Raw genomic sequence first — 109499 nt, 5'->3', positions numbered from 1 at the left:
CCGGCCTGCACGCGGTGAAGGCCGGCCTCAAGGACGCGCTGAGCCCGCAGGAGCTGTTCTCCGACCTCGGCATCAAGTACTTCGGGCCGGTCGACGGGCACGACGTCGAGGCGATGGAGTCGGCGCTGCACCGCGCCAAGCGCTTCGGCGGGCCGGTGATCGTGCACGCCGTCACGCGCAAGGGCCACGGCTACCTCCCGGCCGAGAACGACGAGCTCGAGCAGATGCACAGCCCGGCCGCGTTCGACCCCGAGACGGGGCTGCCCACCGGGGCGCCGTCCGTCGGCTGGACCAGTGTGTTCGCCGAGGAGCTCGTGGACATCGGGCGCCGGCGCACCGACGTCGTCGCGATCACCGCGGCCATGCTCGGCCCCACCGGGCTCGCGCCGTTCGCGGCCGCGTACCCCGACCGCTGGATCGACGTCGGCATCGCCGAGCAGCACGCCCTGACCTGCGCCGCCGGCCTCGCGACGGGCGGCATGCACCCCGTCGTCGCGCTCTACTCGACGTTCCTCAACCGCGGTTTCGACCAGCTGCTGATGGACGTGGCGCTGCACGGGCAGGCGGTCACGCTGGTGCTCGACCGCGCCGGCGTCACCGGCAGCGACGGCCCCTCGCACAACGGCATGTGGGACCTCTCGCTGCTCGGCGTCGTCCCCGGGATGCGGGTCGCCGCCCCGCGCGACGCCGTCACGCTGCGCGAGGAGCTGGCCGAGGCGATCGCCGTCGACGACGGCCCCACCGCGCTGCGCTTCCCCAAGGGCTCGGTGATCGAGTCGGTGCCCGCCGTCCGTCGCATCGACGGCGTCGACGTGCTGCACGCCTCCGACGACGCCGCGGTGCTGCTGGTCTGCGCCGGGGCGTTCGGCCGGCTCGGTGTCGAGGCGGCGCAGCGGCTCGCGGCGCAGGGCGTCGCGGCCACCGTCGTCGACCCGCGGTGGGTGCTCCCGGTGCCCGGCGCCGTCGTCGAGATGGCGCGCGAGCACCGGCTCGTGGTCACGGTCAGCGACAGCGGGCGGCACGGCGGGTTCGGCTCGGTCGTCTCCGCCGCGCTGCGCGACGCGGAGTGCGACGTGCCGCTGCGCGACGTCGCCCTGCCCCAGGAGTTCCTCGACCACGGCAGCCGCGACGACGTGCTGGCCGCCACCGGGCTCACCGCGCAGGACGTGGCGCGCCGGGTCACCGAGTGGGCGTCGGCGCTGCCGTCGTTCACGATGCCGTCGGACGTCGACGCCTCCGACCTCGGCGTGGAGTCCTGATGCGCGTGCTGGTCGTCGAGGACGAGCACCCCCTGGCCGACGCCATCGCCCGCGGGCTGCGGCGCGAGGGCATGGCCGTCGACGTCGCCTACGACGGCGACACCGGGCACGAGAAGTCGGCCGTCACCCGCTACGACGTGGTGGTGCTCGACCGTGACCTGCCCGGCATGACCGGCGACGCGCTGTGCGGCGAGATCGTCGGCTCCGGGGCCACCACGCGGGTGCTGATGCTCACCGCGAGCGGCACGCTGGCCGACAAGGTCGACGGCCTGTCCCGCGGGGCAGACGACTACCTCGCCAAGCCCTTCGACTTCCCCGAGCTCGTCGCCCGCCTGCGCGCGCTCGGCCGCCGCGCCACCCCGGCCGTGCCGCCGCTGCTCACCGCGGGCGACGTCGCGCTCGACCCGGCCCGGCGCACGGTGCTCCGCGCCGACCGGCCCGTGGAGCTCACGCGCAAGGAGTTCGGCGTGCTGGAGGTCCTGATCTCCGCCGGCGGCGGCGTCGTCAGCAGCGAGGAGCTGCTGGAGCGGGTGTGGGACGAGAACGCCGACCCGTTCACCACCACCGTGCGGGTCACGGTCATGACGCTGCGCAAGAAGCTCGGCGAGCCCGGCGTGATCGAGACGGTGGTCGGCGCGGGGTACCGCGTGCCCGCCGCGGGGTGATGACGGGCCTCCGGCCCCGGCTGACGCTGCTGGCCACGGCGCTGGTGGCGCTGGCCAGCGCGCTGCTGCTGTGGCTGGGCTGGCTCCTCGTCGGCGGGGTGACGCAGGCCGTCCCCGCGCTGCCGCCGGGCAGCACGGTGCGCGTCGACGGCGTCACGGTGCCCGCGGAGGGCCTGGGCGACGCCGTTGGACGCGCCGCGCAGGAGGAGGTGCTGCGCGCGGGCCTCGTCGCGTTCCCGCTGGTGGTCTTGGCCGCGGCGCTCGTCTCGTGGGTGCTGGTCGGGCGCGTGCTGGGCCCGCTGCACGAGGTCACGGCCACCGCGCGGCGGCTCACCGTCGAGACCCTCGACACCCGCCTCGGCCTCGCCGACGCCCGCGGGGAGGTCGCGGAGCTCGCGGCCGGGTTCGACGCCATGCTCGACCGCCTGCAGGCCGCGTTCGACGCCCAGCGCCGCTTCGTCGCGAACGCGAGCCACGAGCTGCGCACGCCGCTGGCCGTCCTGCGCACCGAGGTCGACGTGACGCTGTCGGACCCCACCGCCGACGAGGCCGAGCTGCGCCGCATGGGCGCGGTCGTCCGCGACGCCACCCGCCGCGCCGACGACCTCGTCGCCGGGCTCCTGCTGCTGGCCCGCACCGAGGGCGCCGCGCTGGCCGACCTCCACCCGGCCGACCTCGCCGCCACCGTCGTGCCCGCCCTGGCCGCGGTGCGGGCCGAGGCGGGGCACCGGGGGCTGCGGGTGCAGGTGCGCACCGCGCCCGCGCCCGTCGTCGGCGACCCGGTCCTGCTGGAGCGGGTGGCGGGCAACCTCGTGGAGAACGCGGTGCGCCACAACGTGCCCGGCGGCTGGATCGAGGTCGTCAGCGGCGTCCGCGACGGCTGCGCCGAGCTGTGCGTGGCGTCGTCGGGGCGGGAGGTGGACCGGGTCGACGAGCTGTTCGAGCCGTTCCGCCGCGGCCCGGTGGAGCGCACGGCCACCGCTCCCGGCTCGGGCCTGGGGCTGTCGATCGTGCGGGCGGTGGTGACGGCCCACGGCGGCGCGGTGGCGGCGGCGCCGGTGCCGGGCGGGGGCCTGACGGTGACCGTCCGGCTGCCGGTGCGCCCCTGAGGGTGCTCCCGCGGCCGGGCGTCAGGTGCTGCGGGCCGTCAGGGCCTGCTCCAGCGCCGGGGTGAGCAGGGCGATCTGCCACTCGCGCGCCCCGCCCTTGCGCAGGAACCCGGCGACGTCGCCGTCCTCGGGCGGGGTCCAGCACAGCCGGCGGAGCAGGTCGGGCTGGAGCAGGTTCTCCACCGGCACCGTGCGCTCCGCCCCCACCTCGGCCACGGCCGCGCGGGCGGCGACCAGGCGGGCGGCGGCGTCGGGGTCGCGGTCGGCCCAGCGCGCGACCGGGGGAGGGCCCTCGGTGGGCGCGGTGGGGCGGGGGAGGTCGGCGGGGTCGAGGCGCTCGGCCGCGGCCAGCGCCGACCACCAGTACGCCGTCATCCGCCGCTGGGAGCGCCCGCGGAAGACCGCCATGGTGCCCAGGGCACCGGCGGACTCGGGGGCGCTGACGGCGGCGTCGACGATGGCGGCGTCGGGCAGCACCCGGCCGGGGGCGATGTCGCGCTCGGCGGCGAGGCGGTCGCGCGCCTCCCACAGCCCGCGGACGGCCGCGAGCTGGCGGGGCTTGCGCAGCTTGTGGATGCCGGAGGTGCGCCGCCACGGCTCGGCGCGCGGCGTGGGCGGCCCGGCGGTGCGGACGGCCTCGAACTCCTGGTGGGCCCAGTCGAGCTTGCCCTGCTCGTCGAGCATCCGCGTGAGGACGTCGCGCAGCTCCACCAGCACCTCGACGTCGAGGGCGGCGTAGACGAGCCAGTCCTGCGGGAGGGGCCGGCGCGACCAGTCGGCGGCACCGTGCCCCTTCTCCAGCGCGAGCCCGAGCAGGTTCTCGACCATCGGCCCGAGCCCGACGCGGGGGAGCCCGGCCAGCCGGCCGGCGAGCTCGGTGTCGAACAGCCTGCTCGGCGCCAGGCCCGTCTCGGCGAGGCACGCGAGGTCCTGGGACGCCGCGTGCAGCACCCACTCCGGGCCGGTCAGCGCCGGAGCGAGGTCGGACAGGTCACTGCCCAGCGGGATCGGGTCGACGAGCGCCGTGCCCGCGCCCGCCCGGCGCAGCTGCACCAGGTAGGCGCGCTGGGAGTACTTGAACCCGGAGGCCCGCTCGGCGTCGACGGCGACCGGGCCGGTGCCGGCGGCGAACGCCGCGGCGGTGGCCCGGAGCGCGTCCCGGTCGGCGACGACAGGGGGGAGCCCGTCGACCGGGGCGAGCAGGGGGACGGGTGCCGGAACCTCCGGCTCGTCCGTCGCGGCCGGCCCCTCCTGCACCGATGAGCCGTCCGGGTCCTCTGGGTTCAGCGGATGACCCCGGCCCGCATCGCCAGCGCGACCATCTGCGCGCGGTCGCCCGTGCCGAGCTTGCGCCCGATGCGCGAGAGGTGGCTCTTGACCGTGAGCGCCGACAGGCTCAGCGCCTCGCCGATCTCCTTGTTCGACTGCCCGTCGGCCACGAGCTGCAGCACCTCGACCTCACGCGCCGAGAGCTCGCGCGGGGTGTTGTCGGTGCCGGGCACGCGGGTGCCGGTGGCGAGCAGCGGCGCGACCGTCGGGTCGGCGTAGACGCCGCCGTCGAGCACGCGCTTCACGCCGTCGGTGACGATCGCCGCCGACGCCGACTTGAGCAGGTACGCCTGCGCCCCGGCCTGGAACGCCGACCGCACCGCGTACGGGTCGTCCGAGGACGCCAGCACGACGAGCCGGTTCCAGCCCAGCGAGCGCAGCTCGGTGACCAGGTCCAGCCCGCTGCCGTCCGGCAGTCCGAGATCGAGGATCGCGAGGTCGCACGGCCCGTTGGCGTGCGCCCGGGCCCGGGCCTCGGCCACCGAAGCGGCCTCGTACACCGTGCCTGCCCCCATCGAGCGCAGCCGTGCTGCGATCGCCTCGCGCAGGAGCGGGTGGTCGTCGACCACCAGCACCGAGAAGAGCTCTTCCCGCGGGTGCGGGACCATTGCCGGCGACAGCACAGCACCGGTGGTGCTGCGAACTGGCGCGCCTTGGCCTACTACGGCCACGTCACTACCTCCCTGGAGTCGGTCGTTGCCCCCGACCGGCACCAGACCTCGGCCGGCGAAGAGACCGCCCGAGGAGGTGTCGTGGAGGAAGCGTAGCCCCCCAAGCGGTCTAACGTCGTGTATCGGATCGAACTTAGCGGGGTGAAAGTTACAGCCTTGTCGCCCCTCGTCCACCCGATCGGGTGACCCTGTCGATCACTCCGGGCGCCGTCGTCGCAGGTGAGCACCTGCTTCACACCGTTCTGTGAACGAGCGAAACTGCGCCGACCGGTGGCAGACCTGCGGCCGACGCGACGAACGCGCAGAACGCGGCGGCGTGCCGGGACAGGTCCGTGCCGATCGGCGTCCAGGACGCGCGCAGCTCCACGTCGTCGTCGCGGCGGGGCCCGGCGATGTCGCCGAAGCGCACCGAGGAGGTCTGGGTGACCGTCCCGCCCAGCGCCACGTGCTCGGCGCCGTGGTCCTCGAGGGCCTCGGTCAACCAGGACCAGCCGACGACCGGCAGCATCTCGTCGCCGAGCTGCTCGGGCTCCAGGCGGGCCTGGACGAAGCAGACGAGGCGGAAGGTGCCCTCCCACGCGTCCTGCCCGGCCGGGTCGTGCAGCAGGATCAGCCGGCCCGAGGTGTCGGACTCGTCGACGCCGTCGTCGGCGGCCGCGCGGCCCAGCGTGGAGTCGGCGACCTCGACCGACAGCGCCCACGTCCACGGCGCCAGCCGCGGCGGCGCGTCGAGCGCGGAGACGATGAGCTCCGGGCGCGCTCTGAGGGTGCCCAGCGAGGCGACCGCTCGGCGGAACTCGGGCGGTGGAGAAGCGGTCGCGTCGGGCACGAGCGGGAACTCTAAGCGGCGTGACACGCCCGGCAGGACAGGCGCGCCGGGCCCGCCCGTCCGTGTGCCGCGACCACCCCGTCGCGCGTCCCGGGCAGGTGGGAGGCACCCCGGGACCGCGTGGGAGGATGGCCCGGTCATGGTCGTGAACCCGTCTCCGTCCGCCGCAGGCACCGTCGCCGCGGACACCCGCCGTCGCGAGCTCGCCGCCGCCCCGTTCCTGGTCGCCGCGCGCGGGGGGCGCCCCGCGCACCTGCCCGTGTGGTTCATGCGCCAGGCCGGGCGGTCGCTGCCCGAGTACCGCGCGCTGCGCCGCGACAGCGGGATGCTGCAGGCCTGCCTGACGCCGGACCTCACGTGCGAGATCACGCTGCAGCCGGTGCGCCGCCACGGCGTCGACGCGGCGATCCTGTTCAGCGACATCGTCGTGCCGCTGCACGTCGCGGGCGTCGACGTCGACATCGTGGCCGGCACCGGCCCGGTCGTGGCGAGCCCCGTGCGCACCGCCGAGGACGTCGAGCGGCTCCCGGTGCTCGACGCCGGGCAGATCGCGCCGGTCACCGACGCGATCGCGCTGCTGCTGCCCGAGCTGGGGGAGACCCCGCTCATCGGCTTCGCCGGCGCCCCGTTCACGCTCGCGTCCTACCTCATCGAGGGCGGCCCGAGCCGCAACCACGAGCGCACCAAGGCCCTGATGCGCAGCGCGCCGGGCGTCTGGCACGCGCTGCTCGGGCGCCTGGCCGACATGACGACGACGTTCCTGCGCGCGCAGGTCGCCGCGGGCGTCGACGCGGTGCAGCTGTTCGACTCCTGGGCGGGCGCGCTGTCCGAGCGCGACTACCGCGAGTACGTCCAGCCGCACTCCGCGCGGGTCCTCGCCGGCCTGGCCGACGCGGGCGTGCCCCGCATCCACTTCGGCGTCGGCACCGGGGAGCTGCTCGGGGCGATGGCGGAGGCCGGGGCCGACGTCGTCGGCGTCGACTGGCGCATCCCGCTCGACGACGCCGCCCGCCGCGCCGGCGGCACGCACCCGGTGCAGGGCAACCTCGACCCGGCCGTGCTGTTCGCCGACGCCGCCTCCATCGCCTCCGAGGTCGGGCGGATCGCCGCCGAGGGCCGCCGGACGCCCGGGCACGTGTTCAACCTCGGTCACGGCGTGCTGCCCGACACCGATCCCGACGTGCTCACGCGCCTGGTGGACCTGGTGCACCGCCAGCCGGTGTGACCGGCCCGGTGCGGGTCGCGGTCGTCGGCGGGGGGATCTCCGGCCTCGCCGCCGCCCACCGCCTGCGCGCGCTGCTCGGCCCGGACGCGCGGATCACCGTCCTGGAGCGGCGCGACCGCGTCGGCGGCGTGCTGCACACCGTCGACCTGGCCGGGAAGCCGTTCGACGTCGGCGCCGAGGCGTTCCTGGCCCGCCGCCCGGAGGTGCCCGCGCTGCTGGCCGAGCTGGGTCTGCCGCCCGCCGTCCACCCGACGGCCGCGTCGGCCACCGTCTGCGCGGGCGGGCGCACCGCCCCGCTCCCCGGCGGCACGCTGCTGGGTGTGCCCACGAGCGCCGCCCGCCTCGACGCGCTCCTGTCGGGTAGCGGCCTCGCCGGGGTCGCCGCGGAGCCCGGGATCCCGCTGGACTGGGAGCCCGGGTCCGACGCCGCGCTGGGCGGGCTGCTGCGCGCGCGCTTCGGCGACGAGATCGCCGACCGGCTCGCCGACCCGCTGCTCGGCGGCGTCTACGCCGGGCGCGTCGACGCGCTCGGGCTGCGCGCCACCATCCCCGCGCTCGCCGCAGCCCTCGACGCCGGCGCCCCCTCGCTGACGGCCGCGGCCGACCGGGCCACCACCCCCACCGGCAGCGCGCCGGGCGGCCCGGTGTTCGGCGCCGTCCCCGGCGGCTACCGCACCCTGCTCGACGCCCTCGCCGCGGCCGCGCGGGCCGACGTCCGGCTCGGCGTCACGGTCCGGGAGCTCGTGGCGCTGGACGGCGGCTGGCGGCTCGTGCTCGGCTCGACCACGGAGCCGGAGGCGCTGGACGTCGACGCCGTGGTGCTCGCCGTGCCCGCCCCGGCCGCGGCGAAGCTGCTGGCCGGCGTCGCGCCCGCGGCGGCGCGGGCGGCGGGGGAGATCGAGCTGGCGTCGTCGGTGGTCGTCGCGCTCGCCTTCCGCGACGCCGACGCGGCCACGCTCCCGCCGACGTCGGGCACGCTCGTGGCCGCCGACGAGCCGCTGCACGTCAAGGGCGTCACGCACTCGGGCACGAAGTGGGCGCACCTCGCGGGCGACGGCGTGGTGCGGCTGCGGGCGTCGCTGGGGCGGTTCGGCGAGGCCCCGGCCCTGCAGGTCGACGACGACGAGCTCGTCGCCCGCGTCCGCGCCGACCTCGCCACGCTCACCGGCGTGACGGCCGCACCCGTCGCCGTGCACGTCCAGCGCTGGGGCGGCGGGCTGCCGCAGTACGGCGTCGGCCACCTCGACCGCGTCGCCGCGATCGAGGACGGCCTCCCGGCCGGGCTCGCGGTGGCCGGGGCGGCGCTGCACGGGGTCGGCGTCCCGGCGTGCGTGGCGACGGCCCGGGCGGCGGCCGGGCGGGTCGCGGCGGGGCTCACCCCGCCCCGGTGAGCTCGGACGTCCGCGGTGCCGGGAACCGCCGGGACGACCGCAGCGACGCCCACGCCACCCGCGCCACCCGGTCCGGGCGCATCAGCGACGGCGGCGGCGCGAGCAGCCCCGTGACCTGGACGAACGCCTTCGCCACGGCCGGGTCCACGGCCGCGGCGGCCTGCACCCGCCCGATGTAGGCGCCGACGAGCCGGCCCGCCCGCGTCCGCGGGCCGTCGACGCGGGGGTCCTGCAGGTCCGCGCCGACGGTGAGGTCCCACACCGGCCGCACCACCCGCGCGACGGCCCGGGCGTGCGCCCGCGGATCCGGCGCACCGGTCAGCCCGCGCAGCGCCAGCGCCTGCAGCGCCGCCACCGTCATGCCCTGCCCGTAGACCGGGTTGAACGAGCACACGGCGTCGCCGAGCACGAGCAGGCCGGCGGGGAGGTCGTCGAGCAGGTCGTAGCGCCGCCAGGCGTTGGCCGGGAACCGCGTGACCCGCAGCGGGCCGACGGGCTCGGCGCCCACCAGCGCGTCGGCGACGTCGGGGAAGGGCAGGGTCGCGGCGAAGCGGTGGTAGCCCTCGGGGTCGGCGGGCGGCCGGTCGTCGAAGCCGCCGATGAGCACGACCAGGTGCTCCCCGCCCTCGACGGGGAACACCGCCCCGCCCCGCGGTACGCCCGGCGCGGCCGAGAGCAGCACCGCCTGCTGGTCGCCGAGCGCGCCGGGGCGCAGCCGGAACCGGCCGGTCGTGTAGCCGACGTCGACGGTCACCCGGTCCTCGCGCGGCGCCGTGCCGCCCCGCTCGGCCAGCCAGACCGGGGTGCGGGAGGCGCGGCCGGTGGCGTCGACGACGAGGTCGGCGTCGAGCACCTGCTCCTGCGCGGTGTCGCGGTCGCGCACCTGCACGCCCGTGACGCGGGTGCGGTCGCCGAGGAGCCCGACGACGTCGCGGCGCTCCCGGACGTCGACCAGGCCGCGCACCTCCTGCCGGACGTGGGACTCCAGCAGCGCGCGGCTGAGCATCAGCGTCCGCGTCGTGCCGGGGACGGGCAGGAACCGGTGGCCGGCCAGCAGGAACCGGATCTGCCCCGACGTCCCGGTGACGGCGCCGCGGGCGACCAGCGCGTCGGTCAGGCCGGGGAGGAGCTCCTCCAGCACCTCGCGGCCGCGGGGGAGCAGGACGTGCGGGTGGCGGCCCTGGGGCACACCGCGGCGGTCGGCGGCGCCGGTGGGCAGGGTGTCGCGCTCGACGACGGTGACGTGGTCGAACGACTCGGACAGGACGCGGGCGGCGAGCAGGCCGGCCATGCTCGCACCCAGGACGACGGCGTGGGTCATGCCGGGCACGGTGGCCCCGTCCGGTGCTCACTCTCCAGGCCGTTCCCTGCCCACTTCCTGCCCGGGGCCGCCGTCCAGGGCGGCCGCCACCCGGGCGACCGCGGTGCCGAGATGGCGGCGGTAGGTGGAGAACGGCAGGCCGAGCAGCTCGGCGGCGCGCTCCTGGGTCGGCGCGGGGCGCAGGTAGGTGCGGTCGAGCACGCGGTGCAGCCGGTCGTCGCGGGGATCGGCGCGCAGGCCCGCGACGGCCGCGAGCAGCCGTGCGCGCAGGGCGTCCGGCCCGTCGGCGGCGGCGAGCGGGCTGCGGGCCAGCAGGTCGGGCCGGTGCAGGTCGCGCAGCGCGGCGCGGACGTCGGCGGGCGCGGCCGGCGCGGTCCGGGGCGCGGTGAGGCCCGACCAGATCGACCGGGCCGGCGGGCGCCGCCAGTCGCGGCAGAACACCGCGCAGGAGCGGTCGCCGACCGGGACGTCGAGCTCCTGGGCGTAACCGATGTGCCGGAAGAACGGTCCGAGCACGGCGGGCTCGGTGGTGACGCAGAAGTCGGCGACGAGGCCGGGCCGGGTGAGCACGTGCCGCAGGTGCCCGACGGCGGCGGCGTCGAAGGCGGGTGACGGGCCCTGGCCGGCGTCGCGGTCGGCGAGGAACCGCATCATCATCACGTCCCCCTCGGCGCGTCCCGCCCACGCGACGGCGGCCGCGGCGACCGGGTCGGCCGCGACGGCGGCGGGCGCCGCCTCGTGCAGCGCCAGCCACACCGCGACCCCGCGCACGGCGTCGCCGTCCCGGCACACCGTGAACGCCGCGGGCTGCTCGTCGAGCCAGCGCCGCAGCGGCACCGCCCCCTCGACGCCCGCGTGCCGCACGAGCAGCGCCTCGACGCCCGCGCGGTCGCCGGGCCGGTAGGGCTCGCCGGGGACGGCGCCGAAGGCGTCCCAGTCGAAGAAGCCGCGGGCGACGGGGTGGTGGCGGAAGCTGAAGAGGAGGTCGAGGATCGCGCGCCCGCGCGGGCCCTCGCGCCCGGACCGGGCGGCGGCCAGCACGCTGCGGCGCAGCGCGGCCAGCAGCGCCGCCGTCGTGTCCGGGTCGCGCCAGCGCAGGTCGGCGACCAGCACCTCCCGCACCACGTCGTGCGGGTGGACCCCGCCCGGCCCGGACTCGACGTAGGGCTGGGCGCGCAGCCAGTCGAACAGCGCGGCCGCGTCGTCGACGCCCAGGACCTCGCGCAGCAGGGCCTCCGTCGTCACGCGCGCCCACGCGGCGACCTGCAGCGCGCGCCGGTGCTCCGGGCCGGGCGCGACGTCGACGAGGCGCCCCACCAGCTCGCCGACGACGTCGGGCGCGGTGAGCCGCTCCGGCACCGCGTCGGCGCCGAGCTCGCGGGCCAGCGCCAGGGCCAGCGGGTAGCCCGAGCAGAACGCGAGCACCCGGGGCGACGACGAGCCCAGCAGCTCCGCCGACTCGGCGGGCGGGAGCGGGGCCAGCGGCAGCACCCGCACCAGCTCGCGCCACCCCGGGTCGGCGCTCCAGCCCGGCGCGGGCGGGTGCCGCCCGGCGAGCACCACGACGACGTCGGGCGGCAGGCCGGGGAGCAGGTCGTCGCGGATCCAGGCGTCGAGCGGGGCCAGCAGCTCGTAGGTGTCGACGAGCAGGACGCCCCGCCGGGCCGTCGTCCGCAGCGGGGCGACGGCGGCCCGCACGGCGTCGCGGTCGGGGGCGATGCCGCGCCCGTCGAGCCGGACGACCTCCGCCCCCTCGGCCGACCCGGCGAACATCCGCAGCAGCGCGCTCTTCCCGATCCCGCCCGGGCCGTGGACGTGCAGCACGGTGAACGGCGGCTCGCCCGGGGCCGTCACCGCCTGCCGGAACAGCTCCCGCTCGGCGGCGCGGCCGACGAACGCGCGGCCCCGCGCGGTGCGCAGCCGCGCGCCGAGGGTGGGCCGCGACCGCATCCGGGAACGGTAGCCGCGGATGGCACCATGGAGCCATGGCCCGCCTCGACTACGCCCAGCTCAACAGCGCCGTCCGCTACACGATGTGGTCGGTGTTCCGCGTCGAACCCGGACGCCTCGGGGACGACCGCACGCAGGCCGTCGCGGAGGTCGGGGAGTTCCTCGACGCGCTGGAGGGCAAGGGCGTCGTCGTGCGCGGCGTCTACGACATCGCGGGCATGCGGGCCGACGCCGACTACCTGGTCTGGTGGCACGCCGACAACGTCGAGGCCCTGCAGGGCGCCTACGCCGACCTGCGCCGCAGCACCGCACTCGGCCGCGCCAGCGTCCCGGTGTGGAGCCAGGTGGCGCTGCACCGCCCCGCGGAGTTCAACAAGAGCCACGTGCCGGCGTTCGTCGCGGGGGAGGAGCCGAAGGGCTACGTCTGCGTCTACCCCTTCGTCCGCTCGCTCGACTGGTACCTGCTGCCCGACGAGGAGCGGCGCACGATGCTCGCCGACCACGGCAAGGCCGCCCGCGGGTACGCCGACGTGCGCGCCAACACCGTCCCCGCCTTCGCGCTGGGCGACTACGAGTGGATCCTGGCGTTCGAGTGCGACGCGCTCGACCGGATCGTCGACCTCATGCGCGACCTGCGCGCCACCGAGGCCCGCCGCCACGTGCGCGAGGAGGTGCCGTTCTTCACCGGCCCCCGCGTGCAGGTCGGCGACCTGGTCGCCCGGCTGCCGTAGCAGAGTAGCGCTGGAACAGCGCTACTCTGGGGCATGGCCACGATCCAGGTCCGCGACATCCCGGACGACGTCTACAAGACGATCCGGCGCCGAGCACGGGAGGCCGGGCAGTCCTTGCAGGCGTACATGCGCGACCAGGTCGTGGCACTGGGCTCCCGGCCCGACCGGGCGGAGATCCTGGCCGACTGGGAGCGCGAGCTCCACCAGCACCCGAACACGATCACCCGGGAGCAGATCCTGCGTGATCTCGACGACGACCGGCGGCGGTGAACGGGCTCGTCCTGGACGCCTCCGTCGCCGCGATCGCGGTCGTGGAGGCCACGCCCCAGGGCGACGCCCTGCGCGCCAGGCTCGTCGCGAACCCGGTCCACGCACCGCATCTGGTCGACGCGGAGGTCGGCAGCGTGCTCCGAAGGCACGCGGCGGCGGGGCTCATCGAACCGGCCCAGGCCGCCGGGGCGTTGCGGATGCTCTCCACGCTCGTCACGGACCGGTATCCGCACGGCCCGCTGTCCGGTCCGGCGTGGTCCCTGCGCCACAACCTGAGCTTCTACGACGCGCTGTACGTGGCCCTCGCGGCGCGGCTTGCCGTGCCCCTGCTCACCGCCGACGCCCGCCTCGCCCGCGCCCCCGGGCTCCCGTGCGCCGTCGAGGTGATCAGCTGAGCGGCTTCTCCTCCAGGCGCAGGGAGATCGAGTTGATGCAGTAGCGGAGGTCGGTGGGAGTGCTGTAGCCCTCGCCCTCGAAGACGTGCCCGAGGTGGCTCTTGCAGGTGGCGCAGACGACCTCGACGCGCTTCATGCCCATCGAGTAGTCGGTGCGCTCGATGACGGCGCTGCCGGCGAGCGGGGTGTAGAAGGACGGCCAGCCGCAGTGCGACTCGAACTTGGTGTCGCTGCGGAACAGCTCCGCGCCGCACGCGCGGCAGGAGTAGACGCCCGCGGTCTTCGTGTCGGTGTACTCGCCGACGAACGGGCGCTCGGTGCCGGCCCGGCGCAGGACCTGGTACTCGGCTGGGGTGAGCTGCGCGCGCCACTCCTCGTCGGACTTGACGACGGTGGCGTCGGGCTCGGTGACGGGATCCATGCGATCCAGGCTACGTCCGGATCCCGACAGCGCGCCGCGCAAGCGGCCGAGGAGATCGCTCAGAGCCACGTCGACACCACGAACACCAGTGCCTCCCACACGAGGAACGCGGCGACGGCCAGCAGCAGCACCACGACCAGCACCGCGCTCCACCGGCGGCTGCCCTCGGCGCGGTTGGCGGAGTCGGCGAAGTTGCTGACGCCGTCGAGGTAGCCCTCGACGGTGAACGCCGGGCGCTGGCGCTGCATCCGGTCGAGGTGCTCGGCGAAGGCCTGGGCCTCGGGGTCGGCGGGGTCGAGCCCGAGCAGCTCGTCGTCGAAGGGGGAGGAGCTCGGACGGTCCGGCACGGCGTCAGGGTAGCGGAGTACCGTCCCGCCCGTGGCGTCCAAGGCACCGGTCGAGCTGCTGTCCGTCGGAGGCCGGGAGGTGCGCCTGACCAGCCCGGACAAGGTGTACTTCCCCGAGCCGGGGATCACCAAGCGGGAGGTCGTGCACTACTACCTGGCCGTGGTCGAGCCGTTGCTGCGCGTGCTGCGCGAGCGCCCGACCAACCTCAAGCGCTACCCCGACGGCGTCGAGGGCGAGCCGTTCTACGGCAAGCGGCTGCCCAAGGGGGCGCCCGACTACGCCGAGACCGCGCGCGTGACGTTCCCCAGCGGCCGCACCGCCGAGTCGCTGTGCCCCACCGAGCCCGCGGTGCTGCTGTGGGCGGCGAACATGGGCACGTTCGACTTCCACCCGTGGCCGGTCCGCCGCGCCGACACCGACCGGCCCGACGAGCTGCGCATCGACCTCGACCCCCAGCCCGGCACCGGCTTCGCGGAGGCGCGGGAGGTCGCCGCGGTCCTGCGCGAGGTGCTCGACGAGGCCGGCCTCGTCGGCTGGCCGAAGACCTCGGGCGGGCGCGGCGTCCACGTCTTCGCCCGGATCCGCCCGGAGTGGGACTTCATCGACGTCCGCCACGCCGTCATCGCGATCGCGCGCCGCGTCGCCGACCGGCTGCCCGAGCGGGCCACCGTCGCGTGGTGGAAGGAGGAGCGCGGCGAGCGGGTGTTCCTCGACTACAACCAGGCCGCGCGCGACCGCACCGTCGCCTCGGCGTGGTCGGTGCGCGGGCGGCCACGGGCCACGGTGTCGATGCCGCTGACCTGGGAGCAGCTGCCCGACGTCGAGCCGGAGGACTTCGACGTCCGCACCGTCCCGGGCCTCTACGCCGAGCACGGCGACCCGCACGAGGGGATGGACGCCGCGGTGGGCGGCATCGAGACCGCGCTGGAGTGGTATGCCGCCGACGACCGCGACCGCGGGCCCGCCGAGCTGCCCTATCCGCCCGAGTACCCGAAGATGCCGGGCGAGCCGATGCGGGTGCAACCCAGCCGGGCGAAGGCCAGGCCGGAGGACGCGGCAGATCGGTGACCTGCGGTGAGCCCCCCACCCCACATGCGCACCACCTCACCCGCGGGTGCGCGTGTCGGCTCCGGTGAGTGAGTTCGAGGGCCCCTTCGTCCACCCGGATGGAGGTATTGGCGATTCCTTCGCAACACACGGTCGTTGAACCCTGTGACGACGGGCCGCAGGGGCCGGGTCGGATGGGGGGTGCACGATGTCGAGTACTCCGATGACGGAGTTCGGTGGCGGTCGAGGATCGACCGCCGGTGAGCGCGGTTCCGAGACCTCGGGCGCCCACCACGGCTACGGCGACGACCCGTACGACAGGGACCCGTACGCCCGGTACGCGGACCTCGACCGCGACCTGCTGGTGCACGACGACCTCCCCGTCCCGGACGCGGCGCTGCGCCGGCAGGCGGCCGAGGCCAACGCCCGCGCCGCCGAGGCCACCGCCGCGGCCGCCGCCGCCGACGCGAAGGCCGCGATCGCGCTGGCCGCCCGCGCCGCCGCCGCCGCCGACGCGGCCGCGCAGGCCGCCGTGCGCGCCGACGCCGTCGTCCGCGCCGCCGCCATGGCCGAGGTCACCCGCGTGCCGGACGCCGCCGCGCCGCCCGCGTTCCCCGGCGGGCAGGACGTGCCGACCGGGCAGTTCCCGCTCGGTGCGCGCCACGGCGTGCCGCCGGTCCCGTTCGCGAACACGGTGTCCGACACCGACGTGATGCCGCAGGCGGTCGTCCCGTTCCCGCGGTCGGTCCCGGCCCGGCACGACGCCGACGCCGACTCCGGCTCGTTCGGCGTGCCCGAGGAGGCGCCGGAGGGTCGCGCGGCCCGCCGCCGGGCCGCCGCGGCCGAGACGACCGTGTTCGCGGTGCCCGACGGCGCGGACGACGGGGAGACCGTCGTCGCCCCCCTGGGCGCCCTCCACCTGGACACCGCCGCCGCGTCCGCCGACCCGGTCACCGAGCTCGTCGACCTGCAGCCGGAGGAGCCGGCCGCGCCCGCGGCCCCCACCGGGAGCCGGCGCCGCCGGGCCCGTGCCGCCGCGGCCTACGAGGCCGAGGACACCGGGGAGCGCTCCGCGGTCACCGCGACCGGCGGCCGTGCCGCGGCGCGCAAGGCGAAGGGCGCCCGCAAGGGGCTGTTCCGCCGCCGCGGACCGCTGCTCGCGGCCGGGGCCGCCGTCGGGGTCCTCGCCGTGGCCGGCGTCGTGCTGGTGGGCACCGAGGGTGAGGGGGCCCCGGCGCCGGCCGCCGTGGTCGAGTCGCAGGTGCCGGTGCTGCCCTTCGCCGCGGGCCCGGCCCCGGAGGAGGCGCTGAGCCAGGGCGACCCGCTGTCGGACCGCGGCGCGGAGTTCCTGCGCGGCCTGCGCGCCGCCGGCGTGCCGACGAGCCGGGGCGGGGCCGAGGAGACCGAGGCCGCCGAGCTGGTGTGCCAGGAGCTCGCCGACGGCGTCGACGAGGCCCGGATCGCCCGGGCGCTGCCGGCGACGCTGCCGACGGTCACCCGCCAGGAGGCCGCCGACCTCGTGGAGATCGCGCGGGAGACCTACTGCACCACGAGCTGACCCGCCTGCTGCCGGTCAGGCGGCAAGGGGTCAGGGCGGGCAGAGCGTGCCCGCCGCGGGGAGGGCCCCGTCCACGAGGAGGCCCTCCACCGCCGCACGGACGCAGGGGGTGCGCGGGTAGGCGCCCGTGCCCGCCCCCTGCCAGCTGAGGAACGCCCCGGTCGGGAGCTGTTCGGCCACGCGCCGCGCGCTCCCACCCGGGTTGCGGGGGTCGCCCGCGGTGCCGACGACGAGCACCGGGGGCAGGGTGTCGACGGCCGGGGGCACGGCCGTCGCACCTCCCGCCGGCCACGGTGCGCAGGCCAGCAGGCCCAGCGCGAGCGTGCCGCCGAGCAGCGGGTGCTCCGCGCGGACGGCGGTCGCGAGCTCGCCGACCTCGGGCGGGGAGAGCCGCGCCGGGTCGTCGTTGCAGGCCGTCGCGAGCATCGCGTCGAAGCCGCCGACCGGGCCCGCGACGGGGTCGAGCAGGTCGAGCAGGGCCGTGGGGTCGCCGGCCGCGGCGGCGGCGAGCGCACCGGAGAGCGCGGGCCAGTCGTCGGGCTCCGCCAGGACCGTCAGCACGGTGAGCAGCATGGCGCCCGCGGTGAGGCGGCGGCCGTCGGCGGCGGCGAGCGGCCGGTCGCGCAGGGCGTCGCCCAGCGCGGTGACGGCGGCACGGGGGTCGGCGCCGAGGGGGCAGGCCGCGCCCGCCGTGCAGGCCAGCGCGAACGCGTCGAAGGCGGCCTCGGCCGACGCGGCGCGGGCCGTGGTGCGCTCGGGCTCGGTGAGTTCGGGATCGGGCGGGCCGTCGAGCACCAGCCGCCCGACGCCGCCCGGGGTGGTCCGCGCCCAGACGTCCAGCGCGCCCGCGCCGTCGCCCGCGCCGACCGCCGAGAGCTGCGCGACGCCGAGCCGGACCCGCAGCTGCTCGACGTCGGCGGCCGTGACGGCGCTGCGGAAGCCGCCGAGCTCGGAGGGCAGCGCGATGTTGCAGTCCTGCACCACCGACCGCGCGCGCTCGAGCAGGACGGCCAGGTCGCGCTCGGAGGTGGCGGCCGGGTCGGCGTCGACGAGGGCGGCGCGGGCCGCGGGGTCGGCGCAGTCGATGCGGTCGATGCCGGCGCCGCGGCGGTCGAGCCCGATCACGGTGAACGTCCCGAGCACGGCGGGGGAGGCGCGGGCGGCGATCGTGAGCGCGTGCGCGGCCGAGGCCCCGGTGACGCTGTCGCCCAGCGCCAGCAGCGGCGGGCCGTCGAGCGGGGCGTCCGCGGACCCGACCCGCAGGACGCCGAGCAGCACCGACCCCTGCTCGGGCCGCCGGGGGTCGGCGGGCACCGGCAGCTCGCCGCACTCGACGCGCAGGGTGCGGTCGGCCGGGGCGGGCACGCCGAACGTCGCGAACGCCGACGCGGTGCAGTCGGTGAACGGCAGCGAGGTGTCCTGGGCCTGCAGCGGCGGCACCGTGGGCACGGGCGGTCCTGGCGTGACCTCGGCGGGCACGGCCGGCGCGTCCATGCCCCGCACGGCCACCGGCGGGCGCGACGACGGCCCCACGGTGCACCCGGCCAGCAGCGCCGAGAGGCACAGCAGCCCTGCGACGACGCCCCGTGACCCGATCATGACCGGGAGAGCGTGCCGCAGGGCCGGTGTGGCAGCGGTGAAGGTGGTGCTCAGGCGACCCGCGGGTGGGTGGTCGCCTGGTCGAGCTCCAGCCGGACGGCCACCGGGAGCGCGGCGATGCCGAGCGAGGTGCGGGCCGCGGTGAGGACCTGGTCGTGCAGGCGCTCCAGGACGTCGCGCACGTCGGCGTCGTCGGAGAGCCACACCCACACGCGCAGGGCGGGGGCGTCCTCGGTGCCGACCATGCGGGCCCTGGCCCGCCCGACGCCGGGCAGCGCGGCGGCCTGGGCGGCGAGCGCGTCGGCCGCGGCGGCGGCGTCGACGATGATCGCCGTGGTCGGGCCGCGGTCGATGACGAGGTCGGGCTTGCGCTCGGGGCGCACCGAGCCGGCGGCCCACGACAGGCCGAGCACGAGCAGCAGCACGCCCGCGGCGATCGCGATGATCCGGGCGGGGAGCGGCTGGGCGCGGATCAGGTCGACGACCACGGGGTCGAGCAGCGGGCGCCCGGCGCGGGCGGCGCCGAACACGCCGTAGCCGAGCAGCGCCACGAGCACGCCGGCGGCGAGCAGGACCAGGCCCAGGAGCACCAGCACCGAGCGGTCACCGCCCGCGGAACGGGCGACGGCCGAGCGCGACCGCTTCCTCAGCGCACCGGAGCGCGGCGGGGGCGGGACGTCCGGGGTCTTGTCCATCGAGACGGTCATCGGGGGCCCTTCCTCTGCTGCACGGTGACGGAGACGCGCGGGCGGCGGGCCAGCGGCAGCTCGTCGAGCAGGGTGTCGACGGTGGAGGAGACGCTGTCGCGCAGCTCGGGGCCCGCGTCGTTCCAGGCCTGCGCGCCGATCGAGACCCGGCGGCCGGTGGCGGTGACCGACGCGGCCGCCACCCCGTCGGCGGCGCGCACGCGGCGTCCGACGAGCCGCGCGAGGACGCGCGGGGTGGTCGTGACGGTGACCTCGGGGGCCGGGGAGGTGAGCGCGATGTCGTGGCGGCGGGCGAGCAGGCCCAGCAGCACGAGCAGCAGACCGACGACGGCGACGCCGATGGCGATGCCGGGCACGGGGACGTCCGCCCAGGTCAGCGCCTCGAGCGAGGTGCGCCAGTCGGGCCACGGCACGAGCAGGCCGGTGGTGGCGGGGGTGCGCACCCAGGCGGCGACGACCTCGATGACGAGCAGGACGCCGGCGGCGGCCAGCGCGAGGCCGAGCAGCGGGGCGAGGACCCTGAGCAGGACACGCATGGTCAACTCCTACTGGACGCGCGAGCCGGAGCCCGCGGTGCCGTCGTCGGGGCCGCGCAGGCCCGAGACGGTGACGGCGAGGTTGCGGATGTGCCGCCCGGTCATGCGCGACAGCTCCTCGCCCACCCGGGTGCGCACGGCCTCGACGGTGCGGCGGACGGGGGCGGGGTACTGCAGCGTCAGCTCGAGCGCGACGTCGACGGCGCCGTCGGGCCCGTCGCTGATCCTCGCGCTGGACCCGGCCCTCCCGACGCCGACGCCCGCGAGGCGGCGCTCGTGGAGCAGCGTGCCCGGGGTGCCGTCGGCGGCGTGCTCGACGATCTTGCGCAGCACCGTCGGGTGGATGTCGAGCCGGCCGCGCTCCTCGGGGGAGGAGGTCGGGCTCACCGGTCCCGACCCCGCCCGAGGACGGCGTTGAGGTCGAGCTCGCCGTCGAGCACGCGGCCGACGACCAGGCCGACGAGGCCGAGGACGAGGGCGACGAGGAACGCGCCGAACCCGCCGATCGCGCCGGTGGCGCCGAGGATGAGACCGGCCAGCAGGCCGGTGTGGGTGGCGTTCATCAGATCTCCTGGGTGCCGCGTCAGTCGACGCGGCGGTTGCTGCGGTGCCACCGCAGAGTGCGGATGAGGGCCACCGCCACCCGGGTGGGCAGCGGCAGCGGGGTGACGATCTCGACCGGCCGGTCGTACCGGGAGTCGTCGTCGGGCGGAGGCACGGCCGCCCGGCCGGCCCGGAGACGAGCCAGGCCGGCCACGAAGAACTCCGGGTCACCGCCCCGGTCGGGGTGGTGGTCGCGGACGAACGCGCGGTACTCCGCGCGCTGCTCGGGGGTCAGCCGACCCGCCGGGTCGTCCGCGGTCGACACGGTCAGCCGCCTGCCGGCGGGCCGACCGCGATCGCCGGGACGGCGACGTCGGACACCGTGATGTCGACGGGGGCGCCGCCGCACAGCGCCGAGACCTCGCGGCGCAGGTCGCGCACCACGTCCGGGATGCGGGCGCTCAGGTGCACGACCACGCCGAGCTCGACCGGCTCGCCGTCCTGCCCGATCCGGACGCCGACGAGGCGGCGGCCCGGGAGGTAGGTCGCGACGGAGCCGTACCGGCCGCCGTCGAGCCGGGCGACCGCGGGGTGCGCGGTCACCGTGGTCGCGACGAGCTCGGCGAGCGCGTCGGTGTCGAGGGGGCGAGCCATGCTGAGGGGCTCCGTCACTCGACCCGCGACGGCTGCGTGGGGACGACGTCGTCGGTGCCGTCGTCCTCGGACGGCAGGTGGATGTCGTTGACGGCGATGTTGACCTCGATGACCTCGAGGCCCGTCATCCGCTCGACGGCGGTGATCACGTTGCGGCGCACGGCGCGCGCGAGCTCGGTGATGGACGCGCCGTACTCGACGACGAGGTCGAGGTCCACGGCCGCCTGCTTCTCGCCGACCTCGACCTGCACGCCCGCGATGTTCGAGGCGCCGGTGCCGCCGCCGGGGATCCGCTCGCGGATCGCGCCGAACGCGCGGGACACGCCGCCGCCCATCGAGTGCACGCCGGAGATCTCCCGGGCCGCGATGCCCGCGATCTTCTGGACGACGGACGCCGCGATGGTGGTCTTGCCCTGGGTGGTGTCGTCGGCCAGGCGGGCCGGGATGCCACCGGGGGTCACGGTGGTGCTGGTGGCGCTGGGGGTGGGGGTGCTCATGTGCGCTCCTCGGAAGGTCGTCGGGCTGCGGTGCCGTACGGACGTAGGACGCGGGTACCCGCGCCCCCCTCCCGGTAGTTCACCCGATCAGACTAGCGAGTGCCCGGATCGTCCCCGGAACGGCGGTAGCGCAGCAGCAGCGCCCCCTCGTCGTGCAGGGCGGAGGCCAGGGTCATCGCCCGCGCGGGCGCACCCTCCGGACCGACCGCGATGCGGCCGGCCGCACCGCCGGCGAGCAGCGGCGAGACCGTCAGGCACAGCTCGTCGACGGCGTCCGCGGCGATCAGCGCGCCGTGCAGCGACGGCCCGCCCTCGCACAGCACGCGGTGCAGCCCGCGGCGGGCGAGCTCGGCGAGCAGCGCGGCGGGACCCAGGTCGTCCAGCACCGTGACGTCGGCGCCGGCCGCGGTGAGCCGGTCGCGCCGCTCGCGCGGGGCGCCGGCCGTCGTCAGGACGATCGTCGGGGTGCGGGTGTCGGTGAACAGCCCGCTGCCGGGGTCGAGGTCGGCCGAGCCGGTGACGACGGCGATCGGGGGAGGGGTGTCGGTGCCGCGGGTCGGGCGGCGGGCGCCGCGGTACCCCTCGGCGCGCGCGGTGCCCGCCCCGACGAGCACGACCTGCGCCAGCTCGCGCAGCAGGCCGAAGACGCGCTTGTCCCCGGGGGTGCCGAGGCCCCCGGAGAGGCCGTCGACCGAGACCGCCCCGTCGGCGCTGGAGACGAAGTTGACGCGGACGAACGGGGCGGCGTCCCCGTCGGGGTGGGCGTAGACGTCGGCGAGCGCGGTGTCGTCGACGGGCTCGGCGGGGAGCGGCCAGATGCGGTGCACCGGCCCATCCCAGCACGCGGACCGGGGATCGGCGGGTCGGCGCGGTGACCTGATCGGTGACGGTGCGGGGTAGGTCTGAAGGCGAGGCTCACCTATGGTGAGCGCAGGCCACGTTCGCCGCCCGATCGCGCCCCCGAGGAGTACGCCCTTGAGCACGGCCACCCCCGTGCCGGTCACGGCCGCCGCCCGGCACCCGGTCCCGCGGCGCTCGCTGCGGGTGCGCCGCCTCACCGGCCTGGTGCTGCTGCTCGCCGCGCTCGTCGCCTGCTGCCTGCTCAGCGTGGCCGTGGGGGCGAAGCCGATCCCGTTGATGACCGTCTGGGACGCGCTGGTCCGGCCCGACGTCACCCTCGAGGACCACATCGTCGTGCGCTCGCTGCGCATCCCGCGCACCGTCCTCGGGCTGATCGTCGGCGCCGCGCTGGGGCTCGCCGGGGCGCTCATCCAGGGCCACACCCGCAACCCGCTGGCCGACCCGGGCATCCTCGGCGTCAACGCCGGTGCCGCGTTCCTCGTCGTCGTCGGGATCTACGTCTTCGGCGTCACCGACGCGCTGGGCTACGTCTGGTTCGCCTTCGCGGGCGCCGCGGTCGCCAGCGTGGCGGTGTTCGTGCTCGGGGCCGTCGGCCGCGGCGGCGCCACCCCCGTCACGCTCGCGCTCGCCGGGGCGGCGGTGAGCGCCCTGCTCAGCGCGCTGACCTCGGCGATCATCCTCATCGACGTCGCCACCCTCGACGCCTACCGCTACTGGGCCGTCGGCTCGCTCGCCGGCCGCGACGGCGAGGTCCTGACCAACGTGGTCTGGTTCCTCGCGGCGGGGGCGCTCATCGCGCTCGCGTCGGCCCCCGCGCTCAACGCCCTGTCCCTCGGCGACGACGTCGCGCGCTCGCTGGGCCACTCGGTGAAGCGCACGCGCGTGCTCGGGATCGTCGCGATCACGCTGCTCGCCGGCGGCGCCACCGCGGCCTGCGGCCCGATCTCGTTCGTCGGGCTCGTGGTGCCGCACGTCGTCCGCACGTTCACCGGACCCGACTACCGCTGGCTGCTGCCGGCGTCGGCGCTGTCGGGGTCGGTGCTGCTCCTGCTCGGCGACGTCGTCGGGCGCGTGGTCGTGCGCCCCGGCGAGCTGCAGGTCGGCATCGTGCTGGCCCTGGTGGGGGCGCCCTTCTTCATCTACCTCGTGCGGCGGCGGAAGATGGTGAGCCTCTGATGGCCGTGCTGACCAGGCACCAGGGGCCGGTCGCGCCGAAGGTCCCCGGCCGCCCCGCGCTGCGCCGCGGCCGCTTCTCCGTGGTCTGGCGCCCGCGCACGGTGCTCGTGCTGGTCCTGACCGCGCTCGTGCTGTTCGCGGGTCTCGTCGTCAACATCGGGCGGGGCGACTTCCCGATCAGCATCCCCGACGTCGTCGCCGTGCTGTTCGGCGGCGGCGACCGCGGCCAGCGCTTCATCGTCCTCGACCTGCGCCTGCCGCAGTCGCTCACCGGAGCGCTCGTCGGCGCCGCGCTCGGCGTGTCCGGCGCGATCACGCAGGCCGTCGCCCGCAACCCGCTGGCCAGCCCCGACATCATCGGCATCACGATGGGCGCGAGCGCCACCGCGGTGTTCGTGATCGTCCTCGGCGGCGGGTTCGGCGTCGTTGGCTCCACGCTCGTCGCGGTCGGGCTGCCGATCGCGGCGCTCGTCGGCGGGCTCCTCACCGCCACCGTCATCTACGCGCTCGCGTGGCGCCGGGGCATCCAGGGCTACCGGCTGGTGCTCGTCGGCATCGGCATCAACGCGATGCTGCTCGCCGTCGTCGAGTGGATGCTCGTCGTCGCCGAGATCTACGAGGCCGCGCGCGCCACCGTCTGGCTCACCGGCAGCCTCAACGCCCGCGGCTGGGAGCACGTCGTCCCGGTCGGGCTGGCGCTGGTCGTGCTCGTGCCGGCGGCACTGGTCCTGGCCCACGCGCTGGGCGCGCTGCAGTTCGGCGACGACACCGCCCGCGGCCTGGGCATGCGCGTCGACCGCTCCCGCTCGGCGCTGCTCGTCGTCGCCGTCGGGCTGGCGGCGATCGCCACGGCGTCGGCGGGCCCGATCGCGTTCGTCGCGCTCGTCGCCCCGCAGATCGCGCAGCGCCTGGTCGGTGCGGCGAGGCCGCCGATCGCGGCGTCGCTGCTGGTGGGGGCGGCGCTGACGGTGCTGGCGGACGTCATCGCCCGCACCATGCTCCCCGCGGCCCTGCCGGTCGGCATCGTCACGGCCGTCCTGGGCGCCCCCTACCTGCTCTTCCTGCTCGCCCGACACGGCCGGGAGGCCCGCGCATGACCCAGGTGCTCAACGAGGTCGACACGGCCGTCCGGCTGCGCGCCGACGACGTCCGGCTCGGCTACGGCGACCGCGTCGTCGTCGACGGGCTCGACCTCGACATCGTCGCCGGCACCGTCACCGCGGTGATCGGGCCCAACGGGTGCGGGAAGTCGACGCTGCTGCGCGCGCTCGGGCGCCTGCTCTCGCCCACCGGCGGGCAGGTCCTGCTCGACGGGCGGCGCATCGACAAGATGCCCACGCGCGAGGTCGCGACGATCCTCGGGGTGCTGCCGCAGGCCCCGAGCGCGCCCGAGGGCCTCACGGTCGCCGACCTCGTCGCGCGCGGGCGCCACCCGCACCAGGCCTGGTACCGCCAGTGGTCGTCCGACGACGAGGACGCCGTCCACCAGGCCCTCGACTGGACCGGCATGCTCGACCTCGCCGAGCGCCCCGTCGACGAGCTGTCCGGCGGGCAGCGCCAGCGCGCCTGGATCTCGATGGCGCTGGCCCAGGGCACCGACCTGCTGCTGCTCGACGAGCCCACCACGTTCCTCGACCTCGCCCACCAGGTCGACGTCCTGGAGCTCGTGCGCCGCCTGCACCGCGAGGTCGGCCGCACCGTCGTCATGGTCCTGCACGACCTCAACCTGGCCGCCCGCTACGCCGACCGGCTCGTCGCGATGCGCGACGGGCGGATCGTCGCCGCGGGCACCCCGCACGAGGTCATCACCGAGGAGCGCCTGCTCGAGGTGTTCGGCCTCGACGCCCGCGTCATCACCGACCCGGTGGCCGGGACGCCGCTCGTGGTTCCCGTCGGGGCCCGACCGGTCGGCTGACGGCGGCGGCCGCCGGTCGCCGGTCACGACGGCACTCGTCGCCGTCGGGCGCGGGCTGTGCCACGATGGCGCCGCCGTCGCCACCTGCGGCGACGGCCCGGCAGCCGAGGAGGGGGAGCCCAGGATGGTCGACGTCGAGGGCGGTGCGCCCCTCGCGCACGAAGGCCCGTGGTCCGAGGAGGCCTACCAGGCCCTGCCCCGCGACCGCCGGATCGAGCTCGTCGACGGCAGCCTGCTCGTCGCGCCGTCCACGGGGGAGCGGCACGCGGCGGCCGTCGCGGCCGTCCGGGCGGCGGTCGAGGCGGCGCTGCCCGAGGGGCTGGAGGTCAGCGGGCCCGTGGCCCTGCGGCTGTGCCCGGGGCGGATCCTGGTGCCCGACCTGGTGGTGTCGGCGCGGGGTGCCGCGCCGTCGTCGGAGTCCGGGGTGCGGGACGGGTCGGTCGCGCTGGTGGTGATCGACGTCGTGGGGTCGGGCAACGGGGTCGCCGACCGCTGGTTCAAGCCCCAGCTCTACGCGGGCAGCGGCATCCCCTACGCCCTGCTGGTCGACCACGACGACCCCTTCGCGGTGGCCACCATGCTCATCGGCGGGCGGTACCACGAGTACGCCCGGGCCGGGGAGGGTGAGGTCCTGCGGCTGGAGGAGCCGTTCGGGCTGGAGCTGGAGCTCGGGGTGCTGGTGGGCGGCGCCGAGTCCGCCGAGTCCGCCGAGTCCGCCGATGAGCCCGGCGAGTTTTCCGATCCGCACGCCGAGTCCGCCGAATCGCCCGGCGAGTCCGCCGATCCTCGCGCCGAGTTTGCCGATCAGCCGGGCGAGTTCGCCGATCCGCCCGGCGAGTTTGCCGATCAGCCGGGCGAGTTCGCCGATCAGCCCGGCGAGTTCGCCAATGGCGCCCGCGGGTCCGCCGACGGGGTGCACGAGTCCGCCGACGGCGCCGGTTCGTTCGTCGCCGACGGGGACCGCGAGTCCGCCGACCGGCCCGACGGGTTCGCGGGCCGGGCCGACGGGTCCGGCGACGGGCACGGGCCCGACCACGGCGACGAGCAGCGGCTCGGCGCCTGACCGCCGTCGGCCCCCGGGGCCGCAGGGATCTAGGGTGGGGATCATGGCCCGCAGCGCGCGTTCGACGTTCCGGGTCCCCGCCGACCCCGACCTGGCGGCGATCGACCCGCGCGGGCGCCCCGTCGGCCCGCAGGACAAGTCCGCGGCCGCCGAGCAGATGGCCGACCTCGCCACCGTCCTCGACGAGCGCCAGGAGGCCCTCTACGCCGAGGCCATCGGCGGCGGCACCCGCGCGGTGCTTCTCGTGCTGCAGGGCATGGACACCTCCGGCAAGGGCGGCGTCATCCGCCACGTCGCCGGGCTCGTCAACCCGCAGGGCCTGACGATCTCGTCGTTCAAGAAGCCCACCGCCGAGGAGCGCGCCCAGCACTTCCTGTGGCGCATCCGGCCGAAGGTGCCCGCGCCGGGCCAGATCGGCGTGTTCGACCGGTCGCACTACGAGGACGTCCTCATCGCCCGCGTCGACTCGCTCGTGCCGGAGGAGGTGTGGCGCGGGCGCTACACCGAGATCACCGCGTTCGAGTCCGAGCTCGCCGAGCAGGGGGTCACGATCGTGAAGTGCATGCTGCACATCTCGCCCGCCGAGCAGGCGGAGCGGCTGCTCGCCCGGCTCGACGACCCGGCGAAGGTGTGGAAGTACAACACCGGCGACCTCGACTCCCGCGCGAAGTGGCCCGCCTACCAGCAGGCCTACACCGACGCGCTGCGCGAGACCGACTCCGACACCGCGCCCTGGTACGTCGTGCCCTCGGACCGCAAGTGGTACCGCAACTGGGCCATCGCCGCGATCCTCGCCGAGACGCTCACCGAGCTCGACCCGCGGTTCCCGCCCGCCACCGTCGACATCGACGCCGAGCGCGCCCGCATCCGCGCGAGCGTGATCGCGTGAGGCGCCCCGCGCTCGTGGCGGCCGCCGCCCTCGCTGCTCTGGCCGTGCTCGCCGGCTGCGGCACCGAGCCCGCCCCCGCCCCGCCGCCCGCGACCTCCGCCCCCGCGCCCGGCGCCGCCCCGGCCCAGACGCCGGAGGAGGTCGTCTGCGCGGACTACACCGACAGCCAGTCGGTCGTCCGCCAGACCGCCGAGGCGATCGAGAGGATGCCGGTGCTGCCCGCCGGCGTCGCGGTCCTGCTGCTCGGCGCCCGCCAGGTGGCGGCCACGACCTCCGGCGTCGCCGATCCCGAGATCGTGGCCGCCCAGACCGAGCTCGTCGCCGCCATCGACGACCTCGACGCCCAGGGCCGCGCCCTCCTCGGCCCCGACGGCAACGCCGCGCAGGACGCCGTGCGGATCGACGCCGCCCGCATCCTGGCGGCCGTCACGGAGATCGAGCGGGCCTGCGGGGCGACGGTCTGACCCCCGCCGGACCGTCCCCGGTAGTCGTGATCGTCGAGATCGCACCGTCAGGGTCGTCGGCGGGGCCGTGACGACGCACTCCCGCTGATCACAGCCTCGTGATCGTCGGGAGTGTGACGTGGGGGTCGTGCTGAGGGCCGTGGCGTTGCACTTCCGACGATCACCGGGTTCGGGAGTCGCGGGTGCCAATGCTGGGAAGCGGTGCACCGCGCGGTCAGGCGGCGGGGTCAGGCGGCGCGGTCAGGCGGCGCGGTCAGGCGGCGCGGTCAGGCGGCGCGGTCAGGCGGCGCGGTCAGGCGGCGCGGTCAGGCGGCGGGGTCAGCTTGCGCGGTCAGGCGGCCCGGTCAGGTGGCGGCCGGCCAGCGCGGCCAGCGTGCGTGGCCGGTGTGCGTGGTGGTCGGCCACATGGTGTGGCCACTCGGCACGGCCGCTGGGCGACCACCCAGCACGGCCACTCGGCACGCTCGCCCGTCGCGGTCGCCCGTCGCGGTCACCCGTCGCGGTCGCCCCGGCGCGGCGACCAGACGCCGCCGACCCGGCAACCCGATGGCCTTGATCGCCGAGACCGCACCGCCAGGGTCGTCGGCAGGGCCGTGAGGTCGAACTCTCGGTGATCACAGCTCGGTGATCGGCAGGAGTGTGACGTGGCGGTCGCGCGGAGGGCCGTGGTGTCACAGTCCCGGCGATCACTGCCCGGGACCGCGGGCACCGTGACGGCCCGGGCACCCGGCCGATCGCCGGCCGATCGCCGGTCTCCCCGCGGCTGCCGAGCGTCAGCCGCCAGGGCATCACTCTCATGAGCTCGTCGGCGGCCGCGTCGTCACGTGTTGGCCGCCGCCGATCGCCCTGTCCGGTCCTCTGACCCGACCGTCAGCATCCGCCGACCGATACGAAGTCCACCTGATGGCCTTGATCGCCGAGACCGCACCGCCAGGGTCGTCGCCGCGACCGTGCGGTCGCACTCCCGGTGATCACAGCCCGGTGATCGCCAGGAGTGTGACGTGAGGGTCGTGCGAAGGACCGTGGGGTCACCCTCTTGACGATCACCGCCACCCCGACTCGCGCGCAACGCCACCCCGACTCGCGCGCAACGCCACCCCGACTCGCGCGCAACCACACCCCGACTCGCGGGAAGTGAGCGGGGAGTGTGCGGCGGGGGCCGGGGGGGTGTCTCTATGGGGTTGTCAAGCGGCGGCGGGCGCCGGGCGAGGCTCCGAGGACGTTGGCGGTGCGTAGGGCGTGCGGTCGCGGAGCATGGCGTAGATGACGTCGGTGCGGCGGCGGGCGAGGCAGATCAATGCGGCGTTGTGCCGCTTGCCTTGGGCTCGTTTGCGGTCGTAGTAGGCGCGGCTTGTCGGGTCGGCGAGGCTGGCGAACGCCGACAAGAACAGCGCGGACTTCAGGGCGTGGTTCCCGCGCTGGGAGCGGGTCTCGCCCTTGATCGAGGTCCCGGATCTGCGGGTGACGGGAGCGAGGCCGGCGTAGGCGGCGAGGTGCCCGGCGGTGGGGAACGCGGCGCCGTCCCCGACGATGGTGAGGATCTTGAGGGCGGTCCTGAACCCGAGGCCGGGCATCGAGATCAGGACCTCGGCAAGAGGGTGGGCCTCCAGGCGGGACTCGAGCTCGGCGGCCAATGTGTCGCGCTCGGCGCGGACCTCCCGCAGTTGGGTGGCGACGCCGACGATGACGCGGCCGAACGCGGTGGTGCCGGGGACGACGACGGTCTGGGCGTCGAGCGCGGCGAGGATCTGCGCGGGCAGGGTCTTGGCCAGCCGCGGCGAGCGAGGGCGCATCGCGGCGGTGATGCCGTCCTCGCCGAGCTGGCGCAGCGCGTCGGGTGTGGGGGCGGCGGCGAGCAGGTCGAGTACCCCCGCCGCGGTCCATACGGGGTCCGAGCAGGCGTTCCAGCGCGGGATGGACGTGCAGCAGGGCGTCGCGCAGGCGGTTGATGAGCCGGGTGGACTGAGCGGCGAGGTCGTCGTCGTAGCCGGCGAGCACGGTGAGTTCGGCGAGGATCTCGTCGTCGGTGCCGACCCGGCGCAGGGTGTGGGGGCATGGTGCGGGCTGCGTCGGCGATGACGTAGGCGTCACGGGCGTCGGTCTTGCCCTGTCCGGGGTGCAGGTCGGCGATGCGGCGCATCGCCAACCCGGGCAGGTAGGCGACCTCGATCCCCAGTGACCGGGCGACCGCGACGGCCAGGGCACCGATCGAGGCGGGCTGATCGACGACCACCAGCACCCGTCCGTGCACGGACAGCTGCTGGAAGATTTCGGCCAGCGCGGTCTCGTCGTTGGGCAGCGGCTTGTCGTGCAGCCGCTGCCCGGTCGGGTCCAGCGCGCAGGCGTGGTGCACCGATTTGCCTACGTCGAGCCCGCAGAACACGGTGAAGTCGTGCTCGGGGATCTTGTCGGACTTCGACAACGACGCCTCCTTAGCCGCTGGGGCAGGCCGACCCGGGCACCCGCGCCGGCAGCCACGTTACGAGCAGACCACGCGAGCGGGTCAGGTCTCTATCAGCGGTCGTTGGCGCCCTCCGACCACGGTGACAACACCCCCCAGATCATCGACGACAGGGGCGACAAGTCATGCCGTGACCGGTGGCCTGCAAGCCCTCATCGGGCTTGATCAAGAAGGTAACGGGGGGGAGGGGCTACGAGATCAGCGTCCGCCCGATGATCTCCTTCATGATCTCGTTCGTCCCCCCGTAGATCGACTGGACCCGCGAGTCCACGAAGGCCTTCGCGATCGGGTACTCCAGCATGTAGCCGTAGCCGCCGTGCAGCTGGACGCACCGGTCCACCACGCGCTTGAGCACGTCCGACGCCCACCACTTGGCCTTCGCCGCGTCGGAGATCGACAGCTCGCCCTCGACGTGCTGGCGGATGCAGCGGTCCACGAACACCTGGGTCACCGTGACCTCGGTGTCCATCTCGGCCAGCTCGAAGCGGGTGTTCTGGAACGCCGACACCGGCTTGCCGAACGCCTTGCGCTCCTTGACGTAGTCGAGCGTCAGCTCCAGGGCCCGCGCCGCGCCCGCGACCGAGCCGACGGCGATCGACAGCCGCTCCTGGGCGAGGTTCTGCATGAGGTAGATGAAGCCCTGGCCCTCCTCGCCGAGCAGGTTGGCCGCGGGCACGCGCACGTCGGTGAACGACAGCTCGGCGGTGTCCTGGGCCTTCATGCCGACCTTGGCGAGGTTGCGGCCGCGCTCGAACCCGGCCATCCCGCGCTCGACGACGAGCAGGCTGAAGCCGCGGGCGCCGGCCTCCGGGTCGGTCTTCGCGACGACGATCACCAGGTCGGACAGGATGCCGTTGGTGATGAAGGTCTTGGAGCCGTTGAGGATCCAGTCGCCGTCGTCGGTCTTCCTCGCGGTCGTCTGGATGCCCTGCAGGTCGCTGCCGGTGCCGGGCTCGGTCATCGCGATGGCGGTGATGGTCTCGCCGGAGCAGAAGCCGGGCAGCCAGCGCTTCTTCTGCTCGGGCGTGGCCAGGCGCAGCAGGTAGGGCGCGATGACGTCGTTCTGCAGCGGGAAGCCCAGGCCGGAGGTGCCGGCGCGGGAGATCTCCTCGGTGATGACGCAGTTGTAGCGGAAGTCGTCGACCCCGCCGCCGCCGAACTCCTCGGGCACGTCGGTGCCCAGCAGCCCGGCCGCGCCCGCGGACTTCCAGACGGCGCGGTCGACGTGGCCGTCGGCCTCCCACTGGTCGTGGTGCGGGAGGACCTCCTTGGCGAGGAAGGTCCGGACGGTGTCGCGGAACGCGTCGTGGTCGGCGTCGAAGATGTCGCGCTGCATGGTCCGCAGTGTCACATACCGGCCGGTAACCGGGAACGGCTCGACCGGGCCGGGGGCGGCCCCCGCGGGCCGCGGCTAGGGTCGGAGCGTGACGCTGGTCGACCGCCTCCCCGCCGTGGCGCAGAACGTGGCGCTGAACGTCGTCGACAAGGCGGTCTTCGGCGGTGTCGCCGACCTGCGGCGGATGCCGCGCGACGCGGTCACCGGCTCCCCGGCGGCCACGCTCCACCGCTACCGCCCGATCGCCGGCGTGCCCCTGCTCGACGCCCCGCCGGTGCTGCTCGTGCCCCCGCTGGGCGCCCCCGACTTCGCCTACGACCTGCGCCGCGGCTGCTCGCTCGTGCAGCACCTGCTGGCCACCGGGCGCACCGTGTACCTCGTCGACTACGGCCCGATCCGGTTCGCCGACCGCGCGCTGGGCATGGAGCACTGGGTCGACGACGTGGTGCCCCGCGCGGTCCGCGACACCGTCCGCGACACGGGAGCCGACGGCGTCGACCTGCTGGGCTGGTCGCTGGGCGGGATCTTCTGCCTGCTCGCGACGGCCGCCGACGTGACGCTGCCGATCCACACGCTCACCGTGATCGGCAGCCCCGTCGACATCGCCGCGGTGCCGCTGGTGGCGCCGCTGCGACCGCTCGCGGCCGTCACCGGCGGGCTCGGCCTCTCGGCGGTCTACCAGGCCATCGGCAGCTTCCCGGCGCCGCTGGTGAGCTGGGCGTTCCAGCTCACGGCCGTCGACCGGCTGATCACCAAGCCGCTCACGGTGCTCTCGCGCCTCGACGACCGCGACTGCCTGGCCCAGATCGAGGCCGTCGACTTCATGATGACCCACATGCGCGGCTACCCCGGCCGTGTGTTCGGGCAGATCTACCACCTCCTGCTGCGCAGCAACGACCTCGCCGACGGCACGCTCGACCTCGCCGGGCGCACCATCGCGCTCAAGGAGATCGACGTTCCGGTGCTGGTCGTGGGCGGCGAGAACGACGTCATCGCCCCGCTCCCGGCCGTCGAGCGCGTGGTCGACCTGCTGACCGGCTCGCCCGAGGTGCGGTTCGAGTCGGCGCCGGGCGGCCACCTCGGCGTGCTCACCGGCCGCCGGGCCCGCGGGACCACCTGGATGCACGTCGACGAGTTCCTGACCGCCCACGCCTGATCCGGGTACAACAGGGGCATGCGTCATCTCGACATCGCGACCGCCAAGCCGTACTCCGTCATCGGCCTGGGCACGTGGCAGTTCGGGTCCCGCGAGTGGGGCTACGGCACCGACTACGCCGAGGGGGAGGCCGGGCGGATCGTGAAGCGCGCCCGCGAGCTCGGGATCACGGTGTTCGACACCGCCGAGGTGTACGGGTTCGGCCGCAGCGAGCGGATCCTCGGCGAGGCGCTGCGCGACTCCGGCGGCACCAACGACGTCGTGGTGGCCTCGAAGGTCTTCCCGGTGATGCCGACGGCCGCGATCGTGCAGCAGCGCGGCGTCGCGAGCGCGCAGCGCCTGGGCGTCCGCCAGATCGACCTCTACCAGGTGCACCAGCCCAACCCGGTCGTCGGCGACTCCACGACGATGCGCGGCATGCGGGCGCTGCGCGACGTCGGCGTCATCGACGAGGTGGGCGTCTCGAACTACCCGCTCCAGCGCTGGCAGCGGGCCGAGGGCGCGCTGGGCGGGGCGCGGGTGCTGTCCAACCAGGTGCAGTTCAGCCTGGTCTCGCGCGGGCCGATGGCCGAGATGCTGCCGTGGGCCCAGCGCACCGGGCACGTCGTCATGGCCTGGAGCCCGCTGGCGCAGGGTCTGCTCTCGGGGCGCTACAACGCCGACCACCGGCCGAGCGGGGGAGTGCGGGCCACCAACGCGATGTTCCTGCCCGAGAACATGAGGGCCGCGTCGCCGCTGCTCGACCTGCTGCGCGACGTCGCCTCGGTCCACGACGCCACGCCCGCCCAGGTCGCGCTGGCCTGGCTGGTGCACTTCCCGAACGTCGTGGCGATCCCGGGGGCGTCGAGCGTCGCCCAGGTGGAGCGCAACGCCGCCGCCGCCGACATCGTGCTGAGCGACTCCGAGCACGGGGCGCTCACCGCGGCGGCCGAGGCGTTCCACCCGACCACCGGGCTCTCGGCGCTCCCGGGCCTGGTGCGCGCCCGGCGTTGAGGGGTCAGGTGTAGTCGCAGCGCCGCCACAGCATCGCGACGGCCATCAGCGGCAGCATCAGCAGGTGCCCGGCCGTCATCAGGGTGCCGCCGGACACCGCGCCCAGCCAGAACGGGACCAGCAGCACCACGAAGGGCAGGTACATCGCCGCGGACATCTCGGCGATCCCGGCCCAGCCGTGGCCCCGGACGCGCATCCAGGCGCCCATGCCGACGGCCATGTCCGTGGCCATGACGAGCGCGGCGACGTCGGCGCGGTCGGTCAGGCCGGGCGCGGCCAGGTCCCACAGGGGACCCAGCACGAGCATCCCGGCCACCATCGCGACGACCATCTCGAGGTAGTGGAGGCCGAAGCGCAGGGCGCTGCGGCGGGTGGTGGTCCTGGTGGTCCTGTTCTGCACATCGGTCATGGCGCCGATCGTGGCGGCGCCGGGGCCCGCGCACCCGTGCCGGAGGTCACGATCGGGGTCACTCCCGCGGTAGCCCGAGCAGGTCCAGCTCGCGGGCGCGCAGGGCGGCCTGGGTGCGGTCGCGGGCCCCGAGCTTGGCCAGCACGTTCGTGACGTGGTTCTTGACGGTGCCCGCGGCGAGGAACAGCGCGGCGGCGATCTCGCGGTTGCTGCGCCCGGTGGCCAGCAGCCGCAGCACCTCGAGCTCGCGCTCGGTCAGGGGCACCACCAGCGGCTGCGGCCGGGGCGCGGGCGCGGTGTCCGCGAGCTGCGCGAACCGGGCGACGACCTTCGCCGCGACCGAGGGCTGCAGCACCGACTCCCCGCGCGCCGCCGCCAGCAGCGCCTCCACGAGCCGGTCGGACGCGACGTCCTTGAGCAGGTAGCCCACGGCCCCCGCCCGCAGGGCCGCGAACACGTCCTCGTCGTCGTCGAAGGTGGTCAGGGCCAGCACCCGGACGGCGGGCTGCTCCGCGCGCAGCCGCCGCGTCGCCGCGATGCCGTCGAGCACGGGCATGTGCAGGTCCATGAGGACGACGTCCGGGCTCAGCGCGGCCGAGCGGCGCAGCGCCTCGTCGCCGTCGCCCGCCTCGCCGACGACCTCGATCTCCTCGCGCACGTCGAGCAGCGTGCCCAGCGCCTCGCGGAACAGCGCCTGGTCGTCGACGAGCAGGACGCGCACCGGGGCGCTCACGCCGGCACCTGCAGCCGAAGCGTCGTGCCGCCGCCGGGTGCGGTCTCCGCGTCGAGCCGGCCGCCGAGCCGCTCCGCCCGCTCGCGCAGGCCGGTCAGCCCGAACCCGCCGGACGCCGGGGCGTCCGGGATCCCGCTGCCGTCGTCGCTGACCTCCAGCCGCACCGTCCCCGGCGCGTCGTAGTCGAGGACGAGCCGTGCGCGGGTGGCGCCGGCGTGCTTGCGGACGTTGGTGAGGCCCTCCTGGGCGGTGCGGAACAGCGAGTCGCGCACGTCGTCGGGCAGCGGGCGCGCGGCGCCGGTGACGTGCAGCGCGGTCGGCACGCCCGCGGCGGAGGTCTGCTCGGCGAGCGCCTCCAGCGCCGTCGCCAGCGGCGGCGCGGTGCGGGGCCCGCGCAGCGCCGCGACCGAGCGGCGCACCTCGGCCAGCGCCTCGGTCGCCTGCGCCTGCGCCTTGGCCAGCACCCCGTCGGCGCGGTCCGGATCGGACCGGAGCACCGCGCGGGCCGCCTGCACCTGCATCTGGACGACGGTGAGGTGGTGCCCGAGGCCGTCGTGGATGTCGCGCGCGAGCCGGTTGCGCTCCTCGATCGTGGCCAGCTCCTCGGCCTGCTCGGCGTGGGCGCGCAGCCGCGCGTGCGCGACGTCCAGCTCCTCCCTGGCGCGCTGCTCGCGCAGCAGGAGCAGGGTGACGACGGCGGTGAACCCGGCCGCGGCCAGCACCCCCAGACCCTCGCGCAGCCCGTCGGCCCAGCTCATGCCGACGTGGGTCAGCGGCGCCACCGCCACCACGACGACGGCGGCCGGCGGGGGGAGCATCCGGACGGTCTGCGCGACGAGGAGGCAGAACAGCAGCGTCGCCCCCACGCCGGGCCCGGCCAGGGAGGAGACGGCGAACGCCAGTCCGAGTTGGACGGCCACGTAGGACACCGCGACGGCGCGGCCACGCCCCTCCAACCACCTCAGCGCGACGAGCACGAGCGCCGCGCACACCACCGCGACCAGGTACCCGGGCAGCGGATCGGGCCGGTCGGTGGCCTCGGCGAGCACCGTGACGAGCGCGACGACGGTCAGCACGGCCAGGGCCCGTTCCACCGCGCCACTGTGCTGCGTGCGCGGCGGCGCGGTCAACGCGCGGCCGCGATGTGACGAAGCAGCCCTCGTCAACAGGGTGGGCAGCCCGCCGCGCGAGTACTAGCGTCCCGCTACATGAGCGCCGGGCTGCAGCTGTCCACCCCGCCGACCGTCCCCCGCGCCGAGCACGACGCCGCCATCGCCGAGCTGGTGCGCCAGTACCGGGCCGTGCCGGCGGGGGAGCGGGTGCGGCTGGGCAAGCGGACGTCCAACCTGTTCCGGTTCGGCGCCGGGGCCGCCGACGACCGCCGCCTCGACACGTCCGCGTTCACCGGGGTCATCGAGGTCGACACGGCCGCCCGCACCGCGCAGGTGCAGGGCATGACCACCTACGAGCACCTCGTCGACGTCACGCTGGCGCACGGGCTGATGCCGCTGGTGGTGCCGCAGCTCAAGACGATCACCCTGGGCGGGGCGGTCACCGGGCTCGGGATCGAGTCGACGTCGTTCCGCCACGGCCTGCCGCACGAGTCGGTGCGCGAGATGGACGTGCTGCTGCCCGGCGGCGAGCTCGTCACCGCGCGTCCCGAGGGCGAGCACGCCGACCTGTTCCACGGGTTCGCCAACTCCTACGCCACGCTGGGCTACGCGCTGCGCCTGGAGATCGACCTGCAGCCCGTGGCGCCCTACGTCCGCCTCGAGCACCGCCGCGTCGCCACCGGGAAGCTCGCCGAGGAGATCCGTGAGGCGTGCGCCGGGCCGGCCGACTTCGTCGACGGCGTCGTGTTCACCCGCGACGAGCAGTACCTCAGCCTGGGGTTCTTCACCGACGACCCCGGCCCCGGCGTCAGCGACTACACGGGTCAGCAGGTATTCTACAAGTCGGTGCGCGAGCGCACCGAGGACCACCTGACCGTCCACGACTACCTGTGGCGCTGGGACACCGACTGGTTCTGGTGCTCGGCGGCGCTGGGCGCGCAGCACCCGCTGGTGCGCCGCGTCTGGCCGGGCCGCTACCGGCGCTCGGACGTCTACCGCCGGATCGTCGCGCTCGACCGCCGCACGCGGTTCTCCAGCCGGATCCGCCGCCTGCTGCGGCAGCCGCAGGAGGAGCCGGTGATCCAGGACGTCGAGATCCCGGTCGACCGGCTGCCCGAGTTCCTCGACGCGTTCCAGCGCGACGTCGGCATCGAGCCCGTGTGGCTCTGCCCGCTGCGGCTGCGCGGTGAGACGACCTGGCCGCTCTACCCGATGGAGGCCGGTGAACTCTACGTGAACGTGGGTTTCTGGTCGACTGTCCCGGAGGTGCCGGGGGACCCCGAGGGACACAACAGGCGCGTGGAGCAGCTGGTCGCCGAGCTGGGCGGGCACAAGTCGCTGTACTCCACGGTGCACTACGACGAGCCCGAGTTCTGGGAGCACTACAACGGACAGGCCTACCGGTCGCTGAAGGGCCGCTACGACCCCGACGGCAGGCTGCCCGATCTCTACAGCAAGGTCACGGGGAGGGCATGATGCAGGTCGCAGAGATCATCTCGAGTGTCATCGGGCCGGACGTGCCGGTGCGCATCATCGGTTACGACGGCAGCAAGGCGGGCCCGGACAGCGCCGAGGCCGCCATGCGGATCACCTCTCCGAGAGCCATGGCCAGACTCGTCACCGCTCCGGGCACGCTGGGCCTGGCGCGGGGCTACGTCACGGGCGAGATCGAGGTCGAGGGGGAGCTCTACGGCGTCCTGGCGGCGATGCCGGACGTGATCCTGCACGACATCCCGCGCGCCCAGCGCCTGAAGCTGGCCCGCCAGCTCCTGCCGGTGTGGGCGCGCCACCGCCAGCCGCCGCCGGAGTTCGAGTACCGCCCGCCGGGCCGCCTGCACTCCAAGGCGCGCGACAGCAAGGCGATCTCGCACCACTACGACGTCTCCAACACCTTCTACGAGTGGGTGCTCGGCCCGTCGATGGCCTACACCTGCGCGGTGTACCCGACGGCGACGGCGACGCTCGAGGAGGCGCAGGCCGAGAAGTTCGAGCTCGTCGCGCAGAAGCTGGCGCTGGGGCCGGGGCAGCGCCTGCTGGACGTCGGCTGCGGCTGGGGCGGCATGGTCATGCACGCCGCCGCCGAGCACGGCGTGAAGGCGCTGGGGGTGACGCTCTCGGCCAACCAGGCCGCGTGGGCGCAGGCCGAGATCACCCGCCGAGGCCTCGACGGGCTCGCCGAGGTGCGCCACGTCGACTACCGCGACGCGCCGGAGTCGGAGTTCGACGCCGTCAGCTCGATCGGGCTCACCGAGCACATCGGACGCGCGCAGCTGCCCGCGTACTTCGCCTCGCTGCACGCCCGGCTCAAGCCCGGGGGCCGGCTGCTCAACCACTGCATCACCGAGTCGCGCACGCCGCCCCGGAAGCTCGACCCGTTCATCGGCCGCTACATCTTCCCCGACGGCGAGCTGCACACCGTCGGGCACGTGATCGGGACGATGAACGACGCCGGGTTCGAGATCCGTCACGAGGAGAACTTCCGCGAGCACTACGCGCGGACCCTCGCGGCCTGGGGCGCCAACCTCGAGGAGCACTGGGACGAGGCGGTCGCGGAGGTCGGCCTGGGCAAGGCGAAGGTCTGGCGGCTCTACATGGCCGCGTGCCGGCTCGGGTTCGAGCGCGACAACATCCAGCTCCACCAGGTGCTGGGCGAGCGCGCGCACGGCGACGGCCGTTCCGGGTTCCCGCTGCGGGGGTGGTGACCACGGGGCTGGTAGACCTTCCCCGTGCCTGACCGCCTCTCGCCGCTCGACGCGTCGTTCCTGTTCGCCGAGCACGAGAACGCGGGGATGCACGTCGGGGGCGTCATGACGTTCGAGCCGAGCGAGGGCTTCGACGTCGACGCCCTCGTCGCGCTCATCGGGCAGCGCCTCGGGCTGGTGCCGCGCTACCGGCAGAAGGTGCGCGAGGTGCCGGCCCGACTCGGGCTGCCCGTGTGGGTCGACGACCCGGAGTTCGACCTCGCCTACCACGTCCGGCGCTCCGCGCTCGCCGCCCCGGGCACCGAGGAGGTCCTGCACGAGCTGGTCGGCCGGCTGCTCTCGCGCCGGCTCGACCGCTCGCGCCCGCTGTGGGAGATCTACCTGGTCGAGGGCCTGGCCGACGGGCGGCTGGCGGTGGTCACCAAGACCCACCACGCGATGGTCGACGGGCTGGCGTCGGTCGACATCGGCTCCGTCCTGCTCGACCTCACGCCCGAGCCGCGCGACACCCCCGAGGACGACTGGACGCCCGCGCGGGAGCCGTGGGGCCTGGAGCTGGCGGCGTCGGCGGTGCTGGACACGCTGCGCCGCCCCCAGCTCGCCCTCGACGTCACCGGCCGCATCCTCGGCGACATCGGCCACGCGGCGTCGGCGATCGGGCGCACCGCGCAGGCCGCGCTCGACACCGGCCGCAGCGCGGCGGGCACCCGTCCGGTCCACCCGCTCACCGCCGTCACGGGTTCGCAGCGCCGCTACGGCACCGCGCGCACCCCGCTCGCCGACCACCGCGCGGTCCGCAAGGCGCACGGCGGCACCGTCAACGACGTGGTGCTGGCCGTCGTCGCCGGGGGCCTGCGGCGCTGGATGATCACCCGCGGCGAGCCGCTGACGCACGACACCACGGTGCGCGCGCTCGTGCCGGTGTCGGTGCGGGCCCGGTCCGGGGCGTCGGGGTCGGGGTCGGGGGCGGGCAACAGCATCTCCGCGTACTTCGTCGACCTCCCGGTGGCCGAGGACGACCCGGTCGCCCGGCTCACCGCCGTGCGCGGCGCGATGGAGGCCCACAAGCGCGGGGGCCGGGCCGTCGGCGCGGCGCGGCTGATCGGGCTGGTCGGCCTCGCGCCACCGGTCGTGCACAGCATCGCCGCCCGCCTCACCAGCCAGTACTCGAGCCGGCTCTACAACGTGCTGATCACCAACGTGCCGGGCCCGCCGCGGCCGCTCTACGCCCTGGGCGCCCGGATGCGGGACATGTTCCCGGTGGTGCCGCTGGCCGGCGGCCAGGCCGTGGCCATCGGCGTCACGTCCTACGACGGCGGGATGCACTACGGCCTCACCGCCGACCGCGACGCGATGCCCGACGTCGCCGTCCTCGCCGGCGCGCTGCGCGACTCGCTCGCCGAGCTGGTGGCCACGACCACCTGAACCACCGTGCGCTCTGCCGTTCGGAGCAGCAGGTGCGGCACACTGCGCGAATGGACCTCGACGTTCGCGCGCTGGACGCCGCCGACCTCGGCGTCGCCGACGAGATCGTCCGCGACGCGTTCGGCACCTTCCTCGGCACGGACACCTTCGGCGACACCGATCTCCTGCGGACCCGGTTCCGCGCCGCCCACACCACGGTCCTCGGGGCGTACGCGGGCAGCGACCTCGTCGGGTCCACCGTCGTGACCCGCTGGGGCGACGTCGGCTGGCTCGGGCCGCTGTCGGTCACCCCGAAGCTGTGGGACGCCGGGGTCGGGTCACGGCTGCTGACCGCCACGCTCGACGTGTTCCGCGACTGGGGCGTCAGCCACCAGGGCCTGTTCACCTTCGCGCACAGCCCGCGCCACCACGGGCTCTACCAGAAGTTCGGCTTCTGGCCCCGCTTCCTCACCGCGATCATGTCGCGGCCGGTGGCGCCGTTCGAGTCGCCGTCGGGGTTCCTGGGGTCGGCCTGGACCGACCGCGCCGCGCTGCGGGCCGCGTGCGCCGCCGTCACCGGGGCCGTGCACCCCGGGCTCGACGTGGGTGGGGAGGTCGACGCCGTGCTCGACCAGTCGCTCGGCGACGTCGTGCTGGTGGGGGAGCCGGAGGCGCCGGCGGGGTTCGCCGTCGGCCACACCGGGGCGGGCACCGAGGCCGGTACCGGCGTCGCGTTCGTCAAGTTCGCGGCCGTCGCGCCCGGCCCGCACGCCCGCGGCACGTTCGAGCGGCTGCTCCTGGCCTGCGGCGGCTGGGCCGCGGCGGCCGGGGCGCAGCGGCTCGTCGTCGGCGTCAGCACGGCCCGCCACGACGCCTACCGGCACCTGCTCGGCGCCGGCTTCCGCACCGACACCCCCGGCGTCACGATGCACCGCCCGAACACCGCGGGCTACGACCACCCCGACGTGCTGGTGCTCGACGACTGGCGGTGAAGCGTGACGTGCCCGCTCACGACGGGCTCCCGCGGCTACCGGTGCTCGCGCACCCAGTCCAGCAGGCCCGGCACCGCGGCGCGGACCATCTCCAGCACGCGCTCGAACCCGTCCTCGTCGCCCCAGTAGGGGTCGGGGACCTCGGCGTCGGCGGGGGAGGCCGGGTCGAACGAGCGCAGCAGCCGCACCCGGGAGGGATCGGCGACCATCGCGCGCAGCGCGTGCAGGTGCGAGCGGTCCAGCGCGACGACGAGGTCGGCGGCCAGCTGCTCCTCGTCGATCAGGCGGGCGCTGTGCTCGTCGGGGTAGCCCTGCGCGCGCAGCAGCGCGGCCGAGCGCTCGTCGGCCGGGGAGCCGATGTGCCAGCCCCCGGTGCCGGCGCTGGTGACCGTCACGCCGTCGGCGAGACCGGCCCGCTCCAGCTCCTGGGCGACGACCTTCTCGGCGATGGGCGAGCGGCAGATGTTGCCGGTACAGACGAAAACCACGTGCACCCCTCCACCGTAGGGTGCGGGGCATGGATCTTCCCCAGGCGCTGCGCCACCACGGCGACGTCGACGCCGAGCCGGGGCTGCTGGACTTCGCCGTCAACGTGCAGGGCTCCGGCCCGCCGCGGTGGCTGCGCGACCGCATCGCCGGGGTGCTCGACGACCTCGGCCGGTACCCGAGCGCCGCCCACGACCGCGCCGCGCGGGAGGCCGTCGCGGCCCGGCACGGCCGCCGCCCCGACGAGGTGCTGGTGCTCGCGGGCAGCGCCGAGGGGTTCGCGCTGCTCCCCGCCCTGCGCCCGCGCCTGGCCGCCGTCGTGCACCCCGGGTTCACCGAGCCCGAGGCCGCCCTGCGCGACGCCGGCGTGCCCGTCGAGCAGGTCCTGACCGACGCCGCCGACGGCCACCGCCTGCACCCCGCCGCGGTTCCCGCGGCCGCCGACCTCGTCGTCGTCGGCAACCCGACGAACCCCACCGGCGTCCTGCACCCCGCCGACGACGTGCGCGCGCTGGCCGCGCCGGGGCGGGTCGTGCTGGTCGACGAGGCCTTCGCCGACGCCGTGCCCGGGGAGCCGGAGACGCTCGCGGGGGAGCCGGGGCCGCTGGTGTTCCGCAGCCTCACCAAGACCTGGGCGCTGGCCGGGCTGCGCGCGGGCTACGCGCTCGGGCACCCCGACCTGCTGGCCCGCCTCGCCCGCTCGCGCCCGCCGTGGCCGGTGTCCACGCCGGCGCTGGAGGCCGTGATCGCCTGCTGCGAGCCGGTGGCCGTCGCACAGGCGCGGGAGGCCGCGGTCGAGCTGGCCCGGCTGCGGGCCGAGCAGGCCGCCGCCCTGGCCGCGGTCCCGGGCGTCACGGTCCTGCCCGGCCGTGCGCCCTACCTGCTGCTCCGGCTGCCCGACGGCCGCGGGGAGCGGGTGCGGGCCGACCTGCGGGAGGCGGGCATCGCGGTGCGCCGCGGCGACACGTTCCCGGGGCTGGGTCCCGACCACGTGCGGGTGGCGGTGCGGCCGGCGGGGGCGGTGGAGCGGTTGGTGGAGGCACTGGGGGCGGCGCTGGGGGAGTCCGGCGCCGGGCCGCGCACCGAGTCCCCGCCGAGTTGCAGGAAAGCCACGTTCACGCAACCTCGCGGCGTGAACGTGGCTTTCCTGCAAGGGGGGCGGGCATGACCACCACCGTCCGCGACCTCATCACCGCGCTCGAGACCGCCTACCCGCCCCGCCTCGCCGCCGACTGGGACGCCGTCGGCCTCGTCTGCGGCGACCCCGACGAGCCGGTCGACACCGTGCTCGTGGCCGTCGACCCGGTGCCCGAGACCGTCGCCGAGGCCGCCGAGATCGGCGCGCAGCTCCTCGTGACCCACCATCCCCTGCTGCTCAGGGGCGTGCACGGGGTCGGCGCCGACACCCCCAAGGGCCGGCTGGTGCACCGGCTCGTGCGCGGAGGGACCGCCCTGTTCACCGCGCACACCAACGCCGACTCCGCCGACCCCGGGGTCTCCGACGCCCTCGCCGCCGCGCTCGGCGTCACCGTCGAGGGACCACTGGTCGGGGCGCCGCTCCCGCCGCTGGACAAGATCGTCACCTTCATCCCGGTGGGTCCGGCGATCACCGCGGTGCACGAGGCCCTCTCCGCCGAGGGCGCGGGCAACATCGGCGACTACAGCCACTGCTCGTTCGCCTCCGCGGGCACCGGCCAGTTCAAGCCGCTCGACGGGGCGAACCCCGCGATCGGCACGGTCGGGCGCCTGGAGCGCGTCGCGGAGACGCGGCTGGAGATGGTGCTGCCGCGGGAGAAGCGCCGGGCCGTCGTCGCCGCGCTGCGGGCGTCGCACCCGTACGAGGAGCCCGCGTTCGACCTGCTGGAGCTGGCCGAGCTGCCCTCCGCCCTGGGCCTGGGACGGGTCGGCGCGCTCGCCGAGCCCGAGTCGCTGCGCGCCTTCACCGCCCGCGTCGCCGCCGCCCTGCCGTCGACGGCGTGGGGGGTGCGGGCCGCGGGCGATCCCGACCGGACCGTCGAGCGCGTCGCCGTCTGCGGCGGTGCGGGCGACTCGGCGCTGGGGGCCGCGGTCGCGGCCGGCGTCGACGTCTACGTCACCGCCGACCTGCGCCACCACCCGGCGTCCGAGCACGGCCTGCTGCCCGGCTCGCCCGCGCTCGTCGACGTCGCCCACTGGGCGTCGGAGTGGCCGTGGTGCGCGCAGGCGGCCGACGTCGTCCGCGGGGCCACGGACGGTAACGTCGACGTCCGCGTCTCGCGGCGGCGCACCGATCCGTGGACCGTCGCGGTCGCAGGAGGAGAGACATGAGAGCCGAACCGGCCGTCCAGCGTCGGTTGCTCGACCTCGCGGGGGTCGACACCGAGCTGACGCGCCTGAACCACCGCCGCACCTCGCTGCCCGAGCACGCGCAGCTGACGGCGGCCGAGGCGGCGGTGCGCGCCGCCCGGGACGCCGTGGTGGAGGCGGAGACGAACGCGGGCGACCTCGACCGCGACATCCGCCGCATCGAGCGCGACGTCGACGGCGTCCGCACCCGGACCGCGCGCGACAACCAGCTCCTCGCCGGGTCCGGCATCGGCGCGAAGCAGGCCACCGAGCTGCAGCACGAGCTGGAGACCCTGGCCCGCCGGCAGTCGGTGCTGGAGGACGAGCAGCTCGAGATCATGGAGCGGCGCGAGGCGCTGGAGGGCCACCTCGGGCACGCGCGCGCCACGCTGGAGGCGGCCGAGAAGGAGATCGCGGCCATCGTCGAGCGCCGCGACGAGGCGCTGCTCGACATCGACACCGCCGAGGCGGGACGCCGCCGCGCGCGCGAGGAGGTCGTCGCCACGCTGCCCGAGGAGCTGCTCGCGGCCTACGAGCGCCGCCGCGCCCAGCAGGGCACCGGGGCCGCGCTGCTGCTGGCCCGCCGCTGCCAGGCCTGCCGGCTCGACCTCGACCGCACCGCGATCTCCGCGCTCAGGGCCGCGCCCCCGGACGAGGTCGTGCACTGCGAGGAGTGCGGCGTGATCCTGGTGCGCACGCCGGAGTCGGGGCTGTGACGGCCCCGGCGTCCACGTCCTGGACCGGCCAGACCGGCGAGCCGACGCGCCTGCTGCTGCTGCGCCACGGCCAGACCGAGCTGTCGGTCGGGCGCCGCTACTCCGGCCACGGCGACCCCGAGCTCACCGCGCTGGGCCACGCCCAGGCGGCGGGCGCGGCGGTCCGACTCGCCCGGATCGGCGCGGAGATCACCGCGATCGTCAGCTCCCCGCTGCGCCGCGCGCGCCAGACCGCGGCCACCGTCGCCGAGGCGACGAACGCGCCGCTGGAGGTCCGCGAGGGGCTCATCGAGACCGACTTCGGCTCCTGGGAGGGGCTGACGTTCGGCGAGGCCAAGCAGCGCGACCCCGAGCTGCACGCGCTGTGGCTGGGCAGCCAGGACGTCGCCCCGCCCGGCGGGGAGAGCTTCGCGCAGGTGTCGGAGCGGATCGCGACCGAGCGCGACGCGATCCTCGCCGCGTACGGGGGCGGCACGGTCGTCGTCGTCAGCCACGTGACGCCGATCAAGATGCTGCTGCGCGACGCGCTGGGCGCCGGCCCGGAGATCCTCTACCGGATGCACCTCGACCTCGCGAGCCTGTCCGAGGTGGCCTACTACCCCGACGGCGGCACCAGCGTGCGGCTGGTCAACGACACGAGCCACCACCCGGCCGGCTGATCACCGGGTGGTCCCGAGCACGCTCGGAGGACCGCGGCGCCCTCGTCGCCTATGGTCGGCCTGTCACCGGGACGAGAGGGGTACGGGCGATGGCCATCGAGGATCTGCTGGCACGCTACGAGGCGGGCGGCGGTCGTCTCGCCGCGAGCAACGCCGAGGGGCTCCCCGTACCGCCCGCGCTGCACACGGCGCTGCTGACCTGCATGGACTCCCGCATCGACGTGTTCGCGCTGTTCGGCATGAAGCTGGGTGAGGTGCACGTGCTGCGCAACGCGGGCGGCGTCGTCACCGACGACGTGATCCGCTCGCTGACGATCAGCCAGCGCAAGCTGCACACCCGCGACGTCCTGCTCGTGCAGCACGCCGGCTGCGGCCTCACGACGTTCACCGAGGACGACTTCACCGAGGAGCTCGCCGAGGAGACCGGGATGCGTCCGCCGTGGCGCACGCACGCGTTCCGCGACCCGGTGGTCAGCGTCCGCCGCGACATGGCGCTGCTGCGGCGCGACCCGTTCCTGCTGCCGGGCACGAAGATCCGCGGGTTCGTGCTGGACCTGGAGGACTTCCACCTTCTGGAGGTCCACGAGGACGGCGGGAGCCGGGACGACGCCGTCGCCTGAGCACTCCTCGCTGCGACACGCGTGATCGACGGGGCGCTCGCCCTCGTCCTGCTCGTGGTGGTGCTGGCGTTCGCGCTGGCGTCACCGCGGGGCCTGCCCGAGGCGGTGGTCGCCGTCCCGGCCGCGGGTCTCGCGCTGCTGCTCGGGCTGGTGTCGCCGGCCGCGGCCGTCGAGGAGGTCGTCGAGCTCGGCCCGACCGTCGCCTTCCTGGCCGCGATCCTGCTGCTGGGCCACCTCGCCGGGGTCGAGGGCGTGTTCGCCTGGCTCGGCGCGCGGATGGCCGCGGCCGGGCGGGGGAGCGCACCGCGGCTGCTCGGGCTGACGTTCGCCGCCGCCTCGGTGACGACCGCGGTCCTGAGCCTCGACGCCACCGTCGTCCTGCTGACGCCGGTGGTGCTCGCGACGGCCCGGCTGCTCGCGGTGCGCGCCCGCCCGCACGTCTACGCGTGCACGCACCTCGCCAACTCGGCGTCGCTGGTGCTGCCGGTGTCGAACCTGACCAACCTTCTGGCGTTCGCGGCGTCCGGGCTGACGTTCCTGTCCTTCGCCGCGCTCATGGTGGCGCCCTGGCTGGTCGTGATCGCCGTCGAGTACGCGGCGCTGCGCTGGTGGTTCGGCACCGACCTGGCGGCACCGCCGGCCGCCGCGGCGCCCGCCCCCGACGTCGCCGCGCCCCGGTTCGCGCTCGCCGTGCTGGCCGCGACGCTGGCCGGGTTCGGTCTGTCGTCGCTGTCGGGGATCGAGCCGGTGTGGGTCGCCGCGGCCGGCGCGCTCGTGCTGGGGGCGCGCGCCCTGCTCGCCCGCCGGGCCCGTCCGGTGGCGCTGCTGCGCGCGGCCGACCCGCTGTTCTGCCTGTTCGTGCTCGCGCTCGGCGTCGTCGTCGAGGCGGTCACGGCCAACGGGCTCGGCGCGGCGCTGGCCGCCGTCGTCCCGTCCTCGTCCTCGCTCCCGGGGCTGCTGGGTCTGGCCGCGCTGGCCGCGCTGCTGGCGAACGTCGTCAACAACATCCCGGCGACGCTCGTGCTGCTCTCCGTGCTGGGCGACGCCCCCGCGCCCGGCCTGGTGCTGGCCGTGCTGATCGGGGTCAACATCGGCCCGAACCTCACCTACGTCGGCTCGCTGGCCACCCTGCTGTGGCGGCGCGTGCTCGTGGGCACGGAGGCGGCGCCGACGGTGCGGGAGTTCACCGGCCTCGGCCTGCTGACGGTGCCGGTGGGGCTGGTGGCGGCCGTGGTCGCGCTGTGGGCGGGGCTGCAGCTGCTCTGACTCACGTCAGGAGCAGCGCGATCCCGACGCCGAGGCCGAGCAGGACGACGGCCCAGCGCAGCACGCTCTCCGGCAGGCGCTGCGCCACGCGGGCGCCCAGGAAGCCGCCGACCAGCGTGGTGGGGGCGAGCAGCGCGACCGCGAGCCAGTCGACGGGCGCGCCGAACGCGAAGACCGCGACCGTCACCGTGGCGATCACCAGCGACAGCAGGCCCTTGAGCGCGTTGACGCGGCGCAGGTGGTCGCCGACGCACAGCGAGAGCGTCGCGATGAGGATGACGCCCAGCGCGCCGCCGAAGTAGCCGCCGTAGATCGCGGCGAGGAAGACGGCGGCGAGCAGGCCGGCGTTGCGGTCGGGCGCGCCGGCGTCGGGCGTCCCGATGCGGCGCTTGATCCACGGGCCCAGCGCCATCACCGCGCTGGCCAGCAGCACCAGCACCGGCACGACCGCGTCGAACACCGACCCGGGCAGCACGAGCAGCAGCACGCACCCGATGCCCGCCCCGACGGCCGCCACGGCCGAGGTCAGCGCGATCCGCCTGCCCTGCCCGCGCAGGTCCTTGCGCGCGCCCGCGACGATGCCGAGGTAGCCCGGCCACTGCGCCACCGAGTTGGTGACGTTCGCGGCCAGCGGCGGGAACCCGACGGCCAGCAGCGCGGGGAACACCAGCAGCGACCCGCCGCCCGCGACGGCGTTGACCGCGCCCGCCAGCAGCCCGGCCACGAGCAGGAACACCAGCGCAGCCGGCGACGACACGTCGATCACGCCCGTGACCGTATTCCGCGGCGGGACGGCCCGCTCAGCGGCTACCGTCGGGGCGTGCCGAGCACCCTCATCTTCGACGCCGACGACACGCTCTGGGAGAACAACGTCCTGTTCGAGCGCGTGGTGGAGGACTTCTTCGCCTGGCTCGCCCACCCCGACGAGGCCCACGCCCGCCTGGTGCGCGAGGAGATCGAGACCGCCAACATCGCGCTGCACGGCTACGGCAGCGCGGTGTTCCTGCGGTCGCTGCACGAGTGCGTCACGCACGTGCGCGGGCGCGACGTCTCCGAGGCCGAGCGCGTCGAGATCGCCGGGCTCGCCGCCGCGCTGCTGCAGCAGCAGGAGCTGGAGCTGCTGCCCGGCGTCGAGGAGGTCCTGACCGAGCTGGGCACGCGCCACGACCTGCGGCTGATGACGAAGGGCGACCGCACCGAGCAGCTGGCGAAGGTCGAGCGCTCCGGGCTGGCCCACCACTTCACCACGGCGCACGTCGTCGCGCGCAAGGACGTGGCGACCTACGCGGCGCTGGTCACGGAGCTCTCGCTCGACCCGTCGGTGACGTGGATGATCGGCAACTCCCCGCGCTCGGACATCCTGCCCGCCCGCGCCGCCGGGCTGAACGCCGTGTTCGTGCCCCACCCGCACACCTGGGCGCACGAGGAGGCCGACGTCGACGACCCGGCCGTGCTCACCGTCGCCTCCCTGCGCGACCTGACGGCGCACTTCTGATGGCCGACGCCGCTGCCGACGACGCTGCCGCCGATGACCCCGGCGACCCGGTCTGCTGGCTGCACCGGCTGTGCCCCGAGTGCGGGGCGATGCCGTCCGAGGGCGACGAGGGCGAGCGCTGCTGGCGGTGCGGCACCCCGTACGAGCCCGCTCCGTGACGGGTCAGTCGATCGACCACTCCGTCGCGGTGTCGGCGACCGCGTCCACCACGACGTTGTCGCGGTAGTGCCCGGTGGCGCGGTCGAACGTGCCACTGCAGGTCACGAGGCGCAGCTCGGGGACGGGCGTCGGCGCGTAGACCTGCGCGGTCGGGAACTCGGCCTTCGGGGTGTCGGTCCGGGCGGTCACGGTGAACGCGACGACGGTTCCGTCGGCCCGCTGCACCTCCACGCGGTCGCCCACCCGCAGCTCGCCCAGGCGGAAGAAGACGCCCGGACCGGCGCGGGAGTCGACGTGGCCCGCCACCAGGGCCGGACCGGCGTCGCCCGGGGCCGGGCCGGCGGCGAACCACCCGGCCACGTCGGTGGTCGCCGGGGCGGCGAGGGCGCCGGCGTCGTCGAGGCCGAGGTCGACGAAGCCGGTGTCCACGCCGATCGACGGGATGCGCAGCCGTTCGGGCGCCACCCGCTTCCCGTCTGGCGGTGCCTGCTCCGCGGCCGGCGGTGCCTGTTCGACGACGCCGGCCGGGGCGGCCGCGACGGCGGGCGGCGGCGCAGCGGGCGACCCGCACGCCGCGAGCGCGAGCAGCAGGGCCAGGGCGGCCAGGGCCGCTCTCACCGCCGGTGCGCGCGGCGGCGCACCCCGAGGCCCACGGTCGTGCAGACCAGGAGCCCGGCGGCGACGGCGGACAGCGCGGCGTCCGGAACGTCGGGCTCCGCGGTGCCGCCGAGGCCGGTGTCGATACCGCCCTCCGGGGCGACGTCCGGGCCCAGCGCGTCGGTCCGGAGCTCTCCGGCCAGGCCGCCGTCGCGCTCGACCACGACGACGCTGTACACGCCGCCCGCCGCCAGCTCCACGCCGATCCGGGCGGGGTCGCCGGCGGTCGGCACGACGGTGAACTCGCCGGTCCCGGCGGGCACCGTGACGTAGGAGGTGGCGGTGCCGAAGGCGACGTCGAGCACGGGAGCGCCGTTCCAGTCCACGCGCACCTGGTCGGCCGCCGCGGCGCCCTGCACCACGCGCACCCGCGCCTGCCCGGGCGGGGGCGGCGTGAGGTCGTCGACGAGGACGTTCACGGCGATCTCCGCGCGGTCGCCGAGCCCGGCCGCGGTGTACGCGCCGCCGGCCTCGGCGTCCAGCGTGCCGGTGACGATCGGCGGCGCGTCCGGCTCGCCCGCGGGGCGCATCTGCACCGTGTAGGTGCCCGGCTCGATCTGCTTGTAGGACGACACGTCGCCGTAGGCCACGCCCTGCAGCTCGGACGTAGCGCCGGTGAACGAGGTGACGACGACGTCCACCGGCGGGGTGTCGGGGGAGAGGTGGGCGAGCCGGAGGTAGGTGCCGCCGGCCGCGGAGGCCGACGGGGCCACGAGGGCCGAGAGCGCGGCGACCAGCAGGGCGACGAGCACCACCGCCGGCATCCGGTGGGGGCGAGCGGTCATGGGCGGGGCTCCGTCGTGGTCGGGGTGCGTGATGTCGGGGGTGCGTGATCGGGGTTCGGGGTTCACCGGGCGAAAACCGTCGCCGGCGCCGGGAGGGGCCAGGTCAGGGTCACGGTGCCGTCGGCACCCGCGGCGATCAGCGGGGCGTACGGGGGCTGCTGGGCGCGCAGCCAGCCGAGGGTGTCCGGGTCGGTCCCGGCGAGGACGACCTGGTGGCGCGCCGTCGCCGGGTCCTCGCCCGCGACGACGGGCAGCGCGGTGACGGTGACGTCGCCGCGCCCGGCGAGGCCGCCCAGCACCGCGAGGGCGCGGCGGTCCACGCCGCCGGAGGTGAGCAGCGCGCGGACGTCGTCGGGGGCGTCGAGGCGGGGGTTGCGGTCGAGCTGGGTGCCCGCCCGGCTGCGGGCGGGGTCCTCGGCGGTCCCGGGAGCGGTCGGCACCACCGTCAGCCGCCGGGGCCCCGTGCCGAAGACGGCCAGTCGGTCCGCGCGGTCGTCGGGCCCCTCGACGACGGCGAGCGCGGGCGCCGGCCCGAACCGCCCGACCGGGACGCCGTCGCGGAGGAGGTCGGACCGCAGCCCCGCCGGGACGGTCAGCGCGGTCGCGGGGTCGGTGGTGGCGGTGATCCACGCGGCGAGGTCGCGGTGCGGTGAGGGCGCGGGCGGGTCCGACCACGCCGTCGTGGCCACCAGGGCAGCGGCGCCGACCCAGGCCGCGCCGGCGACGGCGACCGCCGCGGGTGCCGCCCGGGGCAGCGCGTCGACGACCACCGCCCCGGTCACGAGCACGCCCGCGACGAGCAGGGCGACGGCGGTGTCGCCGGGCACCGCGGCCACCAGGAGGGCGACGCCCGCGAGCGCGACGGCGGCCGGCCGGCTCTCGCGCCGCAGCGCCCCGCCGACCGCGACGGCCAGGGCGACGAGCAGCAGCACGACCCGCCCGGACCCGTCGACCGCACTCGTCGCCGCCACCGGGGGACCGAGCACGAGCAGCACCCCGCCCAGGACGGCCAGCGCGGCCGCCGCGCCCAGCGCCGCGGCCGGCACGGTGCGGGCGCCGGACGCCACGATCACCAGGACGACGGCGACGAGCAGCAGGGGAGCGGTCAGCACGCCCGCCAGCACGGCGAGGACCCCGAGCGCCCGCGGCACCGCCGCCCGCCGCAGCAGCAGGGCCGCACCCACCGCGAGCCACATCGCGCCGAGCTGCCCCGGACCGAAGGTCGCCAGTGCCTCGACGGCCGGCTCGCAGAGCACGAACAGCGCCAGGAGCACGGCGAGCGCCCCCGGCCGGGCCAGGGACCGGGCGACGAGCGCGACCCCCACGAGCAGCACGACGAACGCAAGCACCGCGAGCTCCCGCGCCCCGCCGAGGACGTCGGGGTGGCGGTCGAACGCGCCGGTCAGCGCGGCGTGGGAGGTGAGCTGCAGGCGGGCGAGCAGCTCACCCGGACCGTCCGCCACGGCCTCCATTCCCGGCAGCCGCAGCGCCGCGAACGCCCCGTCGACGAGGCGAGCCTCGCCGGGCGCCGATGGGAGCTGCCACGAGGCGACCGCCACGCGCACGACGGCGAGCAGGCCCAGAACGACGGCGAGCAGGGCACCGAGCGGGGGGCGGCGCGGCGGGGCGTCGTCGGGTCGCTCGTCGGGCAGGTCGTCGCCGGGTCGCTCGTCGGGCAGGTCGTCGCCGGACCGCGGGACGTCGCCGGACCGCGGGACGGGGACGAGGGCGTTGTCGGCGGTGAGGTCTGCGCCGGGCCGGAAGAGGGCTCCGGCGTCGGGCCCGTCACGGGACGTCACCGGTGCGGCTTCTGCATCACACGTACGGGTGGCCAGGCCGGGCGCCCGTCAAACCTCCGGTCACGTTGCGTGAGCGGACCCGCCCGCTCCGTCCCCACCCCCGCGTCCCTACACTGGGCGTGCGGACGAGCTGGCCGGGCGGCCGCGTCGACGATCTCCGGATCGTCGCCGAGGAAAGTCCGGACTCCGCAGGGCAGGGTGGTTGTCAACGGCAACCCGGGGCGACCCGCGGGACAGTGCCACAGAGAACAGACCGCCTCCGGGGAGACCCGGCGGTAAGGGTGAAACGGTGGTGTAAGAGACCACCAGCACCCCGGGTGACCGGGGTGGCTCGGTAAACCCCACCCGGAGCAAGACCAAGAGGGCCCCGCTCCGGCGGGACCTGCGCAGGCGTTCGAGGGCGGCCCGTCCGAGTCTGCGGGTAGGTCGCACGAGCCCGTCGGTGACGGCGGGCCTAGATGGATGGTCGCCGCCCGCCGCCCCGCGAGGGGTGGAGGGCACAGGATCCGGCTTACAGGCCAGCTCGTCCCACTCACGCCTCTGAGCAGCACGAACATGAGTAGTCGGACCGATCGAGAGTGAGCCCCGACGGTCGCCGGGAGGGCCGTGAGGTCGCATTCCTGACGATCACGACGCGAACCGGCGGCGGTGATCGCCGGGACCGCGCCACCACGGTCGTCCGGCCGACGCTCACGGCACACTTCCAACGATCACCGATCCACCAGCCGCCGCGTCAACGGCGGACCGGGCGGGGGGCGCGCTCCGACCGGGCGGCCCACCGGGACCCGGACGCCCGCGGCATGATCGTCGGAAGTGCGCCGCCAGGGTCGCCGGGAGGACCGTGAGGTGTTCTGACCGAGGTGATGTCGGACGTTAGGTGCCGGGGACATGTCGGACACGGGGTTTCAGCGGGTGGGTGTGGGCAGTGCACTGCCCACGAGGAAGGTGTCTAGCAGGCTGCTGCCGTAGAAGGCGTGCAGCCGGCCGTGTTCGCGTAGGACTCCGATGGTGACCCCACCCCATTTCTCGCCGACGCTCAACGAGGTCCCGGCGTAGGTGAACGCCCCGCAGGGGCGGGTCTTGCGGCGCAGACAGCCCGGTGGGGTGTGGTCGGCGGGTTCGAGATCGACCGCGGGCAGCTCGATCCCCAGGCCGGGTCGGTAGACCTCGGCGGGAGTGGCTCCGTGCAGGGCCTGGTGGGGGCGTTCGGTGTTGTAGTGGCGGCGGAACATCCTGAACAGCTCGCCGGCCTGGGCCAGGGTGGCCGGGACGGGGTGGCGGGCCAACCACACCCGTTGGGTGTGGTGCAGGCGCTCGACCTTCCCGCAGGTCTGGGGGTGGTAAGGGCGGGAATGGGTCAGGCAGATCCCGGCGGCTTTGACCCGGCGTTCGAAGCTGACCTCGTCGCCGTGCAGGCGCCCGGTGAAACAGCGACCGTTGTCGGTGAGGATCCATTCCGGGACTCCGTAGAGGGCGACCGCGGTGCAGACCGTGGACCAGGTCAGGTGCCCGGTCAGGCCCGGTCCGACGGTGATGGCCGGGCAAAACCGGGAGTGGTCGTCGATCACCTCCACCGTCCAGTAGGGGCTGCGGTCGGCGAGGTGGTGCATCGCGCCGTCGATCTGCCACAGCTGGTTGCTCGCCGAGCGTTCGAACCGGTGGCCCGGCCCGGCGGGGCGGGCCCGTCGCGGGCGGGGAGTGAGGATCCCGCGTCGGGCCAGCGCCTGCTGGACCGTGGACGAGGCCGGCACGACCAGCCCTTCCCGGCGCAGCGCGTCGCGGATCTTCACCGGCCCCCAGCCGTGGGCCTTGCGCAACGCCACGATCCGGTCCTCGAGCGCAGCGTCGAGCTGGGCCGGGGAACTGCCCGGGCGCCGCGAACGCGGCGCCAACCCGGCCAACCCATCGGTGTCATAGCGCTGTTTCCAGGCGTAGAAGGTGTCCGGGCTGATCCCGTGCCGGCGACACACCTCCCGGACCGTGCGCCCGGACCAGCCCGGTTCTAACAGGACCGCTAAACGTTGCTCCACGACGTCCATCACCTTCAGCGGCATGCCGGTCAGCATCCGCGCTCAGGTGTCCGACAAGTCCCCGGTACATCACGTCCGACAAGTCACCGGTCAGAACACGCCAGGGTCGCCGGGAGGACCGTGAGGTCACACTCCCGCCGATCACGACCTGAACGGCGCCGGTGATCGGCGAGAGTGCGCCCCCACGGTCGCCGGGAGGACCGTGAGGTCGCACTCCTGACGATCACGACGTGAACCGGCGGCGGTGGTCCCCGGGACCGCACCACCACGGTCGTCCAACCGACCGTGACGTCACACTCCCCACGATCGCCGATTGACCAGCCGCGGCGGGAACGGCTGACCGGGCGTGGGAGTCGCTCCCCGCCCACGCGGCCCCCTGGAACCGGGCGTCCCGGCATGATCATCGGAAGTGCGCACCCGAGGTCGCCGCTCCCGCCCCGATCGACGGCGGTGATCGTCGGAAGTGCGCCCCCACGGTCGTCGAGAGGGCCGTGACGTCACAGTCCCGCCGATCATGACCCGCTCGGCGCCGGTGATCGCGGAGAGTTCGCCCTCACGGTCGTCGAGAGGGTCGTGACGTCACACGTGGCAGGTGCAGAGCGAGATGTGTCAGAAGGGGACTCTTGTTGACATGGCCTGAAGTGACGCGAGCTCTGCTGGGCAGGGTTGGATCCACTCCGCTACTCGACCTCGTCGAACCAGCCGTCCTCGAGCTGGTGGGCGCGGAGGGCGTAGAGCGTGGTGGTGACCGCGGCCCGGTTGCCTGCAACGAGCAGGCGTGCGCTGGTGATCCGGCTCCGGTCGGTGCGGAACCGGACGGCGGGCAGGAGGTCGCCGGGGACGTGGTGGAGCGTGTGTGATCCCCTGCGGAACGAGGGATCACTCGCGGATGAGTTCGAGCCCTTCGTGCTGCTCGTAGTCCGAGAAGTCCTTGATGTTGAACGTGGCCAGCGGGAGGCCGCGGACGAGGCAGCAGGCGGCGATCCACGTGTCGTTGGCCGGTCTCGGTCGTCCGCGGAGCTGCGCGAAGGCCTGGAGCTCGCCCCAGCGGGTGGCGACACGTCGGTCGTAGGGGAGGATCACGAGCCCGGCCAGGAAGGTCTGCATCGTGGCCAGGCTGCGCGGGCCCCAGCGCCGGACGAGCGTCCACTTCGTCAGCTCGCCGAGGGTGACGAAGGTGATGGCCGGGAGCTGCCCGGCGAGCCGGGCGGACAGGCCGTCCGGGGTCCGACGACGCAGGACCGCGGAGGCGACGTCGGTGTCGAGGACGACGAGGCTCACGCGCTGTCGGCGCGCCGGGAGGCGTAGAGGTCGGCGAGGAACTCGTCGTACTCCTCGTCGGACTCGAACGGGTCGATATCGGCCGCCAGGTCGGTCACCGACGTCAGGGGTCGGACCCCCTGGCGTCGAACGAGCTCCTCGGTGGAGATGAAGTCATCGGCCGGCCACCCGTCTGGCTGCTGCGGTGTTGTCGTCATGGGTTGCCTCCGTTCCTGCCGCGTATCGTGTCATGCACTCCGGAGGTGGGGGGCGTCGTTCGTTCGATCCCGAGTACGGCATCCCGGCCGTGATCTGCGTCCGCGACGCCACACAGCTGATCGTCACCGACGAGGTGGAGCTCCCGGGCAGCAGTACCGGCGGTGCCGCGTAGTCGGGGGTCGTGCGGGCCGCCGGTGGTGGCCCCGCCGACGCCGTCTACTCCGCCGTGGCCGGCTCGTCGAGGCCGAGCACGCGATCGAGCAGCCGGACGCGGTAGGCGACGGTGAGCACCCCGAACCACAGCACGAGCGCGGGCAGGACGGCGACGAAGACGGGGGCGGCCGGACCGGTGAGCCCGAAGTAGTCCGACAGCGCCGGGGTGAACAGCACGCCGACGAACGCGGCCACGAGCACGGCCACGAGCACGGCGGGGCGCTTGTCGGGCACGGGGCGGATCCAGGCGGCGAAGAAGCGGGTGGGTGGGAGGAGGAACAGGATGAGGCCGAACGAGGCCAGGCTGACGAACGTGGACAGGCCGGTCTGGGCGCCGAGGGTGGCGGAGGCCTCGGCGAAGTCCGCGTCGGTGCCGAAGGTGAGGCCGGTGTAGCTCTCGAAGGACGCGATCACGTCGGCCGGGGTGCGCCCGGTCGTGAAGCCCTGGGTGATCTCCTGGTAGAGGAACGCGTAGACGGCGGTGCCGAACCCGGCGGTGATGATCGCGGCGGGGATGACGAACCGGCCGAGGTTGGCCAGCAGGTGCTCGTCGGGTGGGGTGTGCCGGGCCCAGAAGGTGAGGAACAGCGTGGGGACGCCGACGGTCAGCAGGGTCAGCCCGACCTGCGTGGGGGAGTAGGGGAACCCGAGCCCGAGCATCGTGACGGCGAGGATGACCACCCCCTGGGTGGCGACGCGGGTGAGGAAGACGTACATCGAGACCGCGATCCCGTTGATGATCTTCCGGCCCTCGCGCTGGGCGGGCAGGAGCGCGGCGAAGGAGTCGTCGACGAGGACGATGTCGGCGACGTCGCGGGTGACGGCGCTGCCGCTGCGCATGGCCACGCCCACGTGGGCGGCCTTGAGCGCGCGGGCGTCGTTGACGCCGTCGCCGATCATCGCGACGTAGCCGCCCTGGCGGCGCAGGGAGGCGACGATGCGTTCCTTGTGCTCGGGCGCGACGCGGCCGAACACCGTGGTGCGGGCGACGACCCGGTCGAGGGCGGGGTCGTCGAGGCCGTCGATGTCGGCTCCGGCGACGGGCTCGCGAGCGTCGAGCCCCGCCTGCGTGGCGAGCGCGGCGACGGTGCGCGGGTCGTCGCCGGAGAGCACCTTGAGCGCGACACCGTTCTCCTGGAAGCGGCTGATGGTCTCGACGACCTCGGCTCGCAGCTCGTCGGAGAGGGCGACGACCGACACCGGCTGGAGCGCCGGCAGCGCCGGGCGACCGCCGGTGCCGCGCAGGCCGGCGGTGGGATCGGTGGCCCGGGCCAGGACGAGGACGCGCAGCCCGAGGGAGGTGCGCGCGTCGACGTCCGCGGTGAGCGGGGGTCCGGCCAGGTGCGGGGCGAGGGCGTCCGGGGCGCCGAGGACCCACGTGCCCTCGTCGGTCACGAGCCCGGACCAGCGCAGCGAGGAGCTGAACGGGATCTCGTCGCGGACGACCCACGCCTCGCCCGGCAGCGCGGCGGCCAGGGCGGCCGTCGTCAGGTTCGGGGTGGTGACGCTGCGGGCGAACGCGCCGAGTGCGTCGTCGGTGGAGGCGGTGCCGGCGCCGACCGGCTCGACCTCTTCGAGCGTCAACCGGCCGGTGGTCAGGGTGCCGGTCTTGTCGGTGCACACGACGTCGACGTTGCTGACCGACTCGACCGCGTTGACCTGCTGCACCAGCGCCCCGAGCCCGGCGATCCGGGCGGCGCCCGCGGTGTAGGCGACGGCGATGAGGAAGAACAGCCCGTAGGGCACCAGGCCGGACAGCACCGCGGTGATCTGGACGACGCGCAGCAGGCTGAACCCCTCCAGCGCGGCCTGGGCGAGGATGGCGCCGCTCATCAACACGACCAGGGCCATGACGAGGCGGACGACGAACTCGATGCGCCGCTGCAGCGGTGTGGTGTCGGTGGTGTTCGCGCGCGCCTCGGTGGTCAGCCGGCCCGCGTAGCTGGCGGCGCCGACGTCGCGGGCGAGCTGGTGGCCGTCGCCGTCGACGCAGAGGCTGCCCGAGCGCAGGTCGTCGCCGGGTTCCTTGGCGACGGGGTCGGACTCGCCGGTGAGCAGCGACTCGTCCGCCTCCACCCGGCCACCGTCGAGCAGCGGCCCGTCGACGACGATCTGGTCGCCCGGCCGGACCCGGACGACGTCGCCGCGCACGACCGTCTCCGGGGCGACCTCGATCTCCCGGCCGTCGCGGACGACGACGACCGGCGTGCGGTCGAGCAGCTGCAGCCGGTCGAGCTTGCGCTTGGCCCGGATCTCCTGGCTGGCGCTGATCAGGGCGTTGACCAGGCCGAGCCCGACGCTGATCAGCGCGTCGTCGTAGCGGCCCAGTGCCAGCAGCGTGGCGCCCAGGGCGAACAGGATCGAGTTGTAGAAGGAGAACACGTTGGTGCGCAGGATCGTGGCGTAGGTGCGCGAGGTGCCGCCGACCGCCGTGTTGGCCTCGCCCTGCCGTCGTCGGAGGTCGGCCTCGGCCCCGGTCAGGCCCCTGACGGGCGCCGGTGCCTCCTCGACGGTCATCCTCCGGTCCTGATCATCATGGGTCCGGCGAGCATCCGGGGTGGAGCCGATGACGGGGGCACCCCGCCATCGTGGACCACGGCGGCCGCCACCCAGGAGAGCCCCCGGCGTCGTGCAACACCCTGGAGCGGTCCCGTGACTACGCCACCCCGACGGCGTGCGGGATCCGGTAGGGGAGTGAGCTGCCGGCGTCGACCGGGATCGTCGCCCCGGTGATGTAGCGGGCGGCGTCGGAGGACAGGAACGCGACCACGTTCGTGACGTCGACCGACTCCACGTACGGGACGGGCAGGGCGTTGAGGGTCTGCAGGGCCGCGTCCGCCCCCGCCTTGTCCGCGACGCCGAGCAGGGCCTTCATCGCGTCGTTCTGGATCATCGGCGTGTCGACCGCGGTCGGGTGCACCGAGTTGGCGCGGATGCCGTGCGGGGCGAGCTCGGTGGCGAGGCTGCGCATCAGCCCGGTCACCCCGTGCTTCGAGGCGGTGTAGTGCCCGAGGTTGGGGAAGGCGGCGAGGCCGGCGGCCGAGCTGATCAGCGTGATCGACGAGCCCGGTCCCTGGCTCATCAGCGTGGGCAGCACGGTGCGGACGGTGTTGAACGCCCCGGTGAGGTTGACGTCGACGACCTCGTTCCACTGCTCGGGCGTCATCTCCCAGATCGGCGTGAAGCTCTCGACCCCGGCGTTGACGACCACGATGTCGATGCGGCCGAGGTCCGCCACGGCCTCGGCGACGACGGCCTCCATCCGCGCGTAGTCGCGGGTGTCGGCCCGGAACGCCGCGATGCGCCGGCCCCGGTCCAGCACCTCCTTGACCGTGACGCCGAGGTCGTCCTCGGTGGCCAGCGGGTACGGCACCGTCGGCAGGTCGGCGCAGATGTCGATCGCGATGATGTCGGCGCCCTCGTCGGCCAGGCGCAGGGCGTGCGCCCGGCCCTGCCCGCGCGCCGCGCCGGTGATGAGGGCGACTCGCCCGTCGAACTGACCCATGGTGGGTGCTCCTGTGTGGGGGGGTGGTGGGCGGTCAGAGGGCGGCGGCGCTGTGCCGGTCGCGGAGGTACTCCTCGAACCCGCCCTCGAGGACCAGCTCGCAGCGGCGCCGGTACTCCGGGAAGCCGCCGAGGTAGTAGAGGAACTGGCGGGGCTTGCCGGGGATGTTGGCGCCGAGCCACCAGCTGTTCGCCTTGGGCAGCAGCGTCATCGCGCAGATGTCGTCGACGTGCCCCATCCAGGTGGTGACGGCGTCGGGGTCGGGCTCGATCGCGCGCGTCCCGTCGGCGTCGAGGCGCTCGATGATCCGGGCGACGAGCTGGGACTGGTAGTCCGACAGCAGGGGCGGGGAGAAGAAGGCCGCGGGGCTCAGCGGCCCGTCGAGCAGGAACAGGTTCGGGAACCCGTCGGACATCAGGCCGAGGTGGGTGCGGGCGCCGCCCGACCAGTGCTCGGCGAGCGTCCGCCCGTCGCGACCGACGATGTTCAGCCTCGTCAACGAACCGGTGCCGGCGTCGAACCCGGTGGCGAAGACCAGGACGTCGACGTCGTGCTCGGCGCCGCTCTCCAGCCGGACGCCGGTCGGGGTGATCTCCGCGATCGGGTCGGTCTTCGTGTCGACGAGCCGCACGTTCTCCTGGTTGAACGCCTCGAAGTAGCCGTTGTCGCAGCACAGCCGCTTCGTCAGCGGCGGGTGGTCGGTGGGGATCAGCAGGTCGGCGGTGGCGGGATCGCGGACGATCTCGCGGACGCGGCGGGCGAGGTAGTCGCGCAGGGTGTCGTTGGCGGCCTGGTCGAACAGGAGGTCGGCGAAGCTCATGTAGAAGCAGAGCCCGCCCGACTCCCAGCGGAAGTCGTACTCGGCCTCCCGCTCCTGCGCGCTGACGTCGAACGCCTTGCGGGTCTCCGACGGGCGCAGGTCGAAGTCGACGAGGAAGTTGCCGGCGAAGGACTCCTCCAGCTCGCGGCGGCGCAGCTCGGGGTACTGCGCCTTGATGCGGCGCTGGTACTCCTCGGGCATCGGGATGTTCTGCAGCGGGACCGTCCACATCGGGCTGCGCTGCAGCACCGTGAGCGACGCCGCGTCCCGGGCGAGGTGCGGGATCAGCTGGACGCCCGTGGCGCCCGTCCCGACGATCGCGACGCGCTCGCCCGCGACGTCGACGCCCTCGTGCGGCCACTGCCCGGTGTGGACCAGCCGCCCGCCGAAGGAGTCGATGCCGGGGATCCGCGGGAGGTACGCGGTGGACAGGAACCCGACCGCGGGCACGAGGTAGCGGCAGGTCCACTGCTCGCCGTGGTCGGTGGTGGCGGTCCAGAGCGCGCTGTCCTCGTCGTAGACGAAGGACTCGGCCCGGCGGCCGAACGTGATGTCCCGGCGCAGGTCGAGGCGGTCGGCGACGTGCTGGAGGTAGCGCAGCACGTCGGGCTGGGCGGCGTAGCGCTCGGGCCACTCCCACTCCTGCTGGAGGTCCTCGTCGAACGCGTAGGAGTACTCGAGGCTCTCGATGTCGACGCGGGCGCCCGGGTACCGGTTGAAGTACCAGGTCCCGCCGACGTCGTCACCGGCCTCGATCACGTGGACGCTGAGTCCGCGTCCGCGCAGGACGTGCAGGGCGCGCATGCCGGCGAAACCGGCGCCCACGATCAGGACGTCGACGTGCGTCACGGTGTACCTCCGGGTGGGGACGGGCGGGTGGGTGGTCAGGCGAGGCTGTGCAGCGGGCGGCCGTCGTTGAACGCGACCATGTCGGCGACGATCGGCGGGAGGTCGAGCAGGACGCCCGGCGGCTCGCCCCGCAGCTCGGAGTACGCGCGGTGCAGGTTCGCGGGCAGGCGCTCGGCGTCGGTCCAGGTCGCGAACTCGCCGAGGTCGGTGCGCCGGGCGACCTCCAGCGGGGGCAGGCCGGCGGCGAACCCCTCCCGCGCCCGCTCCTGCACGAGGCGCAGGTAGGCGAGCTGCGGCTCGATCAGGCCGGGGTCGCCGACGGCGCCGTGGCCGGGCACGAGGACGTCGGCGTCGAGGGCGCGGAGCTCGGTGAGGGTGTCGATCAGTCCCTGGACCGAGCCCATCACCACGAACGGCGTGCCGCCGTGGAAGACGAGGTCACCGGCGAACAGCAGGCGGCGCTCGGCGACCCAGACGTAGACGTCCTCGACGGTGTGGGCCGCGCGTCCGACGTGCCGGGCGAGGGCGGGGGTGTCGTCGCAGTGCACGACGACCTCACCGTCGAAGGTGACCGTCGGCTCGGCGATCTCCAGGTCCCCCCACTCGACGCCGGGGAACAGGCGGCAGGTGTCGAGGCCGGTGGCCAGCACCCGCTCCCGGCACGCGTGGTGCGCGACGACGGTGGCCGACCCGAACAGGTAGTTGGCGTAGGTGTGGTCGCCGTGGTGGTGGGTGTTGACGATCGTGGTGACCGGCCTGTCGGTGATCGAGGCGACCGCGTCCTGCAGGCCCCGGCCCCGGTTCTCGGTGAACGCCGTGTCGATCAGGGTGGCGCCGCGCCGGCCGGTGAAGACGCCGGCGTTGTTGAGGCCCCACCCGCCGTCGGGCTGGACGAAGGCGTGGAAGCCGCCGCCCAGGCTCTCCAGCTCCGGCACGTCGCTGACGCTCATGCTCGGTCCTCCTCGGAGGCGCGGTCGGAGAGGTCGGGCCCGTACGGCGGGGGGTCGTTCTTCTTCCCGACCACGTTGCGCAGGACGCCGAGGCCGGACACCTCCAGCTCGACGACGTCCCCCGGGCGGATCCAGCGGTCCAGCTCGAACCCGCAGCCGCGGCCGATGGTCCCGCCGGCGAGGACGTCGCCGGGCTGCAGACGCTGCTCGGCCGACAGCGCGACGATCACGTCGACGAAACCGAAGACCATCGACCCGAGCGACCCCTCCGACCAGGTCTCGCCGTTGACGCGGGCGCTCATCCGCGCGTCGCCGACGTCGAACTCGTCGGGGGTGACCAGCGCGGGGCCCATCGAGGTGGCGAAGTCCTTGCCGAACGCGGGCCCGAGCTGGACGGTCATCTCGCGGAGCTGGATGTCGCGGGCGCTCCAGTCGTTCATGATCGTGTACCCGGCGATGCACTCGCGGGCCTCGTCCGGCCCGACGCGGTGGGCCTCGCGGCCCAGCACGACCGCCACCTCGAGCTCGAAGTCGAGCCTGTCGGTGTAGTAGGGCCACGGGACCTCGTCGTCCGGTCCGATGACGGTGTCGGGATTGCCCTTCCAGTGCGCCGGCAGCCGGTACCACTCGTCCGGCACCGAGCCGAAGCAGTTCAGCACGTGCTCCTCGACGAGCATGAAGTCGCGGATCGAGTTCGGCCGCGGCAGCGGGGCGGCGAGGGACACGGCGGCCGCGGGGAGGCGGTGCTCGCCGGTGGCGCGCGACCGGTGGACCGCCTCGCGGGCCAGGCCGGTGCCGGCCGGGCCGAGCCGCAGCAGGTCCAGGACCGATCCGACGCCCGGCAGGTCCACGACGTCGGGCCCGTCCAGGACGCCGGGCCGGACCCCGTCCGTCCCGCGGTGGCTCACGAGGTGCATTCCCGCTCCCTGGTCGACTCCGATGTGCCGAGGAGGACGCTAGGTCGGGCCCGTGTGACCGGGGAAACACCGATCCGTGGTGGGATGACAGCCTGAGCCTGTGAATCGGCGTGAGCTGCGCGGACGGAGGTGGCCACCCGTGGTCGAGAACATCGAGTTGCGCCATCTGCGCGCGTTCGTCGCCGTCGCCACGGAGCTGAACTTCTCGCGCGCGGCCCGCGGTCTGCACCTCGCCCAGCAGTCGCTGAGCACGCAGATCCAGCAACTCGAGCGCGAGCTCGCCGTGCAGCTGCTGGTCCGCACGACGCGGCGGGTCGAGCTCACCGACGCCGGGCGGGTGTTCCTCGAGCACGCCCGCACGGTCCTGGAGCAGATGAGCACCGCGGTGGAACGGACCCGCCGGGTGGCCGGCGGGGAGATCGGACGGCTGTCCCTGTCGTACACGCCCACGCTGGCGGCCGACACGCTCCCGGTCCTCATGGCCGCCGTCCACCGGCGGTGCCCGGACCTGTCGCTCCGGGTCAGCGAGATGTGGCAGGCCGAGAGCGTCGAGGCCGTGCGGGCCGGGCGGCTGGACGCCGGGCTCGCCCGCTACCCGGAGGTCCCCGCGGAGCTCGCGTCGGTCCGCATCCGGGACGAGCCGCTCGGGGTCGTCCTGTCGGCCGCCCACCCCCTGGCCGGTCAGGAGGTCCTCGACCCGGTGCAGCTCGGTGACGCGACGCTGGTGATCTGGCCGCGGGACTTCTCCCCGGGCTTCTTCGACCGGGTGCTGGACGCCTACCGGTCCCACGGCTTCCGCGGGCGCATCCACGAGCTCGAGCTGCTGACGTCCGGGTCGTTCCTGCGCGACCCCGGTGCGCTCGCGCTGGTCTCCACGGGTGAGGGCTTCACCGTGGCGTTCGACCGCCAGTTCGACCCCCTTCCGCCGGACTTCGTCTGGCGTCCGGTGGAGCCGGCCCCGCGCATCGCGGTGCACCTCTACTGGCGCCGGGAGGCCACCCCGGCGGTCCGGCGGCTGATCGACGTGACGCGGGGGATCTCGCGTGCGGAGGGCTGGCTCGTCGGCCCGTCGTGACCGAGGAGGTGCGTGAGGAGTCGGTGGGCCCCTGCTCACCGCGTGAACGCGGCGACCTCCTCCTCGATCAGGGCCGCGAGCTCCGCCGGCACCGACAGGAACGGCGAGTGCGAGGCGTCGAGGTGGTGGACCCGGACGGCGTGCCCGGCCATCTCCTCCTGCAGCGGCGCCGGGATGGCGGCGTCCCGGACGCACACCACGTAGGAGGTCGGGACGTGCCGCCAGGCGGCGTCGGCGAGCGTCGCGCCGAGGGCGGCCAGCGACTGGTGGGTCAGCCGGTCGGCGCAGGCCGCGGCGAGCTCCGGCGCGACGTCGCCGTAGAACACGGCCTCCGGGTCGGGGTCCGGGCCGGACGAGGGGAGGGCCACGGTGCGCACCTCTCCCGCGGGCAGCTCGGGCCGGAGCGCGTCCCACGCCCACGGGCCGTGCCAGGCCCCGTGCACGAGGAGCAGGTCGGGCCGGGTGCTCATGCCGGCTCGCCGGCCCGGTCGGACACGCGGACGGCGGCGTCGGCGTCGGTGTGCTCGAGGGCCGCGCCCCGGGTCTCGGGGACGAACCGGATCGCGGCCGCACTCAGCAGGGCGACCACGACGAGGAACCCGGCGACCCAGCCGACGCCCCCGTGGGCCGCGAGCAGGCCGGCCGCAACCAGGGGGGCGAAGCCGGACCCGAGCGTCTGGGCGAGCTGGTAGGACGTCGAGACGCCGGTGTAGCGGACGTCGGTCGGGAAGAGCTCGCTGAGCAGCACGGGGGCGACGGCGGTGACCGGGGTCATCCCGAGGACCAGGGCGAGGACGACGCTGACGGTCAGCCCGGCGACGGACCCGCTGCTGATCAGCAGGAACCCGGGGTAGGCGATCGCCGCGGTGAACAGGGCGCCGAACAGCACCAGCGGCCTGCGGCCGACGCGGTCGGACAGCGCGCCGTAGAGCGGGGTGGCGATCACGGAGAGGATCGTGCCGATGAGGATCGCGGTGAGCGCGGTGCCGCGCGCGAAGCCCACGGAGGGCGCGTAGGAGATCACGAAGATGCCGAACACGCCCTGGCCGCAGTAGGGGCCGACCTGGAACGCGATCGTCCGCAGGACCGTGCCCGGGTGGTGGCGCAGGAGGCGGGCGATGGGCGTGCCGGCCTGCTTCGGGGCACCGCCCTGGGCGAGGAAGACCGGGCTCTCCGAGATCCGGATCCGGAAGTACAGGCCGACGGCGAGCAGCAGGAAGCTGGCCAGGAACGGCACCCGCCATCCCCAGGACAGCAGTGCGGGCTCGGGCAGCAGGGTGACCAGCGCCATCGCGGTGGTCGCGAGGACCGACCCGCTGGGCGCGCCCATCGCGGCGGCGCTGCCGGCGAGACCGCGGCCACCGGCCGACGCGTGCTCGGCCGTCATCAGGACGGCGCCGCCGTACTCGCCGCCGACGGCGAGTCCCTGCAGGAGGCGCAGCGCGACGAGCAGGACGGGCGCGAGCCCGCCGACCTGGTCGTAGGTCGGGAGCAGGCCGATGAGCCCGCTGGTGACGCCCATCAGGACCATCGTGGTGACCATGACGGCCTTGCGGCCGACGCGGTCGCCGAAGTGCCCGAACACGACGGCGCCGCCCAGGCGGGCGACGTAGCCGGCGGCGAGGGTCGCGAGGGCGACGACGGTGCCCAGGACCGGGCTGAGGTTCGCGAAGAACACCTTGTTGAACACGAGCGCCGCGGCGGTGCCGTAGAGCAGGAAGTCGTAGTACTCGATCGTCGTGCCGAGGTAGCTCGAGATCGCGACGCGGCGGATGTGCGGACGGGTGGGCGGCGACGTTGCCATGAGGTCCCTCTCGGGGTGGTGGACGGCAGAGCGGTGCTGCCGATCGGCGAGGTGCGGGATCACGTGGCGTGCGCTGCGCCACAGTCGCCGAAGTATTGGTAGCCAAAACCAGCCTGTCAAGGGCCGCTCCGCACCGAACCTCTCCAACGCCAGCGACGGATCGTCCGAGAGGTGGGGGTTGCGAATCGCGACAGCGGCAGCCATATTGGCTACCAATCCGATGCCCGGCAGAGCCGCCAGGAGGCCCGTTGTGAGTGCATCCCCGTCCGGGGTCCCGTCCGAGGACGACGTCCTCGAGGTCCCGGTCCTCGTCGTCGGCGGCGGCCCGGCCGGCCTGACCGCGGCGCTGGAGCTGGCCCGCCGCGGCGTCGACGGGCTGCTGATCGAGAAGCGCGGGTTCGACGCCCACTTCCCGCGCGCCCACCTGCTCAACGTCCGGACGATGGAGGTCTTCGCCGACGTCGGCGTGGCCGGGCAGGTCTACGCCGAGTCGCCGCCGGAGGACCGGTGGCACAAGTGCGCCTGGTACACCTCGCTCGCCGGTCCGACCCCGCTGCACGGCCGGCGGATCGGTGACGTGCCGGCCTGGGGCGGGGGTGCCGACGCCCCGCGCTACGCGGCGGCGAGCCCCCGCCGCTTCGCCAACCTCCCGCAGCTGCGCGTCGACGCGATCCTCGCCGAGAACGCCGCGCGGGCCTGGCCGGACCGCGTCCGGGCCCGGCACGAGCTGGTCGGGCTGGTGCACGACGCCGACGGGGCCACCGCGACGGTGCTCGACCGGGACGCCGCGACGACGTACCGGGTCCGTGCGCGCTACGTCGTGGCCGCCGACGGCGGGCGCACCTGCGCGGGCCTGCTCGGCGTCGGGGTGTCGGGTCCGCGGGCGCTGCTGGACATCGTCAGCGTGTACTTCGCCGCCGACCTCTCCGCCCACGCCGATCCCGAGGCGCTGCTGACCTACTTCGTCTCGCCGGCCGGCCAGGGGAGCTTCGCGGGGGCGCTGCTCGGGCTGGGCCCGGGCCGGTGGGGCGCGGAGTCCCCGGAGTGGTCGATGGGCATGGCCTACCGCATCGGGGACCCCACCGCCGACGACCGGGAGGCCGTCGTGCGTCGCGTGCGGGAGATCCTGGGGCTCCCCGACCTCGCGATGGAGGTCAAGGCCGTCAGCCACTGGCAGTTCGAGGGCGTGGTGGCCGACCGGTTCCGGGTCGGGCCGGTGTTCCTGGCCGGCGACGCGGCCCACCGGCACCCGCCGACGGGCGGGCTGGGCCTGAACACCGCCATCGGCGACGTGTCCAACCTGGCCTGGAAGCTCGCCGCGGTCGTCCGGGGCGAGGCCTCGCCCGCGCTGCTCGACACCTACGAGCCGGAACGGATGCCGGTCGCCGCCCGCAACGTCGAGCACTCCCTGCGCAACGCGGGCCGGCACCGCCCGGTCGCGGAGGCCCTCGGGCTGCGGGCCGGGATGAGCGAGGAGGAGGGCTGGGCCGAGATCGCGCGCTGGGCCGAGGACTCCCCGGAGGGCGAGCGACGCCGGGCCGCGGCCGCGGTCGCGGTGGCCCACAACGCCGAGGACTACAGCCAGCTCAACATCGAGGCCGGGTTCGCCTACCGCTCGGCCGCGGTGCTCGACGACGGGACGCCGCCGCCCGAGGGCCACGGCTCCTCGACCGACTTCACCTCCACCGCCCGCCCGGGCCACCACGTCCCGCACGCCTGGCTGACCACCCCGGCGGGCGAGCGGGTGTCCACGTCGGACGTCGTCGCCCCGACCGGGCTCACGCTCTTCGTCGACGCCTCGGGAGCCGTGGACTGGGCCGCCGCGGCCCGGGACCTGCCGGTCCGCGTCGTCGAGGTGGGGCCGGACCTGGCCGACACCGACGGCCGGTGGGCGGCGGACAGCGGGACCACCGCGTCCGGGGCGGTCCTGGTGCGCCCGGACCGCCACGTCGCCTGGCGCACGGCCGCGGCCCCCGCGCACCCCGCCGCCGAGCTGGAGCGGGTCGTCGACGCGGTCCTGCACCCGGCGGCCTCAGCGCACGACGCCGGTCCCGTCCTGGACGGGATCGCCGAGGCGGGCGAGGCCCTGCGGACCGGGACCCGCGGCGGCGCGCGCCTGTTCAGCGTCGTCGACTGACCCCTCCTCCGCCGATCCGCCCCCATCACGCACCGAGAGGAACACCCATGGCCGAGATCGTCTTCGGAGCCGGGACGTCGCACAGCCCCCTGCTCGCCGCTCCGCCCCACCTGTGGGCCGAGCGCGCGGACCAGGACCGCGCCAACCCCGAGCTCTACGACAGCACCGGCGTGATCCGCAGCTTCGACGACCTCGCCGCCGCGGCGGGCGACCGCTTCGCCCCCGACTGCACGCCGGAGGCCTGGGAGCACGGTTGGGAGCGCAGCCAGGCCGCCCTCGACCGGCTCCGCGACGACTTCCGCCGGGTCGCCCCGGACGTCGTCCTGGTCGTCGGCGACGACCAGCGCGAGCTGTTCGACGCCACCAACCAGCCCGCGATGTGCCTGTCCGCGGCGGCCGAGATGACGACGGGCCTGCTCGACGACCACGACTCGGAGTTCCTCAAGGAGGCCGCGTCCAGCTACCTGATGGACGAGGAGTTCACCTTCGCCGGCCACGCCGAGCTCGCCGAGGACCTCGTCCGCGGCCTGATGGACGAGGGCATCGACGTCGGCTGGATGGCCGGTGCGCCCGCCGGCAGGGGCTTCGGGCACGCCTACGGGTTCCCGATCCACCGCTTCCTGCAGCCGGACCCCGTGCCGGTGATCCCGTTCATGCTCAACACCTACTACCCGCCCAACCAGCCCGGTCCGAAGCGCTGCTTCGAGCTGGGACGGGCGCTGCGGGCGGCCGCGGCGGCGTCGCCGATCCCCGCGCGGATCGCGATCCTCGCCTCCGGGGGGCTGTCGCACTTCGTCGTCGACGAGGAGCTGGACCGCAGGGTCCTCGACGCGATCGCCGCCAAGGACTCCGAGGCCCTGTGCGCCCTGCCCCCGGAGCTGCTCAACAGCGGGTCGTCGGAGATCCGCAACTGGATCACCGCGGCCGGCGCCATGGAGGGCCGCGCCGTCGACTGGAGCGAGTACGTGCCCATCGTCCGCTCCGCGGCCGGCACCGGCTGCGCCATGGGCTTCCTGGCGTGGCAGTAGCCCCCGACCCCCGACGAAGGAGCCCCGCACCATGGCCCGACGATCCATCGACGTGCCCGGACTGCACCACGGCGGCCTGCCCATCCCGGCGGCCAGCGTGGTCGGCAACGTGCTCGTCTCGGGCGGCATCTCGCCGCTCGACCCGGACAGCGGCACGGTGCCGCCGGAGGTCGACCGGCAGGTCGGACTCGTGTTCGCGAACGCCCGGCGCATCCTCGACGCCGCAGGCGGCTCTCCCGACGACGTCGTGAAGTGCACGGTCTTCGTGCGCGACAAGGCGATCCGGCCCGTCGTCGACGAGCACTGGCTCCGGATGTTCCCCGACGCCGCCAGCCGGCCCGCCCGGCACACGCTCCGCACCGACCTCGCCGACCCGCTGCAGATCCAGCTCGAGATCACCGCCGTGCTGGGAGAGGGCTGAAACCATGATCATCGACGCACACGCGCACCTCGTCGCGCCCGACTCGCTCTACGCCTTCCGGGCCCTGCTGCTCGCCGACGGCGGGTACCACGGCGGCACGCCGAAGATCTCCGACGACGCTCTGGCCGAGGCCGCCGCGGGCAACGTGACGACCATGGACGCGGTCGGCACCGACCTCCAGCTGCTGTCGCCGCGCCCGTTCCACCTCGGCAGCTCCATGCGGCCCGCCCGCATGCTCGACCCGTGGGTCCGGGCCAACAACGACACGATCGCCCGCACCGTGGCGCTGCACCCCACCCGGTTCGCCGGCGTCGGTGCGCTGCCGCTGGCCGCGGACGAGCCCGTGTCCGCCGGGTTCGCCGAGCTCGACCGGCTCGTCGACCTGGGCTTCGTCGGCGTCCTGGTCAACCCCGACCTGCACGAGGGGCGCGGCACCACCCCGGCGCTGGGCGACCGGTACTGGTACCCGCTGTTCGAGCGGCTCGTCGAGCGCGACCTGCCGATCCACGTCCACTCCGCCGGGTGCTACTCCGAGCGCGAGACCTACTCCGAGCACTTCGTCACCGAGGAGTCGATCGCGGTCCTCGCGATGCTGCGCAGCGCGGTGTTCACCGACTTCCCCTCGCTGCGGGTGATGATCTCCCACGGCGGCGGCTCGGTGCCCTACCAGATCGGTCGCTGGCAGGCCGACGCGCTGCACCCGGGGCTCGGTGGGGGACCGGACGCCGAGCGGTTCGAGACCTCCCTGCGCCGCTTCTGGTTCGACTCGGTGCTGCACCACCCGCTGTCGCTGGAGCTGCTGCTGCGCACCGTCGGCGCCGACCGCGTGCTCTTCGGCACCGAGAAGCCCGGCAGCGGCAGCGCGCCGAACCCCGCGACCGGGCGCGACTTCGACGACATCAGGCCGGTGATCGAGGGGTTCGACTTCCTCTCCGCCGGCGAGCGGCAGGCGGTGTTCGAGGACAACGCGCGCACGGTGTTCCCCGGCTTGAAGGCCCACCAGGGGGCGTCGTGAGCGACCTCGTCGCACGCCTCGCCGCCGTGGACGCCTGCGCGGTGTCCGACGCGCTGGACCGCCACGGGATCCGCGGCGTCGTCACCGGGCTCCACCCGCTCGCCGCACCCCGCTCGTTCGCGGGGCGGGCCGTGACCGTCCTGCTCGGTCCGCCGGATTCGACCGGCGCGCTCCCGCGGCGCCACCTCGGCACCGCCGCGGTCGACGCGTCCGGTCCCGGCCGGGTCGTCGTCGTCGCCCACCAGGGCCGGACCGACTGCGCCGGATGGGGAGGGCTCCTCTCCCGGGCCGCGGCGGCGCGGGGGATCGAGGGCGTGCTCGTCGACGGCGCCGCCCGGGACCTGGCCGAGGCCGCGGCGGCGGGGCTGCCGGTCCACGCGCGGGCCGCCACCCCGGTGACGGCCCGTACCCGCGCCGTCGAGCACGCCTGGGACGTGCCGGTCGACGTGGACGGCGTCCGCGTCGCGCCCGGCGACCTCGTCCTCGCCGACTCCGGCGGGGTGGTCGTGGTCCCGGCCGGCCGCGCGGACGAGGTCCTCGCGACCGCCGAGCGGATCGCCGCCACCGAAGCCGCCATGGCCCGCGCGATCGAGGCGGGCACCCCCGTCTCCGACGTCATGGGCACGACCTACGAGGAGCTCACCGATGCCGACCGCTGACCAGCCGGCACCCGATCTCGCCCGGCTGTCGGGGCTGTCGACCTCCGGCGTCTCCGACGCCCTGGACAAGCTCGGCATCCGCGGCCAGGCGCTGGGCATCGCCCCGCTGGACCGGGCGTTCCGGCTCGCCGGGCGCGCCTGGACCCTGCGCTACGGGCCGGTCGGGGAGGACCGGGGGACCGTCGGCGACTACGTCGACGACCTCGGCCCCGGTGACGTGGTCGTGCTCGACAACCAGGGCCGCCTCGACGCCACCGTGTGGGGAGACCTGCTCACCACCACCGCGCACCGGCGCGGGGTGGCGGGCACCGTGATCGACGGCGTCTGCCGCGACGTCGACCGGAGCGTCGGCCTCGGCTACCCGGTCTTCGCCCGGGGCAACTGGATGCGCACCGGAAAGGACCGCGTGCGCGTGGAGGCCACGCAGGTGCCGGTGTCGGTCGGCGGGGTGCGGATCGAGCCCGGTGACCTGCTGCTCGGTGACGGCGACGGCCTCGTGGCGGTGCCCGCGGCCCGGATCGAGGAGGTGCTGCGGGCCGCCGAGGAGATCGAGCGGGCGGAGGAGGCCATCCGCCGGGCGGTCGAGGGCGGGGCGTCCCTGCGCGACGCGCGCCGGGAGCACCGCTACCACGACCTGCAGCACCAGGGCGCCTCGTGAGGGCCACCGCGACGCTCGGCTCGGCCACCGTGCACGAGGCGGCGGGCCGGATCGGGGCGCTGCCGTCGGCGATCAAGCCGGTGCACCCCGACATGCACGTCGAGGGGCCCGCGTTTCCCGTCCGCATGCCGGCGGGGGACAACCTCTGGCTGCACCGCGCGGTCCTCGCGGCGAGCCCGGGGGACGTCCTCGTCGTCGACTGCGGCGGCGGGTTCGAGCACGGGTACTTCGGCGAGGTGCTCGCCGAGGCCGCACTCGCCCGCGGGCTCGCGGGCCTGGTCCTCCACGGCGGCGTGCGCGACGCCGCCCGCCTCGGCGCCCTGGGCTGGCCCGTCTTCGCGGAGCGGGTCTGCGTCCGGGGCACCGGCAAGGACCCGCACGGCGACGGGCAGCTCGGCGCGCCGGTGACGATCGGCGACGTCGAGGTCGGGCCCGGGGACCTCGTCGTCGCCGACGGGGACGGCGTCGTGTGCGTCCCCGCCGGGCGGGCCGACGAGGTCCGGGCGGTCTCGGCGGCCCGGGACGCGGCCGAGCAGGGGTACATCGACCGCCTGCGGGCGGGGGAGTCGACGCTGTCGATCTACGGGCTGCCGTGAGCGCCGGACCCCGGTCCCGGCGCCCCGCACTGCTACATTCCGGCGGTCGGACGCAGGCGGAGGAGGTTCGATCCGTGGCAGTCGACCCGGAACGACCGCCGGCCGCACCTGCCCAGCGCAGCGTGGCCTCCGTCCTCGACCGGCTCCGCGCGCAGATCCTCGAGGGCGAGCTCGTGCCCGGCGAGCAGATCCGCCAGGAGGACATGGCCCGGCGGCTGGGCATCAGCAGGGTGCCCCTGCGGGAGGCGCTGCGGGTCCTCACCACCGAGGGGCTGCTGACGCACCGCCCGCACCAGGGCTACTCCGTGGCCCGGCTGAGCGTCGACCACCTGCGGCAGATCCACAGCATGCTGGAGTTCCTCGAGACCGAGCTCATCCGGACCGTGCGGTGGCCCGACCCGGAGCAGGTCGCCGGTCTCCGCGAGATCAACGCCGCCATGGGTCGGGCCGCTCGCACCGGTGACCCGGCGGCAGTCAACCGGCTCAACCGCGAGCTGCACCAGAAGATCTTCGCGCTCTCCACGCTCGACATGTACCTGGCCGAGGCCGAGCGGTTCTGGACGCTCTCCGAGCCCTACCGGCTCATGCACGTGACGTCCACCGACAGCGCGATCGCGGTCGAGCAGCACGAGCAGCTCATCGACGCCCTCGCCGCCCACGACCGCGTCCTGTGCCTGCGGGTGCTGAGCGAGCACCGCCGGGAGACCCAGAACGCCGCGGTGGCCATGCTCACCCGGCTCGAGGGCTTCCCCCGCGCGGTCGGCTGATCCCGGGCGAACGGCCCCCTCGTCCAACGGGACCGGACGAGGGGGCCGTTCGCGCGCGTGCGCGCCCGGCTGCGCCCCCGGATAAGTTTCGTCCGATGGACGGTCGTCGAAGAAGCGTTGTACGGTGGCCTCCTCAGCTCTCGACGAGGAGGATCCCGTGCGTGCTGGTGCCGGCCCTGACCAGAAGGAGGCCGTGGCATGACCGCCGTCCACGACGATCCGACCGCCGAGGAGCAGGAGCAGCTCGACGCGCTGTACGCCGCGTTCGACGCCGCCCACATGAAGCCCCTGTGGACCCAGATCGGCGGGCTCATGCCCGTCACCCCGCGCCCGGACTCGGTGCCGTTCCTCTGGCGCTGGTCCACGCTGCTGCCGCTGGCCGAGAAGGCCGGGGAGCTGGTGCCCGTCGGACGTGGGGGCGAGCGTCGCGCGATCGCGCTGGCCAACCCCGGTCTGCCCGGCACCGCCTACGCCACCCCCACGCTGTGGGCGGCGATCCAGTACCTGGGCCCGCGCGAGCAGGCGCCCGCGCACCGGCACACCCAGACCGCGTTCCGGTTCGTCGTCGAGGGCGAGGGCGTCTGGACCAACGTCGAGGGCTCGGGCGGGGGGGTCGACGCGATAGCGATGCGCCGCGGTGACCTGCTGCTCACCCCGGGCATGCACTTCCACGAGCACCACAACACGACCGACCACCCGATGGCCTGGATCGACGGCCTCGACATCCCGCTGGTCCGCACGATCGACGCCGGCTTCTTCGAGTTCGGCCCGGAGGTGCTGGCCACCACGGAGACCCCGGCGGTCTCGCGCAACGAGCGCCTGTGGGCCCACCCGGGGCTCACGCCCGTCGGGGCACCGGCGCCGGCGGCGTCGCCGCTGATGGCCTACCGCTGGGAGCACACCGACGCCGCCCTGACCGCGCAGCTCGAGCTGGAGGCCGAGGGGCACCCCGGCGTCGTCGAGCCCGGGCACGCCGTCGTCCGGTTCACCAACCCGGCGACCGCGCGGGACTGCCTGTCGACGATGCGCTGCGAGATGCACCGTCTGCGCGCCGGGACCTCGACCGCGCTGACCCGCACCGCCGGCTCGTCGGTCTGGCAGGTCTTCGAGGGCTCCGGCGTGGTCACCGTCGGCGAGGAGCGCTACGAGATCGGCAGGGGCGACCTGTTCTGCGTGCCGTCCTGGGCCGGGCTCGCGTTCGACGCCGGCCCCGGCGGGCTCGACGCGTTCGCGTTCTCCGACGCCCCCGTCCTCGAGGCCCTGGGTCTCGCCCGCACCGCCCGGGAGGACCGTCCGTGAGGCTCGCGACCATCCGCACCGCCGGCGGCACGGCGGCCGTCCGGATCGACGCCGACGGCGCGGTCGAGCTCGGTGCCGTCGACCTCGGCGCGTTCCTGGCCCGCCCGGACTGGCGCAGCGCGGCGGAGTCGGCGTCGGGCACCCGCCACGACCTGGCCGGACTCGACTACGCCACCCTCGTCCCGCGCCCGGAGAAGGTGTTCTGCGTCGGGCTGAACTACCGCTCGCACATCCTGGAGATGGGGCGCGAGCTCCCGGAGCACCCGGCGCTGTTCGCGAAGTTCGCCCGCGCCCTGGTCGGTGCGCACGACCCGGTGGAGCTGCCGGCGGGCTCCGAGCAGGTCGACTGGGAGGCCGAGCTCGGCGTCGTCGTCGGCGCGGAGGTCCGGCACGCCACCCCGGAGCAGGCGGCCGCGGCCATCGCCGGCTACACGGTCGTCAACGACGTCACCGCGCGCGACTTCCAGTACCGGTCGGTGGAGTGGTTGCAGGGCAAGACGTTCGAGCGCAGCACGCCCGTCGGCCCGTGGCTCGTCGTCGACGAGGGGGCGCCGGGGGAGATCACCTGCGAGGTCGACGGCGACGTGGTGCAGAAGGCCGACACGTCGGACCTGGTGTTCGGACCCGCCGACCTGGTCGCCTACATCTCGCAGATCATCACCCTGGTCCCGGGCGACGTCATCGCCACCGGCACCCCGGGCGGGGTCGGGCACGCCCGGAAGCCCCCGCGCTACCTCGTCGAGGGGTCGGAGCTGGTCACCCGGATCGAGGGCGTCGGCGAGCTGCGCAACACCCTCGTGAAGGGCGACTGAGGCATGCGCATCGCCGTGGTCGGGGGCGGACCCGGTGGGCTGTTCTTCGCCCTCCTGATGAGGCGGGCCGACCCGTCCGTCGAGGTCACCGTGTTCGAGCGCAACAAGGCCGACGACACGTTCGGCTTCGGGGTCGTGTTCTCCGACCGGACGCTGGCCGGGATCCACGACGCCGACCCGGTGCTGCGCCAGGCGCTCACCGAGCACGGCCGGCACTGGGACGACATCGAGGTGCGGCTCAAGGGCGAGCGGATCCGCTGCGGCGGCAACGGCATGGCCTCGGTCGTGCGCACGACCCTGCTCGCGCTGATGCAGGCCCGCGCCCGCGACGTCGGCGCCGAGCTGCGGTTCTCCGCCGAGGTCACCCTGGACGACCTCGCCGGCTACGACCTCGTCGTGGCCGCCGACGGCAGCAGCTCGACGATCCGCGAGCAGCTCGACGCCGATCTCGGCGTCGAGGTGGAGACCGCGACGGCCAAGTTCGTCTGGTTCGGCACCGACTACCTCTTCGACGGGCTGACGTTCGTGCACGAGCGCAGCCCGGACGGCGTGTTCGCGGTGCACGGCTACCCCATCTCCGAGGGGGTGTCGACGTTCATCGTGGAGACCGACGAGGCGTCGTGGCGGCGCGCCGGGCTCGACGAGTTCGACGTCACGCAGCCGCCGGGCGTCAGCGACCTGGTCACGAAGGACTACCTGGAGAAGCTGTTCGCCGACCAGATCGACGGGAGGCGGCTGCTCACCAACAACTCGCGCTGGGGCAACTTCCGCACCCGCCGCACGCAGCGCTGGCACAGCCTGGCGCCGCGCCCGGTCGCGCTGCTCGGCGACGCCGTGCACACCGCCCACTTCTCGGTCGGGTCCGGCACGAAGATGGCGATGGAGGACGCGGTCGCGCTCTCCCGCGCGCTCGCCGCGTCGCCCGACGACCTCGGTGCGGCACTCGCCGCCTACGAGGAGGCCGCGCAGCCGTCCGTGCGCAAGATCCAGGACTCCGCGCGGCCCAGTCTGGCCTGGTGGGAGCACTTCGGGCGCTACCACGACGAGTTCGAGCCGTGGCAGTTCGCCTACCACTTCCTGTCCCGCAGCATCTCCGACGCGCGCCTGGCCCGGCGCGCCCCGGACTTCGTCGCGGCCAGCCACCGCGGCTGGGTCGACGCCCACGGCGCGGAGCCGCTGGAGACCCCGTTCGAGCGCGGGGGCTGGTCGACGCCGGGGCGGCTGGTGAGCGTGTCGCCGACCGCGGTGGCGGGCGGGCTCCCGTTCGCCGACGGGCCGCAGCAGCCCGGTGCCTGGGCCGCCCGCGTCGAAGCCCCCGCGGGTGAGGCCGGGCTCCCGGGGGTGTTCGACCGGCTGCACGGTTGGGCCGCGCTCGGGGAGCGGGCGCCGGTGCTCGTCGCGGTGCACGGCGGCACGGCGCTGACCCGCACCCTGGTCTGCGAGCAGGCCCGGATGCACGAGCGGCTGCCCGCGCTGCTGGTGGACGTCGACGGGGAGGAGGGCCTGCGGGACCGCGCGGTCACCACGGTCCTGTCCGGCCGGGCCGACCTCGTCGGGGTACCGGCGTGACCACCGAGGGAGACCGATGATGCCCAGCCCCATCCGCGACCACACCGTCGGGTGGCCCGCCGACCTCGTCGAGGACTACGTCGCCCGGGGCTACTGGCTCGGGGTCCCGCTCGGCACCGCGCTGCGGCAGGTCGCGGGCGGGCACCCGGACGCCCCGGCCCTGGTCGACGTCGCCGCCGGCGTGCGGCTGACCCACGGCGAGCTCGCCGACCGCGCCGACGCCGCGGCCGCCCGCCTGCTCGACCTCGGGATGGCCCCGGGGGAGCGGATCGTGGTGCAGCTGGGCAACGGGTGGGAGTTCGTCGTCCTCACCCTGGCCTGCCTGCGCGCCGGGATCGTGCCGGTCATGGCGCTGCCCGCGCACCGCCGCACCGAGCTGGCCTACCTGGCCCGGCACGCCGAGGCCACCGCGATCGCGGTGCCCGACCGGATGCGCGACTTCGACCACCAGGTGCTCGCCCACGACCTCGCCGACGACGTCCGCGAGGTCACCGGCGGCCCGTGGCACGTGCTCGTCGCCGGCGACGACGTCGCCCCCGGCAGCACCGACCTGCGGCGGCTCTGCAGCCCCGGCGAGCCGGCGGCGGACCGGGCCCGGCTCGACGCCCTCGCCCCCGGCAGCCGCGACGTGGCCGTCTTCCTGCTCTCCGGCGGCACGACCGGCCTGCCGAAGCTGATCGCCCGCACCCACGACGACTACGCCTACAACGCCCGCCGCAGCGCGGAGGTGACCGGCGTCGACGGGGAGACCGTCTACCTGGTCAGCCTGCCCGCGGGGCACAACTTCCCGCTGGCCTGCCCCGGCATCCTCGGGACGCTGCTGGCGGGCGGCACGGTCGTGACGCTGCCCTCGCCCGAGCCCGTCCGCGCCTTCGCGGCGGTCCGGGACGAGGGCGTCACGCACACCGCGGTGGTCCCCGCCGTCGCGGGCCGCTGGCTCGACCACGCCGCCGAGCACGGCGCGGGCGACCTCGCGTCGCTCCGCGTGCTGCAGGTCGGCGGTGCCCGGCTGGCCGACGAGCTGGCCCGCAGGGTCGCGCCGGTGCTCGGGTGCCGGCTGCAGCAGGTGTTCGGCATGGCCGAGGGTCTGCTCAACTACACCCGCCTCGACGACCCCGACGAGGTCGTCTGCACCACCCAGGGACGCCCGATGAGCCCGGCGGACGAGGTCCGGCTCGTCGACGAGCTCGACCGCGACGTCCCCGACGGCGAGCCCGGCTCGCTCCTGACCCGCGGCCCCTACACGCCGCGGGGCTACTACCGGGCCGCCGAGCAGAACGCCCGCGCCTTCACCGACGACGGCTGGTACCGCTCCGGCGACATCTGCCGGCGCACGCCCGAGGGCAACCTGGTCGTCGAGGGCCGTGACAAGGACATGATCAACCGGGGCGGGGAGAAGATCTCGGCCGAGGAGGTCGAGAACCTGGTCTACCAGCTGCCCGCGGTGGCGCAGGTGGCCGCGGTGGCCATGCCCGACCCGCAGCTGGGGGAGCGCGTCTGCCTCTACGTCGTGCCCCGGCCGGGTACGACCGTGACGCTCCAGGAAGTCCGCGACGCGATGGACGCCCTCGGCGTCGCGCGCTTCAAGCTGCCCGAGCACCTCGTCCTGGTGGACGAGCTGGCCGCCACGAAGGTCGGGAAGATCGACAAGAAGGCGCTGCGGGCCGACATCGCCCACCGGCTCAGCGGGACTCCGGCCTGACACGGCCGGCGTTGTCGCTCTTGTCCTCGTCGGGCCGCACCCCCACGCTCTCCCCATGCAGCCTGACGCAGCCGGGCCCACGAGGCTCATCCCCTACGCCGGGGACGTCATCCGCGTGCTCGGCGAGTGCGCGGGACTCGCGATCTGCGAGCTGACCGTCCCACCGCGGTTCGCCGGACCGCCGGCGCACGTCCACCACGGCTTCGACGAGGCGATCTACGTCCTCAGCGGAGCCCTCACCATGACGAAGGGCAGGGCGGATCCCGAACCTGCACCCGCAGGCACCCTCATCCTGGCTCCGCGCGGGGTGCGGCACACGTTCGCCAACCCCACCGACGACCCGGTCCGCGTCCTCGGGGTCTGGAGCCCGGCGGACGCCCTGACCTTCATGGAGGAGATCGGCGCGGCCCTTCCGGCCGCGGGTCCGCCCGACCCGGCCGCGCTGACCGAGATCTACCGGCGCCACAACAGCGAGGTGGACCTGTAGGCAGGCCGCGCTCCGCCCGGGCCGGCCCTGCCGCTCAGGCGCGCACGGCCGCCACGGCCTCGGCGAACAGGGCGGGGAGGTCGTCCGCGCCCGCTCCGGCGACCCAGCGGTCCGTCGCGAGGTCGAGGCAGGCCAGGGCGGCGGTGAGGATCGCCTGCGCCGCGGACTCGCCCACCGGTGCCGACGCCGGGCGGACGGCCAGCTCGGGGACGAGCAGGTCGGCCCAACCCTGGTGCTTCTCCGCCCGCCGCGCCCGCAGTGACGCCGTCTCCAGGCAGATCCGGCCGATCGCGAGCTCGCGCTCCGAGCTCCACGACCCGTCCGTCGCCAGCGAACCGGCCACCGCCTGCAGGGCCTCCCACGGCGCCTCGTCGGCCGGCCGGGCGCGCAGCGCGTCCCGGATCGCCTCGCCGGTGCCGGCGAGCGTGCGCAGGACGATGTCCTCCTTCGTACCGAAGTAGCGGAACAGCGAGCGGCGGGAGACCCCGGCGCCTGCCGCGATCTCGTCCATCGTCGTGGCCTCGAACCCGCGGGAGAGGAAGAGGTCCATCGCGGTCACGGCGATGTCGTCGCGCACGGTGCGGCGGGTGCGCTCCCACAGCGGCTGGCTCACGGGGCCACCTTAGCGCACGATGCCATGCTGGCACTCAGTGCCAGGCTGGCATACAGTGCACAGCATGAGTCGTATCGACCACCGCAGTCAGACCACGCTCGTCACCGGCGCCAGCTCCGGTATCGGCACCGCGTTCGCCCGTGAGCTCGCCCGCCGCGGCTCCGGGCTCGTGCTCGTCGCCCGCCGGGCCGAGCGGCTGGAGGCCCTCGCCGCGGAGCTGACGGCCGCGCACGGCGTGAAGGTCGAGGTCCTGCCGGCGGACCTCAGCCGGCCCGGGGCCGCGGAGGAGGTGCACGCCGAGGTCCAGCGCCGCGGGATCGGTGTCACGTCGCTGGTCAACAACGCCGGCTTCGGCGACAGCGGCCGGGTCCACGAGCAGGACCCGGCCCGGCTGCAGGACATGGTCACCCTCAACGTCGGGACGCTCGTCGGGCTCAGCCGGGCCTTCCTGCCCGCGCTGCGCGAGGCCGACGGCTACCTGGTCAACGTCGCGAGCGTCGCCGCGTACCAGCCGATCCCGGACCTCGCCGTCTACGCGGCGACCAAGGCCTTCGTCCTGAGCTTCACCGAGGCGCTCTGGCACGAGTCACGCGGCACGCGGCTGCGGGTGCTGTGCCTGTCCCCGGGGCTGACGGGCACGGAGTTCCTGGACGTCGCCGGCGAGGGAGCGGCGGGCGGGCGGACGACGATGCAGACCCCCGAGCAGGTCGTCGACACCGCGCTGCGGGCGCTCGGCCGCCGCCGCGTCCCGCCGAGCGTGGTCTCGGGCCGGCAGAACGCGCTCACCACGAACCTGCACCGGTTCCTGCCGCGGCGGGCGGCGGTGGAGCTCGTGGCGCGGGTGACGTCGCCGGGCTGAGTCCTGCGGCGTCGAGGAGCGGCCGGGCTCAGACCGCGCCCGCTCCGAGCCCGATCAGGGCGGGGAGGTCGGCGACGCCGTCGACGATCTCCGTCGGGTGCTCGGCGGCGAGTTCCGCACGGGTCTGGCCGCCGGTGAGCACGCCGACCACGAGGCCGGCCCCGGCCGCGTGACCGGCACGGACGTCGAGCACGGTGTCGCCGCCCACGAGGACGCGGGCGGGCTCGGTGACGCCGGTGAGCTCCATGGCGCGCCGGACCATGTGCGGCTGCGGCCGTCCCCCCGCGACCTCGGAGGCGCACACGACGGCGTCGAGCGGGTCGCCCACGCTCCACCCCAGCGCCTCCAGCAGGGGGTCGGTGACCTGCCGGTCGAAACCGGTGGTCAGCGCGATGCGCACCCCGGCGGCCCGCAGCGCCGCGAACGCCTCCGGGACGCCGGCCATCGGGACGGGCGGGGTGTCGCGGTAGCGGGCGGTGAGGCGGGCGACGAACTCCGCGTGCGCCGCCTCCACGACGTCGGGGCCGGGGTCGGCGAGCAGGGCGCGCAGGGCCTCGCGCTTGTCGGCGCCCATCCAGGTGCGGATCTCGGCGTCGGTGCCGGGGGCCCCGTGGTCGCGCACGACGTCGGTGAGGACGGCGTAGACGGCGCCGCCCTCGTCGACGGTCGTGCCGGCGATGTCCAGGGCGACGAGCTCGATCATGCTGCACTCCCGAGAAGGCGGCGCACGAGCGCCGAGAGCTGGTCGACGGCGACGATGAGCACGAGCACCACGAGGATGTGGGTGAGCATCTCGTCGAACTGGAACAGCTGGATGGACTGGTTGATCAGGAAGCCGATGCCGCCCGCGCCGACGAGTCCGAGCACGAGCGAGGACCGGACGTTGACGTCGAAGCGGTAGAGCAGCAGCCCGACGAACTGCGGTGTGACGGTCGGCAGCAGCGCGTGCGCCGCGACCTGGATGCGCCCGGCGCCCGCCGACCGCAGCGCCTGCGGCGGCCCGGGGTCGGCGTCCTCCAGCGCCTCGGCCCACAGCTTCCCCATCACGCCGACGTTGTGGCAGACGATCGCCAGCACGCCGGGGAACGGCCCGAGCCCGACGGCCGTGACGAAGACCAGCGCGAAGACCACGTCCGGCACGGCGCGCAGGAACGACAGGAGCCAGCGCGCCGGCTGGTAGGCCCAGGCGGGCGCGGTGCCGCGCGCGGCGAGCAGGGCCCCCGCCAGCGACAGCGGCACGGACAGCGTCGTGCCGAGCAGCCCGATCCAGAGCGTGACGAGCGCGCCCTCCAGGCTGGGCCCGAGCACGTCCCACGCGAGGTCGGGCGGGATCGCCTCGGCGAGGAACTCGGCCATGCCGCGCCACCCGTCGACCAGCGCGCCGAACGACACCTCGGTGGCGTTCCAGGCGACGACGTGCGCGGCGACCACGACGGCGGCGACGGCCCAGCCGAGGACGACCGCCCGGGGGCGGTGACGGCGGGCGGGGACCGGGAGGCGGCGGACCCGCGGGTCGAGCAGGGTCATGACACGGCCTCCAGTGCGGGCGTCCCGGGGTAGAGGGCGTCGACGGCGGCGGAGCCGATCGCGGCGGGGGCGCCGTCGAGGACGACCCGGCCGTCGCGGAGACCGACGAGGCGGTCGGCGTGGCGGCGGGCCAGGTCGGGCTGGTGCAGCACGGCGAGCACCGCCAGCCGTTCGACGTGCGCGAGCTCGGCCAGCAGGGCGAGCACCTGCTCGGCGGCGGCCGGGTCGAGCGCGGACACGGGCTCGTCGGCGAGTACGACCCGCGAGCGCTGGCACAGCGCCCGCGCCACGGCGACCCGCTGCTGCTGGCCGCCCGACAGCGACCCGGCGCGGTCGTGGGCGCGATCGGCGAGCCCGACGCGGTCCAGGCAGCCCATCGCCTCCTCGCGCACGGCCCGCGGGAACAGCGCGGGCACGAGCGACGCGCGCAGTGGCAGGCGGCCCAGCGCACCGGCGCAGACGTTGTCGAGCACGGACCGCCGCCCGACCAGGTGGATCCTCTGGAACACCAGCGCGACGTCGAGGGGGCCGCGCGCCCGGCCGTCGACGGTGACGGTGCCGGCGTGCACCGGCACGAGCGCCGCGGCCGCGCGCAGCAGCGTCGACTTGCCCGAGCCGTTGGCCCCGAGGACGGCGAGCAGCTCGCCCTCGGCCACGGTCACGTCGACGCCGTGCAGGACCTGGCGGTCGCCGAACCGCACGGTGGTGCCGGTGAGCGCGAGCATCAGACGTCCTCCTCGGTCAGGCCGAGGGTGGCGGCGAGGTCGAAGAGGGGCTGGTAGGTGGAGCGGTCGACCGGGACCAGCGGCCCGGGCGGGGAGACGTCGAGCAGGGCGCCGATCTCGCCGACGGCCTCGGGCGGCAGGGTCAGCAGGGCGTCGGTCACGGCGGCCTTGAAGGCCGGGTTCATGTCGCCGCGCACGGTGATGGGGTCGTTCGGGATGGGGTCCGACGTCCAGATCCGCCGGTACGCCGACGGGTCGAAGGAGCCGGCCTCGGTGGCGCTGGCCAGCTGCTGGGAGTTGATCTCCGCGGCCTCGACCGCGCCGTTGGTGAGGGCGAGGAGCGCCTCCGGGTGCCCGCCGGCGTAGTCGATCCGGACCTCGGACTCGGCGATGCCGGCCTCGGCCAGGGCCTGGCGGGGGAGGGCGTCGCCGGAGGTGGACCCGACCGAGCCCAGCGCGAGCGAGCGGCCGCGGAGCTGGTCGATGGAGGTGAGGTCGGAGGCGGCCGGCACCCAGATGCCGGCGGTGTAGCTGGAGAGCCGGCCCTCGGCGTCGCCGAAGGAGGCGATCGGCTCGGCCTTCGCCCGGTCGCTGGCGAAGACGTAGCCGAGCGGGCCGAAGATCGCGATGTCGAGGCGGCCGTTCTGCATGGCCAGGACCTCGGCCGAGTAGTCGTCGGTGATCGTCAGGTCCACGGGGCAGTCCAGTGACCGCGACAGCGCGTCGGCGAGCACCTGCGCGGCGGGCGTGAGGCGGGCGGGGTCCTCGAACGGCTCGACCCCGAAGCGGATCTCGCCGCCCGGGCACGTCGGTGACTCGGGGGCGGCCGGCGCGCCGCAGGCGGTGAGGGCGGCGGTGGTCAGGGCGAGGGCCAGTGCGGCGCGGTGGATGCGCATGGGGGTCTCCGGGAGAGGGGGTCGGTCAGAGGGAGTCGAGTACGGAGGGGGCGAGGCCGAAGGCCGTGGTCATGCCGATGCCGGAGGTCACGGACACCGCCGTGACGCCCGGTGCGACCGGTGCGCGGAGGAACTCGCCCGCCGCGGAGGCGTAGACGCCCCGCCAGCGGTGCACGACCCGCACGCCCGACGCCGGCACCCCGAGCAGGGACCGGGTCTCGGCGAGCAGCAGGTCGTCGAGGGACTCGTCGGAGAAGGGCGGGTGGGTGCGGGCGTAGGCGTGGGTGTCACCGACGACGAGGTCGCCGGCGCCGTCGGACCCCGGGGGCCGCTGGGTGATCATGTGGTTGACGACGGCGCCGAGCAGGTCGGGCCGCTCGGACTCCCAGCGCCGGCGCAGCGCCTGCGCGCCCGCCGTGCGGGACAGGGCCGGGTAGCGCAGCATCGAGCTCCCCGTGAGCAGGGCCGGGTCCAGTCGGACGCCCGGCACCCGGACCTGCAGCATCTGCAGGACGCAGCGCTGCAGACCGGCGTCCTCGGCCACCTCCGGCAGCAGCCGGTCCAGGTCGTGCCCGGTGCAGACGACCACGCGGTCGGCGTGCAGGTCGCCGCGCCCGGTCCGCACCACGCCCTCGGCGACGCCGAGCACCGGCGTCGCCCACCGGAACGCGACGCCCGGCTGCGCCGCCAGCCACGCGGCGATCGCCGGGGCCGCCGCGCGCGGGTCGACCCGCAGGTCACGGGGCAGGAACGCCCCGCCGAGCGCGCCCGGCACCCGCACCCGGGCGCCGACACCGGCCGCGTCGAGCAGCACCACGTCGTCGGCGCCGCGCTCGGTGGCCAGCTCCTCGAGGGCGGCGAGCTCCTCGGCCGCGCGGGCCACCACGACGGTGCCGGTCTCCAGCGCCGCGAACCCGGCCTCGCGCCCCAGCCGCAGCCAGGTGCCGCGGGCGCGCTCGCCGAACGCGAGCGCCTCGCCGACCTGCGCCGTGACGCAGCCGTGCCCGAAGTTGCGCACCGACGCCCCGACGGCGCGCTCGTCGCGCTCGACCACGGTGACCGACAGCCCGCGGGCGACCGCCTCGACGGCGTGGGCCAGGCCGACGATGCCGGCGCCGACGACGATCAGGTCACTGGTGGGGGTCACGGGAGGAACGGTGGCAGTGCCGGTCCCCGCTCCACAAGAGCTTGTATTGACAAGTCATCTGCCGTTCATCTCGGCGCCTGTCCCGGCCCGGTCGCCGACACCGCGACTTGTAGGGTCAGGTGCATGGCCGCGCCCCTGCACCGGACCGTCGCCGCCGAGCTGCGCGACCGGATCCGCAGCGGGGCGATCGGCGTCGGGGAGGCGCTGCCGTCGGAGACGCAGCTGTGCCGGGAGTTCGGCGCGTCCCGCGGTCCGGTGCGCCAGGCGCTGGCGGCGCTGCGCGACGAGGGCCTGATCGGTGGCGGGCAGGGCAAGCGCCCGGTCGTGCTCGACTCCGTGCCCGCGCAGCCGTTCGAGTCGTTCCAGTCGTTCACCACGCGCGCCGAGCTGACCGGCCACACCCCGGGGCAGCGGCTGCAGGAGATCGCGCTGCGCCGGCCCGAGCCGTCGGTCGCCGCGGCGCTCCAGCTCGACGACGACACCCCCGCGGTGCAGCTGCTGCGCCTGCGGCTGCTCGACGGGCGGCCGGCGATGCTCGAGCGGATGACCTACGTCGAGTCGGTCGGGCGCCCGCTGCTCGACGCCGACCTCGACGCCGGGTCCATCTACGCGCTGCTCATCGAGCGCGGCGTCGACCTGCACGCGGCCCGCCACACCTTCGACGCCGTGCCCGCCGACGCCACCGACGCCGCGCTGCTGGAGGTCCCGGAGGGCACGCCGCTGCTGCGGGAGCGGCGGCTGACGTCGGACTCGTCGGGCCGGCCGCTGGAGTGGTCCGACGACCGCTACCGCTCCGACGTGGCCACGGTGACCGTCACCAACACCCGCAGCTCGCGCGCCCCGGTCACCCGCCTCTAACCGACCGGCGCGACCGCCTGCCGGGGAGCCGTCCCGGCGCGCGCGGCCCGGACCGCCGCGTCGAGCTCGTGGAGGGCGAAGCGGCCGCCCACGAGCTCGGCGAACGGGTGGTCGCGGTGGTGCGCGGCCAGGAAGTCCATGGCGGCCTGCAGGTCCCCGGCGCGGTAGTTGTGCACGCCCACCACGGTGTGCAGGCCGCGGACCAGCCGCTCGGCGTCGAGGGGGACGGGGTCGGCCGGGGAGACCGAGCCGGCGAGCACCGCGACCCCTCCGGTGTCGAGGGCCCCCAGGCAGGCGGCCACGGCGGACGGCACCCCGGACAGCTCCATCGCGACGTCCACCGGCTCGACGCCCGCGGCGTCGGCGGCCACCTCGTCCGCGCCGAAGCGCAGGGCCCGCGCGCGGCGGCGGTCGTCGGGGTCGACGGCGACGACCCGCGCGCCCGCCGCGGCGGCCATCGCCACCGCCGTGACCCCGAGCATCCCCGCGCCGGTCACCAGCACCCGCCGCCCCGCGAGCTCGCCGCCCGCGCGCAGCACCGCGGCCACCGTCGCCGTGGCGCACGACGCCGGGCTCGCCACCACGTCCGGGACGCCGTGGGGCACCCCCACGACCGCCGTTCCGGGCAGCAGCACGCAGTGGGTGGCGAAGCCGCCGGTCAGCGGCGCCGCGCCGTCGAGGGGCTCGTGCCCGTACTTGCGCAGCCGCCGGCACTTCTGGGTCATCCCGCGCGCGCACCGGTCGCACGTGCCGCACGCCGCCGTCACCGACCACACCACGCGCCGGCCCGGCACCACGGGCGATCCGTCGACGCACGTGGGCGGGTCCTCGCCGACGGCGAGGACGGTGCCGACCTGCTCGTGGCCGAGCACCCCCGGCGCGGGGGAGGGGCGCCGGCCGGTGACGGAGTGCAGGTCGCTGCCGCACACCGTCGCCAGGTCGATCCGGACGAGGACCTCGCCGGGCCCGGGCACGGCCGGTGTCGTGGAGGGGACGACGACGAACGGCCGGCCCACTCCGTCCCAGCGGGCGTAGCGGACGGCGACGGGACCGGGTGCGCTCATCCCCGCAGCGTGGCACGAGGACGGCCCGTCGACCCACAACATGTCATGACAAGTCGGTGAACGGACCCGGGAGCGGTCCCGGGCCCGCGTGATCGGATGACCCCGTGCTGATCGCCGACCGCCGGGGGTTCTTCCGCCGGAGCTACGAGGTGCGCGACGACACCGGTGCGGCTGCGCCCGTGGAGCTGGTGCTGTCGACCTGGGGGCGGACCGGGGAGTTCGTGCTGGACGGGGTGGTGCACGAGATCCGGATGAGGCGTCGCTTCCTCATGGGCTACGACGGGGTGCTGGTCGCCGGGGGCCGGGAGCTCGCGCACGCGCAGGGCGTGGGCACGACCGAGTGGGAGCTGCAGGTCGACGACCGCCACCACCGGTTCGTCCGGCCGCACCTGTTCGGGCGCACCCAGCACGTGGTCGAGTCCGGGGAGGTGGTCGGCGTCGTGCGGCGGGTGGCGCTGGTGTCGGGTGCCGAGGCCGACCTGCCCGACCTGGCGCTGCCCGTGCAGCTGTTCGTCGTGGGCGCGCTGCTGCTGGTGTGGGAGGAGGAGTCGAGCTGAGCGGTCGTCGCGGGTCCGGCCGCCCGGGCGCGGTGCCCGTCGATCGTTGACCGGTCCTGTCAGGGATGGCCCGCACGATGGCGGCATGGACGCGTTGCGGGGGCGGGTGGCGCTGGTCGCGGGGGCCACGCGCGGGGCGGGCCGGGGGATCGCGGTGGAGCTCGGGGCGGCCGGGGCCACGGTGTACTGCACCGGGCGCACGACTCGGGCGCAGCGGTCGGAGTACGGGCGGGCGGAGACGATCGAGGACACCGCCGACCTCGTCACCGCTGCCGGCGGCGTCGGCGTCGCGGTGCCCACCGACCACCTGGACCCCGCCCGGGTCGCTGCGTTGGTTTCGCGGATCGACGCCGACCACGGCCGGCTCGACGTCGTCGTCCACGACATCTTCGGGGGCGACTTCCTGGCGGAGTGGGACGTGCCGGTCTGGGAGCACGACCTGGCCCGGGGCCTGCACCTGCTGCGCCTGGCCGTCGACACGCACCTGGTCACCGCGCACCACGCGTTCCCGCTGCTGATCCGGCAGCGCGGCGGGCTCGTCGTCGAGGTCACCGACGGCACGGCGGCCTACAACGCCGAGCACTACCGCCTGAACGTGTTCTACGACCTGGCCAAGATCGCCCCCATCCGGCTGGCCCGGAGCTGGGCGCACGAGCTGGGCCCCTTCGGAGCCACCGCGGTGGCCGTCACGCCGGGCTGGCTGCGCTCGGAGCTGATGCTCGACGAGTACGGCGTGACCGAGGCGAACTGGCGCGACGCGTGCGTGCGGGAGCCGCACTTCGCGATCTCGGAGTCCACGCGCCTGATCGGGCGCGGGATCGCGGCGCTGGCCGCCGATCCCGGGCGCGACCGCTGGCAGGGGGCGAGCACGTCGAGCGGTGACCTGGCCCGCGAGTACGGCCTGACCGACGTCGACGGTTCCCGCCCCGACGCGTGGCGCTACGTGGTGGAGGTGCAGGACGCGGGGCGTCCGGCCGACACGACCGGCTACCGCTGACCGGGACCGCGCTGCGCCTCGCGGTTGCGGCGCGGACTGTGGGGGCGGTGATCAAGGCTGGGTGGTGCGGGGGGCCTCGGTGATCGCCGGGAGTGTGGCGTGAGGGTCGTCGGAGGGGCGGTGGCGGTGCGGTTCTGCCGATCACCGCCGGGTGATCGCCGGGAGTGTGACGTGGGGGTCGTCGGAGGGGCCGTGGTGGTGCGGTTCTGCCGATCACCCACGCCCGGGTCGTCGGCGCAGCCGGGGCGGCCGCAGCAGGACCGGCTCCGCCCCGCACCATCACGCCTTGATCGCCAGGAGTGCACCGCCAGGGTCGTCGGCGGGATCGTGGTGGTGCGGTTTCGGCGATCACGGGCGTCGAGATCTCTCTCCGCCGCACCTCACGGCTGTGGTGACGACCGTGAGGTGCGGCCGGCGATGATCAAGGGCGGCTGCGGCAGGGGCCGGCTCCGCGCACCATCCGGCCTTGATCGCTGGGAGTGCACCGTGAGGGTCGTCGGAGGGACCGTGGCGGTGCGGTTTAGACGATCACTGGCGGGTGATCGCCGTGAGTGTGACGTGAGGGTCGTCGGAGGGGCCGTGGCGGTGCGGTTCCGGTGATCACCGCCTGCCGCACCCGGGCCGTCCTCGCAGCCGGGGCAGGGCAGCCGGGGCAGCGCAGCCGGGGCGGCCGCAGCAGGGGCCGGCTCCGCCGCCGCACCATCCGGCCTTGATCGGCGGGAGTGCACCGCCAGGGTCGTTGGTGGGACCGTGGCGGTGCGGTTTCGACGATCACTGGCGGGTGTCGCCGGGAGTGTGACGTGGGGGTCGTTGGTGGGGCCGTGGTGGTGCGGTCCCGGCGATCAGCGATGCCCGGGTCGTCGGCGCAGCTTGGGTGGCCGCAGCAGGGCCGGTTGCGCCCCGCACCATCCGGCCTTGATCGGGGGAGGGCACCGTGAGGGTCGTCGGCGGGGCCGTGGCGGTGCGGTCCCGGTGATCACCGCCGGCCACGCCCGGGTCGTCGGCGCAGCCGGCGCGGCCGCGGCAGGGCCGGCCCCGCCCCGCACCATCCGGCCTTGATCGCCGGGAGTGCGCCGTGACGGACGTCGGCGGGACCGTGGCGGTGCGGTTTCGCCGATCACCCGCCAGTGATCGCCGGGAGTGTGACCTGAGGGTCCCGCGGGGGACCGTGGTGGTGCGGTTTCGGCGATCAAGGCCGTACGTGCCGAGTACCTGACGTGGTGATCGTGACAGAGGGCCTGCTCCGCTACAGGCGGCGCAGGGACCGGACGAGCCAGGCGCCGGCGCCGAGGCAGCAGGCCACCCCGGGCAGCAGGGCCCCCACCGCAGCCAGCATGACGCCGACGGTGAGCACGGACGTCGCCAGCACGAGCTGGACGAGCAGGCCGGGGGTCACCCGCCCATCCTCCTCCACCCCACCCGGAAAGCAATCGTACTTGCGTGCACACCTGCAAGTATGTGACGGTGGGACGGAACCTGAGGAACGAGGAGAGACGATGATCGAGATCGACGAGGCCGCCCTGGACGCGCTCGCGGGGGAGGCTCCCGAGGGTCCGGTGGTCATGCTGAACCTGCTCCGCTTCCGGCCGGACGGCGGGCGGGAGAGCTACCGGCGCTACGTCGAGCACCTCCGCGCGGGCGTCCACCAGCGCTACGGCCTGGAGGTCGTCTACCTCGGCGACGGCGGACGCGCGCTGGTCGCCGACGAGGGGCAGGCCTGGGACACGGTCGCGCTCGTGCGCTACCCGAGCCGGCAGGCGTTCGTGGACATGGTCCGGGACCCCGAGTACCGGGCCGGGGCGCACCTGCGGGCCGAGGCGCTGCTCGAGTCGGTCCTGCAGCCCACCGTTCCCGCCGGGTGACCCCGGCCGGTCACGCCACCGGGAGACCGAGCACGGCCCGGGCCGCGCGGGTGAGCTCGGCGGTGAGGACCGGGTAGCGGCGCAGGTGGGGGATCCGCACGCAGTCGTCGACGGCGGTCTTCGCCGTCTTCACCAGGGTGGCCGCGAGGGCGTCGGGCAGGTCGGGCCGGGCGACGGAGAGCCAGCGCTGCCACTCCGCGACGTAGTCGGCCTGGATGCGGTCGATGCGCTCCCGGGCGGCGTCGGGCAGGTAGAGCCGCTCGGTGAGCCAGACGGCGAGCAGGTCGGTGGCCTCGCGGGCGACGCGGACGTAGCCCTCGACCAGCAGGCCGAGCACCTCCTCGTCGGGGCAGGGGGTGCGCATGGCGCGGTCCGCCTCCAGCGCGAGCCACTCGTGGAAGCGGCCGACGGCGGCGACGAGGATGTCGGCCTTGGTGTCGAAGTACCGGTAGAGGGCGGGGCCGACGATGCCGAGCCCGGCGCCGATGTCGTCGATGCTGACCCCGGCGAAGCCCTTGGCGCGGAACTCGCGGGCCGCCACGTGCAGCAGCTGCTCGCGACGCGCGTTCGGCTCCCGGCCGGCCTCGTACACCGGCCCGTCCGGTGCGACGGCCGCGGGGGCGGCGATCACCCGCTGGCTCGCCTCGGCCAGCTCCTGGGTGAGGCGGGGGTGGGGCAGCGCGCTGTCGTAGAACCCGGGCCCGGAGATGATGCTGACGGTGACCCAGCTGCGGATGTCGGCAGTCTCGGGGGCGAGGTCGCCCCGCGTGGCGCGCACGACGAGCTCCTCGAGCTGCTCGGCGATCCACCGCGTCCGCCGCCGGACCAGGCGGAAGTCGTCGACCGCCAGGTGGCGGGCCTCGCGCTGCCAGAGCAGGGACAGCCGGCGGCTGTCGAGCGCGGCCGCGGTGAGCGCCACGAGGCGGGCCTCGACGTCGTCCGCGCCCGTCGGCTTCGCCCCCAGCTCGGTGATGACGTCGATGACGTGCTGCTGGTCCTCCCGCACGACGTGCGCGAGGAGGGCCTGCTTGTTGTCGTAGTGGCGGTAGAGCGCCCGGGCGGTGATGCCGCTGGCCTCGGCGATGTCGTCCATGCGCACGGCGTGGAAGCCGCGGACGCTGAACAGCTCGCCCGCGTTGCGGGCGATCTCGGCGCGGCGGTGCCGGGGGCGGGTGCGGGGTGGGGGCAGCGACCCTGCCGGGGCAGCGTCCATGCCGTGGTCTCCTCTCGCCCTGCGCCGGCATCCTAGCGAGGGAGACCACGGCGGGACCTCAGGCGGCGGGCGAGCCCGTGCGCCCCACCCGGGCGGTGGTGACGACGGCCGTCGACCGCCCCTGGACGAAGTCCTCCAGCGTGGTGGCGTTGCAGGCCATGTAGAGCGTGCCGAGGTCGTCGTCGCCGAACGCGCAGGAGATCGCCTGCGCGCCGGTGACGGGGACCTTGTCGGTGAGCTCGCCGCCCTCGACGACGCGGTAGAAGCCGGCGTCGTCGCCCGTGGTGAGCGCGTTGCCGAACCACACGCCGCCCTCGTCGTCCAGCGCGATGCCGTCGGGCATGAAGCCGTCCGCGAGCTGGGCCCAGGCGCGCGGGCGCGACAGCGACCCGTCGGCCGCGACGTCGAAGGCGGTGATCCGGTGCAGGAACGTCTCGGCCAGCAGCAGGACCCCGCCGGGCGCGAGCGCCATGCCGTTCGGGAAGAGGACGTCGCCCTCGACGCGGTGGACCTTCCCCTCGGGGTCGATGTGCGCGAGCGCCGTGGGCCGGGGGTCCTCGGTGCCGACGGCGAAGCCGAAGTTGCCGACGTAGGCGTGCCCGGCGGCGGTGACGAGGAGGTCGTTGCCGGGGCCGCCGGCGATGTCGCTGAAGTCGGCGTAGGTGCTGAGGGCGCCGTCGGCGCCGATCCGCTGCACGGTGGCGTCGGCCTGCGAGACCACGAGCGTCGACCCGTCGGGCAGGAAGCCGAGGCCCGAGGGCGCCCCCGGGACCTCGGTGACGGTCGTGGCGTGCCCGTCCGCGTCGAAGGTCAGCACCTTGCCGCTGAAGAAGTCGCTGGCCCAGAGCCTGGCGTCGTGCCAGCGCAGGGACTCGAGGAACCGGTGGCCGGAGGCGAACCCGGTCGGGGTGTGCTGCGTCATCGCGTCACTTCCGTGGGGGTGAGGGAGGCTCGCGCGAGCTCGCGGAGCCGGAACTTCTGGACCTTGCCGCTGGGGTTGCGGGGGAGCTCGTCGAGCAGGATCAGGCGCTCGGGGAGCTTCTGGCGGGTCGTCCGCCGCTCCGTCAGCCAGGCGACGATCGCGGGCAGCGTCACGGTCTCCCCGGCGGCGGGGACGACGACCGCGCAGACCCGCTCGCCCAGCACCGGGTCGGGCGAGGACACGACGGCGACGTCCGCGACCGCGGGGTGCTCGAAGAGTTGGTCCTCGATCTCCCGGGCGCTGATGTTCTCGCCGCCGCGGATGATGATGTCCTTCTTCCGGCCGACGATCTGCACGTAGCCGTCGGCGTCGATGCGGGCGAGGTCGCCGGTGCGGAACCAGCCGTCGCCGGTGAAGGCGTCGGCGTTGAGCGCGTCGTCGAGGTAGCCCAGGAACAGCTCCGGCCCGCGCACCTCGAGCTCGCCGTCGGGCGAGAGCCGCACCTCGGCCGCGCCGATGGTGCGCCCGTCGGTCTGCGCGCGCTTCTCCACGGGGTCCGATGCGTTGCTGCTCGTCGCGGTGGGGTGCTCGGTGGAGCCGTAGCCCCGGCTGACCGTGCACCCCAGCGCGGTGGTCGCCGCCCGGACCAGCTCCGGCGGGACGTCGGCGCCGCCGCAGGCGAACACGCGCAGCGAGCTCACGTCGCGCTCGGGCAGCGACGGGTGGTGGACGAGCCCGTGCAGGAACGGCGTCGCCGCTACCACGAAGCTGCAGCGGTGCTCCTGGATGAGGTCCAGCGCGCGCCCGGGCTCCCAGACGTCGAGCAGGACGACGGTGCTGCCCAGCATGAACGGGAGCTGCATGCCGTAGAGGACGCCGATGATGTGGCCGACCGGCGAGGGCATGAACACGACGTCGGCCGCGGTGAGCCCGAAGAACTCGATCATGCTGCGGTTCTCGTGCTCCAGGGTCCAGTGGCTGTGCAGCACGCCCTTCGGCGCGGAGGTGGTGCCGGAGGTGTAGAGCAGCAGCGCGATGTCGGCGGCCGTGCGCGGGGCGTCGACCCCCTCGGCGCGGCCCTCCTCGAGGAGGTCCTCGAAGCGCAGCCGGCCCTCGTCGGGGCCGGCGCCGACGACCACGACGGTCCGCAGGGCCGGCACCTCCGCCCGGATCTCGTCGACCATGGCGGGGTAGTCGAACCCCCGGAACAGCCGCGGGACGACGACGACCGTCGATGCCGCCTGCGCGAGGATGAACGCCGTCTCGCGGTGCCGGTAGATCGGGATGATCGGGTTGCTGACGGCGCCGAGCCGGATGGCGGCGAGGTGGACGACGATCGCCTCGGCCCGGTTCGGGAGCAGCCACGACACGACGTCGCCGGGCCCGACGCCGCGCCCGCGCAGGGCCGAGGCGAAGCGGTTCACGGCGCCGTCGAGCTCGGCGTAGGTCCAGTGCCTGCCCCGGTCGACGACCGCGACGGCCGCCGGTGTGCGCCCGGCGGCCGCGGCCAGGTGGTCGTCGACGAGGTCGTCGGTCCAGTACCCCGCCGCGGTGTTCCGACGCGTGCGCCCGTCGTCGGGCATCGTCGCCTTCACGTCCGCCTCCCGCCGTCCAGGAGGGCTGCCCCGACCCGCTGCCGGAGCTCGACCTCGTCGCCGTACCAGCCGCGCAGCGCCAGGGCGCGCCGGTAGTACCAGCTCACGTCGCTCTCGGTGGTGAAGCCCATGCCGCCGTGCAGCTGGATCGCGTCCTCGCACACCGCGACCGCGGCCTCGGCGGCGTGCGCCTTGGCGGTCCAGGCGAGGAGGTCCAGCTCGGCGGGCGACGCCCCGGCGGCGTCGGCGACGGCGGCCAGGCACAGGTTGTGCAGCCCCGTCGACCGCGCGTGCATATCGGCGGCGATGTGCTGCACGGCCTGGAAGCTGCCGATGGGGCGGCCGAACTGCTCGCGCTGCCCGACGTGCTCGACGGTGCGCTCCAGGGCGCCCCGGGCCAGACCGCTGAGCTCGCACGCGAGCAGCAGCCGGGCCCAGGCGCTCAATGCGGGGACGCGCCCGTCGCCGGTGAGGACCCGGTCGGGGACGACCGCGTCGAGCTCGACGCGGGCGAACGCCGTCGCCGGGTCGGCGCTGTCGAGGGCCTCGACGTGCACCCCCGGTGCGACCGCGTCGACCAGGCAGACCGCCTCCCCGGCCAGCACCACGAACCGGTCCGCCTGCGCCGCGAACCGGACGGCGCCGACGCTGCCGGTGAGCCGCTCCCCGGTCAGCGCGACGGTCCCGAGGTCACCCGAGCCGTCACCTGCACCGGGGTCGACCAGCGCGGCCGGCACCCCTTTCCCGTCCGCCTCGACGCCCTCCACCAGGGCCGGGAGCAGGCTGTTCTCCAGCTGCGGGCCGATCACCAGGTGCCGCCCGTACTGCTCGAAGACCGCACCGAGGTCCGACAGCGACGCCCCGAGGCCGCCCCGGTCCTCCGGCACGGCGAGCGCGTACCAGCCCAGGTCGGCCGCCTCGGCGGCGAGGCCCGGGTCCCAGCCGCCGTGGTCGAGCAGCGCGCGGCGGCGGTCGCCGTCGTAGGCGCGGGTGAGGTAGTCGTCCACCGCGGTGGCGTACTCGTGCTGCTCAGCCACGGGGGAGCTCCAGGAGTCGTTGGGCGACGATGGTGCGCTGGACCTGCGCGGACCCGCCGTAGATGGACGCGGCGCGGGAGTAGAGGTGCTCGTGCGCCCAGTGCCCCGACCGCAGTCCGGACGGGCTCGCGCCCGGCACCGCGCGCAGGGCGCCGAGCAGCCCGGCGATCTCGGCGAAGACGGTCTGCTCCACGTCGTTGAGGACGAGCTTGTCGACCGAGTCGGCCGGCGTCGGCCCGACGCCGGCGACGAGCCGGGCCGCGGTCTGCCGCGTCTGGGCGTCGAGGACGCGCATCGCGACGTGCGCCCGGCCGACCGCGGCCCGCGCCCGGTCGCCGACCCCGCCGTGCGCGCGCAGCGCGGCGACGGCGTCGTCGAGGGCGACCTCCAGCTCGACGCGGCGGCGCAGGTTGGCACCCGAGCGCTCGCTGCCGAGCGTGTGCGTGGCGATGGCCCACCCGTCGTTCAGGCCGCCCAGCAGGTTGCCCCGCGGCACCCGCACCTCGTCGAGGAAGACCTCGCAGAACTCCTCGTCGCCGGTCATCTGCCGGATGGGCCGGGTGGTGATCCCGGGACTCGCCATGTCGACGAGCAGGTAGCTGATGCCGGCCTGCTTGCGCACCGCGGGATCGGTGCGGACCAGCAGCGCGCACCACTGCGCCTCGTGCGCCCAGCTCGTCCAGATCTTCTGGCCGGAGACCACGAAGTCGTCGCCGTCGACCACGGCCCGCGTGCGGAGCGAGGCCAGGTCGGACCCGGCCTCGGGCTCGGAGAAGCCCTGGCACCAGATGTCGTCGCCCGACAGGAGCCGCGGGAGCAGCTCCCGGCGCTGCCGGTCGGTCCCGTAGCGGTCGATCGACGGGCCGACGACCTCCAGCCCGATCAGGCCGACGGGCTGCGGGGCCCGCGCGCGGACGAGCTCCTCGTCGAAGACCAGCTGGTGGGCGTGGGTGAGCGCCTGGCCGCCCGCCTCCCGGGACCAGGCGAGCCCGGCCCACCCGCCGTCGAACAGCGTCCGCTGCCACCGCCGCAGCACGGCGAACCGGCCGTCGGGATCGGCGGGGACCGTGGGGATCTCGGTACCGGCGAGCCAGGACCGGACGCGGGCGCGGAACGCCTCGGGGGACTCCTGCGTCACGGCGCTCACCGTCCCGTGTAGACGGGGGTGCGGCGGTCGAGGAAGGCGTTGACGGCCTCCTTCGAGTCCGCGTGGCCCGACAGCTCGCGGGTCAGGCCCTGCTCGAACTCGTAGCCGGACTTGAGGTCGGCGTACTCGATGCCGTTGAGGCTGCGCTTGGCCAGGCGCAGCGTGACCGGGCTGTGGCGGGCGATGGACCGCGCCAGCTCCTGCGCCGCGTCGAGCAGCTGCTCGGGCGGGACGATCTCGACGATCCCGCCGTAGGGCAGGAGCTGCTCGGCGGGGTAGAGGTCGCCGGTGTAGTGCATCAGCCGCACCATCCCCTGGGGCACCAGCCGGGAGAGGTGCTTCGCGCCGCCCAGCACCCCGACGTTGACCTCGGGCGTGGCGAACCGGGCGCCCTCCGCGGCGACGACGAGGTCGCACGAGGCCGCGATCGCGAGGCCGGACCCGACGGCGACCCCGTGGACCGCGGCGATGACCGGGTAGGGCGAGTCGTAGATCGCCCAGAACGCCTCCCGGGCCAGCTGCAGCCGCTCCGGCGCGTTGTCCGGGTCGAGCGTCTGGAACTCGGCGAGGTCGTTGCCCGCGCAGAAGTGCTTGCCCCGCCCCGCGAGCACGACGACCCGGGCCGTGGTGAGCCGGTCGGGCAGGGTGCGGAAGAACGTGCGGATCTCGCTGTAGAGCTGGTGGTCGGTGGCGTTGACCGGGGGCCGGTCCAGCCACGCGGTGGCGATCGGGCCGTCCTCGTGCCACTCGATGAGCTGCAGGTCGTCCATGCGCGGTTCTCCTCGGGTCAGCGGTGGTAGGCGGCGGCGAACGCCTCGAGCTCGCGGGGGATGTCGCGCCCGGCGGGCTGGAAGTGGACGTGCTCGCACCCGCCCTTCTCCAGCTCGGCGAGGCGGTCCCGCCACTGGTCACGGGTGAGCGCGACGCCGGAGCCGACCATCACCTCGCGGGTGACGAAGGGCCGGTCGATGTCGTTGACGCCGACCACGTGGCGGTCGTGCAGGGCGATGTGCCGGACGTTCTCGGGGACGCCGTCGTACGCCGCGGCCCAGACGTGCCCGCCCTCGCCGAGCAGCTCGTCGATCACGCCGTGCTCGACGGCCCAGTGCAGGTAGAGCGCGGCGGCGTGACCCGCCGCGTCGAGCACCCGTTCGGATCCCGGGTCCTCCCCGTCGTCGAGCACGGTGCCGATGACCATCATCGTCTGCCGGCCGAAGTCCGGTTCGGGGACGGTGATCCGGAACAGGTCCGCCCCGAGGTCCCTCGCGACGCGGGTGCCCTTGGGGCCCTCACCGGCGACGGCCCACGGCACCGAGACCGGCAGGGCCGGGCCGAACCGCTCGTCGGGCTGGATGAGCTGGATGACCGCGCCCTCCCACTCCACCTGCTCGCCGCGCAGGAGGGCCTGCACGACCCGCGTGTAGTGCTCGACCTCCGCCCACGGCACGGGCGGCCGGCCCATGGCGAGGCGCCCGGTGAAGCCGCTGCCGACGCCCACGAGCACGCGGTCCGGGCCGGCGGCGTCGACGAGGGTGGTGATGGCCGAGGCCGTGACCATCGGGTGGCGCAGGCTCGGGATCAGGACGCCGGGGCCGAGCACGATCCGCTCGGTCAGCCGCGCGGCCCGGTCCAGCACCATCCAGACGTCGGGGTAGAGCGCGGGCGAGTCGTAGCAGAGCGCCCTCTCGTAGCCGAGCTGCTCCGCGATGCGGATGTGCTCGGGGGTCTCCAGGGACGTGGCGAACGAGCATCCCAGCTTCATCGTCGGGCCTCTCGGTCGTGGGGACACGCGCTCCGGCGGAGGGGCGTCGGGGACTGAAAGTAGGTCGACCGGTGCGGCGTTGTCAACGAGCACTAACGGCATCATGGTTGCGGAACCGACCGCAGTGACGCTTTCACCAGCGCAACGGCTGGTGTCCGGAGTCATCGACCGCTAATGTCCACCGCGGCTCACGCACCGACGTCAGGAGGGCGACATGCTGCTGCACTGCCTCACGCTGAGGTTCACCGACTCCGCGACCGCCGCCGAGATCGAGGCGTTCCGCGCGGCGCTCGCGGCACTGCCCGGCCAGCTCCCGTTCCCGATCCGCACCCGGCAGGGGCGCGACCTGGGGGAGCGGCCGACGAACGCCGACTACGCGGTCGTCACGGAGTTCGCGGACGCCGAGGACTTCCGGGAGTACCTGCGGCACCCCGCTCACCTGGCCGTGCCGCGCGGCCACGTCGAGTCGGTGCACAGCGTGCAGTTCGTGGTGGAGGGCGGTGCGGACGCCTGAGACGGGGGACGCCGGGACCGCGGGTCACGTCCGGTCGACGTGCCTCGGGTCGAGGACGCGGGCGACGTGGTCGTGCAGGGCCGCGGCTTGGTCCAGGTCGATCTCGCGGAACACGACCGTGTCCTTGCCCGGGCGGAACTGCCCGACCTTCCACAGCGCCGCCTGGGCCACGGTCGCGATCACGGCGAACCCGCCCGAGGAGTTGCTCTCCGGTCCCAGGATCGTCAGCACGTCGCCGTAGGCGAGGATCCCGCCCAGCGGGTAGCTGTTGTCCAGGACGTTCGACGGGTGGCCGCCGGCGACGTCACCCGTCTCGCGGGCCCACCGGAACCGGTGCGGGTTGAGCCGGACCGCCACGCGGTCGGAGTTGAGGTCGCAGCGCCAGGTCGCGGTGAGGAAGTGCGCCATGTCGTCGGCGGTGAGGAAGTCGGGGTCGGCGTGCGGCCCGCGGATGACCTCGACCTCCCAGCTGCGCGTGTAGGTGGGGCGCAGCGAGACGGGGAGCCGCCGGGGACGGCCGGGTTCGGCGCCGACGTTCACGTCGAGGACGTCCGCGCGTTCGAGCGCCCGGCCGTCGAGCCCGCCGATACCGGCGACGAGGTGGGTCGAGCGGGACCCGAACGCGTCACGGACCTCGATGCCGCCGGCGGCGGCGAGGTAGAGCCGGTAGCCGGGTCCGCGGACCACCCCGCTCGCGATGACGTCGCCCTCCCGGACCGCGACGGACTCCCACTGCGGGACGGGCTCGCCGTTGACGGTCACGGCCGCCTCGGGGCCGGTCACCGCGACGGTGCCGGCGTGCAGGACGTTGGCCTGGAAGCGCCCGAGCGGGATCTCCAGCGCCGCCGCGCCCAACCGGTTGCCGACCAGCAGGTTGGCGGCCCGGAACGCCAGGTGGTCGACCGGGCCGGAGGGGAAGAACCCCAGCGCCTGCCGCCCGAGGCGGCCGGGGTGGTCCTGCACGGTCGTCTGGAGGCCGGGGTCGACGATCTCGAACATCGGCGTCGCGGTCCGGGAGGCCTGGGGCGTCACGGGATCCTCACCAGTTCCTGCGCGGCGGCGCGTGCGGCCCGGCGCCGGGCCGCCTCGGCCTCCACCGCTGGCTCGGCGGCCGTCTCGAAGTACTCCGACGCCGTGTACTGGCCGGGCTCGATCTCGTAGTCGTAGCGGCCCTCGAAGACCTGCCGGCGCAGCTCCACCAGCTCGGCCTCGCTGATGGCGTAGAAGGTGATCCGGTCGCCGGGGTGCACCAGGATCGGGTCGACGCGGTGGGCGCGCATCCGGCGCGGCGCCAGGTCGCTGATGGGCAGCGTGCGGCCGAGGACCTGGTAGGAACCCGACGACTCGATCGGGTGCACGACCAGGCACGGGCCGCCGATCGCGACGGCACCCTCGGGCGTCCACGTCCGGGCGGGGTTGTACTTGGGCCCGATGAGCTCGGACCGGGGATCGAGGGGGAGCAGCGACGGGAGTCCCGGGTAGAACCCGCTGAAGGCGTTCCACCAGGTGCTCTCCAGGATCCGGGCGTACAGCGAGGCGCGGTCCGGCAGGCCGTTGTAGCGGACCATGTAGTCGATGTTGTTCCCGTCGACGACGTTCGGGGCGTCCGGGCGGGTGGTGATGCGGTACCGGTTGACCGCCTCGCGGGAGGTGGTGTCGTCGAAGGCGATCGGCAGCCGCAGCCGCCTGCTCGGGAGCACGATCGAGGCGGGCTCGGCGACGTCCGCGTGCAGCTCGTCCAGCGCGGTGATCACCGCGGCCTGGCCGATCACCGCCGGGTCGTAGTGGACGAGCAGCGAGCGCAGGCCCGGGGCGACCTCGAGCAGCCCGCGCACCGGGTGGGCCCCGACGCGGCGGGCGATGGCGTGCACGAAGAAGTTCACGCCGAGGTCCACCGGGTGCGGGAGGCCGTACTCGACCAGCAGGGCGCGGTCGCCCGCGGTCCGGTACGTGACGTGCGGCCGCCCCGCGTCCAGCTCGGTGCGTCCGACGATGGCCGGCATGGTCCCTCGCTCTCGCATGCAGGTGGTGAACCGGCAGCCTCGTCCGCGGACCGGCCACCGGGCTGTGCGCGGGTTGTACAGACGGGCGCGGGTGCTTGTCCAGAGTGCTGATCCCGTCGGAGGGATCCACTGCGCTTGTATCCGCGGCACCGGCACGCGCCGCAGCCGCTCGGCCCTCGTGCCCGTTCGACGTATTGCGCGGCCGGGACGGCGCGCGATCATGGTCGTCCCGCTGCGTCATCCTGCGTTCGGAGGCCCGATGTCGCTCACGGTCCGGAACCTGCTCGACCGCGCGGAGCTCCAGCTCCGGGCGATCGCGGGCTCGCCGGCGGCGCTGCGCGGCGAGCTCGCGTGGGCGCTGATCAGCGAGCTGCCGGACCCCTCGCCCTACATCGACGGGGGAGACCTCGTCCTCACGACCGGGTCCCGCCTGTCGCAGGGGCAGGCGGCGAGGCGGCAGTACGTCGGCCGTCTCAAGGATGCGGGCGCCGTGGCCCTCGGGTTCGGCGTGAGCGCCTTCTACCCGGAGGTGCCCGACGACCTCGCCGCCGCAGCGCAGGAGGCGGACCTGCCGCTCCTCTACGTCCCGGCCGCGACCGGCTTCAGCGTCATCGGGCGCCTGGTGTCGGACTACCTGTCCGACGAGCGGCAGAAGGAGCTGACGTTCGCGGTCAGCGCGCAGCGGGACCTCTCCCGCGCCTCGCTCTCGCCCTACGCGGCGCGGGCGATCGTGGAGCGCCTGGCCAAGGCGGTCCAGGGGTGGGCGCTCCTGCTCGACCACGACGGGGCCCTCCGCGCGGGCGTGCCGGCCGGTCGCACGCACCTCGCGCGGGTGCGCATCGACCTGCCCCGTCTGCGGGAGCGCGGCGGCGCGTCCAGCGTGAGCATGTCCGTGGCGGGGGAGTCCGTCGTGCTGCTCCCGCTGACGGTCCGGAGCAGCATCCGGGGCTTCCTCGCGGTCGGCCGCAGCACGCCGCTGGGTCGGGCGGAGCAGGCGATCGTGACCACGGCCGTGTCCCTGCTCTGCGCCGACCTCAACACCGAGTGGGGCCTGCTGGACAGCCAGCGGCGCCACCGCCTGGCCGTGTTCAAGGTCGCGACCGAGGGGGACGTCGCCCTCGCCGCCTCGATCGCGGAGTCCCTGGACACCGACTTCCCCGAGGGCGACCTGCGGGTCGCGGTGCTCGGCGTGCCGACCGGCCACGAGGTCGAGCTGCTCGAGCACGCCGAGAGCGACCACGGCCTGCGCAGCCTCTGCGCGCTCGTCGCGGAGTGGGAGAAGGGACGGGTGGTGGTGCTGATGCCGCCCGCGGAGGGCGACGTGCGCACGCTGGAGTCCCTGCTCCGCCGCATCCCGCTGGCCCGCGGCGCGGTCAGCGACCCGGTGTCGGCGCGGGAGCTGCCACAGGCCTGGGTCCAGGTGCGCTCGGTGTTCAACAGCGCGCCCGGCTCGGCCGGCAAGCTCGCCTTCGCCAGCGACGTGGCCACCGCCGGGCTCATGCGCCACCTGCACAACGACGAGGCGCGGGGTTGGGCGGAGGCGCTCCTGGCGCCGCTGCGGGACAAGGACCGCACCTCCAAGATCGACCTGCGGCTCACCCTGCGGACGTTCCTGGCGAACAACGGGCAGTCCGACGCCTCCGCCTCGGCGCTCGGCATCCACCGGCACACGCTGCGCTACCGGATGGGCAAGGTCGCGGAAGCGCTCGAGCGCGACATCGACGACCCGACGACGCGCGCCGAGCTCTGGATCGCCCTGCTGCTCGACGACCGGCTCTGACCGACCGCCCCGGAGCCCGCGTGCTCCACAGTGGCACCGGTCACGTCCGCGTTGTCCAACGTGCGCACTTCTCGCCGCACCCCCCGTCGACCAGGGTCTGAGCATCGGCCGACCGCGCGGGACGCTCCCGCGGTCGACCCCCACCAGACGACCGACGGTGAGCAAGGAGTCGACATGGGAACGTCGCTGCACCCCCCGCAGCTGATCACCAACTCGCGGACGCTCTACCTCGTGTGGGTCCCGGCGGACCCGGACGCGGTCGCGAAGCTCGTGCCCGAGGGGCTGACCCCGGCGGACGACCGCACCTGCTACATCAACCAGTACGTGGTGGACGGGCCGGACCAGACGTCGTCGGTCGGGGACGAGCAGTTCGGGGCGTACTCGCTGACCTACCTGGGCGCCGACCTCGCCGGGCTGGACACCGAGGTCGGGGTCCCCGCCCGCTGGTGGACGCACTACCACAACAGCTCCGACGTCATGACCCGCTACGCGCTGGAGCACGGCGTCCCCGCGGGCGAACCGGGCCGGACCACCCTCGACCTCGACGGCGACACCCTGGTCGCGACCACGCACCTCGACGGCCGGCCGGTCATCCGGACGACCGCGACGGTCACCGTCGGCACGCCCCAGCGCGCCGCCGGTCAGCTGCGCTACATCACCCGCCGCGGCGACGGGTTCGTCAGCGGCCGCTACGCCTACGTGGCCGACGTCGCCGAGCACTTCCGCGTGGAGTCCTTCGAGTTCCTCGACCCCACCCACCCGACCTACCAGCTGCGCCCGGCGGACCCGCTGCAGATCACCTTCGGCTTCTACGCGCCGTCGATGACGTTCGTCTACCCCGGTGGCGAGGGCCCGCTCGGCTCCGAGCACGGCAGCTGACCGCCCCCAGGTTTCCCGCACCGACATCCCGAGGAGCAACTCATGGCTCTGCTGGAACGCGCGCAGTGGTACGACATCGCGCGCAGCACCGAATGGACACCCCGCTACGTCACGCAGGACGAGCTGTTCCCGCCGGAGCTCAGCGGCGGTGAGGGACTGCCCGACGAGGTGTGGTCCACCTACGACGAGCCCTACAAGGTCAGCTACCGCGAGTACGTCGACATCCAGCGGCAGAAGGACGCCGGCGCCTACTCCGTCAAGGCCGCACTGGAGCGCGCCGACCTCTACAATAAGGCCGACCCGGGCTGGATCTCCATCCTCAAGGAGCACTACGCCGCGGTCGCCGTCGTCGAGTACGGCGCGTCCTTCCAGGAGTCGCGCTTCGTGCGCTGGTCCAAGGCGCCCGGCATGCGCAACATGGCCACCTTCGGGATGCTCGACGAGATCCGGCACGGGCAGATCCAGCTGTACTTCCCGCACGAGTACGTCAGCAAGGACCGCCAGTTCGAGTGGTCCCACGCGGCGATGTTCACCGACAACTGGGTGACGCTCGGGGCCCGGCACTTCTTCGACGACGTCATGATGACGCGCGACGCCGTGTCGACGTCGATCTTCGCGAACTTCGCGTTCGAGACCGGCTTCACCAACCTGCAGTTCATCGGCCTGTCCGGGGACGCGGCCAAGGCCGGCGACTTCACCTTCTCGAAGCTGATCCAGAGCATCCAGTCCGACGAGGCGCGGCACGCCCAGCTGGGCACGCCGCTGCTGCAGATGATGATCGAGAACGGGCAGCGCGAGAAGGCCCAAAAGATGATCGACATCTCCTTCTGGCGCTCCTACCGGCTCTTCACCGTGCTGTCCGGCATCCCGATGGACTACTACGTCCCGCTCGACGTCCGTGAGGCCTCCTTCAAGGAGTTCATGGAGGAGTGGATCGTCACTCAGTTCATGCGCTCGCTCGAGGACCTCGGGCTGTCCAAGCCCTGGTACTGGGACATCTTCCTGCGCGACATCTCCGAGCACCACCACGGCCAGCAGCTGGGCACCTACTCCTGGCGCCCGACCCTCTGGTGGAACCCCGCGGCCGGGGTCAGCCCGCCCGAGCGGGACTGGCTCGAGGAGAAGTACCCCGGGTGGAACGACACCTTCGGCAAGGTGTGGGACGTCCTGATCGACAACTTCGCGAACGACCGGATCGACAGGACGGTCCCCGGGACGCTGCCGGTCATCTGCAACGTGTCGCAGCTGCCGATCGTCGGCACGCCCTCGCAGACGCTGCGCGACATCTCCCTCGTGCACGAGGGCCGGCGCTACCACTTCGCGTCCGAGGTCGACAAGTGGATCTTCGAGGACGACCCCGAGCGCTACAGGCACCACAAGAACCTCATCGACCGCTTCCTGGGCGGTGACATCCAGCCCGCCGACCTCGGCGGGGTCCTGGAGTACATGGGTCTCGGCGTGGTCGGCCCCGGGGGCGACGACGCCCACGGCCTCGCCTGGGTCGAGACCTACCGCAAGCAGCTGGCCAAGGCCGGCTGAGCCGGACGGAGGAGGCACGACATGGCACTGATCCCGCTCGCCTCGCACTTCGACGGCGACTTCGTCATCAAGCTCCTGCCCGTGGACTCGGAGAACACGATGGACGAGGTCGCCGCGGCCGCCGCGACCAACGTCATCGGCGTCCACGTGTTCGACCAGCCCGGCCGCACCCTGCGCGTGCGCAAGCAGGGTGCGGACGCGCCCTACGGCCGCTCCAGCACCGTGGCCGAGTCCGGCCTCGAACCGACCGAGTGCATCGAGATCTACTTCGAATGAGGAGGACCGATGACCGTCACTGATCCCATCATCGACCCGGTCGGACCGGTCCTGCAGACCGGCGACGTCGCCCGCGCCGTGGCCGACGCGGCCGTGATCGACAACGCCGGCCGGCGCGTCGACATCCGAGACCGCGGCTCCTACGTCCGCGTCGAGGTCGAGGGCGGCGAGTGCATCCTGCGCCGCGCCACGATCGCGGAGGAGCTCGGCCGACCGTTCCGCATGTCGGAGCTGGAACTGATCATGCCGTCGTTCGTGGGCCGCATCGACACCAGCAGCGACGTCTTCCGCTTCTACCTCGGCGCCCCGGCAGCGGGCGCGACCGCCGTGCAGGAGGCCCGGACATGACCGCTCCGCTCAAGCCCCTCAAGACGTGGGCGCACCTGACCGCCCGCCGCCGCAAGCCGAGCGAGTACGAGATCGTCTCGACCAAGCTGCTGTGGCACACCCGCGACGCCGAGCAGCCGTGGGACGTCGCCCACACCGGGTTCATGGCGGACTTCTACCGGGAGCACCGCAACCAGAGCCCGGTCACGCACCCGGACTGGGACGCGTTCCGCGACCCCGACGAGCTCGTGTACCGGACCTACAACATCCTGCAGGACGGGCAGGAGACCTACGTCGAGGGCCTGCTCGACCAGCACAACGCCGAGGGCCACGACCGGGGGCTGTCCCCGGAGTGGGTCGCGACCCTGGCGCAGCTGTACACGCCGAGCCGGTACCTGCTCCACACGGTGCAGATGGCCAGCGCGTACCTCGTCCACATCGCGCCGTCCAGCACCATCGCGAACTGCGCGGCCTTCCAGGCCGCGGACTCGCTGCGGTGGCTGTCCAACGTCGCGTACCGGACGGCCGAGCTCGGCCTGGCCCACCCAGGGACCGGGTTCGGGCAGCGCGAGCGCGAGCTGTGGGAGGAGCTGCCGGCCTGGCAGGGCTTCCGCGAGCTCATGGAGCGCCAGCTCGTCACGTTCGACTGGGCCGAGGCCTTCGTGGCGCTCAACGTCGTGGCGAAGCCGGCGATCGACGAGATCGTCCTGCGCCAGCTCGGCGTCTCCGCGCGGCGCCACGGCGACGTGCTGCACGCGCTGCTGACCGAGGCGGCGCTGCGCGACAGCGAGCGGTCCCGGCGGTGGACCGAGGCGCTGGTGAAGCACATGTCCGAGGTCGACTCGAACCTGCCGCAGCTCACCGAGTGGGTGGCGAAGTGGCAGCCGCTGGGCGAGCAGGCGGTCCGCGCCTACGGCGAGGAGATCGCCGAGAACGTCGAGGGCGCGGACAACGCGGTCGGCGCGGTGCGGGCGTTCCAGCGGCAGCTCGGCCTCGGAAGCTGACCCAGCGATGACGGCCCCCACCGAACACCTCGTCTCGGTCGACGGGACCGGCGTCCGGTTCGCCTGCGCGGAGGGCGACACGCTGCTGCGTGCTGCCCTCCGCGCGGGGGTCGGGCTCGGCTACGAGTGCAACAGCGGCGGGTGCGGCAGCTGCCGGTACGACCTGCTCGAGGGCGAGGTGCACGACCGCCGTCCGGACGCGCCCGGGCTCAGCGCCCGCGACCGGCGCAGGGGCCGCAGGCTGGCCTGCCAGAGCGAGCCGCTCTCGGACTGCACGGTCCGGGTCGGGGCGCTGACCGGGCCCGCCCGGCACCGGCCCCTGCGCCAGACCGCGGTGCTGCGCTCGGTCACCCCGCTGACGCACGACATGCGCGAGTTCGCGTTCGTCGCCCGCACGCACGCCGGGTTCCGGCCCGGGCAGTACGCGATGGTCACGCTGCCCGGCGGGCAGGTCGAGCGCGCGTACTCGATGAGCAACCTCGGCAACTGCCACGGCGAGTGGCGGTTCGTCGTCAAGCGCGTGCCGGGCGGGCGGTCCACGTCGGTCCTGTTCGACGCGCTGGCGCCCGGTGCGGAGGTCGTCCTCGACGGGCCCTTCGGACACGCCCACCTCCGCGAGGAGGGCGCCCGCGACATCGTCTGCGCCGCGGGCGGGTCGGGCCTCGGCGCGATGGTGTCGACCGTCCTCGGTGCCGCGGCGCGCCCCGACGCGGGGGAGTGGACGGTCCACCTCTTCTGCGGCGGCCGCACCGGGGAGGACCTGCACGTCCCGGAGCAGGTCGTCCGCGCGGGCCGCCGGCTCGGGGCCCTGCACGTGCACACCGCGGTGTCCGACGAGGACGCCGCGGGCGGGGACGCCCTGCGGGCCGGGCACTTCCGGGGGTTCCTCCACGAGGCCGTCCTCGACCGCCTCGCCGGACGCCTCACCGACTTCACCTACTACGCGGCCGGCCCGCCGGCGATGACCGACGCCCTCGCGCGGGCCCTGGTGATCGGGGCCGGCGTGGACGCGGACCGGCTCCACTACGACCGCTTCTGCTGAAAGGAGCACCGCAGCGATGGCATTCGTGAAGGTGTGCAGCCTCGACGACGTGTGGGAGGGCGACATGGAGTCGTTCGACGTGGGCGACAAGGAGGTCCTCGTCGTCCACCTCGAGGGCGGCGACGTCGTGGCCACGCAGGCCATCTGCCCCCACCAGCAGGTCGAGCTCGTCGAGGGCGAGCTGAGCGGCAAGACCCTGACCTGCAGGAGCCATCTCTGGATGTTCGACCTGACGACCTGCACGGGCATCAACCCCGGCCACGCCGAGCTGGCGCGCTACCCCGTGCGGCTCGACGGCGACGACGTCTACATCGACCCCGACGGGGACACCCCCAAGGTCGCGCACTCCTGACCTGCGACAGCTGAGAGAGGACCGAGGATGGTTGCCATCAACGCCGACATGGGCGAGGCGTACAGCATCTACCGCTGCGGTGACGACGAGGGCATCATGCCCTACATCACGATCGCGAACGTCGCGTGCGGTTTCCACGCGTCGGACCCGAACGTCATGCGCAGGACCGTCGCGCTGGCCAAGGAGCACTCGGTCAAGGTCGGCGCCCACCCCTCCTTCCCCGACCGCGACGGCTTCGGCCGGCGCGAGATGGCGATGGACCCCGACGAGCTCACCGCGACCGTGATCTACCAGGTGGGCGCGCTGACCGGCTTCCTCCGCGCCGAGGGCATGCCGCTGCACCACATCAAGCCGCACGGCGCCCTCTACGGGCTCGCGTCGCGCGACGAGGCGGTGGCCGCCGCGATCGGCGCCGCGGCGGACGTCTTCGACGTCCCCCTGATGGGCATGGCCAACACCGTGCACGAGGAGGTGTGGGGGCAGCGGAGCCAGGGCTTCATCGCCGAGTACTACACCGACCTCGACTACCGGCCCGACGGCTCGCTGATCATCACCCGCGAGCACATCGCCTACGACCCGGTCGTCGCCGCGGAGCGCTCGGTCCGCGCCGTCACCGAGGGGCTCGCGACCGCCAACGACGGGTCCGACATCCCCATGCGCGCCGACTGCATCTGCGTGCACTCCGACACCCCGGGCGCCGTCGACCTCGCCAAGTCGGTGCACGACGCCCTCAAGCCCCACCTGGACTGACCGAACCCCACCCCCCGAACGACGAACGAGGTCCTGATGTCCCGTCACGAGGTGCTGTCCCCCATCCCGGGGGTGTTCTACCGCAGGCCGGACCCGGCCAGCCCCGAGTACGCGGAGCCCGGTCAGCGCATCGCGGCCGACGACACCGTCGGGCTGGTCGAGGTCATGAAGACCTTCTACCCGGTGCAGGCCGATGTCGCGGGCACGCTGGTCGGGTACGTCGCGGACGGGGAGGTGGTCGTCGACGCCGGTCAGGCGCTGCTGGTCATCGAGGTGGACGCGTGAAGCGCCTGCTGGTGGCCAACCGCGGCGAGATCGCGGTGCGCATCATCCGGGCGGCGAAGGACCTCGGGATTGAGACGGTCGCGGTGGTCAGCGACGCCGACGTCGACGCCGCGCACGCCCGGCTCGCGCACAGCGTCGTCCACATCGGTCCCGCACCCGCGACGAAGAGCTACCTGGTCGCCGACGCCCTCCTCGCCGCGGCCCGCGAGTCCGGTGCGGACGCCGTCCATCCCGGCTACGGCTTCCTCTCCGAGCGGGCGTCGTTCGCCGCGGCCGTCGCCGACGCGGGCCTGACGTTCGTCGGCCCCGAGGCCGCGGTGATCGAGCAGATGGGCGACAAGGTCCGGGCGCGCCAGGTGGCCATGGCCGCAGGCGTCGCGACTGTTCCGGGCACCACCGACGGGGTCGAGGACGTCGCGGCTGCTGTGACGGCAGCCGGCGAGATCGGCTACCCGGTGATGCTCAAGGCCGCCGCCGGCGGGGGCGGCCGCGGGATCCGCGTCGTCGCGAGCGAGGCCGAGCTGACCAAGGCCTTCCCGCAGGCCTCCGGGGAGGCGGCGAGCGCGTTCGGCGACGGCCGCATGTACCTCGAGCGGTTCGTCCGCAGCGCCCGGCACGTCGAGGTCCAGGTCCTGGGCGACGGCACCGACGCCGTGCACGTGTTCGAGCGCGAGTGCTCCCTGCAGCGCCGCCGCCAGAAGGTCGTCGAGGAGGCGCCGTCGCCCGGCATCGACGAGGCCACCCGCGCCGGGATGACCGCCGCGGCGGTCCGCCTGTGCCGGGAGGTCGGCTACCGGAGCGCGGGGACCGTCGAGTTCCTCGTCGACGACGCCACCGGCGAGTACTTCTTCATCGAGATGAACACCCGCATCCAGGTCGAGCACCCGGTGTCGGAGTGGATCAGCGGGATCGACCTGGTCGCCGCGCAGCTGCGCATCGCCGCGGGCGAGCCGCTGTCCCTGCGCCAGGAGGACGTGGTCGCCCGCGGCCACGCGATCGAGTTCCGGATCTGCGCGGAGGATCCGGACAAGGACTTCATGCCGGGGCCCGGCCGGGTCGAGCGCATCGAGCTGCCCGGCGGGCCGTGGGTCCGCACGGACACCTGGCTCGGGCCGGACAGCCGGGTGTCGCCGTACTACGACTCGCTCGTCGCGAAGGTGATCGTGTGGGGCGACGACCGCCCCACCGCGATCGCGCGGTCGAGGCGGGCGCTCGACGAGCTCGTGGTGCAGGGCGTGCCGACCACGACCGGGCTGCTCCTCGAGCTGCTCGACCAGCCGTGGTTCGGCGAGGCGCGGTTCGACACCGGGACGCTCGAGGAGTGGCTCGCCGAGCGCACAGCGGTCGCCGCCGGAGGTGCCCGGTGAGCGACGCGGTCGACCCCGCCCGCTACAGCTGGGGCGGCGACGAGTTCCTCTTCGTCGAGCTCGCCGAGGAGATGAGCCTGCGCGCGAACTTCCGCGCGATGGCCATCACCCGGGCCCTGC

At 74.8% G+C, this 109499-nt stretch carries 115 protein-coding genes, 1 other RNA gene and 1 pseudogene (2 of these 117 only partly in view); 64 read left to right on the top strand and 53 right to left on the bottom strand.

Annotated features, from left to right (window positions below; genetic code table 11):
- The 3 genes in view from dxs to HOP40_RS29910 are tightly spaced (each overlapping or abutting the next) and all read left to right on the top strand, a layout consistent with a single transcriptional unit that may run on beyond the window.
- On the top strand, window positions 1-1259 hold the 3' portion of the coding sequence (gene dxs, locus HOP40_RS29920) for a 1-deoxy-D-xylulose-5-phosphate synthase (RefSeq protein WP_172165236.1). It extends 661 nt beyond the left edge of the window; 1259 of the gene's 1920 nt are visible here — the last part of the coding sequence; its start codon lies beyond the left edge, outside the window; its stop codon occupies window positions 1257-1259.
- Window positions 1259-1924 carry a response regulator transcription factor gene (locus HOP40_RS29915; RefSeq protein ID WP_172165233.1) on the top strand — a complete coding sequence of 222 codons (666 nt, stop codon included), beginning with the start codon at window positions 1259-1261 and terminating at the stop codon, window positions 1922-1924. The genes dxs and HOP40_RS29915 overlap by 1 nt, the downstream gene beginning before the upstream one ends.
- On the top strand, window positions 1924-3033 hold the full coding sequence (locus HOP40_RS29910) for a sensor histidine kinase (RefSeq protein ID WP_172165230.1): 1110 nt from the start codon (window positions 1924-1926) through the stop codon (window positions 3031-3033). Before HOP40_RS29915 ends, HOP40_RS29910 begins: the two co-directional genes overlap by 1 nt.
- A gap of 21 nt (window positions 3034-3054) precedes the next feature.
- Here the strand turns inward: HOP40_RS29910 and HOP40_RS29905 are convergent, their stop codons facing one another.
- The 3 genes from HOP40_RS29905 to HOP40_RS29895 all read right to left on the bottom strand — a co-directional run bounded on the left by HOP40_RS29905 (window position 3055) and on the right by HOP40_RS29895 (window position 5862).
- The gene (locus HOP40_RS29905; protein ID WP_205346969.1) at window positions 3055-4290 is read right to left on the bottom strand and encodes an HRDC domain-containing protein; all 1236 of its coding nucleotides are present in this window, start codon (window positions 4288-4290) and stop codon (window positions 3055-3057) included.
- Window positions 4291-4316: 26 nt separating this feature from the next.
- The gene (locus HOP40_RS29900; protein WP_075949948.1) at window positions 4317-4970 is read right to left on the bottom strand and encodes a LuxR C-terminal-related transcriptional regulator; all 654 of its coding nucleotides are present in this window, start codon (window positions 4968-4970) and stop codon (window positions 4317-4319) included.
- Between the two features lie 295 nt (window positions 4971-5265).
- Window positions 5266-5862 carry a DUF3000 domain-containing protein gene (locus HOP40_RS29895; RefSeq protein WP_240157361.1) on the bottom strand — a complete coding sequence of 199 codons (597 nt, stop codon included), beginning with the start codon at window positions 5860-5862 and terminating at the stop codon, window positions 5266-5268.
- A 139-nt stretch (window positions 5863-6001) separates the two neighbouring features.
- Between HOP40_RS29895 and hemE the strand changes: the two genes are divergently transcribed.
- Together hemE and hemG are read left to right on the top strand one after the other, a co-directional pair.
- Entirely contained in the window at window positions 6002-7087 is a 1086-nt protein-coding gene (hemE, locus tag HOP40_RS29890; protein WP_172165224.1) for a uroporphyrinogen decarboxylase, read from the top strand.
- Entirely contained in the window at window positions 7084-8478 is a 1395-nt protein-coding gene (gene hemG, locus HOP40_RS29885) for a protoporphyrinogen oxidase (RefSeq protein ID WP_172165221.1), read from the top strand. The genes hemE and hemG overlap by 4 nt, the downstream gene beginning before the upstream one ends.
- Here the strand turns inward: hemG and HOP40_RS29880 are convergent.
- Window positions 8462-9799, bottom strand: coding sequence for an NAD(P)/FAD-dependent oxidoreductase (locus HOP40_RS29880; RefSeq protein WP_172165218.1), 1338 nt, complete (start codon window positions 9797-9799; stop codon window positions 8462-8464). The two genes, hemG and HOP40_RS29880, sit on opposite strands and share 17 nt — an antisense overlap.
- A gap of 27 nt (window positions 9800-9826) precedes the next feature.
- On the bottom strand, window positions 9827-11749 hold the full coding sequence (locus tag HOP40_RS29875) for an ATP-binding protein (RefSeq protein WP_172165215.1): 1923 nt from the start codon (window positions 11747-11749) through the stop codon (window positions 9827-9829).
- Between the two features lie 35 nt (window positions 11750-11784).
- Here HOP40_RS29875 and hemQ point away from each other — a divergent pair, with 35 nt between their 5' ends.
- The 3 genes from hemQ to HOP40_RS29860 are packed head-to-tail and all read left to right on the top strand — an operon-like array spanning window position 11785 to window position 13145.
- The gene (gene hemQ / locus HOP40_RS29870) at window positions 11785-12480 is read left to right on the top strand and encodes a hydrogen peroxide-dependent heme synthase (protein ID WP_172165212.1); all 696 of its coding nucleotides are present in this window, start codon (window positions 11785-11787) and stop codon (window positions 12478-12480) included.
- A gap of 33 nt (window positions 12481-12513) precedes the next feature.
- Window positions 12514-12750, top strand: a complete 237-nt coding sequence (locus HOP40_RS29865) for a FitA-like ribbon-helix-helix domain-containing protein (RefSeq protein WP_172165209.1) — start codon at window positions 12514-12516, stop codon at window positions 12748-12750.
- Complete coding sequence (locus HOP40_RS29860; RefSeq protein ID WP_172165206.1) at window positions 12747-13145, top strand: type II toxin-antitoxin system VapC family toxin; 399 nt, start codon at window positions 12747-12749, stop codon at window positions 13143-13145. The genes HOP40_RS29865 and HOP40_RS29860 overlap by 4 nt, the downstream gene beginning before the upstream one ends.
- Here HOP40_RS29860 and msrB read toward each other — a convergent pair.
- Complete coding sequence (msrB, locus tag HOP40_RS29855; protein ID WP_172165203.1) at window positions 13138-13566, bottom strand: peptide-methionine (R)-S-oxide reductase MsrB; 429 nt, start codon at window positions 13564-13566, stop codon at window positions 13138-13140. The genes HOP40_RS29860 and msrB overlap by 8 nt on opposite strands.
- Before the next feature lie 59 nt (window positions 13567-13625).
- A complete protein-coding gene (locus HOP40_RS29850; RefSeq protein WP_172165200.1) occupies window positions 13626-13913 on the bottom strand; it encodes a hypothetical protein in 288 nt (95 codons plus the stop codon).
- Window positions 13914-13944: 31 nt separating this feature from the next.
- Between HOP40_RS29850 and ligD the strand changes: the two genes are divergently transcribed.
- Together ligD and HOP40_RS29840 are read left to right on the top strand one after the other, a co-directional pair.
- Window positions 13945-14982, top strand: a complete 1038-nt coding sequence (gene ligD / locus HOP40_RS29845; RefSeq protein WP_172165197.1) for a non-homologous end-joining DNA ligase — start codon at window positions 13945-13947, stop codon at window positions 14980-14982.
- 202 nt (window positions 14983-15184) lie between these two features.
- Window positions 15185-16519, top strand: a complete 1335-nt coding sequence (locus tag HOP40_RS29840) for a DUF732 domain-containing protein (RefSeq protein WP_172165194.1) — start codon at window positions 15185-15187, stop codon at window positions 16517-16519.
- 30 nt (window positions 16520-16549) lie between these two features.
- On the opposite strand, the gene HOP40_RS29835 is transcribed toward HOP40_RS29840, so the two are convergent.
- The 9 genes from HOP40_RS29835 to HOP40_RS29795 all read right to left on the bottom strand — a co-directional run bounded on the left by HOP40_RS29835 (window position 16550) and on the right by HOP40_RS29795 (window position 21882).
- Window positions 16550-18118, bottom strand: a complete 1569-nt coding sequence (locus HOP40_RS29835; RefSeq protein WP_172165191.1) for an alpha/beta hydrolase — start codon at window positions 18116-18118, stop codon at window positions 16550-16552.
- A gap of 50 nt (window positions 18119-18168) precedes the next feature.
- On the bottom strand, window positions 18169-18825 hold the full coding sequence (locus HOP40_RS29830; protein ID WP_240157360.1) for an alkaline shock response membrane anchor protein AmaP: 657 nt from the start codon (window positions 18823-18825) through the stop codon (window positions 18169-18171).
- Window positions 18822-19361: a DUF6286 domain-containing protein gene (locus HOP40_RS29825; protein WP_172165188.1), complete on the bottom strand. Its 540-nt coding sequence runs from the start codon at window positions 19359-19361 to the stop codon at window positions 18822-18824. The genes HOP40_RS29830 and HOP40_RS29825 overlap by 4 nt, the downstream gene beginning before the upstream one ends.
- 9 nt (window positions 19362-19370) lie before the next feature.
- Window positions 19371-19748 (bottom strand): Asp23/Gls24 family envelope stress response protein, encoded by a 378-nt coding sequence (locus HOP40_RS29820; RefSeq protein WP_172165185.1) that lies wholly within the window; start codon window positions 19746-19748, stop codon window positions 19371-19373.
- Window positions 19745-19924, bottom strand: coding sequence for a hypothetical protein (locus HOP40_RS29815; RefSeq protein WP_172165182.1), 180 nt, complete (start codon window positions 19922-19924; stop codon window positions 19745-19747). Before HOP40_RS29815 ends, HOP40_RS29820 begins: the two co-directional genes overlap by 4 nt.
- A gap of 20 nt (window positions 19925-19944) precedes the next feature.
- On the bottom strand, window positions 19945-20229 hold the full coding sequence (locus HOP40_RS29810) for a hypothetical protein (protein ID WP_240157359.1): 285 nt from the start codon (window positions 20227-20229) through the stop codon (window positions 19945-19947).
- A 2-nt stretch (window positions 20230-20231) separates the two neighbouring features.
- A complete protein-coding gene (locus tag HOP40_RS29805; protein ID WP_172165179.1) occupies window positions 20232-20558 on the bottom strand; it encodes a hypothetical protein in 327 nt (108 codons plus the stop codon).
- Between the two features lie 14 nt (window positions 20559-20572).
- Complete coding sequence (locus HOP40_RS29800) at window positions 20573-21055, bottom strand: Asp23/Gls24 family envelope stress response protein (protein ID WP_172165176.1); 483 nt, start codon at window positions 21053-21055, stop codon at window positions 20573-20575.
- 92 nt (window positions 21056-21147) lie between these two features.
- Window positions 21148-21882 (bottom strand): pyrimidine reductase family protein, encoded by a 735-nt coding sequence (locus HOP40_RS29795; protein ID WP_172165173.1) that lies wholly within the window; start codon window positions 21880-21882, stop codon window positions 21148-21150.
- 148 nt (window positions 21883-22030) lie between these two features.
- Here HOP40_RS29795 and HOP40_RS29790 point away from each other — a divergent pair, with 148 nt between their 5' ends.
- From HOP40_RS29790 to HOP40_RS29765, 6 genes are all read left to right on the top strand, one after another.
- Window positions 22031-23092, top strand: a complete 1062-nt coding sequence (locus HOP40_RS29790) for a FecCD family ABC transporter permease (RefSeq protein WP_240157358.1) — start codon at window positions 22031-22033, stop codon at window positions 23090-23092.
- The gene (locus HOP40_RS29785) at window positions 23092-24189 is read left to right on the top strand and encodes a FecCD family ABC transporter permease (protein WP_172165167.1); all 1098 of its coding nucleotides are present in this window, start codon (window positions 23092-23094) and stop codon (window positions 24187-24189) included. The genes HOP40_RS29790 and HOP40_RS29785 overlap by 1 nt, the downstream gene beginning before the upstream one ends.
- The gene (locus HOP40_RS29780; protein WP_172165164.1) at window positions 24186-25007 is read left to right on the top strand and encodes an ABC transporter ATP-binding protein; all 822 of its coding nucleotides are present in this window, start codon (window positions 24186-24188) and stop codon (window positions 25005-25007) included. The genes HOP40_RS29785 and HOP40_RS29780 overlap by 4 nt, the downstream gene beginning before the upstream one ends.
- Window positions 25008-25131: 124 nt before the next feature.
- A complete protein-coding gene (locus tag HOP40_RS36510) occupies window positions 25132-26070 on the top strand; it encodes a Uma2 family endonuclease (RefSeq protein ID WP_172165161.1) in 939 nt (312 codons plus the stop codon).
- Window positions 26071-26113: 43 nt separating this feature from the next.
- On the top strand, window positions 26114-26959 hold the full coding sequence (locus tag HOP40_RS29770; protein WP_172165158.1) for a PPK2 family polyphosphate kinase: 846 nt from the start codon (window positions 26114-26116) through the stop codon (window positions 26957-26959).
- Window positions 26956-27423, top strand: a complete 468-nt coding sequence (locus tag HOP40_RS29765) for a hypothetical protein (protein ID WP_172165155.1) — start codon at window positions 26956-26958, stop codon at window positions 27421-27423. Before HOP40_RS29770 ends, HOP40_RS29765 begins: the two co-directional genes overlap by 4 nt.
- Before the next feature lie 1184 nt (window positions 27424-28607).
- Here the strand turns inward: HOP40_RS29765 and HOP40_RS29760 are convergent.
- Both HOP40_RS29760 and HOP40_RS29755 read right to left on the bottom strand, forming a co-directional pair.
- Window positions 28608-29827, bottom strand: a pseudogene (locus tag HOP40_RS29760) (IS110 family RNA-guided transposase).
- Window positions 29828-30074: 247 nt separating this feature from the next.
- Complete coding sequence (locus HOP40_RS29755) at window positions 30075-31220, bottom strand: acyl-CoA dehydrogenase family protein (RefSeq protein ID WP_172165152.1); 1146 nt, start codon at window positions 31218-31220, stop codon at window positions 30075-30077.
- 88 nt (window positions 31221-31308) lie between these two features.
- On the opposite strand from HOP40_RS29755, the gene HOP40_RS29750 reads away from it, so the two are divergent.
- Together HOP40_RS29750 and HOP40_RS29745 are read left to right on the top strand one after the other, a co-directional pair.
- Window positions 31309-32376, top strand: a complete 1068-nt coding sequence (locus HOP40_RS29750) for an alpha/beta hydrolase (protein WP_240157356.1) — start codon at window positions 31309-31311, stop codon at window positions 32374-32376.
- Window positions 32377-32394: 18 nt separating this feature from the next.
- Window positions 32395-33369, top strand: a complete 975-nt coding sequence (locus tag HOP40_RS29745; RefSeq protein WP_172165149.1) for an aldo/keto reductase — start codon at window positions 32395-32397, stop codon at window positions 33367-33369.
- A 4-nt stretch (window positions 33370-33373) separates the two neighbouring features.
- On the opposite strand, the gene HOP40_RS29740 is transcribed toward HOP40_RS29745, so the two are convergent.
- Genes HOP40_RS29740 through HOP40_RS29730 form a run of 3 tightly spaced genes read right to left on the bottom strand, consistent with a single transcriptional unit; the run spans window position 33374 to window position 35605 of the window.
- Window positions 33374-33778 (bottom strand): hypothetical protein, encoded by a 405-nt coding sequence (locus tag HOP40_RS29740; RefSeq protein WP_172165146.1) that lies wholly within the window; start codon window positions 33776-33778, stop codon window positions 33374-33376.
- A 58-nt stretch (window positions 33779-33836) separates the two neighbouring features.
- The gene (locus HOP40_RS29735) at window positions 33837-34511 is read right to left on the bottom strand and encodes a response regulator (protein WP_172165142.1); all 675 of its coding nucleotides are present in this window, start codon (window positions 34509-34511) and stop codon (window positions 33837-33839) included.
- The gene (locus HOP40_RS29730) at window positions 34508-35605 is read right to left on the bottom strand and encodes a sensor histidine kinase (protein ID WP_172165139.1); all 1098 of its coding nucleotides are present in this window, start codon (window positions 35603-35605) and stop codon (window positions 34508-34510) included. Before HOP40_RS29730 ends, HOP40_RS29735 begins: the two co-directional genes overlap by 4 nt.
- 114 nt (window positions 35606-35719) lie before the next feature.
- Between HOP40_RS29730 and HOP40_RS29725 the strand changes: the two genes are divergently transcribed.
- The 4 genes from HOP40_RS29725 to HOP40_RS29710 are packed head-to-tail and all read left to right on the top strand — an operon-like array spanning window position 35720 to window position 40721.
- Entirely contained in the window at window positions 35720-37099 is a 1380-nt protein-coding gene (locus HOP40_RS29725; protein ID WP_172165136.1) for an FAD-binding oxidoreductase, read from the top strand.
- Window positions 37099-38325 (top strand): SAM-dependent methyltransferase, encoded by a 1227-nt coding sequence (locus HOP40_RS29720; protein WP_172169476.1) that lies wholly within the window; start codon window positions 37099-37101, stop codon window positions 38323-38325. Before HOP40_RS29725 ends, HOP40_RS29720 begins: the two co-directional genes overlap by 1 nt.
- Window positions 38326-38349: 24 nt before the next feature.
- Entirely contained in the window at window positions 38350-39750 is a 1401-nt protein-coding gene (locus tag HOP40_RS29715) for a WS/DGAT/MGAT family O-acyltransferase (protein ID WP_172165133.1), read from the top strand.
- Between the two features lie 50 nt (window positions 39751-39800).
- On the top strand, window positions 39801-40721 hold the full coding sequence (locus HOP40_RS29710) for a GNAT family N-acetyltransferase (RefSeq protein ID WP_172165130.1): 921 nt from the start codon (window positions 39801-39803) through the stop codon (window positions 40719-40721).
- A 35-nt stretch (window positions 40722-40756) separates the two neighbouring features.
- On the opposite strand, the gene HOP40_RS29705 is transcribed toward HOP40_RS29710, so the two are convergent.
- Complete coding sequence (locus tag HOP40_RS29705) at window positions 40757-41215, bottom strand: low molecular weight protein-tyrosine-phosphatase (protein WP_172165127.1); 459 nt, start codon at window positions 41213-41215, stop codon at window positions 40757-40759.
- A 23-nt stretch (window positions 41216-41238) separates the two neighbouring features.
- On the opposite strand from HOP40_RS29705, the gene cobC reads away from it, so the two are divergent.
- From cobC to HOP40_RS29675, 6 genes are all read left to right on the top strand, one after another.
- Complete coding sequence (cobC, locus tag HOP40_RS29700; RefSeq protein ID WP_172165124.1) at window positions 41239-42375, top strand: Rv2231c family histidinol phosphate aminotransferase CobC; 1137 nt, start codon at window positions 41239-41241, stop codon at window positions 42373-42375.
- The gene (locus HOP40_RS29695; protein ID WP_172165121.1) at window positions 42372-43514 is read left to right on the top strand and encodes a Nif3-like dinuclear metal center hexameric protein; all 1143 of its coding nucleotides are present in this window, start codon (window positions 42372-42374) and stop codon (window positions 43512-43514) included. Before cobC ends, HOP40_RS29695 begins: the two co-directional genes overlap by 4 nt.
- Window positions 43511-44248: a zinc ribbon domain-containing protein gene (locus tag HOP40_RS36185; RefSeq protein WP_240157355.1), complete on the top strand. Its 738-nt coding sequence runs from the start codon at window positions 43511-43513 to the stop codon at window positions 44246-44248. The genes HOP40_RS29695 and HOP40_RS36185 overlap by 4 nt, the downstream gene beginning before the upstream one ends.
- Window positions 44245-44907, top strand: coding sequence for a histidine phosphatase family protein (locus tag HOP40_RS29685; protein WP_338053041.1), 663 nt, complete (start codon window positions 44245-44247; stop codon window positions 44905-44907). Before HOP40_RS36185 ends, HOP40_RS29685 begins: the two co-directional genes overlap by 4 nt.
- An 89-nt stretch (window positions 44908-44996) precedes the next feature.
- Window positions 44997-45527 (top strand): beta-class carbonic anhydrase, encoded by a 531-nt coding sequence (locus tag HOP40_RS29680; protein ID WP_172165098.1) that lies wholly within the window; start codon window positions 44997-44999, stop codon window positions 45525-45527.
- Between the two features lie 21 nt (window positions 45528-45548).
- The gene (locus HOP40_RS29675; RefSeq protein ID WP_205346968.1) at window positions 45549-46793 is read left to right on the top strand and encodes an SLC13 family permease; all 1245 of its coding nucleotides are present in this window, start codon (window positions 45549-45551) and stop codon (window positions 46791-46793) included.
- Between the two features lies 1 nt (window position 46794).
- Here the strand turns inward: HOP40_RS29675 and HOP40_RS29670 are convergent, their stop codons facing one another.
- Window positions 46795-47559, bottom strand: a complete 765-nt coding sequence (locus tag HOP40_RS29670; protein ID WP_172165095.1) for a sulfite exporter TauE/SafE family protein — start codon at window positions 47557-47559, stop codon at window positions 46795-46797.
- Between the two features lie 54 nt (window positions 47560-47613).
- Here HOP40_RS29670 and HOP40_RS29665 point away from each other — a divergent pair, with 54 nt between their 5' ends.
- Window positions 47614-48288 (top strand): HAD family hydrolase, encoded by a 675-nt coding sequence (locus tag HOP40_RS29665; protein ID WP_172165092.1) that lies wholly within the window; start codon window positions 47614-47616, stop codon window positions 48286-48288.
- A complete protein-coding gene (locus HOP40_RS29660; protein ID WP_172165089.1) occupies window positions 48288-48446 on the top strand; it encodes a hypothetical protein in 159 nt (52 codons plus the stop codon). The genes HOP40_RS29665 and HOP40_RS29660 overlap by 1 nt, the downstream gene beginning before the upstream one ends.
- A 4-nt stretch (window positions 48447-48450) precedes the next feature.
- On the opposite strand, the gene HOP40_RS29655 is transcribed toward HOP40_RS29660, so the two are convergent.
- The 3 genes from HOP40_RS29655 to HOP40_RS29645 form a co-directional block, all read right to left on the bottom strand.
- Entirely contained in the window at window positions 48451-49065 is a 615-nt protein-coding gene (locus HOP40_RS29655) for a class F sortase (RefSeq protein ID WP_172165086.1), read from the bottom strand.
- Window positions 49062-49889, bottom strand: coding sequence for a DUF4397 domain-containing protein (locus HOP40_RS29650; RefSeq protein ID WP_172165083.1), 828 nt, complete (start codon window positions 49887-49889; stop codon window positions 49062-49064). The genes HOP40_RS29655 and HOP40_RS29650 overlap by 4 nt, the downstream gene beginning before the upstream one ends.
- A gap of 62 nt (window positions 49890-49951) precedes the next feature.
- Window positions 49952-51688, bottom strand: a complete 1737-nt coding sequence (locus HOP40_RS29645; protein WP_172165080.1) for a hypothetical protein — start codon at window positions 51686-51688, stop codon at window positions 49952-49954.
- Window positions 51689-51814: 126 nt separating this feature from the next.
- Between HOP40_RS29645 and rnpB the strand changes: the two genes are divergently transcribed.
- An RNA gene (gene rnpB / locus HOP40_RS29640) (RNase P RNA component class A) lies at window positions 51815-52218 on the top strand.
- Window positions 52219-52593: 375 nt separating this feature from the next.
- On the opposite strand, the gene HOP40_RS29635 is transcribed toward rnpB, so the two are convergent.
- From HOP40_RS29635 to HOP40_RS29625, 3 genes are all read right to left on the bottom strand, one after another.
- Window positions 52594-53742 carry an IS481 family transposase gene (locus HOP40_RS29635; protein ID WP_172165077.1) on the bottom strand — a complete coding sequence of 383 codons (1149 nt, stop codon included), beginning with the start codon at window positions 53740-53742 and terminating at the stop codon, window positions 52594-52596.
- 855 nt (window positions 53743-54597) lie between these two features.
- Window positions 54598-54999 (bottom strand): type II toxin-antitoxin system VapC family toxin, encoded by a 402-nt coding sequence (locus HOP40_RS29630; protein WP_172165074.1) that lies wholly within the window; start codon window positions 54997-54999, stop codon window positions 54598-54600.
- Window positions 54996-55196, bottom strand: a complete 201-nt coding sequence (locus tag HOP40_RS29625; RefSeq protein ID WP_172165071.1) for a hypothetical protein — start codon at window positions 55194-55196, stop codon at window positions 54996-54998. The genes HOP40_RS29630 and HOP40_RS29625 overlap by 4 nt, the downstream gene beginning before the upstream one ends.
- Window positions 55197-55228: 32 nt before the next feature.
- Here HOP40_RS29625 and HOP40_RS29620 point away from each other — a divergent pair, with 32 nt between their 5' ends.
- On the top strand, window positions 55229-55369 hold the full coding sequence (locus HOP40_RS29620) for a hypothetical protein (RefSeq protein ID WP_172165068.1): 141 nt from the start codon (window positions 55229-55231) through the stop codon (window positions 55367-55369).
- 44 nt (window positions 55370-55413) lie between these two features.
- On the opposite strand, the gene HOP40_RS29615 is transcribed toward HOP40_RS29620, so the two are convergent.
- The 5 genes from HOP40_RS29615 to HOP40_RS29595 all read right to left on the bottom strand — a co-directional run bounded on the left by HOP40_RS29615 (window position 55414) and on the right by HOP40_RS29595 (window position 62451).
- Window positions 55414-57927, bottom strand: coding sequence for an HAD-IC family P-type ATPase (locus HOP40_RS29615; RefSeq protein WP_172165065.1), 2514 nt, complete (start codon window positions 57925-57927; stop codon window positions 55414-55416).
- A 139-nt stretch (window positions 57928-58066) separates the two neighbouring features.
- Complete coding sequence (locus HOP40_RS29610; RefSeq protein WP_172165062.1) at window positions 58067-58915, bottom strand: mycofactocin-coupled SDR family oxidoreductase; 849 nt, start codon at window positions 58913-58915, stop codon at window positions 58067-58069.
- A gap of 34 nt (window positions 58916-58949) precedes the next feature.
- A complete protein-coding gene (locus HOP40_RS29605) occupies window positions 58950-60584 on the bottom strand; it encodes a flavin-containing monooxygenase (protein WP_240157354.1) in 1635 nt (544 codons plus the stop codon).
- 35 nt (window positions 60585-60619) lie between these two features.
- A complete protein-coding gene (locus HOP40_RS29600) occupies window positions 60620-61534 on the bottom strand; it encodes an MBL fold metallo-hydrolase (RefSeq protein ID WP_172165059.1) in 915 nt (304 codons plus the stop codon).
- Window positions 61531-62451 (bottom strand): fumarylacetoacetate hydrolase family protein, encoded by a 921-nt coding sequence (locus HOP40_RS29595; RefSeq protein ID WP_172165056.1) that lies wholly within the window; start codon window positions 62449-62451, stop codon window positions 61531-61533. The genes HOP40_RS29600 and HOP40_RS29595 overlap by 4 nt, the downstream gene beginning before the upstream one ends.
- A gap of 139 nt (window positions 62452-62590) precedes the next feature.
- Here HOP40_RS29595 and HOP40_RS29590 point away from each other — a divergent pair, with 139 nt between their 5' ends.
- The gene (locus HOP40_RS29590) at window positions 62591-63526 is read left to right on the top strand and encodes a LysR family transcriptional regulator (protein WP_172165053.1); all 936 of its coding nucleotides are present in this window, start codon (window positions 62591-62593) and stop codon (window positions 63524-63526) included.
- Between the two features lie 35 nt (window positions 63527-63561).
- On the opposite strand, the gene HOP40_RS29585 is transcribed toward HOP40_RS29590, so the two are convergent.
- Window positions 63562-63996, bottom strand: a complete 435-nt coding sequence (locus HOP40_RS29585) for an alpha/beta fold hydrolase (protein WP_172165050.1) — start codon at window positions 63994-63996, stop codon at window positions 63562-63564.
- A complete protein-coding gene (locus HOP40_RS29580; protein ID WP_172165047.1) occupies window positions 63993-65330 on the bottom strand; it encodes an MFS transporter in 1338 nt (445 codons plus the stop codon). The genes HOP40_RS29585 and HOP40_RS29580 overlap by 4 nt, the downstream gene beginning before the upstream one ends.
- A gap of 250 nt (window positions 65331-65580) precedes the next feature.
- Here HOP40_RS29580 and HOP40_RS35635 point away from each other — a divergent pair, with 250 nt between their 5' ends.
- The 13 genes from HOP40_RS35635 (at window position 65581) to HOP40_RS29515 (ending at window position 78480) form a co-directional block, all read left to right on the top strand.
- Complete coding sequence (locus HOP40_RS35635) at window positions 65581-67467, top strand: FAD-dependent monooxygenase (protein WP_205346967.1); 1887 nt, start codon at window positions 65581-65583, stop codon at window positions 67465-67467.
- A gap of 47 nt (window positions 67468-67514) precedes the next feature.
- Complete coding sequence (locus HOP40_RS29570) at window positions 67515-68495, top strand: DODA-type extradiol aromatic ring-opening family dioxygenase (RefSeq protein WP_172165044.1); 981 nt, start codon at window positions 67515-67517, stop codon at window positions 68493-68495.
- Between the two features lie 31 nt (window positions 68496-68526).
- Window positions 68527-68916: a RidA family protein gene (locus HOP40_RS29565; RefSeq protein ID WP_172165041.1), complete on the top strand. Its 390-nt coding sequence runs from the start codon at window positions 68527-68529 to the stop codon at window positions 68914-68916.
- A 4-nt stretch (window positions 68917-68920) separates the two neighbouring features.
- Complete coding sequence (locus HOP40_RS29560) at window positions 68921-69931, top strand: amidohydrolase family protein (RefSeq protein ID WP_172165038.1); 1011 nt, start codon at window positions 68921-68923, stop codon at window positions 69929-69931.
- The gene (locus HOP40_RS29555; protein WP_172165035.1) at window positions 69928-70590 is read left to right on the top strand and encodes an RraA family protein; all 663 of its coding nucleotides are present in this window, start codon (window positions 69928-69930) and stop codon (window positions 70588-70590) included. Before HOP40_RS29560 ends, HOP40_RS29555 begins: the two co-directional genes overlap by 4 nt.
- Window positions 70577-71248, top strand: a complete 672-nt coding sequence (locus tag HOP40_RS29550; RefSeq protein WP_172165032.1) for an RraA family protein — start codon at window positions 70577-70579, stop codon at window positions 71246-71248. Before HOP40_RS29555 ends, HOP40_RS29550 begins: the two co-directional genes overlap by 14 nt.
- Window positions 71245-71844, top strand: a complete 600-nt coding sequence (locus HOP40_RS29545; protein WP_172165029.1) for an RraA family protein — start codon at window positions 71245-71247, stop codon at window positions 71842-71844. Before HOP40_RS29550 ends, HOP40_RS29545 begins: the two co-directional genes overlap by 4 nt.
- Window positions 71845-71918: 74 nt before the next feature.
- On the top strand, window positions 71919-72611 hold the full coding sequence (locus tag HOP40_RS29540) for a GntR family transcriptional regulator (protein ID WP_172165026.1): 693 nt from the start codon (window positions 71919-71921) through the stop codon (window positions 72609-72611).
- Between the two features lie 198 nt (window positions 72612-72809).
- On the top strand, window positions 72810-73910 hold the full coding sequence (locus HOP40_RS29535; RefSeq protein WP_172165023.1) for a cupin domain-containing protein: 1101 nt from the start codon (window positions 72810-72812) through the stop codon (window positions 73908-73910).
- Window positions 73907-74722 (top strand): fumarylacetoacetate hydrolase family protein, encoded by an 816-nt coding sequence (locus tag HOP40_RS29530; RefSeq protein WP_172165020.1) that lies wholly within the window; start codon window positions 73907-73909, stop codon window positions 74720-74722. The genes HOP40_RS29535 and HOP40_RS29530 overlap by 4 nt, the downstream gene beginning before the upstream one ends.
- A gap of 3 nt (window positions 74723-74725) precedes the next feature.
- Window positions 74726-76291 (top strand): FAD-dependent monooxygenase, encoded by a 1566-nt coding sequence (locus HOP40_RS29525; RefSeq protein WP_172165017.1) that lies wholly within the window; start codon window positions 74726-74728, stop codon window positions 76289-76291.
- Window positions 76292-76310: 19 nt separating this feature from the next.
- On the top strand, window positions 76311-77993 hold the full coding sequence (locus tag HOP40_RS29520) for a (2,3-dihydroxybenzoyl)adenylate synthase (RefSeq protein WP_172165014.1): 1683 nt from the start codon (window positions 76311-76313) through the stop codon (window positions 77991-77993).
- Between the two features lie 55 nt (window positions 77994-78048).
- Window positions 78049-78480 (top strand): cupin domain-containing protein, encoded by a 432-nt coding sequence (locus tag HOP40_RS29515; protein ID WP_172165011.1) that lies wholly within the window; start codon window positions 78049-78051, stop codon window positions 78478-78480.
- 34 nt (window positions 78481-78514) lie between these two features.
- On the opposite strand, the gene HOP40_RS29510 is transcribed toward HOP40_RS29515, so the two are convergent.
- The gene (locus HOP40_RS29510; RefSeq protein ID WP_205346966.1) at window positions 78515-79093 is read right to left on the bottom strand and encodes a TetR family transcriptional regulator; all 579 of its coding nucleotides are present in this window, start codon (window positions 79091-79093) and stop codon (window positions 78515-78517) included.
- Window positions 79094-79157: 64 nt separating this feature from the next.
- Between HOP40_RS29510 and HOP40_RS29505 the strand changes: the two genes are divergently transcribed.
- On the top strand, window positions 79158-79952 hold the full coding sequence (locus HOP40_RS29505; protein ID WP_172165008.1) for an SDR family NAD(P)-dependent oxidoreductase: 795 nt from the start codon (window positions 79158-79160) through the stop codon (window positions 79950-79952).
- Between the two features lie 28 nt (window positions 79953-79980).
- Here HOP40_RS29505 and HOP40_RS29500 read toward each other — a convergent pair whose 3' ends face one another.
- The 5 genes from HOP40_RS29500 to HOP40_RS29480 are packed head-to-tail and all read right to left on the bottom strand — an operon-like array spanning window position 79981 to window position 84247.
- Window positions 79981-80655, bottom strand: coding sequence for a phosphonatase-like hydrolase (locus HOP40_RS29500; RefSeq protein ID WP_172165005.1), 675 nt, complete (start codon window positions 80653-80655; stop codon window positions 79981-79983).
- On the bottom strand, window positions 80652-81479 hold the full coding sequence (gene phnE, locus HOP40_RS29495) for a phosphonate ABC transporter, permease protein PhnE (protein WP_172165002.1): 828 nt from the start codon (window positions 81477-81479) through the stop codon (window positions 80652-80654). Before phnE ends, HOP40_RS29500 begins: the two co-directional genes overlap by 4 nt.
- Window positions 81476-82204 (bottom strand): phosphonate ABC transporter ATP-binding protein, encoded by a 729-nt coding sequence (locus HOP40_RS29490; RefSeq protein ID WP_172164999.1) that lies wholly within the window; start codon window positions 82202-82204, stop codon window positions 81476-81478. The genes phnE and HOP40_RS29490 overlap by 4 nt, the downstream gene beginning before the upstream one ends.
- The gene (locus tag HOP40_RS29485) at window positions 82204-83100 is read right to left on the bottom strand and encodes a phosphate/phosphite/phosphonate ABC transporter substrate-binding protein (protein WP_172164996.1); all 897 of its coding nucleotides are present in this window, start codon (window positions 83098-83100) and stop codon (window positions 82204-82206) included. The genes HOP40_RS29490 and HOP40_RS29485 overlap by 1 nt, the downstream gene beginning before the upstream one ends.
- Before the next feature lie 25 nt (window positions 83101-83125).
- On the bottom strand, window positions 83126-84247 hold the full coding sequence (locus HOP40_RS29480) for a TIGR03364 family FAD-dependent oxidoreductase (protein ID WP_240157353.1): 1122 nt from the start codon (window positions 84245-84247) through the stop codon (window positions 83126-83128).
- 123 nt (window positions 84248-84370) lie between these two features.
- Between HOP40_RS29480 and HOP40_RS29475 the strand changes: the two genes are divergently transcribed.
- Window positions 84371-85105 carry a GntR family transcriptional regulator gene (locus tag HOP40_RS29475; protein ID WP_172164993.1) on the top strand — a complete coding sequence of 245 codons (735 nt, stop codon included), beginning with the start codon at window positions 84371-84373 and terminating at the stop codon, window positions 85103-85105.
- Here the strand turns inward: HOP40_RS29475 and HOP40_RS29470 are convergent.
- Window positions 85102-86169, bottom strand: coding sequence for a zinc-binding dehydrogenase (locus HOP40_RS29470; protein ID WP_172164990.1), 1068 nt, complete (start codon window positions 86167-86169; stop codon window positions 85102-85104). The two genes, HOP40_RS29475 and HOP40_RS29470, sit on opposite strands and share 4 nt — an antisense overlap.
- 104 nt (window positions 86170-86273) lie before the next feature.
- Between HOP40_RS29470 and HOP40_RS29465 the strand changes: the two genes are divergently transcribed.
- Together HOP40_RS29465 and HOP40_RS29460 are read left to right on the top strand one after the other, a co-directional pair.
- Window positions 86274-86726 (top strand): hypothetical protein, encoded by a 453-nt coding sequence (locus HOP40_RS29465; protein ID WP_172164987.1) that lies wholly within the window; start codon window positions 86274-86276, stop codon window positions 86724-86726.
- A gap of 85 nt (window positions 86727-86811) precedes the next feature.
- Window positions 86812-87723 carry an SDR family oxidoreductase gene (locus tag HOP40_RS29460; protein ID WP_172164984.1) on the top strand — a complete coding sequence of 304 codons (912 nt, stop codon included), beginning with the start codon at window positions 86812-86814 and terminating at the stop codon, window positions 87721-87723.
- A gap of 1246 nt (window positions 87724-88969) precedes the next feature.
- On the opposite strand, the gene HOP40_RS29455 is transcribed toward HOP40_RS29460, so the two are convergent.
- Window positions 88970-89119 carry a hypothetical protein gene (locus HOP40_RS29455; RefSeq protein ID WP_172164981.1) on the bottom strand — a complete coding sequence of 50 codons (150 nt, stop codon included), beginning with the start codon at window positions 89117-89119 and terminating at the stop codon, window positions 88970-88972.
- A 100-nt stretch (window positions 89120-89219) separates the two neighbouring features.
- On the opposite strand from HOP40_RS29455, the gene HOP40_RS29450 reads away from it, so the two are divergent.
- On the top strand, window positions 89220-89585 hold the full coding sequence (locus tag HOP40_RS29450; protein WP_172164978.1) for a DUF1330 domain-containing protein: 366 nt from the start codon (window positions 89220-89222) through the stop codon (window positions 89583-89585).
- A 10-nt stretch (window positions 89586-89595) separates the two neighbouring features.
- On the opposite strand, the gene HOP40_RS29445 is transcribed toward HOP40_RS29450, so the two are convergent.
- From HOP40_RS29445 to HOP40_RS29415, 7 genes are read right to left on the bottom strand one after another with little or no spacing between them, the layout of a single operon-like run.
- Window positions 89596-90798 carry a TetR/AcrR family transcriptional regulator gene (locus HOP40_RS29445; RefSeq protein ID WP_172164975.1) on the bottom strand — a complete coding sequence of 401 codons (1203 nt, stop codon included), beginning with the start codon at window positions 90796-90798 and terminating at the stop codon, window positions 89596-89598.
- Window positions 90799-90856: 58 nt separating this feature from the next.
- Complete coding sequence (locus tag HOP40_RS29440) at window positions 90857-91720, bottom strand: SMP-30/gluconolactonase/LRE family protein (protein WP_172164972.1); 864 nt, start codon at window positions 91718-91720, stop codon at window positions 90857-90859.
- Window positions 91717-93315 carry an AMP-binding protein gene (locus tag HOP40_RS29435; RefSeq protein WP_240157352.1) on the bottom strand — a complete coding sequence of 533 codons (1599 nt, stop codon included), beginning with the start codon at window positions 93313-93315 and terminating at the stop codon, window positions 91717-91719. The genes HOP40_RS29440 and HOP40_RS29435 overlap by 4 nt, the downstream gene beginning before the upstream one ends.
- A complete protein-coding gene (locus tag HOP40_RS29430; protein WP_172164969.1) occupies window positions 93312-94352 on the bottom strand; it encodes an acyl-CoA dehydrogenase family protein in 1041 nt (346 codons plus the stop codon). Before HOP40_RS29430 ends, HOP40_RS29435 begins: the two co-directional genes overlap by 4 nt.
- On the bottom strand, window positions 94345-95490 hold the full coding sequence (locus HOP40_RS29425; RefSeq protein ID WP_205346965.1) for an acyl-CoA dehydrogenase family protein: 1146 nt from the start codon (window positions 95488-95490) through the stop codon (window positions 94345-94347). Before HOP40_RS29425 ends, HOP40_RS29430 begins: the two co-directional genes overlap by 8 nt.
- Window positions 95491-95495: 5 nt before the next feature.
- Entirely contained in the window at window positions 95496-96269 is a 774-nt protein-coding gene (locus tag HOP40_RS29420; protein WP_172164963.1) for an enoyl-CoA hydratase-related protein, read from the bottom strand.
- A 17-nt stretch (window positions 96270-96286) separates the two neighbouring features.
- Entirely contained in the window at window positions 96287-97261 is a 975-nt protein-coding gene (locus tag HOP40_RS29415) for an LLM class flavin-dependent oxidoreductase (RefSeq protein WP_172164960.1), read from the bottom strand.
- Between the two features lie 214 nt (window positions 97262-97475).
- On the opposite strand from HOP40_RS29415, the gene HOP40_RS29410 reads away from it, so the two are divergent.
- A complete protein-coding gene (locus HOP40_RS29410) occupies window positions 97476-97775 on the top strand; it encodes a Dabb family protein (RefSeq protein WP_172164957.1) in 300 nt (99 codons plus the stop codon).
- Between the two features lie 24 nt (window positions 97776-97799).
- On the opposite strand, the gene HOP40_RS29405 is transcribed toward HOP40_RS29410, so the two are convergent.
- Together HOP40_RS29405 and HOP40_RS29400 are read right to left on the bottom strand one after the other, a co-directional pair.
- Window positions 97800-98807 (bottom strand): 5-oxoprolinase subunit C family protein, encoded by a 1008-nt coding sequence (locus HOP40_RS29405; RefSeq protein ID WP_172164954.1) that lies wholly within the window; start codon window positions 98805-98807, stop codon window positions 97800-97802.
- Complete coding sequence (locus HOP40_RS29400) at window positions 98804-99778, bottom strand: carboxyltransferase domain-containing protein (protein WP_172164951.1); 975 nt, start codon at window positions 99776-99778, stop codon at window positions 98804-98806. Before HOP40_RS29400 ends, HOP40_RS29405 begins: the two co-directional genes overlap by 4 nt.
- Window positions 99779-100037: 259 nt before the next feature.
- Between HOP40_RS29400 and HOP40_RS29395 the strand changes: the two genes are divergently transcribed.
- From HOP40_RS29395 to HOP40_RS29340, 12 genes are all read left to right on the top strand, one after another.
- Window positions 100038-101558, top strand: coding sequence for a PucR family transcriptional regulator (locus tag HOP40_RS29395; protein ID WP_172164948.1), 1521 nt, complete (start codon window positions 100038-100040; stop codon window positions 101556-101558).
- 174 nt (window positions 101559-101732) lie between these two features.
- Window positions 101733-102437 carry an acetoacetate decarboxylase family protein gene (locus HOP40_RS29390; RefSeq protein WP_172164945.1) on the top strand — a complete coding sequence of 235 codons (705 nt, stop codon included), beginning with the start codon at window positions 101733-101735 and terminating at the stop codon, window positions 102435-102437.
- Between the two features lie 42 nt (window positions 102438-102479).
- Entirely contained in the window at window positions 102480-103976 is a 1497-nt protein-coding gene (locus tag HOP40_RS29385) for a YHS domain-containing protein (RefSeq protein WP_172164942.1), read from the top strand.
- Between the two features lie 21 nt (window positions 103977-103997).
- Window positions 103998-104252, top strand: coding sequence for a toluene-4-monooxygenase system B family protein (locus tag HOP40_RS29380; protein ID WP_172164939.1), 255 nt, complete (start codon window positions 103998-104000; stop codon window positions 104250-104252).
- Between the two features lie 9 nt (window positions 104253-104261).
- Window positions 104262-104600: an MmoB/DmpM family protein gene (locus HOP40_RS29375; protein ID WP_172164936.1), complete on the top strand. Its 339-nt coding sequence runs from the start codon at window positions 104262-104264 to the stop codon at window positions 104598-104600.
- A complete protein-coding gene (locus tag HOP40_RS29370; RefSeq protein ID WP_172164933.1) occupies window positions 104597-105583 on the top strand; it encodes an aromatic/alkene monooxygenase hydroxylase subunit beta in 987 nt (328 codons plus the stop codon). The genes HOP40_RS29375 and HOP40_RS29370 overlap by 4 nt, the downstream gene beginning before the upstream one ends.
- A gap of 7 nt (window positions 105584-105590) precedes the next feature.
- Window positions 105591-106625 carry a 2Fe-2S iron-sulfur cluster-binding protein gene (locus HOP40_RS29365; RefSeq protein WP_172164930.1) on the top strand — a complete coding sequence of 345 codons (1035 nt, stop codon included), beginning with the start codon at window positions 105591-105593 and terminating at the stop codon, window positions 106623-106625.
- Between the two features lie 16 nt (window positions 106626-106641).
- Window positions 106642-106977, top strand: coding sequence for a monooxygenase system ferredoxin subunit (locus tag HOP40_RS29360; RefSeq protein ID WP_172164927.1), 336 nt, complete (start codon window positions 106642-106644; stop codon window positions 106975-106977).
- A gap of 27 nt (window positions 106978-107004) precedes the next feature.
- Window positions 107005-107727, top strand: a complete 723-nt coding sequence (pxpA, locus tag HOP40_RS29355; RefSeq protein ID WP_172164904.1) for a 5-oxoprolinase subunit PxpA — start codon at window positions 107005-107007, stop codon at window positions 107725-107727.
- A 36-nt stretch (window positions 107728-107763) separates the two neighbouring features.
- Complete coding sequence (locus tag HOP40_RS29350; protein WP_172164901.1) at window positions 107764-108012, top strand: acetyl-CoA carboxylase; 249 nt, start codon at window positions 107764-107766, stop codon at window positions 108010-108012.
- Window positions 108009-109379 carry an acetyl-CoA carboxylase biotin carboxylase subunit gene (locus HOP40_RS29345; RefSeq protein WP_172164898.1) on the top strand — a complete coding sequence of 457 codons (1371 nt, stop codon included), beginning with the start codon at window positions 108009-108011 and terminating at the stop codon, window positions 109377-109379. The genes HOP40_RS29350 and HOP40_RS29345 overlap by 4 nt, the downstream gene beginning before the upstream one ends.
- A protein-coding gene (locus HOP40_RS29340; protein WP_172164895.1) for a 5-oxoprolinase subunit B family protein crosses the window boundary here: on the top strand, window positions 109376-109499 show its start. The gene runs 770 nt beyond the window's last position; 124 of the gene's 894 nt are visible here — the first part of the coding sequence; it begins with the start codon at window positions 109376-109378; the stop codon falls past the right edge of the window. The genes HOP40_RS29345 and HOP40_RS29340 overlap by 4 nt, the downstream gene beginning before the upstream one ends.

The organism is Pseudonocardia broussonetiae, from assembly GCF_013155125.1.
GTDB classification, from domain to species: Bacteria; Actinomycetota; Actinomycetes; order Mycobacteriales; family Pseudonocardiaceae; genus Pseudonocardia; species Pseudonocardia broussonetiae.
Note: the sequence above shows the minus strand (reverse complement) of the source record. Positions and strands in the feature narration are given on the sequence as shown.

Excerpts from the sequence above, each read along its gene's own strand:
- HOP40_RS29615 (WP_172165065.1), bottom strand. The coding sequence starts at position 57,927 with ATGACCGTCGAGGAGGCACCGGCGCCCGTCAGGGGCCTGACCGGGGCC.
- HOP40_RS29620 (WP_172165068.1), top strand. The coding sequence starts at position 55,229 with ATGCACTCCGGAGGTGGGGGGCGTCGTTCGTTCGATCCCGAGTACGGC.
- HOP40_RS29410 (WP_172164957.1), top strand. The coding sequence starts at position 97,476 with ATGCTGCTGCACTGCCTCACGCTGAGGTTCACCGACTCCGCGACCGCC.
- HOP40_RS29395 (WP_172164948.1), top strand. The coding sequence starts at position 100,038 with ATGTCGCTCACGGTCCGGAACCTGCTCGACCGCGCGGAGCTCCAGCTC.
- HOP40_RS29485 (WP_172164996.1), bottom strand. The coding sequence starts at position 83,100 with ATGCGCATCCACCGCGCCGCACTGGCCCTCGCCCTGACCACCGCCGCC.
- HOP40_RS29440 (WP_172164972.1), bottom strand. The coding sequence starts at position 91,720 with ATGACGCAGCACACCCCGACCGGGTTCGCCTCCGGCCACCGGTTCCTC.
- HOP40_RS29695 (WP_172165121.1), top strand. The coding sequence starts at position 42,372 with ATGACCACCACCGTCCGCGACCTCATCACCGCGCTCGAGACCGCCTAC.
- HOP40_RS29380 (WP_172164939.1), top strand. The coding sequence starts at position 103,998 with ATGGCACTGATCCCGCTCGCCTCGCACTTCGACGGCGACTTCGTCATC.
- HOP40_RS29785 (WP_172165167.1), top strand. The coding sequence starts at position 23,092 with ATGGCCGTGCTGACCAGGCACCAGGGGCCGGTCGCGCCGAAGGTCCCC.
- HOP40_RS29385 (WP_172164942.1), top strand. The coding sequence starts at position 102,480 with ATGGCTCTGCTGGAACGCGCGCAGTGGTACGACATCGCGCGCAGCACC.
- phnE (WP_172165002.1), bottom strand. The coding sequence starts at position 81,479 with ATGACCCTGCTCGACCCGCGGGTCCGCCGCCTCCCGGTCCCCGCCCGC.
- HOP40_RS36185 (WP_240157355.1), top strand. The coding sequence starts at position 43,511 with ATGAGAGCCGAACCGGCCGTCCAGCGTCGGTTGCTCGACCTCGCGGGG.
- HOP40_RS29725 (WP_172165136.1), top strand. The coding sequence starts at position 35,720 with ATGAGCGCCGGGCTGCAGCTGTCCACCCCGCCGACCGTCCCCCGCGCC.
- HOP40_RS29740 (WP_172165146.1), bottom strand. The coding sequence starts at position 33,778 with ATGACCGATGTGCAGAACAGGACCACCAGGACCACCACCCGCCGCAGC.
- HOP40_RS29550 (WP_172165032.1), top strand. The coding sequence starts at position 70,577 with ATGCCGACCGCTGACCAGCCGGCACCCGATCTCGCCCGGCTGTCGGGG.
- HOP40_RS29375 (WP_172164936.1), top strand. The coding sequence starts at position 104,262 with ATGACCGTCACTGATCCCATCATCGACCCGGTCGGACCGGTCCTGCAG.
- HOP40_RS29720 (WP_172169476.1), top strand. The coding sequence starts at position 37,099 with ATGCAGGTCGCAGAGATCATCTCGAGTGTCATCGGGCCGGACGTGCCG.
- HOP40_RS29515 (WP_172165011.1), top strand. The coding sequence starts at position 78,049 with ATGCAGCCTGACGCAGCCGGGCCCACGAGGCTCATCCCCTACGCCGGG.
- HOP40_RS29650 (WP_172165083.1), bottom strand. The coding sequence starts at position 49,889 with ATGACCGCTCGCCCCCACCGGATGCCGGCGGTGGTGCTCGTCGCCCTG.
- HOP40_RS29660 (WP_172165089.1), top strand. The coding sequence starts at position 48,288 with ATGGCCGACGCCGCTGCCGACGACGCTGCCGCCGATGACCCCGGCGAC.
- HOP40_RS29415 (WP_172164960.1), bottom strand. The coding sequence starts at position 97,261 with ATGAAGCTGGGATGCTCGTTCGCCACGTCCCTGGAGACCCCCGAGCAC.
- HOP40_RS29825 (WP_172165188.1), bottom strand. The coding sequence starts at position 19,361 with ATGCGTGTCCTGCTCAGGGTCCTCGCCCCGCTGCTCGGCCTCGCGCTG.
- HOP40_RS29445 (WP_172164975.1), bottom strand. The coding sequence starts at position 90,798 with ATGGACGCTGCCCCGGCAGGGTCGCTGCCCCCACCCCGCACCCGCCCC.
- HOP40_RS29880 (WP_172165218.1), bottom strand. The coding sequence starts at position 9,799 with ATGACCCACGCCGTCGTCCTGGGTGCGAGCATGGCCGGCCTGCTCGCC.
- HOP40_RS29770 (WP_172165158.1), top strand. The coding sequence starts at position 26,114 with ATGGCCCGCAGCGCGCGTTCGACGTTCCGGGTCCCCGCCGACCCCGAC.
- HOP40_RS29835 (WP_172165191.1), bottom strand. The coding sequence starts at position 18,118 with ATGATCGGGTCACGGGGCGTCGTCGCAGGGCTGCTGTGCCTCTCGGCG.
- HOP40_RS29865 (WP_172165209.1), top strand. The coding sequence starts at position 12,514 with ATGGCCACGATCCAGGTCCGCGACATCCCGGACGACGTCTACAAGACG.
- HOP40_RS29875 (WP_172165215.1), bottom strand. The coding sequence starts at position 11,749 with ATGCGGTCGCGGCCCACCCTCGGCGCGCGGCTGCGCACCGCGCGGGGC.
- hemQ (WP_172165212.1), top strand. The coding sequence starts at position 11,785 with ATGGCCCGCCTCGACTACGCCCAGCTCAACAGCGCCGTCCGCTACACG.
- HOP40_RS29610 (WP_172165062.1), bottom strand. The coding sequence starts at position 58,915 with ATGGGTCAGTTCGACGGGCGAGTCGCCCTCATCACCGGCGCGGCGCGC.
- HOP40_RS29370 (WP_172164933.1), top strand. The coding sequence starts at position 104,597 with ATGACCGCTCCGCTCAAGCCCCTCAAGACGTGGGCGCACCTGACCGCC.
- HOP40_RS29800 (WP_172165176.1), bottom strand. The coding sequence starts at position 21,055 with ATGAGCACCCCCACCCCCAGCGCCACCAGCACCACCGTGACCCCCGGT.
- HOP40_RS29420 (WP_172164963.1), bottom strand. The coding sequence starts at position 96,269 with ATGGACGACCTGCAGCTCATCGAGTGGCACGAGGACGGCCCGATCGCC.
- HOP40_RS29570 (WP_172165044.1), top strand. The coding sequence starts at position 67,515 with ATGGCCGAGATCGTCTTCGGAGCCGGGACGTCGCACAGCCCCCTGCTC.
- HOP40_RS29840 (WP_172165194.1), top strand. The coding sequence starts at position 15,185 with ATGACGGAGTTCGGTGGCGGTCGAGGATCGACCGCCGGTGAGCGCGGT.
- HOP40_RS29815 (WP_172165182.1), bottom strand. The coding sequence starts at position 19,924 with ATGAACGCCACCCACACCGGCCTGCTGGCCGGTCTCATCCTCGGCGCC.
- HOP40_RS29580 (WP_172165047.1), bottom strand. The coding sequence starts at position 65,330 with ATGGCAACGTCGCCGCCCACCCGTCCGCACATCCGCCGCGTCGCGATC.
- HOP40_RS29745 (WP_172165149.1), top strand. The coding sequence starts at position 32,395 with ATGCGTCATCTCGACATCGCGACCGCCAAGCCGTACTCCGTCATCGGC.
- HOP40_RS29565 (WP_172165041.1), top strand. The coding sequence starts at position 68,527 with ATGGCCCGACGATCCATCGACGTGCCCGGACTGCACCACGGCGGCCTG.
- msrB (WP_172165203.1), bottom strand. The coding sequence starts at position 13,566 with ATGGATCCCGTCACCGAGCCCGACGCCACCGTCGTCAAGTCCGACGAG.
- HOP40_RS29755 (WP_172165152.1), bottom strand. The coding sequence starts at position 31,220 with ATGCAGCGCGACATCTTCGACGCCGACCACGACGCGTTCCGCGACACC.
- HOP40_RS29365 (WP_172164930.1), top strand. The coding sequence starts at position 105,591 with ATGACGGCCCCCACCGAACACCTCGTCTCGGTCGACGGGACCGGCGTC.
- HOP40_RS29475 (WP_172164993.1), top strand. The coding sequence starts at position 84,371 with ATGGCCGCGCCCCTGCACCGGACCGTCGCCGCCGAGCTGCGCGACCGG.
- HOP40_RS29780 (WP_172165164.1), top strand. The coding sequence starts at position 24,186 with ATGACCCAGGTGCTCAACGAGGTCGACACGGCCGTCCGGCTGCGCGCC.
- HOP40_RS29520 (WP_172165014.1), top strand. The coding sequence starts at position 76,311 with ATGCCCAGCCCCATCCGCGACCACACCGTCGGGTGGCCCGCCGACCTC.
- HOP40_RS29680 (WP_172165098.1), top strand. The coding sequence starts at position 44,997 with ATGGCCATCGAGGATCTGCTGGCACGCTACGAGGCGGGCGGCGGTCGT.
- HOP40_RS29910 (WP_172165230.1), top strand. The coding sequence starts at position 1,924 with ATGACGGGCCTCCGGCCCCGGCTGACGCTGCTGGCCACGGCGCTGGTG.
- HOP40_RS29470 (WP_172164990.1), bottom strand. The coding sequence starts at position 86,169 with ATGAGCGCACCCGGTCCCGTCGCCGTCCGCTACGCCCGCTGGGACGGA.
- HOP40_RS29625 (WP_172165071.1), bottom strand. The coding sequence starts at position 55,196 with ATGACGACAACACCGCAGCAGCCAGACGGGTGGCCGGCCGATGACTTC.
- HOP40_RS29915 (WP_172165233.1), top strand. The coding sequence starts at position 1,259 with ATGCGCGTGCTGGTCGTCGAGGACGAGCACCCCCTGGCCGACGCCATC.
- HOP40_RS29595 (WP_172165056.1), bottom strand. The coding sequence starts at position 62,451 with ATGCACCTCGTGAGCCACCGCGGGACGGACGGGGTCCGGCCCGGCGTC.
- HOP40_RS36510 (WP_172165161.1), top strand. The coding sequence starts at position 25,132 with ATGGTCGACGTCGAGGGCGGTGCGCCCCTCGCGCACGAAGGCCCGTGG.
- HOP40_RS29450 (WP_172164978.1), top strand. The coding sequence starts at position 89,220 with ATGATCGAGATCGACGAGGCCGCCCTGGACGCGCTCGCGGGGGAGGCT.
- HOP40_RS29360 (WP_172164927.1), top strand. The coding sequence starts at position 106,642 with ATGGCATTCGTGAAGGTGTGCAGCCTCGACGACGTGTGGGAGGGCGAC.
- HOP40_RS29900 (WP_075949948.1), bottom strand. The coding sequence starts at position 4,970 with ATGGTCCCGCACCCGCGGGAAGAGCTCTTCTCGGTGCTGGTGGTCGAC.
- hemE (WP_172165224.1), top strand. The coding sequence starts at position 6,002 with ATGGTCGTGAACCCGTCTCCGTCCGCCGCAGGCACCGTCGCCGCGGAC.
- HOP40_RS29400 (WP_172164951.1), bottom strand. The coding sequence starts at position 99,778 with ATGCCGGCCATCGTCGGACGCACCGAGCTGGACGCGGGGCGGCCGCAC.
- HOP40_RS29585 (WP_172165050.1), bottom strand. The coding sequence starts at position 63,996 with ATGAGCACCCGGCCCGACCTGCTCCTCGTGCACGGGGCCTGGCACGGC.
- HOP40_RS29560 (WP_172165038.1), top strand. The coding sequence starts at position 68,921 with ATGATCATCGACGCACACGCGCACCTCGTCGCGCCCGACTCGCTCTAC.
- HOP40_RS29635 (WP_172165077.1), bottom strand. The coding sequence starts at position 53,742 with ATGCCGCTGAAGGTGATGGACGTCGTGGAGCAACGTTTAGCGGTCCTG.
- HOP40_RS29500 (WP_172165005.1), bottom strand. The coding sequence starts at position 80,655 with ATGATCGAGCTCGTCGCCCTGGACATCGCCGGCACGACCGTCGACGAG.
- HOP40_RS29830 (WP_240157360.1), bottom strand. The coding sequence starts at position 18,825 with ATGACCGTCTCGATGGACAAGACCCCGGACGTCCCGCCCCCGCCGCGC.
- HOP40_RS29390 (WP_172164945.1), top strand. The coding sequence starts at position 101,733 with ATGGGAACGTCGCTGCACCCCCCGCAGCTGATCACCAACTCGCGGACG.
- HOP40_RS29805 (WP_172165179.1), bottom strand. The coding sequence starts at position 20,558 with ATGGCTCGCCCCCTCGACACCGACGCGCTCGCCGAGCTCGTCGCGACC.
- cobC (WP_172165124.1), top strand. The coding sequence starts at position 41,239 with ATGGATCTTCCCCAGGCGCTGCGCCACCACGGCGACGTCGACGCCGAG.
- HOP40_RS29505 (WP_172165008.1), top strand. The coding sequence starts at position 79,158 with ATGAGTCGTATCGACCACCGCAGTCAGACCACGCTCGTCACCGGCGCC.
- HOP40_RS29490 (WP_172164999.1), bottom strand. The coding sequence starts at position 82,204 with ATGCTCGCGCTCACCGGCACCACCGTGCGGTTCGGCGACCGCCAGGTC.
- HOP40_RS29535 (WP_172165023.1), top strand. The coding sequence starts at position 72,810 with ATGACCGCCGTCCACGACGATCCGACCGCCGAGGAGCAGGAGCAGCTC.
- HOP40_RS29600 (WP_172165059.1), bottom strand. The coding sequence starts at position 61,534 with ATGAGCGTCAGCGACGTGCCGGAGCTGGAGAGCCTGGGCGGCGGCTTC.
- HOP40_RS29525 (WP_172165017.1), top strand. The coding sequence starts at position 74,726 with ATGCGCATCGCCGTGGTCGGGGGCGGACCCGGTGGGCTGTTCTTCGCC.
- pxpA (WP_172164904.1), top strand. The coding sequence starts at position 107,005 with ATGGTTGCCATCAACGCCGACATGGGCGAGGCGTACAGCATCTACCGC.
- HOP40_RS29350 (WP_172164901.1), top strand. The coding sequence starts at position 107,764 with ATGTCCCGTCACGAGGTGCTGTCCCCCATCCCGGGGGTGTTCTACCGC.
- HOP40_RS29710 (WP_172165130.1), top strand. The coding sequence starts at position 39,801 with ATGGACCTCGACGTTCGCGCGCTGGACGCCGCCGACCTCGGCGTCGCC.
- HOP40_RS29460 (WP_172164984.1), top strand. The coding sequence starts at position 86,812 with ATGGACGCGTTGCGGGGGCGGGTGGCGCTGGTCGCGGGGGCCACGCGC.